At 64.1% G+C, this 92,059-nt stretch carries 77 protein-coding genes, 3 pseudogenes and 1 riboswitch; of the genes and pseudogenes, 38 read left to right on the top strand and 42 right to left on the bottom strand.

The genetic code is table 11. The annotated features are described in order from the left end of the window. Nucleotides 1-102: 102 nt before the first annotated feature. The 9 genes from M2S36_RS14115 to M2S36_RS14075 all read right to left on the bottom strand — a co-directional run bounded on the left by M2S36_RS14115 (nt 103) and on the right by M2S36_RS14075 (nt 8,468). On the bottom strand, nt 103-909 hold the full coding sequence (locus M2S36_RS14115; protein WP_207832710.1) for a CpsD/CapB family tyrosine-protein kinase: 807 nt from the start codon (nt 907-909) through the stop codon (nt 103-105). Nucleotides 910-919: 10 nt separating this feature from the next. Beyond that, on the bottom strand, nt 920-2,482 hold the full coding sequence (locus tag M2S36_RS14110) for a GumC family protein (RefSeq protein ID WP_207832708.1): 1,563 nt from the start codon (nt 2,480-2,482) through the stop codon (nt 920-922). Between the two features lie 19 nt (nt 2,483-2,501). Further along, the gene (locus M2S36_RS14105) at nt 2,502-3,617 is read right to left on the bottom strand and encodes a hypothetical protein (protein ID WP_207832706.1); all 1,116 of its coding nucleotides are present in this window, start codon (nt 3,615-3,617) and stop codon (nt 2,502-2,504) included. A gap of 24 nt (nt 3,618-3,641) precedes the next feature. After that, nucleotides 3,642-4,199 (bottom strand): polysaccharide biosynthesis/export family protein, encoded by a 558-nt coding sequence (locus M2S36_RS14100; RefSeq protein ID WP_207832705.1) that lies wholly within the window; start codon nt 4,197-4,199, stop codon nt 3,642-3,644. A 255-nt stretch (nt 4,200-4,454) separates the two neighbouring features. Further along, entirely contained in the window at nt 4,455-4,631 is a 177-nt protein-coding gene (gene eppA / locus M2S36_RS14095) for an EPS-associated small membrane protein EppA (protein WP_170931089.1), read from the bottom strand. A 249-nt stretch (nt 4,632-4,880) separates the two neighbouring features. After that, nucleotides 4,881-5,423, bottom strand: a complete 543-nt coding sequence (locus M2S36_RS14090) for a helix-turn-helix domain-containing protein (protein ID WP_207832703.1) — start codon at nt 5,421-5,423, stop codon at nt 4,881-4,883. Between the two features lie 98 nt (nt 5,424-5,521). Further along, nucleotides 5,522-6,940: a short-chain fatty acid transporter gene (locus M2S36_RS14085; RefSeq protein WP_207832701.1), complete on the bottom strand. Its 1,419-nt coding sequence runs from the start codon at nt 6,938-6,940 to the stop codon at nt 5,522-5,524. A gap of 137 nt (nt 6,941-7,077) precedes the next feature. Then, nucleotides 7,078-7,734, bottom strand: coding sequence for a CoA transferase subunit B (locus M2S36_RS14080; RefSeq protein WP_025339254.1), 657 nt, complete (start codon nt 7,732-7,734; stop codon nt 7,078-7,080). Between the two features lie 35 nt (nt 7,735-7,769). Further along, complete coding sequence (locus M2S36_RS14075) at nt 7,770-8,468, bottom strand: CoA transferase subunit A (protein ID WP_085624876.1); 699 nt, start codon at nt 8,466-8,468, stop codon at nt 7,770-7,772. A gap of 140 nt (nt 8,469-8,608) precedes the next feature. Here M2S36_RS14075 and M2S36_RS14070 point away from each other — a divergent pair, with 140 nt between their 5' ends. After that, nucleotides 8,609-9,514 (top strand): LysR family transcriptional regulator, encoded by a 906-nt coding sequence (locus M2S36_RS14070; protein ID WP_063914154.1) that lies wholly within the window; start codon nt 8,609-8,611, stop codon nt 9,512-9,514. Further along, entirely contained in the window at nt 9,502-10,323 is an 822-nt protein-coding gene (locus M2S36_RS14065; RefSeq protein ID WP_207832699.1) for an aldo/keto reductase, read from the top strand. Before M2S36_RS14070 ends, M2S36_RS14065 begins: the two co-directional genes overlap by 13 nt. Nucleotides 10,324-10,432: 109 nt before the next feature. On the opposite strand, the gene M2S36_RS14060 is transcribed toward M2S36_RS14065, so the two are convergent. The 4 genes from M2S36_RS14060 to lexA are packed head-to-tail and all read right to left on the bottom strand — an operon-like array spanning nt 10,433 to nt 16,172. Then, entirely contained in the window at nt 10,433-13,513 is a 3,081-nt protein-coding gene (locus M2S36_RS14060) for an error-prone DNA polymerase (RefSeq protein ID WP_233688373.1), read from the bottom strand. Then, nucleotides 13,510-14,928, bottom strand: a complete 1,419-nt coding sequence (locus tag M2S36_RS14055) for a Y-family DNA polymerase (RefSeq protein ID WP_207832693.1) — start codon at nt 14,926-14,928, stop codon at nt 13,510-13,512. Before M2S36_RS14055 ends, M2S36_RS14060 begins: the two co-directional genes overlap by 4 nt. A 6-nt stretch (nt 14,929-14,934) precedes the next feature. After that, nucleotides 14,935-15,555, bottom strand: a complete 621-nt coding sequence (imuA, locus tag M2S36_RS14050) for a translesion DNA synthesis-associated protein ImuA (RefSeq protein ID WP_063914158.1) — start codon at nt 15,553-15,555, stop codon at nt 14,935-14,937. Further along, the gene (gene lexA, locus M2S36_RS14045; RefSeq protein WP_025339260.1) at nt 15,555-16,172 is read right to left on the bottom strand and encodes a transcriptional repressor LexA; all 618 of its coding nucleotides are present in this window, start codon (nt 16,170-16,172) and stop codon (nt 15,555-15,557) included. Before lexA ends, imuA begins: the two co-directional genes overlap by 1 nt. A 187-nt stretch (nt 16,173-16,359) precedes the next feature. Between lexA and M2S36_RS14040 the strand changes: the two genes are divergently transcribed. From M2S36_RS14040 to M2S36_RS14025, 3 genes are all read left to right on the top strand, one after another. After that, nucleotides 16,360-16,605, top strand: a complete 246-nt coding sequence (locus M2S36_RS14040; RefSeq protein ID WP_207832691.1) for a DUF2790 domain-containing protein — start codon at nt 16,360-16,362, stop codon at nt 16,603-16,605. A gap of 225 nt (nt 16,606-16,830) precedes the next feature. Next, entirely contained in the window at nt 16,831-17,487 is a 657-nt protein-coding gene (locus M2S36_RS14030) for an HAD family hydrolase (RefSeq protein ID WP_207832689.1), read from the top strand. A 136-nt stretch (nt 17,488-17,623) separates the two neighbouring features. Beyond that, nucleotides 17,624-18,535 carry a LysR family transcriptional regulator gene (locus M2S36_RS14025; protein WP_207832687.1) on the top strand — a complete coding sequence of 304 codons (912 nt, stop codon included), beginning with the start codon at nt 17,624-17,626 and terminating at the stop codon, nt 18,533-18,535. A gap of 147 nt (nt 18,536-18,682) precedes the next feature. Here M2S36_RS14025 and M2S36_RS14020 read toward each other — a convergent pair whose 3' ends face one another. The 5 genes from M2S36_RS14020 to M2S36_RS14000 all read right to left on the bottom strand — a co-directional run bounded on the left by M2S36_RS14020 (nt 18,683) and on the right by M2S36_RS14000 (nt 24,812). Then, nucleotides 18,683-19,456: an IclR family transcriptional regulator gene (locus tag M2S36_RS14020; RefSeq protein ID WP_207832685.1), complete on the bottom strand. Its 774-nt coding sequence runs from the start codon at nt 19,454-19,456 to the stop codon at nt 18,683-18,685. 65 nt (nt 19,457-19,521) lie between these two features. Continuing rightward, nucleotides 19,522-20,976, bottom strand: coding sequence for an amidase (locus M2S36_RS14015; protein ID WP_333957309.1), 1,455 nt, complete (start codon nt 20,974-20,976; stop codon nt 19,522-19,524). Beyond that, on the bottom strand, nt 20,976-22,286 hold the full coding sequence (locus M2S36_RS14010; protein WP_333957308.1) for a citrate-proton symporter: 1,311 nt from the start codon (nt 22,284-22,286) through the stop codon (nt 20,976-20,978). The genes M2S36_RS14015 and M2S36_RS14010 overlap by 1 nt, the downstream gene beginning before the upstream one ends. A gap of 82 nt (nt 22,287-22,368) precedes the next feature. After that, a complete protein-coding gene (locus M2S36_RS14005; RefSeq protein ID WP_207832679.1) occupies nt 22,369-23,544 on the bottom strand; it encodes a M20 aminoacylase family protein in 1,176 nt (391 codons plus the stop codon). Nucleotides 23,545-23,993: 449 nt separating this feature from the next. Continuing rightward, nucleotides 23,994-24,812, bottom strand: a complete 819-nt coding sequence (locus M2S36_RS14000; RefSeq protein ID WP_333957307.1) for an RHS repeat-associated core domain-containing protein — start codon at nt 24,810-24,812, stop codon at nt 23,994-23,996. A 159-nt stretch (nt 24,813-24,971) separates the two neighbouring features. Here M2S36_RS14000 and uvrA point away from each other — a divergent pair, with 159 nt between their 5' ends. Continuing rightward, entirely contained in the window at nt 24,972-27,488 is a 2,517-nt protein-coding gene (gene uvrA / locus M2S36_RS13995; RefSeq protein WP_333957305.1) for an excinuclease ABC subunit UvrA, read from the top strand. Nucleotides 27,489-27,680: 192 nt separating this feature from the next. Further along, nucleotides 27,681-28,274, top strand: coding sequence for a hypothetical protein (locus tag M2S36_RS13990; RefSeq protein WP_063914166.1), 594 nt, complete (start codon nt 27,681-27,683; stop codon nt 28,272-28,274). Between the two features lie 117 nt (nt 28,275-28,391). On the opposite strand, the gene M2S36_RS13985 is transcribed toward M2S36_RS13990, so the two are convergent. Next, nucleotides 28,392-29,267: an AEC family transporter gene (locus tag M2S36_RS13985; RefSeq protein ID WP_207832641.1), complete on the bottom strand. Its 876-nt coding sequence runs from the start codon at nt 29,265-29,267 to the stop codon at nt 28,392-28,394. Nucleotides 29,268-29,527: 260 nt separating this feature from the next. On the opposite strand from M2S36_RS13985, the gene M2S36_RS13980 reads away from it, so the two are divergent. Continuing rightward, on the top strand, nt 29,528-30,832 hold the full coding sequence (locus M2S36_RS13980) for an MFS transporter (protein ID WP_233687683.1): 1,305 nt from the start codon (nt 29,528-29,530) through the stop codon (nt 30,830-30,832). 157 nt (nt 30,833-30,989) lie between these two features. Here M2S36_RS13980 and M2S36_RS13975 read toward each other — a convergent pair whose 3' ends face one another. The 8 genes from M2S36_RS13975 to M2S36_RS13940 form a co-directional block, all read right to left on the bottom strand. Then, complete coding sequence (locus M2S36_RS13975) at nt 30,990-31,952, bottom strand: 2-hydroxyacid dehydrogenase (protein WP_333957304.1); 963 nt, start codon at nt 31,950-31,952, stop codon at nt 30,990-30,992. Nucleotides 31,953-31,964: 12 nt separating this feature from the next. Then, nucleotides 31,965-33,257 (bottom strand): MFS transporter, encoded by a 1,293-nt coding sequence (locus tag M2S36_RS13970; protein WP_207832635.1) that lies wholly within the window; start codon nt 33,255-33,257, stop codon nt 31,965-31,967. Between the two features lie 58 nt (nt 33,258-33,315). Beyond that, a complete protein-coding gene (locus M2S36_RS13965) occupies nt 33,316-34,266 on the bottom strand; it encodes a sugar kinase (protein WP_207832633.1) in 951 nt (316 codons plus the stop codon). After that, complete coding sequence (locus M2S36_RS13960; RefSeq protein WP_207832631.1) at nt 34,259-35,047, bottom strand: TIM barrel protein; 789 nt, start codon at nt 35,045-35,047, stop codon at nt 34,259-34,261. The genes M2S36_RS13965 and M2S36_RS13960 overlap by 8 nt, the downstream gene beginning before the upstream one ends. Before the next feature lie 67 nt (nt 35,048-35,114). Next, nucleotides 35,115-36,134 carry a transcriptional regulator PtxS gene (gene ptxS / locus M2S36_RS13955; RefSeq protein ID WP_333957303.1) on the bottom strand — a complete coding sequence of 340 codons (1,020 nt, stop codon included), beginning with the start codon at nt 36,132-36,134 and terminating at the stop codon, nt 35,115-35,117. Between the two features lie 272 nt (nt 36,135-36,406). After that, nucleotides 36,407-37,651 (bottom strand): cytochrome c, encoded by a 1,245-nt coding sequence (locus tag M2S36_RS13950; protein WP_063914174.1) that lies wholly within the window; start codon nt 37,649-37,651, stop codon nt 36,407-36,409. A 12-nt stretch (nt 37,652-37,663) separates the two neighbouring features. Further along, nucleotides 37,664-39,448, bottom strand: coding sequence for a GMC family oxidoreductase (locus tag M2S36_RS13945; RefSeq protein WP_207832627.1), 1,785 nt, complete (start codon nt 39,446-39,448; stop codon nt 37,664-37,666). 3 nt (nt 39,449-39,451) lie between these two features. Further along, nucleotides 39,452-40,192, bottom strand: a complete 741-nt coding sequence (locus M2S36_RS13940) for a gluconate 2-dehydrogenase subunit 3 family protein (protein WP_063914176.1) — start codon at nt 40,190-40,192, stop codon at nt 39,452-39,454. Nucleotides 40,193-40,469: 277 nt separating this feature from the next. On the opposite strand from M2S36_RS13940, the gene M2S36_RS13935 reads away from it, so the two are divergent. From M2S36_RS13935 to M2S36_RS13900, 8 genes are all read left to right on the top strand, one after another. Beyond that, entirely contained in the window at nt 40,470-41,159 is a 690-nt protein-coding gene (locus tag M2S36_RS13935) for a histidine phosphatase family protein (RefSeq protein ID WP_333957302.1), read from the top strand. A 2-nt stretch (nt 41,160-41,161) separates the two neighbouring features. Beyond that, nucleotides 41,162-42,001, top strand: coding sequence for a phosphatase PAP2 family protein (locus M2S36_RS13930; RefSeq protein WP_333957301.1), 840 nt, complete (start codon nt 41,162-41,164; stop codon nt 41,999-42,001). A gap of 297 nt (nt 42,002-42,298) precedes the next feature. After that, a complete protein-coding gene (locus tag M2S36_RS13925; RefSeq protein WP_207832621.1) occupies nt 42,299-43,627 on the top strand; it encodes a hypothetical protein in 1,329 nt (442 codons plus the stop codon). 32 nt (nt 43,628-43,659) lie between these two features. Further along, nucleotides 43,660-45,897 (top strand): Ig-like domain-containing protein, encoded by a 2,238-nt coding sequence (locus tag M2S36_RS13920; protein ID WP_333957300.1) that lies wholly within the window; start codon nt 43,660-43,662, stop codon nt 45,895-45,897. Nucleotides 45,898-45,912: 15 nt separating this feature from the next. After that, on the top strand, nt 45,913-46,386 hold the full coding sequence (locus M2S36_RS13915) for a curlin (RefSeq protein WP_207832617.1): 474 nt from the start codon (nt 45,913-45,915) through the stop codon (nt 46,384-46,386). A 16-nt stretch (nt 46,387-46,402) separates the two neighbouring features. Beyond that, entirely contained in the window at nt 46,403-47,848 is a 1,446-nt protein-coding gene (locus M2S36_RS13910) for a curlin (protein ID WP_333957298.1), read from the top strand. A 230-nt stretch (nt 47,849-48,078) separates the two neighbouring features. Continuing rightward, nucleotides 48,079-48,726 (top strand): DNA oxidative demethylase AlkB, encoded by a 648-nt coding sequence (gene alkB / locus M2S36_RS13905; RefSeq protein WP_207832612.1) that lies wholly within the window; start codon nt 48,079-48,081, stop codon nt 48,724-48,726. A gap of 169 nt (nt 48,727-48,895) precedes the next feature. Continuing rightward, the gene (locus tag M2S36_RS13900; protein WP_207832611.1) at nt 48,896-49,183 is read left to right on the top strand and encodes a hypothetical protein; all 288 of its coding nucleotides are present in this window, start codon (nt 48,896-48,898) and stop codon (nt 49,181-49,183) included. 99 nt (nt 49,184-49,282) lie between these two features. Here M2S36_RS13900 and M2S36_RS13895 read toward each other — a convergent pair whose 3' ends face one another. The 5 genes from M2S36_RS13895 to M2S36_RS13875 all read right to left on the bottom strand — a co-directional run bounded on the left by M2S36_RS13895 (nt 49,283) and on the right by M2S36_RS13875 (nt 53,421). Next, a complete protein-coding gene (locus M2S36_RS13895; RefSeq protein ID WP_063914185.1) occupies nt 49,283-49,543 on the bottom strand; it encodes a DUF1652 domain-containing protein in 261 nt (86 codons plus the stop codon). A 184-nt stretch (nt 49,544-49,727) separates the two neighbouring features. Then, complete coding sequence (locus M2S36_RS13890; protein WP_333957296.1) at nt 49,728-50,657, bottom strand: DNA-3-methyladenine glycosylase family protein; 930 nt, start codon at nt 50,655-50,657, stop codon at nt 49,728-49,730. Nucleotides 50,658-50,914: 257 nt separating this feature from the next. Beyond that, on the bottom strand, nt 50,915-51,802 hold the full coding sequence (locus M2S36_RS13885) for a pirin family protein (protein ID WP_207832607.1): 888 nt from the start codon (nt 51,800-51,802) through the stop codon (nt 50,915-50,917). A 96-nt stretch (nt 51,803-51,898) separates the two neighbouring features. Continuing rightward, a complete protein-coding gene (locus M2S36_RS13880) occupies nt 51,899-52,771 on the bottom strand; it encodes an alpha/beta fold hydrolase (protein ID WP_333957295.1) in 873 nt (290 codons plus the stop codon). 20 nt (nt 52,772-52,791) lie between these two features. Beyond that, nucleotides 52,792-53,421 carry a LysE family translocator gene (locus M2S36_RS13875; protein WP_333957293.1) on the bottom strand — a complete coding sequence of 210 codons (630 nt, stop codon included), beginning with the start codon at nt 53,419-53,421 and terminating at the stop codon, nt 52,792-52,794. 125 nt (nt 53,422-53,546) lie between these two features. Here M2S36_RS13875 and M2S36_RS13870 point away from each other — a divergent pair, with 125 nt between their 5' ends. From M2S36_RS13870 to M2S36_RS13835, 8 genes and pseudogenes are all read left to right on the top strand, one after another. Then, the gene (locus M2S36_RS13870) at nt 53,547-54,026 is read left to right on the top strand and encodes a GNAT family N-acetyltransferase (protein ID WP_207832601.1); all 480 of its coding nucleotides are present in this window, start codon (nt 53,547-53,549) and stop codon (nt 54,024-54,026) included. 178 nt (nt 54,027-54,204) lie between these two features. Then, a riboswitch (cobalamin riboswitch) is annotated at nt 54,205-54,428 on the top strand. Between the two features lie 93 nt (nt 54,429-54,521). Then, nucleotides 54,522-54,710, top strand: coding sequence for a CbtB domain-containing protein (locus tag M2S36_RS13865; protein WP_333957292.1), 189 nt, complete (start codon nt 54,522-54,524; stop codon nt 54,708-54,710). A 9-nt stretch (nt 54,711-54,719) separates the two neighbouring features. Beyond that, nucleotides 54,720-55,406 carry a CbtA family protein gene (locus M2S36_RS13860; RefSeq protein ID WP_207832599.1) on the top strand — a complete coding sequence of 229 codons (687 nt, stop codon included), beginning with the start codon at nt 54,720-54,722 and terminating at the stop codon, nt 55,404-55,406. Then, the gene (locus tag M2S36_RS13855) at nt 55,406-55,792 is read left to right on the top strand and encodes a cobalamin biosynthesis protein (protein ID WP_207832597.1); all 387 of its coding nucleotides are present in this window, start codon (nt 55,406-55,408) and stop codon (nt 55,790-55,792) included. The genes M2S36_RS13860 and M2S36_RS13855 overlap by 1 nt, the downstream gene beginning before the upstream one ends. Before the next feature lie 32 nt (nt 55,793-55,824). Next, the gene (gene cobM / locus M2S36_RS13850; RefSeq protein WP_233687674.1) at nt 55,825-56,604 is read left to right on the top strand and encodes a precorrin-4 C(11)-methyltransferase; all 780 of its coding nucleotides are present in this window, start codon (nt 55,825-55,827) and stop codon (nt 56,602-56,604) included. A 39-nt stretch (nt 56,605-56,643) separates the two neighbouring features. Then, nucleotides 56,644-56,886: a DUF1272 domain-containing protein gene (locus M2S36_RS13845; RefSeq protein ID WP_013972792.1), complete on the top strand. Its 243-nt coding sequence runs from the start codon at nt 56,644-56,646 to the stop codon at nt 56,884-56,886. A gap of 221 nt (nt 56,887-57,107) precedes the next feature. Next, nucleotides 57,108-57,722, top strand: coding sequence for a response regulator transcription factor (locus M2S36_RS13840; protein ID WP_233687673.1), 615 nt, complete (start codon nt 57,108-57,110; stop codon nt 57,720-57,722). Between the two features lie 13 nt (nt 57,723-57,735). Further along, nucleotides 57,736-61,009 (top strand): annotated as a pseudogene (locus M2S36_RS13835) (transporter substrate-binding domain-containing protein). On the opposite strand, the pseudogene M2S36_RS25130 reads toward M2S36_RS13835, so the two are convergent. The 3 genes and pseudogenes from M2S36_RS25130 to M2S36_RS13825 form a co-directional block, all read right to left on the bottom strand. Beyond that, nucleotides 60,984-61,394: pseudogene (locus tag M2S36_RS25130) on the bottom strand (methyl-accepting chemotaxis protein); the annotation flags it as partial. The pseudogenes M2S36_RS13835 and M2S36_RS25130 overlap by 26 nt on opposite strands. A gap of 126 nt (nt 61,395-61,520) precedes the next feature. Next, nucleotides 61,521-62,204, bottom strand: a pseudogene (locus tag M2S36_RS25125) (PAS domain-containing protein); the annotation flags it as partial. A gap of 235 nt (nt 62,205-62,439) precedes the next feature. Then, the gene (locus tag M2S36_RS13825; protein WP_333957290.1) at nt 62,440-63,459 is read right to left on the bottom strand and encodes a LacI family DNA-binding transcriptional regulator; all 1,020 of its coding nucleotides are present in this window, start codon (nt 63,457-63,459) and stop codon (nt 62,440-62,442) included. 206 nt (nt 63,460-63,665) lie between these two features. On the opposite strand from M2S36_RS13825, the gene M2S36_RS13820 reads away from it, so the two are divergent. The 3 genes from M2S36_RS13820 to M2S36_RS13810 all read left to right on the top strand — a co-directional run bounded on the left by M2S36_RS13820 (nt 63,666) and on the right by M2S36_RS13810 (nt 66,047). Continuing rightward, complete coding sequence (locus tag M2S36_RS13820) at nt 63,666-64,205, top strand: gluconokinase (protein ID WP_207832586.1); 540 nt, start codon at nt 63,666-63,668, stop codon at nt 64,203-64,205. 111 nt (nt 64,206-64,316) lie between these two features. Then, nucleotides 64,317-65,669 carry a GntP family permease gene (locus M2S36_RS13815; RefSeq protein WP_063914215.1) on the top strand — a complete coding sequence of 451 codons (1,353 nt, stop codon included), beginning with the start codon at nt 64,317-64,319 and terminating at the stop codon, nt 65,667-65,669. A gap of 84 nt (nt 65,670-65,753) precedes the next feature. Further along, nucleotides 65,754-66,047, top strand: a complete 294-nt coding sequence (locus M2S36_RS13810) for a hypothetical protein (protein ID WP_207832585.1) — start codon at nt 65,754-65,756, stop codon at nt 66,045-66,047. A 150-nt stretch (nt 66,048-66,197) separates the two neighbouring features. On the opposite strand, the gene M2S36_RS13805 is transcribed toward M2S36_RS13810, so the two are convergent. The 4 genes from M2S36_RS13805 to M2S36_RS13790 all read right to left on the bottom strand — a co-directional run bounded on the left by M2S36_RS13805 (nt 66,198) and on the right by M2S36_RS13790 (nt 71,604). After that, complete coding sequence (locus tag M2S36_RS13805; RefSeq protein WP_333957289.1) at nt 66,198-67,625, bottom strand: sigma-54-dependent transcriptional regulator; 1,428 nt, start codon at nt 67,623-67,625, stop codon at nt 66,198-66,200. Beyond that, entirely contained in the window at nt 67,594-69,087 is a 1,494-nt protein-coding gene (locus tag M2S36_RS13800) for a sensor histidine kinase (protein ID WP_207832583.1), read from the bottom strand. The genes M2S36_RS13805 and M2S36_RS13800 overlap by 32 nt, the downstream gene beginning before the upstream one ends. Nucleotides 69,088-69,374: 287 nt before the next feature. After that, nucleotides 69,375-70,844, bottom strand: a complete 1,470-nt coding sequence (locus M2S36_RS13795) for a sensor histidine kinase (protein WP_233687670.1) — start codon at nt 70,842-70,844, stop codon at nt 69,375-69,377. A 175-nt stretch (nt 70,845-71,019) separates the two neighbouring features. After that, nucleotides 71,020-71,604 (bottom strand): lytic transglycosylase domain-containing protein, encoded by a 585-nt coding sequence (locus M2S36_RS13790; protein ID WP_207832581.1) that lies wholly within the window; start codon nt 71,602-71,604, stop codon nt 71,020-71,022. Between the two features lie 184 nt (nt 71,605-71,788). Here M2S36_RS13790 and gspG point away from each other — a divergent pair, with 184 nt between their 5' ends. From gspG to M2S36_RS13755, 7 genes are all read left to right on the top strand, one after another. After that, on the top strand, nt 71,789-72,214 hold the full coding sequence (gene gspG / locus M2S36_RS13785; protein WP_207832579.1) for a type II secretion system major pseudopilin GspG: 426 nt from the start codon (nt 71,789-71,791) through the stop codon (nt 72,212-72,214). An 11-nt stretch (nt 72,215-72,225) separates the two neighbouring features. Then, on the top strand, nt 72,226-73,416 hold the full coding sequence (locus M2S36_RS13780; RefSeq protein WP_233687669.1) for a type II secretion system F family protein: 1,191 nt from the start codon (nt 72,226-72,228) through the stop codon (nt 73,414-73,416). 190 nt (nt 73,417-73,606) lie between these two features. Beyond that, a complete protein-coding gene (gene mexE, locus M2S36_RS13775; RefSeq protein ID WP_046614310.1) occupies nt 73,607-74,848 on the top strand; it encodes a multidrug efflux RND transporter periplasmic adaptor subunit MexE in 1,242 nt (413 codons plus the stop codon). 12 nt (nt 74,849-74,860) lie between these two features. Further along, nucleotides 74,861-78,040, top strand: coding sequence for an efflux RND transporter permease subunit (locus tag M2S36_RS13770; protein ID WP_207832575.1), 3,180 nt, complete (start codon nt 74,861-74,863; stop codon nt 78,038-78,040). Then, nucleotides 78,037-79,452, top strand: coding sequence for a TolC family protein (locus M2S36_RS13765; protein WP_333957286.1), 1,416 nt, complete (start codon nt 78,037-78,039; stop codon nt 79,450-79,452). Before M2S36_RS13770 ends, M2S36_RS13765 begins: the two co-directional genes overlap by 4 nt. A gap of 276 nt (nt 79,453-79,728) precedes the next feature. Further along, complete coding sequence (locus M2S36_RS13760; protein ID WP_207832573.1) at nt 79,729-80,784, top strand: tetratricopeptide repeat protein; 1,056 nt, start codon at nt 79,729-79,731, stop codon at nt 80,782-80,784. 79 nt (nt 80,785-80,863) lie between these two features. Continuing rightward, a complete protein-coding gene (locus M2S36_RS13755) occupies nt 80,864-82,498 on the top strand; it encodes a response regulator (RefSeq protein ID WP_207832572.1) in 1,635 nt (544 codons plus the stop codon). A 6-nt stretch (nt 82,499-82,504) separates the two neighbouring features. On the opposite strand, the gene M2S36_RS13750 is transcribed toward M2S36_RS13755, so the two are convergent. Next, nucleotides 82,505-84,574 (bottom strand): hybrid sensor histidine kinase/response regulator, encoded by a 2,070-nt coding sequence (locus M2S36_RS13750; RefSeq protein ID WP_233694507.1) that lies wholly within the window; start codon nt 84,572-84,574, stop codon nt 82,505-82,507. Between the two features lie 171 nt (nt 84,575-84,745). Here M2S36_RS13750 and M2S36_RS13745 point away from each other — a divergent pair, with 171 nt between their 5' ends. Next, on the top strand, nt 84,746-85,432 hold the full coding sequence (locus M2S36_RS13745) for a type 1 glutamine amidotransferase domain-containing protein (protein ID WP_233687667.1): 687 nt from the start codon (nt 84,746-84,748) through the stop codon (nt 85,430-85,432). Between the two features lie 133 nt (nt 85,433-85,565). Then, on the top strand, nt 85,566-86,372 hold the full coding sequence (locus M2S36_RS13740; protein WP_207832569.1) for a CSS-motif domain-containing protein: 807 nt from the start codon (nt 85,566-85,568) through the stop codon (nt 86,370-86,372). A gap of 22 nt (nt 86,373-86,394) precedes the next feature. Here M2S36_RS13740 and hppD read toward each other — a convergent pair whose 3' ends face one another. Then, nucleotides 86,395-87,471: a 4-hydroxyphenylpyruvate dioxygenase gene (gene hppD / locus M2S36_RS13735; RefSeq protein ID WP_025339331.1), complete on the bottom strand. Its 1,077-nt coding sequence runs from the start codon at nt 87,469-87,471 to the stop codon at nt 86,395-86,397. 298 nt (nt 87,472-87,769) lie between these two features. Here hppD and M2S36_RS13730 point away from each other — a divergent pair, with 298 nt between their 5' ends. Both M2S36_RS13730 and rarD read left to right on the top strand, forming a co-directional pair. Beyond that, complete coding sequence (locus M2S36_RS13730) at nt 87,770-89,356, top strand: EAL domain-containing protein (protein ID WP_207832567.1); 1,587 nt, start codon at nt 87,770-87,772, stop codon at nt 89,354-89,356. A gap of 32 nt (nt 89,357-89,388) precedes the next feature. Next, on the top strand, nt 89,389-90,276 hold the full coding sequence (rarD, locus tag M2S36_RS13725) for an EamA family transporter RarD (RefSeq protein ID WP_207832565.1): 888 nt from the start codon (nt 89,389-89,391) through the stop codon (nt 90,274-90,276). Here rarD and M2S36_RS13720 read toward each other — a convergent pair. Continuing rightward, nucleotides 90,239-91,810 (bottom strand): TerC family protein, encoded by a 1,572-nt coding sequence (locus M2S36_RS13720; RefSeq protein WP_233687666.1) that lies wholly within the window; start codon nt 91,808-91,810, stop codon nt 90,239-90,241. The two genes, rarD and M2S36_RS13720, sit on opposite strands and share 38 nt — an antisense overlap. Between the last annotated feature and the right edge of the window lie 249 nt (nt 91,811-92,059).

Below are 92,059 nucleotides of genomic sequence, written 5' to 3'. Positions count from 1 at the left end.
TTCGCGGGCATGCCCGCTCCCACAGGATCCCCGCCAGCTGAAGGAATGCGCCATACCTGTGTGTCTCGAAAGGGCTGCAAAGCAGCCCCGGGATCTGAAGCTTCAGTAATAGGTCCGTGGCTGCTCGTCGGCCTTGTTCAATACCGTCCCGACCAGGTTCACCCTGGCCAGGTGATGCAGGCAATCCTCGATTTCCTTCCTGTTGTTCATACCGTTGGCCACCACCAGCAGCACACAGTCGAACTTGGGTATCACGGTGATCGCATCGTCAGAGCTGAGCAGCGGCGGCAAATCGAAAATGCAGATGCGCGACTCGTAGCGGTTGCGCAGTTCGCTGATCAGGTTGCTCACTTTGGGCGACGACAGCATTTCGGTAGACAACGGCACCGGTACGCGCGTCGGCAACACCACAAACCGAGGCAAGGTCGGGTTGACCAGGCAGTCCTGCAGCTCGGCCTTGTCCGTCAGGAACTCGTTCAGCGCCTGATCCATGGGCAGGCCCAGGGTGCTGCCGACCTTGGGCCGACGCAGGTCAAAGTCCACCAGCAACGCGGTCTTGGTGGTGTGGTGGGCGATGCTCATGGCCAGGTTGACCGCCAGCACCGTCTTGCCCGCTTCCGGGGTTGGCGAGGTGATGGCCAAAGTTCGCCAGCCATTCTCCTCCATGGTCCTGAGCACTTGCGTGCGCAGCAGGTCGATCGGCCCGTTCATGTGCGAGTTCTTGTTGTAGGCGACGATGCGGTGACGTTCCAGGTGCTCCGCGCGCAGCGGCACCACCTTGGTGTTCACATAATCGAACTGGCCAGGCACTTCCGTCAGCGCCGTACCAGGGGCAGGTGACAAGGCCTGAGGGGTACCCGGAGTAACCGGGTGAAGATTATTGCCAACAGCCGGCTTGGTCCTGTCCATCACTGCTTCCCTATGCAAACCGAGACATGACTTTGAACAACAGCACATCCAGTGGCATGTAGAACACGTGCACCAGCACTACCATGATAGCCGCCAGCGCCAGCGCTGCCAGGATCAGCCAGTTGCGCCAACGCCTGCGCCTGGCCACATCGGCCTTGGTATCGATGTATGGCAGCGCCACCAGCACCCGCCTGCCCAGCAGGTTTTCCAGGGCTCCGACGCCGCGAATACGCTGGTTGAACATTTCCAGCAACATCACCAGCGCACCGCCACCTGCCGGTGCCAGCACCAGACCCAGCGCGGCGATTTTCTTGCGGTTGGGTTTGATCGGTTTCTCGGGCATCAGCGGTGGTTCCAGCAGTACAAAGCGCTCGGCCTTGTTCTCCTGCTCCAGGCTTTCGGTAATCTTCGCGCCCATTTCCTTGGCGCGGATTTCCTCGTACTTCTTGCGCGCGTTGTCGTGGTCACGCATCAAGGTCACCAGGCCACGCTCGACCTGCGGCGCCTCGAGGATCTCGGCCTCATAGCCTTCCATCTTGCGGGTCAACTCGCGCTTCTGCTCGGCCAGTGAAGCAATGCGTTCCTGTGCCGCGCTCATCTTGGCACGCACGCGGGCGACATCGAGGCCGACCGTGGACGCCGCCGCCGTGCGATTGCCACTGGCTTCGAGCGCCTGGATCCTGCGCTTGACCGCCACCACATCGGGGTGGGCTTCCTTGTAGCGGCTCAGCAACTGGGCATACTCGGCCTTCAGGCTGGGCAGGTCCTGGGGCTGTTCGGCACTGGCCGCCCTGGGGCCTTCGCCGGTCTTGGTGGCCAGCCCGGCATTGGCCGCGGACAGTTCCAGTTCCAGGTAACGCAGTTCTTCCTGGGCGGCCTTGTAATCACGGTCGACCTCGCGGAACTCCAGCTCCGACCGCGACAGCATGTTCATGCGCAGGGTCTGGTGCTCGGGCAAGGCATTGGCGTGCGCCTGCTTGAAATCCGCCAGCTGGTTTTCCAGGCTGGCCAGCTCGGCCCCCAGCTTGTTCGCCTCCTGGGTGAGGAACTCGGTGGTTTCATTGGCCCGCTCGGTACGCTGCTTGAGGTTCTCGTTGAGGAACAGCGTCACCAGTTCGTCGGCGACTTCCTTGGCCACTTCCGGCTGCTTGTGCTCGAAGGACACATTGAACGCCACGGTCGCTTCACCGCGCCCGCGCACATAGGTGGTGAGGGTCTCGACCACGACGGCACTGCGCATGTGGTCGATCTTGTCGCTTTCGCTGAAGCGCTTGTCGGGGAACAGGTTGTACTTGCCGATGATGCGCAGCAGGTTCTCGCGGGTCATCACCCGCTGGCGAATGACCTCGATACGCTCATCGGCAAAGCTGGTGTTGTTGGTCGACACCAGCTCGGGCGAAATCTGCTGCGACTCCACCAGGATAGTGCCGGTCGACTGGTAGATCGGCGGCACCATCACTGCGACAGCAACGGTCGCGGCCAGGATGACTACGATGCTCACCCCCAATATCAGGCCTCGATCCTTGATTATGGCGATGTAATCTCTGAGGGAGAGCTCGTAGTCAGACTTCATGGGGCCACCTGCCTGAAGTTCAGATGTCGGGGTACCTGTACGTCAACGTCAAACCCACGATCGTAGCGTTCGCATCGGCTTCGTGATCCTGCTGCCGCTCCTTGTACATCAACGACAGGCGCAGGTCCCAATATGGCGAAAACTGGCGGCTGGCCCACACGCTGTAAGTCTGCAGGGTGTTGGGGGTCTGCCCTTTGCTGTCCTGCCAGGCAGCGTCCGCGCCCACCCGGGTCAGCTCGCTGACGGCGTAACTCCACACACCGCGCACCTGGTCCAGTTCGGCGAAGCCGCCTTCGGCGCTGGCCACCGTGCTGCGTTCGGCGGTGAAGCTGGCGTCGGCGCGCGCACCGGTGTACAGCAGCGCAACCCCACCCTCCCCGCGTTGTCCACCCTCGTCGCCGGAAACCTCGGTGACGCCCACATGCGCATCGGCGCTTAGGCGTTCGGAGAACTGATACTTGACCCCGATCGCCGGGCTGTAGCTGTTCGAGGCCGTCGCCGTCTGGTCCTGCTCGGGCTCATAGCGCCGGGCGCCAAAGCGGCTATACACATCAGCCCGCTCGCTCCAGGCGTAGGTCCAGGTGAACACGTTGCCCAGTTCGTCGTAACCCGTCAGCGTACTGATATCATAACGGGCACGGTTGTACGTGGTTTCGTTGCTCAAGGTGCTGCGTTCGGTAACCGCCTGGCTCCAGTTGCCGGTCAGCGTATACAGCTTTTGCGTGCCATCGGTGGTGACCACGCCAGTATCCAGCACCGTTCCCGACAGCGTCGAACTTTCGTTGTAGCGCGCCAGCAGGCCAAAACGCCCGCGCTCGGTCTGACGCTGCCAGCCCAGGCTTACATCGGGGTCCTCACGATTATCGACCACCGCCGTGTCGGACGAGCGCAATACATGCATGCCCAGCCCCAACCTCAATTCGTCACGGTCGAAGGTACCGATCAGGGTGTAATCCGGCGCGATGATCGTGCGCGTTATGCCCTTTTCACCCGACGACAGCAGCAAGGGGTTGCTGTCGTATTCGACGGATGTCGGTACCACCACCGTAGATTGCCAATTTGCTGCCAGGACCGTGTCCGTAAACGGCAACATCAAGATTGCCGCTGTAATGCTAGTTGTTCTAAGAAGAGGCATTAAGTGTTCTTATTAAAGGCAAGATCAAGGAACGACCAGCGTATCGCCAGCCTGAAGTTGGATGTTGGTGGACATATCCCGGCCAGACACCAGGTCTCTGTATCGCACGGGCAGGATTTTTTGGGAAGCGCCGGTACCGCGGACCACTTTGATTTCGCTTTCATCGGCAAACTTGTCCAGGCCACCCGACATGCTCAGGGCCTGCAGCACTGCGGTAGGGCCCGCCATTTGTACCGCCCCGGGCTTGATCACTTTGCCTTGTACATAGACCAGGTTGCCGGCGATGCTTTTGACAACAACGCTGACGTTCGGGTCAGGGAGGAATTTTTCGAGTTTGGCAGCCACTTGTTTCTCAACTGCCGTTACATCCAGCCCGGCAACATCGATGCGCCCGGCCAGGGGAAAAGTGATACTGCCGTCGGGAAGTACGGTGGCTTCCTGGCGCAGGCTCTCTTCCTGCCACACCGAAACCATCACCACATCGCCGGGGCTGAGCAGGTAGGCGGTACTGTTCGGGTCGGCGTTACCGGCACCGGACCACACCATCAGCATGCAGAATGCAGCAAACATTGAACGCACCATGAGGGTCCCTCCGGCCAAAAGGCCCGACAAAGAGCACTGAATGAGAACAGCACACCAACTCTCGCTCCGCTTCGCGGCATATGCCCGCCGCGATGGCCTCGATTTTCCTGGAGGCCTTACCTTGACGCTGTGCAGCCTGGCTGTGCTGCCTGCAACCGTGGACCTACACGGGCTACTGGCAATATAGCAACGGTTGGGAAATTGACAAGCCAAGCCCCGGGCCGCTGCATCAGGGTAACACTCAGGCTGGCGGACTCAGATCCTTCCACTGTTGGCGACTGCCACGAAGCCAACGACAGCAAATGCAAAGAACCACCCTGCAGTTGAAACAGGAATGATACTGTTCTGATTGATATACGCATCCGCCGCGCGCGCCGCACCACTTAACAGCACCAGCAAAGACATCGACTTGATAATCAGGGCCGTGCGCATACGCCCCTCCTTTAAAGAGGAAAATCAACCATTTGTTGGCGCGGTGTTCGGGAGTTGTTTCGCTGTTGAATTGAGCTTATGGGCACAATGACATTGCGTCAATGATTCGACACTATAATAAAATTCAATCAGCAATGGACGACATCGTCAAAATAACGACGGACAGATTGGCATGAAAGCTCTGCCGACAGTGGCGCCAGCGTTTCATCGGCGAGAAAAAACGTGGGGGCACACGGGCGCCCCCATCATTTACTCGTCTGCGTGGTGTACCACGACCAACAACTGCGCCGGCAGCGGTCCTACCGATCTTAGCCGGTGTGGAATCTGGGCATTGAAATGCAGAGCATCGCCTTGCTCCAGCAGCACCCGCTCGTTCATGAAGTCCACTTCCACCTGCCCGGCATGGACGAACAGGAACTCTTCGCCCAGGTGTTCCTTGAACGTGGGGTCGCTGAACTCCGACGGCGGCTGGATCAGGAACGGCAGCAGGCTGCGCTGGCCGACCTGGCTGGTGAGGGCGGCGTACCCTGGCCCTGCTCCGTCACCCACCAGGGCCTGGCGCTCGCCATGGCGCACCAGGCTGTAGCGGCTCTGGCCGGCCTGCTCTTCGGCGAACAGCTCTTCGACATTGACATTCAGTGCCCGCGCCAGCTTCAGCGCGGTGGCGATCGAGGGGGTGTTCAGGCCGCGTTCGACCTTGGACAGGTAGCTTTTGGTCATGCCGGTCTTGTCGGCCAGCAGTTCCAGGGTCATCCCCAGTTTCTTTCGCAGCAGTTTCAATCGGATAGACATGCGACGCGGGTTCCAGTCTTAAGCAGCCTGGCCATCATACGTGGACTGCCAAGGAAATGCTGGCTTGCCGGCGATGGGCCGCGCAGCGGCCCCCGACTTTACGGCATCACCGGTGGGATGTACTGCAACGTCGTACCCAATGCCCACAGCAACACCAGCACCAGTGGCACGTGCACCAGCAACTGCACGAACGAGAAGCCGATCAGGTCGCGAGCCTTGAGCCCCAGCACACCCAGCAGCGGCAGCATGTAGAACGGGTTGATCAGGTTCGGCAAGGCTTCGGCGGCGTTGTAGATCTGCACCGCCCAGCCCAGGTGATACTGCAGGTCGTTAGCCACCAGCATCACGTAGGGCGCCTCGATGATCCACTTGCCACCACCCGAAGGGATGAAGAAGCCCAGCACCGCCGAATACACGCCCATCAGCACGGCATAGGTGTCATGGGTGGCGATCTGGGTGAAGAACAGCGAAATGTGGTGGGCCAGGGTCTGCTCGTCGACGCCCTTCACCTGGGTGAGGATGGCAGCGATCGAACCATACAGCGGGAACTGGATAAGCACCCCCGTGGTAGTCGGAACCGCGCGCGCCACCGCATCGAGGAAGCTGCGCGGGCGCCAGTGCAGCAAGGCGCCGAGCATGATGAACAACAGGTTGTAGGTGTTCAGCCCGGAAATGGCGGTAATCGCCGGTTTGGTGGCGAACTCCTGGTACAGCCAGCCAGCGGCCAGGGCCACCAGCATCAGGATCAGGATCGGGCTGTGTTCCAGCCACTCGCCCGGGCGGGTGCGCTGGGGTGCCGGTGGCGCGGTGAAGCTGGGGTCGACCCCGCAGTCCTGGGCGCTACGCGCGCTGTTCGGGCCCGGGGCCGTGGCGTAGGCGATGACCAGCGAGACCACCACCAACGCCGCCAACATCACACCGGACTGCCAGAGGAAGATGGTTTCGGTGAACGGGATCACGCCGGTAATCGACAGGATCGACGGTGGCAGGCTGGCCGGGTTGGCCTGCAGTTGCGCCGCCGACGAAGACAGTCCCAGTGCCCACACGGCGCCCAGGCCCAGATAGGCGGCGGCACCGGCGGCGCGGTAGTCCATCTTCAGTTCGGTGCGCCGGGCCAGGGCGCGCACCAGCAGGCCACCGAACACCAGCGACAGGCCCCAGTTGAGCAGCGACGCCAGCATCGAGATCAGCGCCACCCAGCACACCGCCGAACGGCCATTGCCAGGGATGCGTGCCAGGCGGTCGATCAGCCGCGCGGCGGGCGGCGAGCTGGCCACCACATAGCCGCCGATGACTACGAAGGCCATCTGCATGGTGAACGGGATCAGGCTCCAGAAGCCATCGCCAAAGGCCTTGGCGGTGTCGGTCGGCTTGGCGCCCATGGCCAGGGCGCCGATGCCCACCAGCATCACCGCCAGGGCTGCGAATACCCAGGAGTCAGGGAACCAGCGTTCGGCCCAGTTGGAGCAGCGCAAGGCAAAGCGGGCGGAGCGGCTGTCTTGGATTTCAGCGGCCACGGTTCAATTCCTTTTATTGGTTTTATGAGGTGAAGCAGTACTGCCAGACAACGCAAAAACCCTGTGGGCGCGGGCGTGCCCGCGAATGCGTCNNTCGCGGGCACGCCCCCCCCCACAGGGTAGGATCGCATGATGCGTTAGAAGGTCATTTCCTTCACATCATCCGGCACGATCAGCTTGCCGGCGGTCTTCTCGATGATTTCTTCAACGCTCACCCCCGGCGCGGTCTCGCGCAGGATGAAGGCGCCGTCTTCGATTTCCAGGTAGGCCAGGTCGGTCAGCACCTTGCGGATGCAGCCGGCGCCGGTCAGCGGCAGGCTGCACTGCGGCAGCAGCTTGGACTCGCCGTCCTTGGAGGCATGGGTCATGGTGACGATGATGTTCTCGGCGCCGGCCACCAGGTCCATGGCGCCGCCCATCCCCTTCACCAGCTTGCCCGGGATCATCCACGAGGCGATGTTGCCCTGCACATCCACTTCGAAAGCGCCGAGCACGGTCAGGTCGACGTGGCCGCCACGGATCATGGCGAACGACTGTGCCGAATCGAAGATCGAGGCACCGCGGCGGGCGGTGACGGTCTGCTTGCCGGCGTTGATCATGTCGGCATCGATGGTGCCTTCGGTGGGGAATTCGCCCATGCCGAGCAGGCCGTTTTCCGATTGCAGCATCACATCCATGTCGGCGGGTACGTAGTTGGCCACCAGGGTCGGAATGCCGATGCCCAGGTTGACGTAGTAGCCGTCCTTCAGTTCACGGGCGACGCGTTGCGCCATCTGTTCGCGGGTCAGTGCCATGGTCAGGATCTCTTTGTTGTTCTGGTGGATGGCGCTCAGGCCTTGACGGTGCGCTTTTCGATACGCTTTTCGAAGGTGCCGACGATGACGCGGTCCACGTAGATGCCCGGGGTGTGGATCTCGCTGGGCAACAGCACGCCGGGTTCGACGATCTCTTCCACTTCGACCACGGTGATCTTGCCGGCGGTGGCCGCCAGCGGGTTGAAGTTTTGCGCAGTGTTGCGGTACACCACGTTGCCGTAGTGGTCGGCCTTCCAGCCCTTGACGATGGCGAAGTCGCCGGTGATGGATTCTTCGAGGATGTACTTGCGGCCGTTGAACTCGCGCACTTCCTTGCCATCGGCAACCGGGGTGCCGTAGCCGGTGGCGGTGTAGAAGGCCGGGATACCGGCGCCACCAGCGCGCATTTTTTCGGCCAGGGTGCCCTGCGGGGTCAGTTCCACTTCCAGCTCACCGCTCAGCAGCTGGCGTTCGAACTCGGCGTTCTCACCCACGTAGGAGGCGACCATCTTGCGGATCTGCCGGTCTTCCAGCAGCACGCCCAGGCCAAAACCGTCGACACCGCAGTTGTTGGAGACCACGGTCAGGCCCTTGACGCCACGGCGCCTGATTTCGCTGATAAGGTTTTCCGGGATGCCGCACAGGCCGAAACCACCAGCCAGTACCGTCATGTTGTCGGTCAGGCCTTCGAGGGCCTGTTCATAGGTTGCAACGCGCTTGTCCAGTCCGGCCATGCTGATCCGCCTTTTGTAGTTGTTGAACCGACGAGGCTGTCGGTGAGCGTGTGGGGACATCTTCACCGCAAGCGACTGATTTGTTAATTTTGTTTTCATCATCGATTGATAAACTTTGCAAAACAACCAACAGGCCTGTCATGAACGTCAAGCAACTGCGCGCCTTTGTCACCGTGGCCAAGTACCAGAGCTTTGCCCAGGCCGGTGAACACCTGCATGTTTCGCAACCCGCCCTGAGCCTGACCATCAAGGCCCTGGAAGAGAACCTTGGCGGCGCCCTGCTCAGCCGCACCACGCGCAGCGTCAGCCTGACTGCCGAGGGCGAGGTGCTGCTGCCGCTGGCGCGGCGCCTGCTGGCCGACTGGGACGACACCGAAGAGATGCTGCGCCAGCGTTTCACCCTGCAACTGGGCCGGGTTTCGGTGGCGGCCATGCCGGCCTTTGCCGGCAACCTGCTGCCCCACTCGCTCAAGGTATTTCGCCAGCGCTACCCGAAGGTCAACGTCACCGTGCACGATGTGATCAACGAACAGGTGCTGGAACTGGTGCGCCATCGCCGCGTCGAACTGGGCATCGGCTTCGAACCGGACAACATCGATGGCCTGGATTTCCACCCGTTGTACATGGACCGGTTTGTCGCCGTGGTGCCCGCCGATTCGCCCTTGGCGCAGCTGCCCCAGGTCAGCTGGGCACAATTGCTGGCCGAAGACTTCGTGGCCCTGCAACGCCCTTCGGCGGTGCGCCTGCTGATGGAGCAGAACGTGGCCGCCCACCACGGCAAGCTGGCGGTGGCTTTCGAGAGCCACCAGCTGTCGACCATCGGCCGCATGGTCGCCAGTGGCCTGGGGGTCAGTGCCGTACCGGCGCTGTGCATCAACCAGATGCAGGAGCTTGGTGCCCGCTGCGTAACCCTGGTCGAGCCCACGGTCGAGCGCCGCATCGGCGTGATTGCCCTCAGCGAACACAAGCTTTCCACGGCGGCGCAAGCGCTGCTCGAGGTACTGCTTTCCAATACCCGGATCCCGGAGGTGACATGCGTTACGTGAAACTGGCAGGTTCGAGCGTTCCGGCCATCGGCCAGGGCACCTGGTACATGGGTGAAGACCCGGCCCGCAAGGCTGCCGAGGTGGCGGCCCTGCAACAGGGCATCGAACTTGGCCTGAGCTTGATCGATACCGCCGAGATGTATGCCGAAGGTGGCGCAGAAGAAGTCGTTGGCCAGGCCATTGCCGGGCGCCGCGACCAGGTGTTCCTGGTCAGCAAGGTGTACCCGCACAATGCCAGCCTGCGCGGCATGGCGGCCGCCTGCGAGCGCAGCCTGACGCGCCTGGGCACCGACTGCATCGACCTGTACCTGCTGCACTGGCGTGGTCAGCACCCGCTGGAGGAAACCGTCGACGCCTTCGAGCGCTTGCGCGAGCAAGGCAAGATCAAGCGCTGGGGTGTTTCCAATTTCGACGTCGACGACCTGCGCGAGCTGCACAACCCCGATTGCGCCACCAACCAGGTGCTGTACAACCCGACCCAGCGTGGCATCGAGTTCGACCTGTTGCCGTGGTGCGAAAAGCGCGCCCTGCCAATCATGGCCTACTGCCCGCTGGCCCAGGCCGGGCGCCTGTTGCAGCACCCGGTGCTGGCGGAAATCGCCGAGCGCCATGGGGCCACAGCGGCCCAGGTCAGCCTGGCCTGGGTGACCCGGGATGACGGGGTGATAGCCATCCCCAAGGCCGTGGCGCCCGAGCATGTGCGGCTGAATGCGGCTGCGGGTACGTTGACCCTGACCAGCGAAGACCTGCGGGCGATCGACCGGGCGTTCCCGGCACCGACACGCAAGCAGCGGTTGGCGATGGTGTAACAGAACTGAACTCGCAAGCAATCCTGGCACCCTGTGGGAGCGGCTTTNNGCTAAAGCCGCTCCCACAGAGACCGCGCAAAAAACAGGATTGTGCGTGAGGCGCCGGGGATTAATGGAAATCCCGGCTGCGCACATCCAGCCCTTGCAACAGCGGGCTCACATCCTCCAGCCGCCGCGCGATCAGGTGGCGCACGCCATTCTCCTGCTCCAGCCGCCCGCTGACCTTGAGCAACTGCGACCCCACCAGCGCCCGCCGCTGCCGCTCGGCCAGATCCCGCCACACCACCACATTGACCATCCCGTGCTCGTCCTCCAGGGTGACGAAGGTCACGCCGCTGGCGGTCTGTGGCCGCTGGCGGCCCACCACCAGCCCGGCCACGGCAATGTTGTCACCATGCCCGACATCTTGCAGCTCGCGCGAACTGCGACAGCCCAGTGCCCGCAGGCGTGGGCGCAACAAGGTCAAGGGATGCGGCCCAAGCGTGGTACCCAGGGTCTGGTAATCGGCCATCAGGTCCTCTGCCACGCTGGGGACGGGCAGTGCAACGGTGCTTTCCGGCAAGGCTTGCATGTCGGCGAACAAAGGCAGTTGCGGCTGCACCGCCGCCACCTGCCAGCGCGCCTGATGCCGGTCGCTGGCCAAGGCGCGCAGCGCGCCGGCATCGGCCAGCTGGGCGCGGGTACGCGAATCGAGCCCGGCACGCAGGCACAGGTCTTCGACATCGCGCCATGGCCGCTGCGCCCTGGCCTGCGCCAGGCGCCTGGCATCGGCCTCGGCAAGACCGCGCACCAGGCGCAAGCCCATGCGGATGGCCAGGGCCCCTCCAGGCTCAGGCTCCAGGGTGCAGTCCCAGTCACTGTGGCACACATCCACCGGCCTTACCTCGATGCCCTGGCGCCGGGCCTCTTGCAACAACTGGTCGGGGCTGTAGAAGCCCATGGGCCAGCTGTTGACCAGCGCGCAGGTGAAAATCGCCGGTTCATGGCACTTGAGCCAGCTGCTGGCATAGCACAACAAGGCAAAGCTGGCCGCGTGCGACTCCGGGAAACCATAGCTGCCAAAGCCCTTGATCTGCTCGAAGATGCGCTCGGCAAACGCCAACTCGTAACCATTGCGCAACATACCCTGCACCAGCCGCTCGCGGTGCGGCTCCAGGCCACCGTGGCGCTTCCAGGCAGCCATGCTGCGGCGTAACTGGTCGGCCTCGCCCGGGGTGTAGTCGGCCGCGACCATCGCCAGCTCCATCACCTGTTCCTGGAACAGCGGCACGCCCAGGGTGCGCTCGAACACTGCCTTCAGTTGCGGTGAAGGATACGTCACCGGCTCCTGCTTCAGGCGCCGACGCAGGTAAGGGTGGACCATGTCGCCCTGGATCGGCCCGGGGCGGACGATGGCTACCTCGATGACCAGGTCGTAGAACTTTGCGGGCCGCAGCCGCGGCAGCATGGCCATTTGCGCGCGTGACTCGATCTGGAACACGCCCATGGTCTCGGCACGGCTGATCATGGCGTAGGTGGCCGGGTCTTCGCCGGGAATGGTCGCCAGGGTCAGGTGCCGGCCACGGTGGTGTTGCAGCAGGTCGAAGCAACGGCGCAGGGCACTGAGCATACCCAGCGCCAGCACGTCGACCTTGAGCAGGCCGACCATGTCCAGGTCGTCCTTGTCCCACTGGATCACCGTGCGCTCCGGCATCGCGGCATTCTCCACCGGCACCAGCTCGTCCAGGGGTTGCTGCGAGATAACGAAGCCGCCCGGGTGCTGTGACAGGTGCCGGGGGAAGCCGATCAGTTCGCCGGCCAGCACCAGCACCCGCCGCAGCGAAGGGCTGCCCGCCTCGAAACCGGCCTCGGCCAGGCGCTGGTCATCAGGTATGCGATCGCTCCAGCGGCCACAGCATTTGGCCAGGGCATCCACCTGGTCGGCGGGCAGCCCCAGCACCCGTGCCACATCCCGCACCGCACCGGCGGCATGGTAGGTGTTGACCACCGCAGTGAGCGCCGCCCGGTGCCGACCATAGCGACGGAACACATACTGGATCACCTCCTCGCGCCGGTCGTGCTCGAAGTCCACGTCGATGTCCGGCGGCTCGTTGCGCTCGCGCGACAGGAAGCGCTCGAACAACAGGTGATGTTTCATGGGGTCGAGCTCGGTGATGCCCAGCACGAAGCACACCACCGAGTTGGCAGCCGAACCCCGGCCCTGGCACAGAATGCGCTGGCTGCGGGCGAAGGCGACGATGTCGTGCACCGTCAGGAAGTAGCTTTCGTAGCCCAGCGCCTCGATCAGCGCCAGCTCCTTGGCCAGCACCTCCCGCACCTTGCTGCTCGGCCCTTCTGGCCAACGCAACGGCAAACCCTGCTGGCATAACTCACGCAACCAGCTCGCCGGGGTATGCCCCTGAGGCACCAGCTCGCGTGGGTACTGGTATTTCAACTCGCTCAGTTCGAACTGGCAGCGCGCAGCGATGGCCAGGGTCTCGGCCAGCAGGTCGGCGGGATAGAGTTCGCCCAGTTGCGCCTGGCTGCGCAGGTGCCGCTCGCCATTGGCAAACAGGAAGCGCCCGGCCTCGGCCACCAGGCAATGCTGGCGAATGGCGGTCATGCAATCCTGCAAGGCGCGGCGACCGCGCACGTGCATGTGCACGTCGCCACAGGCCACGGCGCGGATGCCGACCCTTGCCGCCAGGCCGCGCAAGCGTTCAAGGCGCAAGGTATCGTCACTGCCGCGGTGCAGGTGCACGGCCAGCCACAGGCGCTCACCGAACACGCCGTGCAGCCACTGCCCGGGGCTGGCATCGCCGCTGTCATCGGCCACCCACAATGCCAGCAGGCCCTGATGGTGCTGCTGCAGGTCATCGCGAAACAGTTGGTACTCGCCCTTCTGCGCCCGTCGCCGGCCCCGGGTGATCAGGGCGCACAGGTTCTGGTAGCCGGCCAGGTCCTGCACCAGCAGCACCAGCCTGGGGCCGTCCTGCAACTGCACTTCACTGCCCACGATCAGCCGCAGCTGATGTTCCTTCGCCGCCTGCCAGGCACGGACGATGCCGGCCAGGGTGCATTCGTCAGTGATCGCCAGCGCCTGGTAGCCCTGCTCACGCGCGCGCCGGAACAGCTCGTCGGCGCTCGACGCGCCGCGCTGGAAACTGAAGTTGGACAGGCAATGCAGCTCGGCATAACCCGGGGTGTTCATGCGAACCAGCCCTGCAGCCACAACGGGCCGGCCTTGCCCAGGTCACGGTAGGCCCAGCCGCGCAGGCCATCACGGGTTTCGATGCGGTAATAGTCGCGACGCACATCGCCGCCATCCCACCAGCCCGACTCGATACGCTCGGCATGGCCTTGCACGCGGTAGCCGGCTTCGTCCAGCGCCACGGGGGCCGACAGCAGCCAGCCAGGGCGGCTGCCAGGAGCCACCGGCATGTTGCCCTGGGCACCCTGCTCTACCGCTTGCCAGGCACATTCGGGGCGATGATCGGCTGCCGCGCTCAGGCCCTTGACCGCCTCATCGCCCAGGCGCGCACGTAGCCGTTCGCGCAATTGTTCCCAGGGTTGCGCCTGTTGCGCACGCGGGTCGAACAATGCCTGGTGTTGCGGCACAAAGGGTGGCAGGTCCTCGGCGACCAGCCGCAGGTTGCGCACCGGTGCGGGAATGCGCAGCGGTTCCAGGCGCCCGCGCGCCAGTTCGAACAGCATCGCGGCATCGCGTTCGGCGGCCAGCAGGCCCACCTTCAGCAAGGTATCCGGCCCTTCGGCGTGCTCCAGGTGCAGGCAGAAACGCTGCACGCCACAGTCACGCCCGGCGAGGAACGCGGCAAGGTCGTTGAGCATGCGCCGCAGCGGGAACAGCAGGGCCTGGTGTGATTCAACGTCGAAGTTCAGCTCCAGCCGGGTCTCGAAACGGTCCGGAGGCTGGTAGAAGTCCAACCCCAGGTTGCGCAGGCCGAGCAGTTGGTCAAGGTGCAATTGCACCTGGGCCGGAAAGCGCCTGGCCAGGCTGTCGCGGGGCAAGGCCAGCACCTGGCTCAACTGACGCAGCCCCATGCGGGCAAAGGCTTCGGCAGCCTGCCCAGGCAAGCCGATACGCTCGATGGGCATACCCTGCAGCGCCGCGCGGGTGGCGTCGGCATCGCTCACGGCCAGGCCATCGTGGCCGTTGGCGAGCATGCGCGCCGCCACCGGGTTGCTGGCCAGGACGATGCGTTGGCGCAAGCCCAGTTCCGCCAGCTCCTGGCGCAGGCGTGCCTCGAACAGCGGCCAGGGGCCGAACAGCTGCAGGCTGGAGCCCACCTCCAGCAACAGCGCCCGTGGGTAGTGCAGGCTGACCTGGGCGCTGAAGCGGTAGGCCCAGGCTGCCAGCAACTGCTGCACCTGGTCGATGCGCCTGGGGTCGGCTTCGACGCAGCTGAAGCCATCGGCCAGTGCACGTGCCGCCGTCAGGGTTTGCCCGGCCCGCAGGCCCAGCGCGGCCGCCGCCGGGTTGACCGCCTGCAGTACGCGTCGCTGGGCCGGCCCGCCAAGCAGCACCAGAGGTGTATCGGGGTCGTCACGCTCACGCAGGACCGTGTCCAGCGCCAGCTGAGGGAACAGGATGCAGGCCCAGAGCATGCTGCATCAGCCCCGCCCCGGGCAGGCGATGGGCAGCGCCGGTGGCATGCCGCCACGGCTTTTCAGCACGCGCCATTGTGCCGGACGGGTGTCGATGGCAATGCGCAGCGCTGCAGGTGAAGGGTTATGCGCCGCCTGTTGCGGCCTGCAGGCGAAGGCCAGCGCCTGGCCGGTTTCGGCAGCCACCTGCAAGCGCCGCAGGGCGCGGTCATCGGCACGCTCCGGCCAGCACAGCACCGCTGCGCAACTGCCGGAACGCAGGCACTGCTCGGCAGCCCACAGGGCATCTGCAGGTTCGGCGGCCACCTGTACCAGCCAGCGCAGGTCCACCCCCGCGGCCTGCCAGGCCGGGGCGTAAGGAATGAATGGCGGTGCCACCAGTACGATTCGGCTGGCCTCGGCACTCAAACGGGCCAGGGTTGGCCACAGCAGCTGCAATTCGCCACAGCCGGGGCTGGCCAGCAACAGTTCGCTGAGCGCAGACGCCGGCCAACCGCCTTCCGGCAGGCACTGGTCAAGGGCAACATGGCCCGTGGGCTGCAGGCCGAGTGGCCGCGCCTGGGCCTGCCGGCCGCGCCATACCCGGCGCTGGTCGAGCAGCCTGTCGAGGTCGACCACCGCGCCCATCAGTCACGCCTCAGCAAGCCGCAGAACACGCCTTCGATGAAGAACTCCTGTTCAGGTCGCACATCGATGGGCGCATAGGCCGGGTTGCGTGGCAACAGCCGGTAATTGCCGCCCTGGCGTTGCAGGCGCTTGATGGTCACCTCGCCGTCCAGGCGCGCGACCACGATCTGGCCATCGCGGGCGTCGGCCTGCTGGAGGATGCCGACCAGGTCGCCGTCGAAAATGCCGTCGTCGATCATCGAGTCGCCACGCACCTTCAGCAGGTAGTCGGGGGTACGGCGGAACAGGCTGGGGTCGAGCAGCAACTGCTCGTGAATGTCGAGGTCCGGGCCGATGGGGGCGCCTGCCGCCACCTGGCCGAGCACCGGCACTTCGAGGATTTCCGGGCGGCGCAGCCGTTCGGCCAGGCGTATGCCCCGCGCCTGGTTCGGCGTGACGTCGATGTAGCCGGCCTGGCACAGGGCGGTGATGTGCTTGCGCGCGACACTGCGCGAGGCAAAACCGAAGCGCGTGGCGATATCGGCCAGGCTCGGCGGCTGGCCGTGATCGGCAATGCGCTCACGGATGAACTCGAAGATGGCGCGGCGTTTTGGGGTTAGATTGTCCATGGAGCACATTTGTACTCTTTTCGGAGCACGCTGAACAGCCCCCTTCGTCGTCGGCTTGGCGACTGCGATCAATATGTAGCGCGCCAATAGGCCAGATAGTGGAAATATATTTTGCGCGCTAAATATTATCGCGCAGTATTAACCCCAGGCAGCAAGCAGTCGCTGATCCCACTACCCAAGCTAACGGAGCATGATCATGACCATCATCAAAGCAATCACCATCGCCACCCTGACCTTTGGCAGCAGCGTCGGCGCCTTCGCCCAGACCGCCTCCCCTTACCAGTACGGCATGGACCTGGACATCGCCCAAGTGATCGCGGTAGAGGGCTCGAGCCAGGCCACCGGCCACGCCGACACCGCCACCCTCACCTACCGTGACAGCGACGGCAAGCTGCAGAAGATCAGCTACCTGCGCCCAGCCACCTACGCCAACCAGAACTGATGACCAAACGTCGAAAGCCGGAGCGTGCCAACGGCCGGTTACTTGGTTGGCTTTCCAGCTTTGGCAGTTGCTGACTCGATGCGCAGGCGCCAACCTCGAGTTCGAGCACAGCTCTGCCAAGGCTGCCGTACTCCAGTACACTCAGGAATTCGCGAAGTTCACGTAACGCCAAAGGCAAAGAATCTCCCTTCTGGCCCGCCCACGATTTCTGGACCTGAATACCCAATGCTGACTGCCCTGCTGTTCGACCTCGACGGAACCCTCACCGACACTGACACCTTGCACCTGCAGGCTTTCCGCCAACTGCTGCGCGAGCATGACGGCCGCGAGCTGAGCCAGGCGCAGTTCGATGCCCAGGTCAGCGGCCGTGCCAACGGCGAGCTGTTCGCCGAGCTGTTTGCCGGTGCCAGTGCCGAACAGTGCCGGGAGCTGGCTGACCGCAAGGAAGCGCTGTTCCGCGACATGTCACCGTCTCTGGAGCCGATGCCGGGCCTTGTGCGCCTGCTGGAACATGCCCGGGCTCGAGACATCGGCATGTGCGTGGTGACCAACGCGCCGCGGCTGAACGCCGAGCACATGTTGAACGCCATGGGCCTGGGCCAGCGCTTCGCGCATGTGCTGGTGGCCGAGGAACTGGCACGGGCCAAGCCGGACCCGTTGCCCTACCTGACCGGGTTGCAACGGCTGGGTGCCGAGGCCGGGCAGGCACTGGCCTTCGAGGATTCGCTGCCGGGGGTGGCGGCAGCGAGTGGCGCGGGGATCTTTACCGTGGGCGTGGCCACTACGCAGACACCGGAGCGGTTGCTGGCGGCGGGGGCCAGGTTGGTGATCGATGATTTCAACGACCCGGCGTTGTGGGCCTTGATCGGATCCATGCAATGAGCATGCGGGGCCGCATCGGCCTCAAGCCATGCGCCATCCCTGTGGGAGCTGGCTTGCCGGCAATGGGCTGCGAAGCGGCCCCAGAATTTCCAGGCAACATGCACGCCCCTGCCATTGTGCACACCCAGGTCAACCCATGCTGATCGACGAAGAACTGACCCTCAAGAAGCTGGAAACCTTCCTCGCCTTCATGCGCACCGGCAACCTCGGCCGCGCAGCCGCCGAGCTGGCCACCAGCGCCGTCAGCGTGCACCGCGCCATCCACTCGCTGGAAAGCGCACTGCGCTGCCCGCTGTTCAAGCATGAAGGTCGTCAGCTGATCCCGCTGGAAAGCGCCTACGTGCTGGAAAAGAAAGCCCGCCAGCTGATCCAGGACGCCGAGCAGATGGTCCGCCAGACCCGCGAAGCCGCCGGCTTCTACGCCGAGCGCTTCCGCCTGGGCGCGCTCTATTCGCTGACGGTGAAAACCGTGCCCAAGCTGGTCATGGGCCTCAAGCTGCGCCGCAGCGAACTCAACATCGACCTGACCCTGGGCTCCAACGTCGACCTGCTGCAGCGCCTGAGGAACCACGAGCTGGAGGCCATCCTCGTGTCGCTCGACGAAAGTGTCAGCGACCCGGCCTGCGAGCAGTTGCCGCTGTTCTCCGATGACATCTTCCTTGCCGTGCCCATCGATTCGCCCTTCGCCGAGCAGGCCGAGGTGGACCTGGCCGACCTGGCCGACTCCACCTTCATCACCCTGACCCAGGGCTTCGCCACCCACCGCGATGGCGCCCGGGTGTTCCAGCAGGCCGGCTTCGAACCCAAGGTAGCCATGCAGGTGAACGATATCTTCACCCTGCTGAGCATGGTCAGCTCGGGCGTGGGCTTTGCCCTGCTGCCCGGGCGTATCGCGGCGGTGTACGAGAACCGGGTCCGGTTGATAGCCCTGAAGCCGCAATATCGCTTGCAGCAGCATATCGGCGTGGTGTTCCTGAAAGCGCGGGAGCGGGAGCCGAACCTGCTGGCGTTGCTGGCGGAGTGCCGGATGTATAGCCTGGAGCGCTGAGGGGCCTCGGACACAGCTTCTTTTTGTTGTTTGCTGGACTGGCCTCTTCGCGGGTAAAACCGCTCCCACAGATACCGAGCGAGCCTCGGGCAATGCACTTCCCCTGTGGGAGCGGGTTTACCCGCGAAGAGGCCGGTACAGGCTGACTCAAACCACCAAGGCCCGCTGCACCTCGCCCACCGTTGTAGCCAGGCTGTTCAGGTGCAGGTTCAACACCCGCTCCACCGGCGCCTGGTCCAACGGCCAGTGCAAGGCAATGCTCCCGGCCAGGCGCCCTTCGGCATGCACCGGCAGGGCAATCGCGCGGATCAGGAACGGCAAGCGCACCGGGTACTCCCAGTGCCCTTCGGTTCGCTGGCCGAACCCCTTGTTCGCTTCCTCCTCGATGTCGCGCAGCACTGCCTCGTCGCCCACCTGCTCATGGGTCGCCAGGCGCTGCACTTCATCGACCGCCAACTCTCCCAGGCATGCCCGCCCCATCGCCGAGTGGAACAGGCTGGCATGGTGCCCGACGATCTGGCAGGTGTGCGGGTAGCGCTTGCGCAGTACCTGGGGGATGGCGCTTTCCATCACCTCCAGCCGCTCGCCGTCGAAACACGACAGGTCGGCCACCAGCCCGGTACGCTCGCTCAACTCCAGCAACATGGGCGCGGCGCTTTCCACCAGGCGCCGCTTGAAACGCAACTGGCGGTCACCGAACAGGCGCTGCGCGCACAGCCGGTAGCGCCGGTCGCTGAGGCCGCGGTAAACCCAGCCCTGTTCCTGCAAGGTGGCGAGCATGCGCGACACCGTGGCCTTGGGCAGCGCCGTCAGGTAATGCAGTTCTTCCAGGCCCAGCGCCTGGTGTTCGCCCAGCAGGTCGACGATGGCCAGCGCCCGTTCTACCGAGCGCACGCCGCCACTGTCTGCCGTGATGCCCATGTGTGTGACCTCCCTGTAGCTGGATGGTCAGGATAGCCAGCAAGATCCGCGCCTGCCCAGCGGTTTCATGGCGCTTGCAGGCTCCGGGGTGGGCGCCGCGCTACCCAACGGGTGAGCTGTTCATGGGCATGGGCCAGCTGCAATACCGCATGGTCGGCCTGGGCCGGGCCGATGATCTGCAGGCCCATGGGCAACCCGGCAGCATTGAAACCGACCGGTACGCTGATGCTCGGCAAACCGGCCAGGGTCGGTCCTGTCACCACTTCCATCCAGCGGTGATAGGTGTCCATCGTCCGCCCCCCGACCACCGTTGGCCAAGGTTGCCGTGCATCGAAAGGGAACACCTGGGCCGATGGCAACAGCAGGAAATCGTAACGCTCGAACAGCTTGCCCAGCGCACGGTACCAGTCGCTGCGGGCCACTGAAGCCTGGTACACCGCAGCCGCGCTCAGTTGCAGGCCACCCTCCACCTCCCACTGCGCCTCGGGCTTGAGCAGCGCGCGCTTGCGCGGGTCGGCATAGGCCGCACCGAGGTTGCCGTGCACCAGGAAGTGGCGATGGGTCAGCCAGCATTGCCACAAGCGCGCCAGGTCGAACGCCGGCTGGCAGGCCTCAACCCGGCAGCCCAGCTCGGCGAAGTCCGCCAGGGCCGCTTCGCACAGGCTCAGCACCCCGTCATCCATCGCCAGGTAGCCGTCGTAGTCGCCCAGCCAGCCAACCCGCACGCCGCGGAAATCGCGCTGCAACCCAGCGGTAAAATCGCGCCGGTCCTCCCCCAGCGACAACGGCGCCCGCGCATCGAAGCCCGCCTGGGTCGACAACAGCCGCGCCACATCCACCACGCTGCGCCCCATCGGCCCCTCGGTGGCCAGCTGCTGCATGAACAGTTCCGGCGCCGGCCCATGGGGCACCCGGCCCTGCGACGGGCGCAGGCCATACACATTGTTGAACGCCGCCGGGTTGCGCAGCGAACCCATCATGTCGCTGCCGTCGGCGACCGGCAGCAGGCGCATGGCCAGCGCCGCCGCCGCCCCACCGCTGCTGCCCCCGACCACCTTGTCCGGGTCATAGGCATTGGTGGTGGTACCGAACAGGGTGTTGTAGGTCTGCGAACCAAGGCCGAATTCCGGCACATTGCTCTTACCCACGATCAGCGCCCCACTGGCCCGCACCCGCGCCACGCTGATCGCATCCTGCTCGGGCACCTGTTCGGCAAACAGCGGCGAGCCCAGGGTGGTGCGCAGCCCGGCAGTAGCGGCCAGGTCCTTGATCGCCTGGGGCATGCCATGCATCCAGCCCCGCGAATGGCCACGGGCCAGCTCGCGGTCACGCTCATCAGCCTCGGCCAGCAGCACTTCGGCCGGGCGCAACGACACCAGCGCATTGACCGGCGGGTTGAAACGCTCGATATGCGCCAGATAGGCCTGCATCACCTCACGGCACGATATCTGGCGGGCATGGATGGCCTGGGACAATGCCTCGGCATCGAGGGCAACGATGGGGTCGATGGCTAGCGACATCACGGTTCTACTCCCAGGTTGAACGCGGCAGCTTTGCCCGCGCGTGGGGCTTCTTTCAGGCAATAGGTGCCCAGCAGTGTCAGCAGGCAGGCGAACAGCACGTAGAACGACGGCGCCACCGGAGTGCCGAGTACCTTGCTCAGCCAGGTGACGATCAACGGGGCGAAGCCGCCGAACACCATCACCGCCACGTTATAGGCCACCGACACACCGGTAGAACGCACCTCGACCGGGAACTGCTCGGCCAAGGCCGTGGGCGCTGGCCCGAAGAAGCCGCCAATGGCAGTGCACAGCAGCAGTTGCATCACCAGCAGGCGCTCCAGCGACGGCGCGGCAGCCACCCACACATACAACGGGTAGACCATGACGAAGAACGCCAGGGTGAAGGCCATCAGTACCGGGCGCCGACCCAGCCGGTCAGACAATGCCCCGGACAGCGGGATCACCACGGTCATCAGCCCCACAGCCAGCATCTGCACCAGCAGCACCTGGTCCAGCGGCAGGCCAAGGTTCTTGTGGGCGAAGGTCGGCATGTTCACCAGTACCACGTAGAACGACACCGTCGCGCCACAGGCCAGGCCCATCGATACCATCAGGCTGCGCCGGTGCTCACGCAGCACCTGCCACAGGCTGGGCGACTGGCCCTTGGCCTGGCGGCGCGCCTCGATGAACTCCTCGGGTTCTTCCATGTGCTTGCGAATCCACAGCCCCACCGGGCCGATCAGCAGGCCGAGCACGAACGGGATACGCCAGCCCCAGCTGTCCAGTGCCGCAGGCGTGCACAGGTGGGTGACCAGCGCCACCATCGCCGCCCCGGAGAACACCGCCAGGCACTGACCCACCAGTTGCCACGAGCCATACAGGCCCTTGCGGTGGGCCGGCGCGCTCTCCACCAGAAATGCCGTGGCGCTGGCGTACTCGCCGCCGGTGGCAAAACCCTGCAGCATGCGCGCCACCACGATCAGCATCGGCGCGGCCATGCCGATGGCCAGGTAGTCGGGGGCAAAGGCGATCATGGCAATGGACACGGTCATCAGCCGGATGATCATCTGCATCGCCGCCTTGCGGCCCTTGCGGTCGGAATACATGCCCAGCAGCACGCCACCCACCGGGCGCATGAAAAAGCCGACGCCAAAGGTGGCCAGGGCCATCAGCAGCGAGGCATATTCGTCGTCGGAGGGGAAGAATTGCCGGGCGATGATGCTGGCCAGAAAGCCGTAAACGATGAAGTCATACCACTCCAGGGCGTTGCCGATGACGGCGGCGACCACTTGCCGGGTACGCGACACGCCGGTGCTCGAAGTCTGCATAGGAAACACTCCACACAATGATTGGGTGATCGCCCAGGCGCGGTCGCGCCCGGGTTCCAGCGGCAGTCGTCAAAAGGAAAGGTCAGGCGGGCGCGAGCCAGCGCTCTGCCAGCGCGCCCCAGTAGGCGGCGCCGGTCAGCAGGATGTCGTCGTTGAAGTCGTAGGCCGGGTTGTGCACCATCGGCCGCGATACGCCATTGCCGATGAACAGGTAGGCGCCCGGGCAGCGTTGCAGCATCCAGGCGAAGTCTTCGCTGCCCATCAGCTTGCGGGTGTTGCCATCCACTGCCTCGGTACCCAGCAACTCCACTCCCACCTGCCGGGCGAAGGCGTTTTCCGCGGCGTGGTTGACCAGCACCGGGTAGGCCGGGCGGTGTTCGATAGTGGCGCGGCAGCCAAAGCTCTCGGCCTGGCTGACGATAATGGCGCGCACTCGCTCCAGGGTCTGCGCCCTCACCTCGGCGTTCAGCGCGCGCAGGCTCAGGCGCAGCAGCGCCTGCTGCGGGATCACGTTGGCCGCTTCGCCGGCCTGCAAGGCGCCGACGGTAACCACGGCCGCCTCCTGCGCATCGATATTGCGCGCCACCACGGTTTGCAGGGCCATCACCACACTGGCCGCCGCCACCAGCGGGTCGACGGTCAGGTGCGGCATCGAACCATGGCCGCCAACCCCGTCGAGGGTCACCGTGAGCAGGTCTTGCGAGGCCATCATCGGCCCCTCGCGAAAGCCCAGGTGCCCGGCCGGCAGCCCGGGCATGTTGTGCATGCCGAACAGTGCATCGCAAGGGAAGCGTTCCAGCAGACCGTCGGCCAGCATCGCCTCGGCGCCACCCTGGCCCTCCTCGGCCGGCTGGAAGATCAGCGTCAGCGTGCCGTCGAACTGCCGGGTCGCTGCCAGGTAGCGTGCGGCGCCCAGCAGCATGGTGGTATGCCCGTCATGGCCGCAGGCGTGCATGCAGCCCTGGTGCTGGCTGCTGTACGCGGCGCCGGTAGCCTCGTGGATGGGCAGCGCGTCCATGTCGGCGCGCAGGCCCAGGCGGCGTGGGCTGCTGCCATTGCGCAGTACGCCGACCACGCCGGTCTTGCCGATACCGGCATGTACCTCGTAGCCCCATTCTTCGAGCAGACGGGCGACCAGCGCTGAAGTGCGGCTTTCTTCAAAACCCAGCTCCGGGTGAGCGTGAATATCGTGACGGATTGCGTGCAGGTCGCTGGCCACATCGTTCAGCCAGGCCAGGATATGCTGATGTCGGGACATGTAGAGTCTCCTCGCGCGGGTGGTTTCCCGTTCTTGTTGTTCGCCTAGAGGTCACGACGGGTGAGGCAGGTCGTGCTTGGCTGACAGATAAGCGCGAGGAGCGATGAAGCACAATCGAATCTGGTTTCATGCTGTGGAACATAAAAGCAGGGCCTGGGCTAATGCCTGCCAGTTACGCGGTCACCGTGGGAGCTTGCCCAGCCCTTTGGGATGCGCTGTCGCGTAGATAACTGAATTTGCGAGCAATCCGCGTAATTTGTGGGAGCGGCTTTAGCCNNGCTGCGCCGGTGTTCGCGGCTTAAAGCCGCTCCCACAGAGTCCCTGCCAATTCAATGAGTTATGTACAGTTCTATGAGAGCTGGCTTGCCTGCGATGGGCAGCGTAGCAGCCGCGTTAACGCGATCTGACAGGCATTGGGGCCTTGGCTTACCTGGCCTGCCTGCTTCGGATCACACAGAGGTTTCTCTGAACCTCGCGCGCCCCTGCACGACCCGGTCCCTGGGTGCGATCAGCGGCGACTCTTTGCCTCTGAGCAGATACCACCCACTGGCCTCCATTAGCGACGCTCTCAACAACGTACCCAGCGGTAGCCTCAGTTCCCTGGCGGTTTTAATGGCTCTGGTACTGTCAAAGATCAACTGATCGAACTTGGCCGTGCCACCGACGCCTGCAGTTACGATACCAGCGGAGGTCAACACCTCAGCGCTCAGGGATGCAGCGGGAAAGCCAAATGCCGTTGCAACACCTGGTACCTTCAAGGCTGTGCTGACCAAGCCAGCATTGAAGACGATTGCGTTATTTCTGCGGCTGCGCGAATCGAACTCCTTGGGTACCGGCTGTTTGTTGATGTTTGCCTTTGACCGGCGAACAATGTTTTTAGCAGCCTTGACCAAGGATGAGAACATTCCCACAGTACCGGTTATACCCCCGAGAAACTGGCCGATTACACGCGTTATCGAATGGCCGTCGCGATCTACATTGTTGACAGGGTCTCCTTGGCAATAAGCATAGGCATTAAGCCCTCCCCGACCAAACGGGCTGAATATGTCCGGGCGATGAAAGCGCATCAACACGGTGTCATACGCACGCTTACCATTGCCCAACAGGTAACAGCGCGGCAATGATGCTCCTGGTTCTCCGGCAAAGGCCAATAAAGGGCCGGCTTTGACTAACCGATAGCCATAGGGTGTATATAGATGGACTGGGAATTTGTTACCCGCCCGGATTGATGATTGCTGATCAGTTGCCAGTAATGTCGAAGTTTGCATGATTACAAGTTCCTGTTTTTCGTGTTCACCAAGCCACACTAACTGCAAGCACCTGTCTCAATAACTCACAGATTTGCTGAGTGGAAACATTGCCACGCACGAGCGCTGCAATTGCTGTTACCTTGGGCGCACTGTTCAGCTACAGCCAAGGACTGCTTCATGCCCCCACGCCCAACCACCCAAAGCGGCTTCGTCCGTGTGCGGGGTGCCCGCGAGCACAACCTGAAGAACATCGATGTCGATATCCCCCGTGACGCACTTGTGGTGTTCACCGGCGTGTCCGGCTCGGGCAAGTCCTCGCTGGCCTTCTCGACGCTGTATGCCGAAGCCCAGCGCCGTTACTTCGAATCGGTCGCGCCCTATGCCCGGCGCCTGATCGACCAGGTCGGCGTGCCGGATGTCGACGCCATCGAAGGCCTGCCACCGGCCGTGGCACTGCAGCAGCAACGCGGCACACCGAGTGCACGTTCCTCGGTGGGCAGCGTGACCACCCTGTCCAGTTCGATCCGCATGCTCTATTCCCGCGCCGGCCACTACCCGGCCGGCCAGGCGATGCTGTATGCCGAGGACTTCTCGCCCAACACGCCGCAGGGCGCCTGCCCGGAATGCCATGGCATGGGCCGGGTCTACGAAGTGAGCGAAGCGACCATGGTCCCCGACCCGTCGCTGACCATCCGCGAGCGCGCCGTGGCCGCGTGGCCCATGGCCTGGCAGGGGCAGAACCTGCGCGACATCCTGGTGACCCTAGGCTATGACGTCGATATCCCCTGGCGCGACCTGCCACAGGCGCAGCGCGACTGGATCCTGTTCACCGAAGAAACACCCACTGCACCGGTGTATGCCGGGCTGACCCCGGCGCAGACCCGCGCCGCCCTCAAGCGCAAGCAGGAGCCCAGCTACCAGGGCACGTTCATGGGTGCCCGGCGTTACGTCCTGCACACCTTCATGCACTCGCAGAGCGCGCAGATGCGCAAGCGCGTGGCCCGGTTCATGCGCCCCAGCCCCTGCCCGCTGTGCCAGGGCAAGCGCCTGAAGCGCGAAGCGCTGGGGGTGACCTTCGCCGGCCTGGATATCGCCGAGCTGTCGCACCTGTCGCTGCAGGCGCTGGCCGAGGTGTTCCGCAAAGTGGCGGCAGCAGACTACCTGGCACAACAGCAGGACGACCTGACCCTGGAAAAGCGCCTGGCGGCGCAACGCATCGCCAACGAACTGCTCGAACGCATCGACACCCTGCTCGACCTGGGCCTGGGCTACCTGGCCCTGGAGCGCAGCACCCCGACCCTGTCCTCTGGCGAACTACAGCGCCTGCGCCTGGCCACTCAGCTGAACTCGCAACTGTTCGGCGTGATCTACGTGCTCGACGAGCCGTCTGCCGGTTTGCACCCGGCCGACAGCGAAGCCCTGTTCGACGCGCTGCAGCGCCTGAAGCAGGCTGGCAACTCGGTGTATGTGGTGGAACACGACCTGGACACCATGCGGCGCGCCGACTGGCTGGTGGATGTAGGGCCTGCTGCTGGCGAACATGGCGGCACCATCCTCTACAGCGGGCCACCTAAGGGCCTGGCCCAGGTCGAGCAGTCATGCACCCGGGCCTACCTGTTCAATACGGCGGCACAGGCCACACGCACGCCACGCCAGGCCCACGACTGGCTGAAGCTCGAAGGCATCTGCCGCAACAACCTGGACAACCTCAGCGCCGAGTTCCCGCTGGGCTGCTTCACCGCCGTGACCGGTGTTTCCGGCTCGGGCAAGTCGAGCCTGGTCAGCCAGGCCCTGCTGGAGCTGGTGGGTGCGCACCTGGGCCATGCCGAGCAGCGCAACGAGCCCGAAGAGCAGAGCCTGGAAGATGAACCCGAACAGGCCAGCAGCGGGCATGTAAGCGCGGGCCTTGGCAGCATCAGGCGCCTGGTGCAGGTCGACCAGAAGCCGATCGGCCGCACGCCCCGCTCCAACCTGGCCACCTACACCGGCCTGTTCGACCACGTGCGCAAGCTGTTCGCCGCCACCGAACAGGCCAAGGCACAAGGCTTCGATGCCGGGCGTTTTTCCTTCAACGTTGCCAAGGGCCGCTGTGAGAACTGCGAAGGCGAAGGCTTCGTCAGCGTCGAGTTGCTGTTCATACCCAGCGTCTATGCGCCCTGCCCGACCTGCCATGGCGCCCGCTACAACCCGCAAACCCTGGCGGTGAGCTGGCAAGGCATGAACATTGCGCAGGTGCTGCAGCTTACGGTCGACCAGGCCCTGCAGGTGTTCGCCGAACAGCCAGCGGCGCGGCGTTGCCTGCAAGTGTTGCAGGACATCGGCCTGGGCTATCTGCGCCTGGGCCAGCCGGCCACCGAACTGTCCGGCGGCGAGGCGCAGCGCATCAAGCTGGCCACCGAGCTGCAACGCATGGCCCGTGGGGCGACGTTGTATGTACTGGACGAACCTACCAACGGCTTGCACCCGCAGGACATCGACCGGCTGCTGGTGCAGCTCAACCGCCTGGTCGATGGCGGGCACAGCGTGGTGGTGGTCGAGCATGACATGCGGGTGGTGGCGCAGAGCGACTGGGTGATCGACATCGGGCCGGGGGCCGGGGATGCCGGGGGGCAGGTGGTGGTCAGCGGCACGCCGCAAGTGGTGGCCGGATGTGCTGAAAGCCGCACTGCGGCGTTTCTGACCAAGGCCTTGTAGCGCCTGCACCGTCCTCTTCGCGGGTACTCACAGCTTGCAAGGTCTGTGGTGAACCTGTGGGAGCGGGTTTACCCGCGAAGTGGCCACCGCAGCACATGCCGAGATGCCGTCTTGCCACGATTGCGCCGCTCTAGTCCGTAGGTTCTAATCGCGCACGACCCGTTTGCCTTTGTCACTCAAGGAAGTGTCACCATGTACAGGAAGATCCTGCCGCTGGCGCTGTTGGCACCCCTGGCCGGTTGCTCGAACAGCGAGGACACCAGCGAGGCCAGTTTCCACAAGGCTGCCCAGGCCTACCTCGATACCCAATACCCGCACTGCTTCGTCATCAGCTCATTCCCCACCAAAACCCAGGACTTCGACCTCCATGGCACCAACAAGGCGTTGCATGCCCTGGCCCAGGTAGGCGTGGTCAGCGAAAAGGAGATCTCGCGCACCGAGGTGCCCGCCCGCCTGTGGCAAGCGGCACGCACGGACATCTACTACGCCTACGACCTCACCGACGAAGGCCGCAAGTATTACAAGGCGGATAACGGGCTGTGCTTCGGCAAGGCGCAAGTCACGGCCATCGAGCATTTCAGTGAGCCGAGCGAAGCGACCGGGCAGAAGATGTCGCGTGTGACCTATGCCTACAAGATCACCGGGCTGCCGGCTTGGGCTGCCAATGAAGAAGTGAAGGCCAGCGTTGAAGAACTGGGCAAGGCGGTGGCCAGCAATGAAATGCCGCTCAAGGACACCCGGGAAATGGTGCTGACCAGCCAGGGTTGGCGGTTGCACGACAAATAGCCGTTTGCTGTACCGGCCTTTTCGTGGGCTTGCCCGCTCCCACAGGTGCACCACTGGCCTTGAGACCTGCGCTGTACCTGTGGGAGCGGGTTTACCCGCGAAAGGGCCGGTACAGCCTTACATCCACCAGGCCAGCACCACCGGCAACCAGGCAAACGACAGCACCGTGGAACACATCACCAGGTTCGCCACCTGCTCCGGTTCGCGGTTGGCGCGCACTGCCATCAGGTAGTTGAACACCGCCACCGGCATCGCCGACTGCACCACCAGCACCGCGCGCTCCAGGCTGGCCATGCCCAACGCGGCGCCGACTGCCCAGCCCACGGCAGCCCCCAGGCCAATGCGCAAACCGCCCAGCAGCATGCCGCTGCCCACATGGCGCAGGCGAATGCTGGCCAGCGAAACGCCCAGTGTCAACAACATCAGCGGGATGGTCATGCCACCCAGCAAGCCTACCGTATTGGCCAGCCAGCGCGGTAATTCGAAATCGAGAAAGATGATCGGCATGGCGCCGGCCAGGCTGATCACGATGGGGTTGCGCAACAGTGCCTTGAATGAAGCCGCAGTACCGGAGATGGCCATGCCAAGGGTGAACTGCACGATCGACAGGGTCAGGAAGAACGCCACGGCCAGGGCCAGGCCGTGTTCTCCAAAGGCATACAGGCTGATCGGCAGGCCCATGTTGCCGGTATTGGGGAACATGAACGCCGGCAACAGCACCCGCCAGTGCCGGCCTGAAGCGCGACACACCAGCAAGCCGGCCAGGGCCATGCCCAGGGTGCACAGCAGGCAGGCCATGGCCATGCTGGTGAAGGCGTTCGGGTCCAGTTCGGTGCGGCTGAGCGTGGACAGCACCAACGACGGGGTGCCAACGGTCATCACCACCCGGGCGATGAATTCGGTGGGGTATTCCAGGCCCTTGCGGGCCCAGGCATAGCCGATGCCAGCGACGATGAAAACCGGGGCCAGGACGGCGAACAGTGACGCGAACATAGGGGCCTTCCTTGGGGGTGGGCCCAGCATTATGCCGCAGACTGCGGCGTCTCGTCGCACACCCAGGGCTCTTGGGCAAAACCGCTGAAGCCCGTAGAATCGCGCTTCCTTTTCGCCTGTCGCCTTGAACGGTGGCAACCGGCAGCAATGACAGTCGCATCCAGCCCAGGCACTCCGTGCAGCCCCTCGGCCCCGTTCGGGTCGAGCCGGTGTGCGCGTCCGAAAAGGCGCTCATTCCGCTCATCCAACTAGAGGTACATATGTCTCCGCGTTTGCTGGCCATGGCGCTGGCGCCCCTGCTCGGGCTGTTCATCATTGCCCTGGGCAACGGCTTCATGTCTTCCCTTACCACCTTGCGCCTGGGCGCTGCCGGTGAGTCAGCCACTACCATCGGTGTCGTTTCCTCGACCTACTTCATTGGCCTGACCCTGGGTGCCATCTTCAACGACCGGCTTATCCTGCGCATCGGCCATATCCGCGCCTACACCAGTTTCGCCTCGCTGATTGGCGTGACCATCCTGCTGCAAGGCCTGTTCTACGACGTCACCTGGTGGTCTGTGCTGCGCCTGATCAACGGCTGGGCGGCGGTGGGCGTGTTCCTGGTGATCGAAAGCTGGCTGCTGCTGGCCGGTGACGCCAAGATCCGCGGCCGCCTGCTGGCGCTGTACATGATCGCCTTCTACGGCGCCGGGGTAATCGCCCAGGCCGGCCTTGGCGAAATCACCCACATGGGTGACACCGCACCATTCATGCTGGCCGGCGTACTCGCCGCCCTGTCGGTGCTGCCCATCGTGATCCTGCCGCGGGTGTCACCGCTGCTGGACCAGGTCGAACCGCTCAAGCCGCGCCAATTGCTGGGCGTGGCACCGTCGGGGCTGGTCGGCTGCTTCGGTTCGGGTGTGGCCATTGCCGGGATCTATGCCCTGCTGCCGCTGTACCTGCAGCGCATTGGCCTGGATGTGGGTGAAGTCGGCAACATGATGGCCTGGGTCATTCTGGGTGCCATGCTGCTGCAGTACCCGGTCGGGCGCTGGTCCGACCGCAAGGACCGCCAGGATGTGCTGATCGCCCTGGCCGCGCTGTGCGTGCTGCTGTCGCTGGTCACGGTATTCCTGCCGTCGGACTCGATCCTGCTGCCGGCCATGCTGTTCCTGCTCGGCGGTGGTGTGTTCACCCTGTACCCGGTGGCGGTCAGCCATGCGGCCGACCGGGCGCCGTCCGATGCGCTGGTGCCGATGATCCAGGGCCTGCTGCTGATCAACTCGCTGGGTTCGGCCATGGCGCCGGTGGCGATTTCGCCGATGATGACCGAGTTTGGCGAGGCCGGGTTGTTCTGGGCCTTTGCCGTGGTCAACCTGGCCATGGTGTGCTTCTTCATGTGGCGCCGAGGCAAGCGCCCGGCGGCAGAGCACCCGGCCCCGTTCACCGCTTCGACCACCTTCTCGCCGACCGGTGCCGAGCTGCGGGTGACCGAAGACCTGATGCATGCGGCGCAGGAGCATCCGCCGCTGGAGCCGGTGGAGAGCGCAGCGCCAGCGCAGGCTCAGCGTTCAGAATCGCATTGACTTCGGGGGCTGCCTTGCAGCCCTTTCGCGACACAAGGCCGCTCCCACAGAACTGCACATGACTCAATGAGTTAGCAGGGACCCTGTGGGAGCGGGCGCGCCCGCGAACACCGGCNNCCCGCTCCCACAGGGGCCGCGCCGGCTTTTGGATCTGGCGCTAGCCATTCACCAGGTTCGCCGGGCGCTCGCCGGCCAACGCAGTGAGCAGGTTGTCCACTGCGCAGCGCGCCATGGCCTGGCGGGTTTCCTCGGTCGCCGAGCCGATATGCGGGGTCGCCACCACGTTGTCGAGTTGCAACAACGGCGACTGCGCCGGCAACGGTTCCTGCACGAACACATCCAGGCCGGCGCCGCGTATGCGCCGGGCACGCAACGCTTCGATCAGTGCCGGCTCATCCACCACGCGCCCGCGGGAAATGTTCACCAGGATGGCCTCTGGCTTCATCAGCGCCAGTTCCCGCGCGCCGATCAGGCCTTCGGTGCTGGCACTCAGCGGCACGGTCAGGCAAACGAAATCCGCCTGCTGCAACAGTTCATCCAGGCTGCATTGACGCGCGGCATAGCGCGCTTCCACGTCAGGCTTGGCACGCTGGCTGTGATACAGCACCCGCATGCCGAAGCCAGCCGCGGCGCGCCGGGCCAGGGCCTCGCCGATGCGGCCCATGCCGACGATGCCCAGTGTCTTGCCATGCACATCGCTGCCGAAATGCGCCGGACCAAGGTTGGCCTGCCAGTGACCTTCTCGCACCCAGCTCGCCAGTTCCACCACCCGCCGGGCAGTGGCCAGGATCAAGGCAAAGCCCGTGTCGGCGGTGGTTTCGGTCAGCACGTCGGGCGTGTTGGTCAACATCACGCCGCGCCGGCTGAGTTCGGCGATGTCGTAGTTGTCCACGCCGACCGAAACGCTGGACACCACTTCAAGTTGTGGCGCCAGGTCGAGCAGGCTGGCGTCCAGGCGCAGGCTAGCCCCCAGCAGCCCGTGTGCACCCGGCAAGGCGTCGCGCAGACGCGCCAGGCCATCGGGCTGGGTCGTATCCACCCAGGTCACCTCGACGTGCTCTTGCAGGCGTGCCATCAAGTCGTCGGACAGGCGTTTGTACAGGACGATTCGCTTCTTCATTGCAAAGATTTCCTAATGGTTCATGGCCAGACGCGAGCTGCCGCGCTTGGCCCGGCCAGGCGTCTGGGTAGTATTGAGTGCGGCGGTAAGCACCACTGCAGTCAGCAGCGCACCGCACATGAACAGGTAAGAGGCACCGGGCCCACCCGTGGCGCCATTGAGATAGCCCACCAGCCACGAACCGCCGAACGAGCCCAGCGCGCCCATGCTGTTGATCAGCGCCATGGCACCGCCCGCGACGTTGGCCGGCAGGATCTCGGGCACGATCGCGAAGAACGGGCCATAGGGTGCGTACATGCAGGCGCCGGCGACCACAAGCAACGCGTACGACAGCCAGAAGTGCTCGCTGCCCAGGGCGTACGAGCCATAGAACGCCACGGCGGCGATCAGCAGTGGCGGCCAGACGAAGCGCTTGCGCTTCTGCAGGCGGTCGGACGCCCACGACACGCCGACCATGGCCAGCACCGCCACCAGGTAAGGTACCGACGACAGCCAGCCGGCCTGCACGATATCGAGGTTCGCCGCCTGCTTGAGGATCGACGGCAACCACAGCACGAAGCCATACACACCGATGCTCCAGCAGAAGTACTGCAGCGCCAGGATGATCACCTGCGGCGAGCGGAACGCCTCACGGTAGTTCTTCACCGGCTTGATGCCTTGCTGCTCGGCGGCCAGCGCCTGCTCCAGGTCGGCCTTCTCCTGCTCGCTCAGCCAGTTCACCTGGGCCGGGCGGTCATCCACAAGGCGCCACCAGAAGAACGCCCAGATCACCGCTGGCAGGCCTTCGATGATGAACATCCAGCGCCAGTCGTAATGCTTGACGAGGTAGCCCGACACCACCGACATCCACAGGATGGTCACCGGGTTGCCGAGGATCAGGAAGGTATTGGCGCGCGAACGTTCGGCACGGGTGAACCAGTGGCACAGGTACACCAGCATCGCCGGCATCACTGCCGCCTCCACCACCCCAAGCAGGAAGCGGATGCCGATCAGCATGTAGACGTTGCTGACCACGCCGGTAAGCGTGGCAAGGCCCCCCCAGAGGATCAGGCAGACAAAGATCAGCTTCTTCACACTGCGCTTTTCGGCGTAGATGGCGCCAGGCACCTGGAAGAAGAAGTAACCGAGGAAGAACAGTGCTCCCAGCAGCGAAGACAATGCGGGGGTGATATGCAGGTCTTCAGCCATGCCGGACGCGGCGGCGAAACCGTAGTTGGCACGGTCCAGATACGCCAGGCTATAGGTGAAGAACACGATCGGGATGATGTACCACCAGCGGCGAGGTGCCAGGCTTTGGCTTTGCATGGTTCGTTTCTCCTGAGCTTGTTGTTTTTGTTGCAACAGGTGTTTCGGGGTCAAGTGTTCACGCGCTTCTGCGCAGGTCGTGGGCTTGCAGTTCATGACGCAGCGGCAACCCTTCCATATCGCCACGCGACTGCACGGCGCGGCTGCCGCACCAGTTGCCACGCGCCACTGCCTCGGCCACCGGGCGGCCCTCCAGCAGCGCGCTGAGCACGCCAACGGCAAAGGCATCCCCGGCGCCGACGGTGTCCACCACATGGCTGACCGGCACTGGCGCCACCTGGCCTTCACCCTTGGCGCTGCGGAAGTAGGCACCGGCGTCGCCCAGCTTGATCACCACCAGTTCCACCCCTTGGTCGAGGTAGAATGCGGCGATGTCTGCCGGGGTGTGCTGGCCAGTCAGCAGGCGGCCCTCTTCCAGGCCGGGCAGAACCCAGTCGGCCTTGGCCGCCAGGGCATTGACTTCACGCACCATGCTGCTTTGGTCAGGCCACAGCGAGGGGCGCAGGTTGGGGTCGAACGAAATGCTGCGCCCGGCGGCACGCATGGCGTCCATCAACGCGTGGGACAGCGCCCGGCAGCCCTCCGACAGCGCCGGTGGAATGCCGGTGGCGTGCAAGTGGCGGGCCTGCAGTGAGCCCGGACGCAGCAGCGCCGGCGACAGTCGGCTGGCCGCCGAACCACGTCGGAAGTACTCCACCGCCGGGTCGCTGCCGTCATCGCAGCGGGCCTTGAGCTGGAAGCCGGTGGGGTAGCTGGCATCCACCTCGACGCCGGAGCAGTCCAGGCCTTCGCGGCGCAAGCTGTCGAGCACGAAACGGCCCAGCGAATCGTCGCCCACCCGGCTCAGCCAGCGGACCTTGAAGCCCAGCCGCGCCAGGCCGATGGCCACGTTGCTGTCGGCACCGGCGATGCGCTTGGCGAACTGGCCGACACTGGCCAGGTCGCCAGCCTGCTCGGCGACGAACATGGCCATGGTCTCACCGAAACACAGCACGTCATGCTCATGCATGGCTCAGCTCCTCACTCGATACGCCCTGCCCCAGCGCCGCGAGGTCGCGCACCTGGGCACGGGTCAGCGCCAGCAGATCGTCGCTCACCAGCGGGTACTCGACAGCACGCACCACGCCGGGGGTGAACTCGGCCATCAGCTCAGCCCACTCCTGCAGGTCCGCAGTCTCTGGCGGGACGGCTACCAGGCGACCATCGGACCGGCGCCGCACGGCCTTGCAATGCACATAGCTCACCCAGCGGCCAAGTTGGCGTGCGGCGTGGCGGGCAGGCTCGCCCTGCCACTGCCAGTTACCGATATCGAAGGTCATGCCGAGGGCCAGCCCGAGTTCGTCGACGCGCTGGAAAAACTGCCGCAGCGGTTCGATTCGTCCACCTTGCGCGGTCTGGTCGTTTTCCACCAGCAGCAACGGCCCGTGCGCCGGCAACAGCGTCGCCAGGGCCGCGACGTCACAGCCCGCATGGTAGTGGCCCAGGGAAACCTTGAGCGCGACCGCGCCAAGGGCGCGGGCGGTGTCCAGCTTCTGCGCCAATTGCGGGTCTGGCACGCCTTGTGCGGTCCACAGCTCCAGGGGCGTGGAATACAGGCACTCCAGGCGCAGCGCGGCAATGGCTGAAGACAGCGCTGCAGTGTCTGGCGCACACGTGAACAGTTCTTCGCGCAGTTCCACGCGGGTAACGCCAGCGGCAGCCAGCAAGTCAAGGAACTGCTCCTGGCCACGTTGCCGGACACAGTCGGCGCCGTAGCTGGAAAGGCTGATGGAAACGGGGTTCGAGTGCATTGTTGTTGTCCTTATGAAACCGGTTTCATTTTTTGATGACAGCAGGCACGCAGGTGCCTGCTTGTGATTACTGTGGCTGGGTTGAACCTCGGATGATCAGTTCGGCCTTGAAGTCGATGCGCCGGGCTGCCCCGCTGTCGCCGCGCAGGCGGCCAAGCAGGCTCTCGAATGCTGCCACGCCGATTCGCTCGGTGGGCTGGGCCAGTGCAGTGATGCCACTGCCGACCAAGGGGTACCAGTCGAGGTCGTCGAGGGCGATCAGCCCGACGTCCGCGAACAGATTGCGCCCTGCCTCATGCAGGGCCCGGGTCACGGCCAGGGTGGCGACACCGTTGAAGGTGAAGATGGCCTGCGGGCCATGGCCACTGCCGGCGAGGAACGAAGCCAGTTGGCCATCCAGCCCGGTGCCGGTTTCCAGCACCTGCTGGCGCATGCCGGGGCGACGGCTGACCGATGCGCTGAAAGCCTGCACCCGTTCCAGGCGCGAACTGGTGCCATCGAGGGGCTCGGTTACCGCCAGGATGTCGCGGTAGCCTTGCGCTTGCAGGTGGTCGAGGGCCTGCTCGACCGCGTCGGCATTGTCCAGGCCCACCAGGTCGACATTCAGTTCGGGCAACTGGCGGTCGACCAGCACCATGGGGATGTCGCGCTGCAGGTTGAGCAATTCGCCGGGGTGATGGCCAAGCGTGTTCACGATCAGCCCTTCGACGTTGTAGGACTGCAGGGCCACCAGGTGGTGACGCTCCTGCTCGTCGTCGCGGTTGGTGTTGCACACCACCAGGCTGTAGCCGTGCTGGCGGCAGGCAGTTTCCACACCATGCATCACGGCCACTGAATAGGGGTTGAGGATATCGGCCACCAGCATGCCGATCAGGCGTGTCTGGCCGCGCTTCAGGCCACGGGCCATCTGGTTGGGGCGGTAACCGAGGCGCTCGATGACCTCTTCCAGGCGCTTGGCGGTGGCTTCGGCGAGCAACTGGCGGTCGCCACCGATGTAACGGGAAACGGTGGCCTTGGAAACGCCAGCGACACGCGCTACTTCGCTGATGGTGACCCGTTCGCGGGCATGGGCAGGCGCGTCGGTCATGGGCTGTCCTTATGATTGTTGTGATCGCGATGAAACCGGTTTCAATACAGCAAAATCACATGCGTTCGTCAACCTGCCGTTGGTCGGGAGTGCGATATTGATGCGTAGGAAATACAACAAGAATACGTTTTAACTAACTGATATGTATAGGAATGTACATGCGAAACCCTGTAGGAGCGGGTTCACCCGCGAATGCGATGTTGAATGTGCTGACGCATTCGCGGGTAAACCCGCTCCCACAGTGGATTGGGGGTGCAGACAAAGGGATGCAGTTAACGGAGGGCTTTCACATCACTGGCGGTGACGGCATCCCCTTGGTTACCCCAGCTGGTACGAATGAAATTCACCACCTCGGCAACCTCCTGGTCACTCAGGCGCCAGCCGAACGCCGGCATGGTGAAGTTGGACGGTGCCGTGTGCGTCGCCGGCACCGTGCCCCCCGCCAGCACCACGTGGATCAGCGATGTGGCATCCGCCGTCTGCACCACCGGGTTGCCGGCCAGGGCCGGGAACACGCGGGTATAGCCTTGGCCATCGGTACGGTGGCAGGCCGCGCAGTTGTCGATGTACACCGCCGCTCCGGGCTTGCTGTCGTCGCCCTTCCACAGCGCATCCGCCACCTGTTTGTCATAGACGTGCGGCTGGTCGTCAGGGTTGCTCGGCGGCAGCGTCTTCAGGTAGCGGGCGATAGCGGTCAGGTCGGCGTCGCTCATGTGTTGCATGCTGTGCTCGACCACGTCGCTCATGCCACCGAACACGGCGCTGCGGTCACTACGGCCGGTCTTGAGAAACTGCACCAGCTGCTCCTCGCTCCAGCTACCCAGGCCGTCCTTGTGGTCGCCACGCAGGTTCTTGGCAATCCAGCCTTCCAGCGGTGCACTGCCAGCCAGGAACTGCTCGCCATCCTGTGGGCTCAGTGCCTTTTCCTGCATGGTCAGCGCTCGCGGCGTATGGCACGCGCCGCAGTGCCCCAGGCCCTCGACCAGGTAGGCACCGCGGTTGACTACCGGGTCGGCCGCCGCCGACGCCTGCCAGGGCCTGGCCTCAGGCGCGAACAGCCCGCGCCAGATCGCCAGTGGCCAGCGCATGCTCAACGGCCAGGGAATGTCGGTGGCCTTGTTCGGCTGCTCGACCGGCTGCACGCCCTTCATGAAGTAGGCATACAACGCCTGCATGTCCTGTTCGCTGACGCGTGCATAGGACGGGTATGGCATGGCGGGATACAGGGTGCTGCCGTCCTTGCCGATGCCCTTGCGCACAGCCTGGTCGAAGTCTTCGAAGCTGTACTGGCCGATACCGCTGGCCGCCGGGGTGATATTGGTGGAGTACACCGTACCGATCGGCGTTTCCATCGGCAGCCCACCGGCGAACGGCTTGCCGCCCTTGGCGGTATGGCAGGCGACGCAGTCGCCTGCGCGGGCCAGGTACTCGCCCTGGCGCACCTGCGCATCGTCATTGGGCGCGGCCTGAGCAGCCACGCTGGCACCGAGCAGGGTTGCGATCAACATTGTCTTCATGTGCATCGCTCCTCAAGCCTGGACCAGCGGGCCAGGGTTTTTCAGGTACTGCTCGCGGATGGCGCGGGCCGACCAGTAGGTCAGCGCAGCCACCAGGCCGGTCGGGTTGTAACCCAGGCCTTGCGGAAACGCCGAAGCCCCCGGGACAAACACGTTGTGCACATCCCAGCTCTGCAGGTAGCGGTTCAATGCACTGGTTTTCGGGTCGGTGCCCATGATCGCGCCACCATTGAGGTGTGTGGTCTGGTAGCTGGCGGTGTTGAAATGGTCCTTGACCTTCTTGCCCAGCACGGCAATGGTCTTTGGGTTCATCGCCTGGGCGATCTGGCTGAGTTTGTCGACCATGAACTGGTTCATCCTGATGTCGTTTTCCTGCCAGTCGAAGGTCATGCGCAGCAGCGGCTGGCCATAGGCATCCCGGTAGGTCGGGTCAAGGTCCAGGTAGTTGCCACGGTAGGACTGGTGGGCGCCGTGTGCGTCCATCGACACCTGGTGGGTGTAGTAATCGGCAGTGGCCTTCTTCCAGGCGCTACCCCAGGCCGGTGTGCCAGGCGGAGTTGCGCCACCGGCAATCGGCCGTGTGCCGGCCTGGTTCACCCACATCGGTGAACCGCCGACGAAGCCGTGCGGGCCATGGTCGAAGTTGTCGGCGTTGAAGTCATCGATGGCAATGCCGTTGCCACCGGCGCCGATGAAGTTGTTGGTGTAGGTGTCCTTGTCGAAGAACGCCTTGACCGTACCCATGTTCTGGTAGGCGAAGTTACGCCCGACCACGCCTTCATTCTTGACGGGGTCGTACGGTTTGCCGATGCCGGACAACAGCATCAGGCGCACGTTGTTGAACTGGAACGCCGCCAGGATCACCAGGTCCGCCGGCTGCTCCACTTCCCGCCCCTGCGCGTCGATGTAGGTCACACCGGTGGCCTTGCGCTTGCTGTCGTCCAGGTTCACCCGCAACACATGGGCATTGGGCCGCAATTCGAAGTTTGGCACCTGGCGCAGCGCCGGCAGGATGTTCACGTTGGGCGAGGCCTTGGAGTACATGTAGCACACGTAGCCGCTGCAGAAACCGCAGAAGTTGCACGGCCCCATCTGCGCCCCGTACGGGTTGGTGTACGGCCCGGAAGTGTTGGCCGATGGCAGGTTGTAGGGCTTGTAGCCCAGGCTGGCCGCCGCCTTTTCGAACAGCCTGGCCGACACCACGTTTTTCTGCGAAGGCAGCGGGAACGGGCTGGAACGGTCCGGCGCATAGGGGTTGCCGCCCTTCCCTTCACCCACTACCTGGCCGTTGACGGTCCAGGCCTGGCCAGAAGTACCGAAAACCTTTTCAGCAAAGTCGAAGTGCGGCTCCAGTTCTTCGTAGGTAACACCGAAGTCCTGGATAGTCATGTCTTCAGGGATGAACTTGCGCCCGTAGCGTTCTTCGTAGTGGCTGCGCATGCGCAGTTCCATCGGGTCTACCCGGAAATGCACGCCCGACCAGTGCAGGCCTGCGCCACCGACACCTTTACCCGGCAGGAAGGCACCGAGCTGGCGATTGGGCAGTGCCACGTCATTCATGCCGTGGCGGATGGTGACGGTTTCCTTCGACACGTCGACAAACAGCTTCTTGCGCACGCTGTAGGTCAGCTCGTCGATCACCTGCGGGTAGCTGCCTTCCGGGTAGGTGTCCTGCATCGGCCCCCGCTCCAGGGCCACCACCTGCAGCCCGGCCTCGGTCAGTTCCTTGGCCATGATCGCGCCGGCCCAGCCGAACCCGACGATCACCGCATCCACTTTCTTCATCACGGTCGCCATGCCTCAGGCCCTCTCGCCACGGATCGAAACAGCCGGGAACGGGTAAGGCTCGTTGCGCTCGACCCAATCCATGAAATCGGCGCGAGCGCCGGGGAAGCCGATCTGGGTCCAGCCAACCATGCCTTTGTTGCCACCATGGATCGGGTCGCAGAAGAACCCTTCACGGGTGTTCTGCACCAGCAAGCTGAAAAACACCTTGGCCGGCACGGTGTCGAAAACCAGCTCTCCAGCTTCGACTTTGCTCAGAACATGGTCTCGGGTAGCGCTATCTTGCGCAGCAAAAACTTGCCCGGAGTTGGCCTTGCACCAGCCGTCCACGGCGGCGATGCCCAGGCGGTAGATCTGCTGTGGGCTGAGTTGCAGCTGGTAACCCAGTTCGGGCGCGGCGTCGGCCTTGAACGGGCCCTGCATGTACCACTGCGCGCCGGTTGCATAGGGGGTGTTCATCTGCCGGTCGATGAATTCGGCAGCGCCGGCTTCCAGTGCGCCGGGGCCAAGCTCGTCGGCCGGGATGATGCGCGAGACGGCCGCCTGCACGAAGGCCCACTCCTCGGCAGTGAAGAAAGTCGGCTGGTACTTGCCCGCTGGTGGCGTGGCAGGCACTTTGGGTTCGTGTTGCGGGGCCGCAAGCAGCTGACCGGCGCCCACGCCAAGCCCCGCGCTGGCCACGGTGACCACAGGGATCAAGGTCAAGGTCTTGCGCAGAAAATCCCTGCGCGGGTTGTCTGGGGCATGCTCAGGCATTGCGAGTCCTCATCGGCTGTGTGCGGCCTTGAAAAGCGCCATCTGATTTTCAATGTGGGGGGGTGGTCTTGATAGGTCATCAAGAAAACAGCCGGATAATCTAGCGCGTTCAGAAATGTTTTGAAACCGGTTTCATCCTTGACTTCCCACTGCCTAAGCCACTTCCGCACTGCTGTCGGGCCAAGGCTTTTTTCACATCTGCCTCACTCTCTACCGACATCCCGCTACCTACAGTGCCGACGCTCTTGTGTGGAGCGAGCTGACTGGAGTGGCAAACATGCTGCAAGGCGTTATCGAAAAATTCCCCGCCTCACGGCTTGCCCAGGTATACCGATTGCCTTGGGGCACGGCGCTATTCGCAGTCTTGTGCCTGCTGTTCATCCTTGGCGCAGCGGCAGCCTGGGCGCATACCCGCATGGCCATCCCCGACCTGGGCAACCCCCATCACCTGCAGCACAGTGGGCTCGAGGCCGCCTGGGCGAACGGCTCGGTGATTGTGGTGCTGCGCCATGCCGAACGCTGCGACCGCTCGCGCGGAGCCTGCCTGGGTGACCCAACCGGTATCACGGTCGCGGGCAGCCGGGTGGCCGCCGATGTAGGTCACGGCCTGCAACGCCTTGGCCTGGGCAAAGCCGATGTATGGGCCAGCCCGGAGGTGCGTACCCAGCAGACTGCACACGCCATGTTCGCTAAAACCATTGCCACGCAGGGCTGGCTCAAGCAGTGTGATGGCCAGTTTGCCGAGACCGCCTTTGCCCACAAGCGAATCGGCCACAACCTGGTGCTGGTCAGCCACAGCGGCTGTATGGAACAACTGGAGCGCACGCTTGACGTGCCTGGCAGCGCGCGCTCGAACGGCTATGCCAGCGCCCTGTTCATCAGCCAGGGCAGCGATGGCAAAGAGAAGCTGCTGGGCCAGATGGCTGCCAGTGAATGGCGCGAACTCGTCGACAGCAAGGAGCTCTGAACATGCCACCGCGCGCCGCTTTCTACCGCAACAACCTGCTGCTGCCTCTGTTGCTGGCCGCTACCGTGTTCATGGCATTCGACCTCACAGAGCTCGATCGCTGGATCAGCAACCTGCTACTCGACCCGGTCACTGGCCAGTTCCCGCTGTTGCACAACCAGTGGTTCGAGAAAGTCACCCACAAGTGGCCAAGGGTCCTGCCGGACTGGACCGGTGAACTGGCGGTCATCGGCAGCGTGCTTTCGTTCATCTGGCCACGCCTGGCCAACCGCCCGCAAGCGTGCCTGACACGGTTACTGGAAAAATCCCGAATCGCACCGGCCTTACGCTTTACCACCAACCACCGCCGCGACCTGCTGTTCGTGGTGGTGGCGTTCGCCCTGAGCACCACGGTGATTCACTACCTTAAAAGCCATACCAGTGTGTATTGCCCGGTGGAAACCACGCTGTATGGCGGCTCGCACGCCCGGGTCGAATGGTTCGAGAACTTCTCCTGGTGGGGCAAGGCCGGTGATGGCCGCTGCTGGCCGGGTGGCCATGCCTCCAGCGGGTTTACCTTGTTGGCGCTGTATTTCGTGGCGTTGCGTCACCGCTGGGCGCATGCCCGCAAGCTCCTGGTGGCGATTCTGCTGATCGGGTTCGTGTACGGTACTACCCGGGTGTTGCAGGGCTGGCACTACATGTCCCATACGTTCTGGGCCGGTATTTTTGTCTGGTTTACCACCTGGATAACTGCGTTGTTCTTCTATGGGCGCATCGCTTTGCAAGCACCGGAGCACAGCCCTGCGATAGGTAGTACGCGGGCTCCGGACTTTGCGCAATACCTGTGGGAGCGGCTTTAGCCGCGAACACCGGCGAAGCCGGTGCCAGGCACCGTGTCGCCTGCTTCGCGGGCACGCCCGCTGCTACAGCGACCGCGTTCACGCAAATGTCAGGATTGGGTCGACACGACCTGCCCCAGTCCCCCAACCTTGGGGGCACCGTGCCCACCGGCAAACGCCTGCAAATCCCCTTGCAAGAGAATTGGATCCCTTGCCCTGCAAGGGCTACAGCACATTTTTCCGGGTTTGGCACGCCTATTGCCGATCTCCTGCCAGACGCCCCAAGTCCATGGGCCCCTTTGCAGGAGGAAATGACTCATGCACCGACCGATACCCCACCCGCTGGCAGTGGCGATTATCGCCGGCATGCTCCAGCTCCCGGCGCAAGCTGCCTTGAATGCTGTCGATCCAGGCGCCTATGTACCCGCCAACGGTAAATTCCCCGCCTGGTACCAGGACAGTCACGGTCGCACCCTCGACCTGTGCCTGACCAAGGCGGTGAGTTCCAGGGTCGCCGGCGCGCCCGGCGCACCGTCGTACATGTGCACGTTGCTGCCCACACCCGGCGTGTTCGACGATACCCAACCCATCGCCTTCCCCGGCAACTTCCCCGATGAGGCGTTCTGGTTCACTGCCGACGCCACCATCGTCGACGCAGCGCGCGGCATCAACCTGGGCTATGGCACGGCGATAGAAGCTGCGTTCAGCTCCGGAGACCCTGTCGATGGCGACCAGGTCAGCTTCGCCCGGGTGCGTATCCGGGTCGATGTCCCTACCGCCGGCACCTATGTGATCACCCACCCCTACGGTGTCGAAGTATTCGACGTGCCAGCCGGCGGGCGGCGGGCGATCAACATGACCCGCGACATCGGCATTGGCGGCGCAGGCGACTTCACCGGCGCCCTCAAAGGCGATGTCGGGCCATTCCTGCGCAGTGTCAACGGCCCCTACACCGAGGGCAGCGAGCGCTTCATCGGCGACCCGAACCTGGAAGAACGGGTGACCGGCAGCCCGTTCAACACCAACTATGTACGCATCGAAGGCCCCGGCGGCATCGACCTGCGCACCGAGCTGTTCGCGATTTCGGGCAAGCTTTCCGAAGTGGCCCTGCCAACCCCGCTGATGCCGCAACGCAGTACCTACTCGCGGCATACCGAGAACGGCGACCTGCGCGCCCAGCAGGACATCTTCGTCATGGCCCCGCCGCCACCGGCCAGCGTCGCCCTGACCAGCCAGACTCCCAACCTGAACCTCACCGAGGCCAACGGCACTGGCACCTGGTACGCCCAGTCGGTCCTCGACCCGGCCGCCGGGACGATCCTGACGCTGACCGCCAACAACAGCGTGGCGATCCCCACCAGCAGCCCGACCACCGCCAACGTGCCACTGACCGACCTGGTCACCATTACCCAGGCCCAGTACCGCCTGTCCACCGGCGAGCTGACCCTGGTGGCCAGCACCAGCGACGAAACCACGCCGCCGGTACTCACCGCGCACACCGGCAACGGCACGCTGATCGGCAACCTGAGCGGCAACGGCGCCGTGAAGACATTGAGCACCAGCCTGTCACCCATCCCGCCGGCCAAGGTGCAGGTCACCAGTGCCAATGGCGGTAGCGACACCGAAGACGTGGTGCTGGTGCCATGAACAGACAAAGGCTCAGCCTTCAAGGAGGCAGCATGAACACTTGGTCGCGCCGTGCGCTGTTGGCCGCCGGATTCTCCCTTACCGTTACCAGCGCTGCCTTTGCCGCGCTGTCTGATGTCGACCCGGGGCCCTACACCTTCGCCACCGGTGGCTTCCCGATGTGGTACAAGGACAGCCTCGACCAGTCCCTGGAGCTGTGCCAGTCACGTGCCGTCAGTTCGCGGGCCGCAGGCGCCCCGGGTACACCGGCCTACATGTGCACCCTGCTGCCCGAACCCGGCATCTACGACGATACCCTGCCGCTGGTGTTCCCGGACAACTGGCCACCGGAAATGTTCTGGTTCCTGGCCGAGACCTCCATCCCGGCCGTGGGCAACAGCGGCTATGAACTGGAAGTTTACGTCGCTGGCGTGGAAGCAGCCTTTGCCGCCGAAAACCCGGTGGATGGAGACCAACAGAGCTTCGCCCGCATCCGTATCCGCGTGTCGGTGCCCACTGCCGGTACCTACACCATCACCCACCCCTATGGCGTAGAGACGGTCAACGTCACCACACCAGGCCGACGGGCAATCAACATCACCCGCGACATCGGCATCGGCGCGCCGGGCAACTTCCGCGGAGCACTGGCGGGGGCGATCGGCCCTTGGCTGAAGGGGGTTGGCGGGCCTTACACCGAGGTCAATCCCGACACTGGCGCCACCGAAACCTACATCGGCGACCCCAACATCACCGAAGCGGTGACGGGCAGCCCCTTCAATACCAACTTCGTCCGCATTCAAGGCCCCGCTGGCACCATCCAGACCAACGCCTTCACTGTCTCGGGCAAGGTGCTGGACCCGCGCGCACAAACACCGGTCACCCTGGAGCGCGCCACCTACTCGCGCAACGCCACCGGCACCCGTACTGAAGTGTTCGCCAAGGCTCCCAGTGCAGCCAGCCTGTGCATGCGCAATGGCATCGCCCTGGTCGGCACCCCGCCTTCGCCGTGCCAGTACACCCTCACCGCCGACAACAACGGGCTGTTCTTCCACCAGCAGTTCGGCCAGGTCGCACCGCCTGCGCTGGTGGTGGTCACCGCCAGCAACAGCGCCGGCGGCACCCAGCCGACCGCGCTGTCGAGCAAGCTCACCGATGTGGTCAAGGTCAGCACCGCACGCTACGACTGGGCCAACAAGCGCCTGCTGATCGAAGCCAGTTCCAGTGACGAGGTGGCAATCCCCGACCTGCTCGCCCAAGGCTACGGTCGCCTGTCCAAGGCAGGCACGCTGCAAAGCCTGACCGTCAACGACGTGCCGCAGCCACCGGCCACCATCACGGTCAAGTCGGCGCGTGGCGGCAGCGATGTCGAACCAGTGGTCGTGGTCGGCAACGCTCCGGTCGAGGCGGCCAACCAGCCACCGCTGGCCCAGGCCGATACTGGCAGCACCAGCGTCGGTATCCCGATCACCCTCAACCTGCTACAGAACGACAGCGATCCGGACGGCAACGTGCCGCTGACCATCAGCGACCTGACCCAGCCCGGTACAGGTCTTGGCGGCGCGGTGATGAACGGCACCACCTCGGTCACCTACACCCCGCCAACCGGAGCCACACAACCGGTGGTGGCCACCTTCAGCTATCGGGCGGTGGACGCCAAAGGGCTGAAGTCGGAACCGGCAACGGTCACCATCAACGTCGCGCCCAACCGGGCACCGACCGCCAACCCGGAAACCGTCGCCACCCTGGGCGTGCCATTGACCATCAATGTGCTGGCCAACGACACCGATCCGGAAGGCAACCTGCCGCTGACGGTGCCCGCTGCCTCCCTCACCCAGCCGGCTGCCGGCCGGGGCACAGTCAGCACCAACGGCACCACGGTGACCTACACCCCACCGGCCACGGTAACCACGGCCTTCACCACCACCTTCACCTACCAGGCACGTGACTCGCTGGGGGCGCTGTCCAACCCCGGCACCGTTACTGTCAACGTGTCGCCACGGCCTGCGGCCGAAACCTTCGCGGTCACGGCAGCCACGGTCACGGCGCGCTCCAACAACCGTTACAACTGGGACCTCAGCGGCACCTCGTCGGTCACCACCGGCAACACCGTGACCGTACGGGTGACCACCACGACCGGCGTGCAGACCCTTGGCACCGCCACGGTAGCGCTGACCGGTCGCTGGCGCCTGGCAGTCAGCAATAGCACCACGATCATCCCGACCGCGGCACCAACGGCGACGATCACCACCAGCCAAGGCACCACGCGCACCGTCAACGTTGTGGTGCAGTGAAGGCCGGAGGTTGCAATGAAACGCCTGTACTCCCTGCTGCTCAGCCTGGCCTTGGCAGGCCAGGCCAGTTGGGCCGAGGACCTGATGGACAATGCCGACCTCGCACCCGGCAACGACCTCGGCGAACCGGTGATCATCCGCCTGCTGCCGGCCGGTGCCGGCCAGGCTGCGGTGATCGGGCAGCAAGGCTCGGGCAACCGCGCCGCCATCGACCAGAACGGCCAGGCCCTGCTGGGCCGCATCGTCCAGGCCGGTGGTGCACAGGAAGCGTACATCCTGCAGGAAGGCAGTGACCTGATGGCCATCATCAGCCAACAGGGAAATGGCAACAGCGCGTCGATCCGCCAGAGCGGCAGCAGCAACAGCGCAGCCATCGAGCAGATCGGCAACGACAACAGCGCCAGCATCGTGCAGTCCGGCACAGGCCTCAACAGCTCCGTGACCCAGGCCGGCAGTGGCCAGCATGTTCAGATCACCCAATACCGATAGACCTGGAGGCACCACCATGTACAAGCTCGCTCCGTTAAGTGCCGCTATCGTCCTGGCCCTTGCAGGTCAGGCCATGGCTGCTGACAGTACCTCGTCCCAGACCCAGGACGGCAAGGAAAACATCGCCGAAGTCAGCCAGACCCTGGCACCCTACGCCTCGGCCACCCAGACCCAGACCGGCAAGGGCCACAACCACATGGCGGTGCAGGTCGAGAGCACCAGCGATATCCGGCAGAGCGCCACCGGCCAGTACAACGCCGGCTACGCCGAGCAACTGTTCGAGAACGGCAGCCATATCACCCAGCACGCCGGCGGCAGCTACAACGATGCCTTCGCCAGCCAGTCGCTGGGCCTGGGCAACGAATCGCTGCAAACCCAGCAAGGCGCCGAGAACACCTCGACCGTGTGGCAGGACAGCCAGGAAGGCAGCAAGGCCACCACCTGGCAATCCGGCCAGCGTAACGAAGCCTTCATCGAGCAGACCTTTGGTGGCAGCAACAACCGCAGCAGCATCAACCAGACCGGCCAGGACAACTATGCCGCCGCAGAGCACCTGAACCACGTCGATGGCGATATCCAGATCTACCAGGATGGCCAGGGCAACTGGGCGTATGGCGACCAGCGTGACGGCACCGGCGGCACCATCGGCATTGGCCAGTACGGTGGCGGCAACTCGGTGGAAGTGTGGCAGGACACCCAGACCGGCAGCCAGGCATTCGTGACCCAGTCCGGCCAGATGAACGAAGGCTATATCGACCAGAGCTTCGGCATGAACAACAAGGTCAGCCTGTCACAACAGGGCACGGCCAACGCCAGCTGGTCGGACCAGTTCGAGACCAACAACTCGACCACTACCATCACCCAGACCGGTAGCAACAACCTGCATTTCACCTACCAGAACGGTGAAAACCTCAATTTGACCATCAACACCAAGGGCAATGGCAACAGCATCACCGCCAGCAACTGGAAAGGCGCCAAGATGGGCGGCCAGTTCGGTACCAACCACAACGCCACCATCAACCAGGACGGCAATGGCAACGGCGTCAACCTGACCCAGAACGGTGACAACCAGCTGGCCACGCTGACCCAGAAAGGCACCGGCAACCAGATGGAGACCAAACAGTCCGAGATGAACAACGAGCTGTACTTCGAGCAGAACGGCACTGACAACCTCCTGATCGCCGACCAGCGTGGCACCGACAACTATGCCTACGGCAACAGCCAGGGCAAGGACAACGTCATCAACCTGGACCAGTCCGGCTACAGCAACCAGAGCTACACCAACCAGCTGTACGGTAGCGGCAACGAAGCCACCATCAAGCAGGCTGACAGCTACAACATGGCCTATGTGACCCAGGGAGGCCAGGGCAACAAAGCGTACGTCGACCAGAGCGGTGTCAACCAGACCGCAACCATCAGCCAGCTGGGCAGCACGAACCTGGCCACTGTGACCCAGCAGTAGATCGCTCCCCCCTTGAACCGCGGTGCTCCTCTCCCTGGTGCCGCGGTTCCTTTTTATTCTCGTCAGAACTTCCTTTTCTTTGCCGGCCTGTTCGCGGGCACGCCCGCTCCCACAGGTACTCCACTGCCGTCAAAGCCTGTGCAAACCTGGTGGGCGCGGGCGTGCCCGCGAATTAGGCCAAGCTTGCCAAGGGCATTACAATGGACCCCACCCAACCCGATACAAAGCCCATGATCCAGTCCGACCTCGACCTGTTCGGCCCCCAGCCGCAACGCCTGGCCAGCCACACCGTGCTGCTGCCCGGCTTCGCCCTGACCGATATCGAGGCGCTGCTCGACGCCCTGCGTCCGGTGCTGCGTGCCGCGCCGTTCCGGCACATGCACACCCCGGGCGGCCTGCGCATGGCGGTCGGCCTGACCAACTGCGGCACCCTGGGTTGGGTCAGTGATGAACACGGCTACCGCTACAGCCCCTGCGACCCGCTCAGCGGCAAACCGTGGCCTGCCCTGCCCCCAGTGTTGCTCGACCTGGCCGCCCGCGCCGCGGCCATGGCCGGGTTCGACGATTTCGTGCCGGACGCCTGCCTGGTCAACCATTACCTGCCGGGTACCCGCCTGAGCCTGCACCAGGACCGCGACGAGCAGGACTTCGGCCAGCCGATCGTGTCCGTGTCGCTGGGGCTTCCGGCGGTGTTCCTGTTCGGTGGCCTGCAGCGCGTCGACAAGACCCGGCGCATCCCGCTGAGCCATGGCGATGTGTTGGTCTGGGGTGGCGAAGACCGCTTGCGCTTTCACGGCGTGCTGCCGATCAAGCCTGGCGTGCATCCGCGCCTGGGCGAGCGGCGGATCAACCTGACCTTGCGCAAGGCCGGTGGCTGAATCGGCCCCGCGCTCCGTCACCCGGCGCAAACAGGATGAACGCACATGAAACACGTTGAACATCTTGGCCAGGCAAGCTTCAAACGATAAGCCACGCCCTCTTCAGCCTGGAGCCCAGCATGCCCTGCAAGCCCTGTTCCCCGACCCTACAGAGCGGAGCCGCGCGCCTATGAAAATGCCCTGCCGCGCACCCAATGCCTCGCTGCAACTCGATTACGTACGCGACACCCTGTTCGGCCCGGTGGCGCAGAGCGTGGTGTGCCAATGCCAGCTCGCCGCCCTCAACCTGCAAGGCCGGCCGGGGCTGCGCCTGCACATCTGCCCGCCGTTGCCTGACAAGGTTGACCGTGCCCACAGCGTGGCCTTTGTCTGGGACGGGCGCAGCTACCACGGTGTGGTCCGCGACCAGGGAAAATGCGGTGATGGCGGCCTGAACCTGCTGCTGGAGCTGCAGTGAGGCGATCAGCGAGTGTGCCTGAGCATGGGCAGTGCCGCACAACTGGCGGATAGATGCGCCCGGCCAGCCTGTGGGCTGAGCAGGGCGCGGTGGGCGTGCTCAGGCAATCGCCTTGAGCGGCGCCGGGTGGCTGTCACGCAGCGCGTGCAGCTGCCCGACCAGGTTGACCAGGTCACGGCAACTGTTGAGGCTTTGCAGCGGAACCCCGCTCAGGGTCACGCCCTCATCGAGACTCTGGCCCTGACCCAGGCGGATGGTCAGGTTGGCGCCGTCCGGGCAGCTGACTTCACAACGGTCGGGCAGGCAGGCCTGCTCGATCATCTGCCGCATTTCTAGCATCGAAACTCCTATCAACGACATGGTACGACCCTCTCTGTGGGATGGCCTGTTGTGTGAGTACGCCTTTGTCAGGCGAGGCGCCAATTGATATTGCGCATGCCCGGGCAGGCGTCCATGCGCCGGGGCAATGATCGTGCGGGGAATCCTCTAGCACCTTAGTGGAAGATCGCTTGCGCAGGCGGAGGGTTCGAACGCAATGGCAGACTTAACGACGAGCGGTCCCGGCAGGCCCCAGCGATGCCCACAGGTGCTGGGCCGCATAGGCCCGCCACGGTCGCCAGGCCAGGGCTCTTTGCGCCAGTTGGGCGTCATCGCCTTCGAGCAAGCGCAACGCCTTGACCAGCGCCACGTCGCCCAGCGGCAAGGCATCGGCCGCGCCGGCCTGGCGCAGCGCCAGGTAGTGCGCGCTCCAGGGGCCGATACCCTTGAGTTGGCACAGGTTGCGTAGCAATTCGTCCAGCACCTGCCCGCTGCGTAGCAGCCCCGGTTCGGCCAGCAAGGCACTGGCCAGCGTGCCCAGGGTGGCAGCGCGCGCCCGCGGCATGCCCATGCCGTCGAACTGCGCAGTTGCCAATACCGACAGCGCCGGGAACACATGGCTCAGGCCCGGTGCGGACCGGCGCAGGGCCACGCCGTGGCGTTGCACAAGGCGGCCGGCCAGGGTCATTGCCCCGGCCACACTGACCTGCTGGCCCAGCACAGTGCGCATGGCCTGCTCGCAGGCGTCCCAGCCTTGTGGCACGCGCAGGCCTGGGCGCTGCTGTATCAGGCAGGCCATCAGTGGATCGCGGGACAGTTCGGCATTGATGCGAGCGGGGTCGGCATCGAGGTCGAAGACCCGCCTCAGCCTGGCGACAAGGCCGGGTAGCGCAAGCGCCGGGACGCCTTCAAGGCGGACCCGCAGGTGCTGGCTGCCCGAAGGTGTCGCGTGCAGCACGGCGTGGCGGCCGGCAACCACCAGGGTACGCCGGTAGGTGCCATCGAAGCAGGTCTCGATGCCGGGGATGCAGCGTGCAGCAAGGAAGGCCAGGGTCGAGGGCCAGTGGTAAGGAGCACGGTAGCGCAGCCACAGGGTGTGGTGGCCGGGGGTGGGCAATGATCGGCGCACGGCGTGCAAAGGAGTTAGCTTGGGCATGGCTGCATCATGCCAGCAAATCTAATGCCCTGTACCGGCCCTGTCGCCGGCAAGCCAGCTCTCATGGAACTGCACATGACTCATTGAATTGGCAGGGCCCCTGTGGGAGCGGCTTTAGCCGCGAACACCGGCGCAGCCGGTGCCATGCACCGCGTTGGATTCTTCGCGGCTGAAGCCGCTCCCACAGGGTACGAGGATCGCTTGCGAATTCAGTTATCTGTGCGACAGGGCCGGACAAGCCATTCAATCAACCAGGGTCAATGCGCCGCACCGTCCCGCGCATCCTGCATCTGCCCGAACCGCCCGGCATGGAAGTCGTCGAACGACTCGGCAATCTCTGCCTGGCTGTTCATCACGAACGGGCCATAACCCACGATCGGCTCGTCGATCGGCTCACCGCTGAGCAGCAGCAGGCTGGCACCTTCCAGCGCTTCGACGGCAACGTCCTCACCGCTCCGGTCAAGCAGCACCAGGCTGGATGGACCGGCTTCGCGCTCGCCGTTGATCCGCACATTGCCGCGCAACACCACCAGCGCCGCATTGCGCCCGGCGGCCACCGGCAACTGCAAGGCTGCACCGGCATTCAGGCGCAGGTCCCAGACATCCATGGCGGTAAAGGTCCGCGCCGGCCCAGAGTGGCCACGATAGTCACCTGCAATCACCCGCAGGCTACCGCCCTCGCCGTCCAGCGCCACCACCGGGATGTCCTCGGCCAGCAGCGTCTGGTAGCCAGCCGCTGCGCGCTTGTCCCGCGCCGGCAGGTTGACCCACAGCTGTACCATCTCCAGCGTACCGCCACTGCGGGCAAAACCCGGGGAATGGAACTCTTCATGGATGATGCCGTTGGCAGCCGTCATCCACTGCACGTCACCGGGGCCGATCAAGCCACCGGCGCCGGTGGAGTCACGGTGCTCCAGCTCGCCCTGGTAAACGATGGTCACGGTCTCGAAGCCGCGGTGCGGATGCTGGCCAACGCCGCGCCGCGCACTGGTGGGGGTGAAGTCATGAGGGCCGGCATAGTCCAGCAGCAGGAACGGACTGATCTTGCTGGCCAGGTTGTCGTAGGTGAACAGGCTGCGCACCGGGAAGCCATCACCTACCCAGTGGGCATGAGGACTGCGGTGAACACCCAGAATCGTTTTCATGAGAAGGCTCCTCTCTTGGTTGAGACAACCTTATCAATGACGCCAATCAGGCGGTAGCTGGCTGGATTGGCATTCATCGTTCCACCAATGGAACAATTAGCCTTGCAAGAAACCGAGCACCTGTTCGGCAGCCGTGGCCGGGTCTTCCTGCATGAAGCAGTGCCCGCCGGCAACCTGCTGTGCGGTCACGTTGTGGTTGAGCGCCGCCAGGCGGTTCACCGAATGGGGCACGAAGGGGTAGGTTTGCTCGCCATACAGCACCCGCGTGGGCGTGCGGATCGCCGTAAGGCTTGCCCACATGCGCTTGGGGAACGAACTGAAGATTTCCACTTCGCGGCTGGGCCGGCACTTGAGCACCACCGCTTCGCCACAGTCGCCAATGGCATGCTCGATGTAGGCCCGCAGCGCCGCATCGGTCCAACCCTTGAAGATCCCCCGCCCTTGCAGCGAAGCCAGGGCTGCCTCGCGGTCAGGCCAGTGGCTGCGACGGCTGGCGGCCTTGCGCGCCAAGGCATGACGCTGGTGCAAGCCGACCAGGGCTGCAACCCCCATTACACCCAGCATGCGCCGGCTGAACAGTACCGGGTCAAGCAGCACCGCACGCCTGAACAGTTGCGGTTCACTGGCCAGGATCAGGCCGGTCAGTACGCCACCGAAGCTGTGGCCCACGGCAAAGCGCGGCACGTCGCCATACTCGCCTCGTCCGGCTTCGAAAGCGTCCACTGCCAACGCAGCGGTACGGTTCCAGCCACGAAACACCCCGCCATGGTCACTGTCACCATGGCCCTGGACATCGCTGAGCCACAGGTCGAAATGCTCGCCCAGGCGCATCAGCAACGGTTGGTAGGCCAGGCAGCAGAAGCCGTTGCCGTGCAGAAAGTGCAGCAGCGGCCTGCCACTGGCCGGGGTTCGCCAACCACGCAGGGTGAAGCCTTCGGCGCATTCGTGGGACCAGGGAATCAACTGCATCGGCTTACTGTACTCGCAGGTCAGGAAAACGCCGATTCTACAAACAGCAGCGGGTACAGTGAAATCACCAGCAACAAGGCCATCAGGACATTGAACAGCATCAGCCAGCGCGGGTTCTGCAACAGGTTGCGCAGGGCACTGCCGAACATCACCCACACCCCCACGCTGGGCAGGTTGACCAAGGCGAACAAGGCGGCAATGATAATAACGTTGGTTACATAGCCTTGCGCCGGCGTGTAGGTGGTGATTGCCCCCACTGCCATCACCCAGGCCTTGGGGTTGACCCACTGGAATGCCGCCGCCCCCCAGAAGCCCAGCGGTTTGCGGGCACTGGACGAGGCTGTGCCGACCGGCCCGGAGGTGGCGATCTTCCAGGCCAGGTACAACAGGTAGGTGGCGCCGGTGTAGCGCAGTACCGTGTACAGTGGCGGCCAGGCCTTGAACACCTCGCCCAGGCCCAGGCCAACAGCCAGCACCATCACCATGAACCCGACGCTGATACCCATGGCATGGGGGATCGAGCGGCGCACGCCGAAGTTCACCCCCGAAGCCAGCAGCATGGTGTTGTTGGGGCCAGGCGTGATGGAAGATACAAAGGCAAACAGCACGAAGGCGGTCAGCAGGTCGGCAGAGGCAAGCATGGCAGGCATTCCACATTCTTTATGGGTCCTGTCACACTAATGGAGTCGCCCTCCTCTGCGACCGGTACAGTTCTACTAAATTGTGTAGATACACATCGCTGTACCGCTACCACCAGACCAAGGAAGCCGTCACCATGAGTCTCACCATTCGCCCTGCCGTACGCGCCGATGCCGAGCAGATCCTGGCCTTCATTACCGAGCTGGCCGAGTACGAACGCGCCCGCCACGAGGTGATCGCGAGCGTTGCCGATATCGAATACAGCCTGTTTGGCGAGGGCAGCACCGTGCACAGCCTGATTTGCGAACGCGATGGCCGGGCAATCGGCTTTGCTGTGTATTTCTATAGCTACTCGACCTGGCTAGGTCGCAACGGCATCTACCTGGAAGACCTGTACATCACCCCTGAGCAACGCGGCGACGGCGCCGGGCGACAGTTGCTGCAACACATTGCCCGCGAGGCAGTGGCGAATAATTGCGGGCGGCTGGAATGGAGCGTGCTGGACTGGAACGAACCGGCGATCGGCTTCTACCAGAAGCTGGGGGCCGAGGCGCAGGATGAGTGGGTGCGCTACCGGCTGGATGGGGACAAGCTGGCGGCGTTTGCCCGGGGATAACCGGGGGCGCTTGCGTCCGGTTTCCGGTCAAGCCCGCTCTCCTGGAACTGCGCATCACTCGGCAGGGGCACTGTGGGAGCGGCTTCAGCCGNNTCGCGGCTGAAGCCGCTCCCACAGGATGCCCTGAGCCCCCGCAAACTCAATTCTGGCAATTGACGCCAGCCCCGCCCCATGCTCTCCTTATGCCTCGCGTTCAGGTGCCCCCCATGGGGGTGAAACGGGAAACCGGTGCGTCGCAGGCCCTCCAGCAGGGCCGGACAAGGCCGGTGCTGCCCCCGCAACGGTAAGCGAGCGAAGCGTCTTTGCCACTGTGCCCGGTCACCCGGCATGGGAAGGTGACGCCTTCCAGGAGCCTGGCTCCTCCTCGCAAGCCCGGAGACCGGCCTGGCGTTCATGAACACCCCGCGGTGGGCGGGCGCTGTTGCATTCCCCTGGGCCGCCACGCTCGGGGCTGCCGCGCTTGCCCATTGCCCACAAAAAGCAGAGGAACGCGTCATGCCCGTCACCAGCGCCAAGCAACATAGCATCACCACCCCCGTCACCCTCAGCCAGCGTGTCGTTATCGCCGTGAGCGCCAGCCTGCTGGGCCTGTGCCTGGTGTACTTCGCCGGCTTCTCGCACATCGAGGCCGTGCACAACGCCGCCCACGACACCCGCCACAGCGCCGCCTTCCCCTGCCACTGAGTACGCCCGATGATCACACGCATTGCCCGTACCGCGGGCTTCAGCGGGCTACTGGCGGCCTTGCTGCTGACCCTGCTGCAAAGCTTCTGGGTCGCCCCGCTGATTCTCGAGGCAGAAACCTACGAGTCCGCGGCCCCGGCCGCCCAGCACGAACATGCTGGCGAAGTGGCCGCCCATGAACACAGCGCCGAAGCCTGGTCGCCGGAAGACGGCTGGCAGCGGGTACTGTCCACCACCGGCGGCAACCTGGTGGTCGCGGTCGGTTTCGCCCTGATCCTCACCGCCCTTTACAACCTGCGCGAACCAAAGCGTGCCGCCACCGGTGCGTTGTGGGGCCTGGCCGGCTTTGCCGTGTTCTGCCTGGCCCCGACCCTGGGCCTGCCGCCGGAACTGCCAGGTACCGCAGCCGCCGACCTGGGACAACGCCAGGCCTGGTGGGTCGGCACCGCCAGTGCCACTGCGCTGGGCCTGGCCCTGCTGGTGTTCGCCCGCCACTGGTTGCTGAAGGCGCTGGGTGCCGTGCTGCTGGTCATTCCCCATGTAATCGGTGCACCGCAACCCGAGGTGCACGAGAGCCTGGCCCCTGCCGCATTGGAAACCCAGTTCAAAGTGGCCTCCTGGCTGACCAACGCTGCCTTCTGGCTGGCCCTGGGCCTGCTTAGCGCCTGGCTGTTCGGACGCTCCAGCAAGGCCTGATGCCAGCCTTTTACGCCGGCATCGGCTGCCGCCGGGGTTGCCCGGCGGATACGCTGGAAACCCTGCTACGCCAGGCCCTGGACAACCAGGGCCTGGCGTTGGCCGACCTGCATGGCATCGCCAGCATCGGCCTGAAGGCCGACGAAGCCGGCTTGCAGCAGTTGGCCGAACGCCTCGACGTGCCCTTGGTGTTGTACGATACCGCGCAGTTGCAACCCTACGAACACCAACTCAGCCACCGTTCCGCCACAGCCCATACCCACAGCGGCTGCTGGGGCGTGGCCGAGAGTGCGGCGCTGGCCCTGGCAAGTCAGCGGCTTGGCACGGCCAGTTTGCTGCTGACGCGCCAGGTACTGGGCCCGGCCACTCTCGCCCTGGCCTGTTGAACGTTCTCCCCTCTTTCTTGCAAGGACTTTCCATGACGGTCTACTTCATCGGCGCCGGCCCCGGCGACCCGGAACTGATCACGGTCAAGGGCCAAAGGCTGATCCGCCAGTGCCCGGTGATCATCTATGCCGGTTCGCTGGTGCCGGCCGCCGTGCTCGAGGGCCACCAGGCCGAGACCGTGATCAACAGTGCCGAACTGCACCTGGAACAGATCATTGCCGCCATGCGCAGCGCGCACGAGCAAGGTCAGGATGTAGCCCGGGTACACAGTGGCGACCCCAGCCTGTACGGCGCCATCGGTGAGCAGATCCGCCACCTGCAGGCGCTGGGCATCGATTACCAGATCATCCCCGGGGTCACCGCCACGGCGGCCAGCGCCGCCCTGCTCGGCTGCGAACTGACCCTGCCGCAGGTCGCGCAGACCGTTATCCTCACCCGCTATGGCGACAGTTCGCCAATGCCGCCCGGCGAACAACTGGGCGACCTGGCGCGCCACGGCAGCACCCTGGCGATTCACCTGGGGGTCAAGCACCTGTCGCGTATCGTCGATGAACTGTTGCCGCACTACGGCGCGCACTGCCCGGTGGCGGTGGTGCATCGCGCCACCTGGCCGGACCAGGACTGGGCACGCGGCACCCTCGGCGATATCGTCGAACGTGTCGCGGCCAAGAACTTCCGGCGCACCGCGCTGATCCTGGTGGGCCACGTACTGGGCGACACACCGTTTGCCGAATCGGCCTTGTACCGCGCGGGGCACGCCCACCTGTATCGCCCTGGCGACCAGGCATTGCCAGCTTCGCCGCGGACGTAGCAGACTCCAGGTTCCCGCCTGCAAACAGGAGTCATGCCCATGCTCGACCTACGCCCCAACTGCGAGTGCTGCGATACCGACCTGCCGGGTGACAGCCCCGACGCGCTGATCTGCTCCTTCGAATGCACCTTCTGCCGTACCTGCGCCGAAACCCGTTTCCAGGGCCGTTGCCCGAACTGCACTGGCCAGTTGGTGGCACGCCCGACACGGGTCGGCCAGGCGCTGGCCAACAACCCCGCCTCGACCCAGCGCGTGAGCAAATCGCACTCCGCCTGCGCTTGACCGACCTCAAAAAACAGACATTGCCGCTTTGGTAGGGTGATGTCTTTCCCCTTTTTTGTAGGACTTTTCAACAACAAGCGCGGGGACTTTCAACACTTCTATACTCGGCATTACCAAATTTCGGGAATGGTCGTATCGTGCAGCGCTTCCGATAACCCCACTTGCAGACGTATTCCTGAGTGATCCAGGAAGCGGACCACACCCCGACAGGAGTTTTCCTCATGACTACCGTGCTGATCGTCGACGACCACCCCATCGTCCGGCTGTCCTTGCGCATGTTGCTCGAACGCGAGCGCTTCCATGTCATCGGCGAGGTCGGCAATGGTAGCGAGGTGGCGCAGGTGGCCCGCGAACTGCGCCCGGACGTGGTCATTCTCGACATCGGCCTGCCCGGCCTGGACGGCATGGAAGTGATCAAGCGCCTGCAATGCCTGGAGCCGGTCCCCAAGATCATGGTACTGACCGGCCAGGCCACCGACCTGTATGTACGGCGCTGTCTGGATGCCGGTATCGGCGCTTTCGTGACCAAGGAAGAAGACCACGAGGCGTTGCTGTTCGCCCTCAAGGCCCTGGTCAAGGGCTACTCGACCTTCCCGCAGATGTCGGTCAACAGCAACTCGCTGGAAAGCGAGCCGGTGCGCCTGGCCAGTCTGTCCAACCGGGAAATGGAAGTGCTGCGGCGCCTGGCGCGCGGCGAGAGCAACAAGTATATCGGCACCTGCATGAACCTCAGTGCCAAGACCATCAGCACCTACCGGGGCCGCATCATGGAAAAGCTCAAGACCGAATCGCTGGTTGAAATGGTCGACCTGGCCAAGCGCAACGGCATCTGCTGAGCACTTGACGGCGATGAAGCGCCTGCTGGCAAGCGCCCTCCTGGCCATCGGCCTGGCCGGTTCCGGCGCGCTGCTGGCCAACAGCGAACCTCGCCAGTTGCTGGCCCGCTCGGTCAGTGCCGCCGCCCCACTTGCGCTGTCCCACGACGAGCGGCAATGGCTACAGCAACGCCAGCACCTGGTGCTGGGCAGTTCGCGGCCCGACTACCCACCGCTCGAAATCAATATCAGCCAGCGCGACTACGAAGGCCTGAGCGCCGATTACGCAGGCATCATTGCTGAACAGTTGGGCATCCCTATCGAAGTGCGACGCTACGACAGCCGCCACGAAGCCATCGCTGCGCTACGCGAGGGCCGAATCGACCTGCTGGGCAGCTCCAACGCCTTCGAGGCGGCGGATGCCCAGCTCAGCCTAAGTGCGGCCTATGCTGACGACCTGCCGGTCATCGTCACCCGCGAGGGGCACAGCCTGAAAAACACGCCCGACCTTGCCGGCCTGCGCCTGGCCATGGTCGATCATTACCTGCCAGCCAGTAGCGTCCGCACCCTGTACCCCAAGGCGCAATTGAGCCTGTATCGCTCGACTCTGGCCGGGCTGGCCGCGGTCGAACTGGGCGAGGCCGACGCTTACCTGGGCGATGCCATCAGTACCGACTTCGCGATTGGCAAGAGTTACCAGGGCACGCTGAAGATCGACCATTTCTGCCAGGTCGCCCCTGGGGCGTTTGCCTTTGCCCTGGCCAGTGACAACCCGCGCCTGCGCCAACTGGTCGACAAGGCGCTGGCGCGCATCAGCGAAAGCGAACGCCTGAACATCCTGCGCCGCTGGGGCAGCGGCAACACCAGCCTGCTGCTGCAGCGCCACGTCACCGACCTGACCGCAGAAGAAGAAGCCTGGATCGCTGCCAACCCCAGCATCAGCGTACTGGTCAACACATCGCTGGCGCCGCTGACTTTCAACGACGCCCAGCACCACCCCAGTGGCATTACCCTCGACCTGCTCAAGCAGATCTCGCTGCGCACGGGGCTGCATTTCAAGCCGGTCGAAAGCACTTCGGCACAGGCAATGGTCGAGCGTCTGGCACGCGGCGATGCGCAGATGATCGGCGCATTGGGCTACGGTACGGACCGTTCGAAACAACTGCGCTATACCCGCCCCTACCTGGTCAGCCCGCGGGTGCTGGTCACCCGCGGCGACAACGCATCACCGGCGCAGGCCAAGGCGCTGGATGGCCAGCGCATCGCCCTGGTGCGCGGCTCGCCGCAACGGGCCCTGCTGCAACAACGCTACCCGCAGGCCAGGATAGTCGAAGTGGACAACCCGCTCGGCCTGATGGAAGCCGTGGCCAACGGTGCCGCCGACGTCGCCCTGAGCAGCCATATCAATGCTGCCTACTACATCAGCCATGTATTCAAGGACCGCCTGCGCATCGCCAGTGTGCTCGACGACGACCCGGCTGTCGCCGCCTTCGCCGTGGCCGCGGACCAACCCCAGCTGCAGGCAATCCTCGACAAGGCACTACTGAGCATTCCACCCGAAGAGCTGGACCAGCTGGTCAACCGCTGGCGCACCAGTACCCTGGTCAGTGACAGCCCCTGGCGTGACTACCGCACCCTGGCCCTGCAGGTGCTGGTGCTGTCGGCCTTGCTGCTGGCCGGGGTGGTGTTCTGGAACAGCTACCTGCGCAAGCTGATCAACCAGCGCACCGAGGCCCAGCACGCGCTGCAAGCCCAGTTGGCGCTGAGCCGCGGCCTGCTCGAACAACTGCGCCAGGCCAAGGACGACGCCGAACAGGCCAGCCAGACCAAGAGCACCTTCCTGGCCACCATGAGCCATGAAATCCGTACCCCGATGAATGCCGTGATCGGCCTGCTGGAGTTGGCCCTGGAAGACAGCCGCGGCGGCCGTTGCGACACCCAGACCCTGCAGACCGCCCATGACTCGGCCATCGGCCTGCTTGAACTGATTGGCGATATTCTCGACATTTCCCGCATCGAATCCGGGCATATCACCCTGCAGCCGGTGCCCACCAACCTGGTCGAACTGGTACGTGCCACCGTGCGGGTGTTCGAAGGCAATGCAAGGGCCAAAGGCCTGCATTTGCACAGCGAACTGCCGGCTGCGCCGGTCTGGGTGCTGGCTGATCCGCTACGACTCAAGCAGGTTTTGTCCAACCTGATCAGCAACGCCATCAAGTTCACCGATCGCGGCGAAGTCCACGCCAGCCTGCTGCTGCCCACGCCCCCCGACAACGACCACCTGGCAGTGGAACTGAGTGTGCGAGACACCGGCATCGGCATCAGCCCGGCCGACCAGGCCCGGCTGTTCAATACCTTCGTCCAGGCCGACGGCCCTCGGGCACGCCAGGGCGCCGGCCTGGGGCTGGTCATCAGCCGCACCTTGGCCGAGCTGATGGGCGGCAACCTGGGCTTGCAGAGCGTCGAAGGCGTTGGCACCAAGGTGCAGGTCAACCTGCAACTGCCCGCCTGCGCAGCACCGGAGCAGGTGCAACTGCACGCCCCGGCGCTGGAAAGCAGCAGCGGCCCGTTGAACATACTGGTGGTCGACGACTACCCCGGCCAACCTGCTGCTGCTGGAGCGGCAACTGCAGACCTTGGGGCACCGCGTGACGTTGGCGGAAAACGGCGAAATCGCTCTGGCGCGCTGGCAGGCAGCGCGCTTTGACCTGGTGATCACCGATTGCAGCATGCCGGTCATGGATGGCCATGAACTGACCCGCCGCATCCGCAACCTCGAGGGCGAGCGCGGCCTGGCGGCATGCCGGATTCTCGGCGTCACCGCCAACGCCCAGGCCGAAGAGCGTACCCGCTGCCTGGCCAGCGGCATGGACGAATGCCTGTTCAAACCGATTGGCTTGCGCACGCTCAAGACCCACCTGCCCCAGGCCCTTGCCCGGCAACAGCCGCCGGCGCGGCCCGGCAGCGGCTTCAACCTGAGCGAACTGCGCCACCTGACCCAGGACGACGAACAACTGATTCGGCATTTGCTGGAACAGCTGTCGCAAAGCATCAGCGAAGACCTGGGCACCTTGCGTGCACTGGCAGCAGACGCCCCCGGCGAGGCGGTGCGCGCACTGGCTCACCGGATCAAGGGTGGGGCAAAGATGCTCAAGGTGCGCACGCTGGTCAAGGATTGCGAAGCCATCGAACAGGCCCACGGCCAAGGCCTGTCGACGGCTGACTTGCGCCTGCAATTACAAGCCAGCCTGGAGGCCTTGCTGGACGAGCTGGGTGATGCGCTCAGTTCAATTGAAGCGTCGAACTGATCTGGCTGATGGCATCCACCACGTGCCGTGAACCCTGCTGGATTTCCATGATCACCGTGCCAGCCTCGTTGGCCAGCGCCACGCCATCACCGGTGCGCTTCAGGCTCGACTGCATGCTGGCTACAGCCAACAGTGACAGGTCGTGGTTCTGCCTCACCACATCGACGATTTCCAGGGTTGCCTTGCTGGTTCGCGCCGCCAGGTTGCGCACCTCGTCGGCCACCACGGCAAAACCGCGGCCGTGCTCGCCGGCGCGGGCCGCCTCGATGGCTGCGTTCAAGGCCAGCAGGTTGGTCTGGTCGGCAATGCCCCGGATGGTCAACACGATCTGCCCGATCACATCCGACTGCTTGCTCACCGCATCGATACTGCGTGCAGCGTCGTCGAGCTCATGGGAAATCTGCTCGATCACCTGCACCGCCTGCTGTACCACCTCGGTGCCCTTGCGCGCACAGGCGTCGGTCTGCACCGAACTGGCATGGGCAGCATCGGCGGCACTTTGCTGGGTGCTGACCTGGCGGGTGATGTCGCTGGCGAACTTCACCACCTTGTACAAGCGGCCCTTGCTGTCGAAGATCGGGTTGTAGGACGCCTCCAGGTAGACCGTCTGGCCATGTTTGTCGATGCGCTGGAAACGGTGCGAATGGTATTCGCCTCGGTTGAGCGACGCCCAGAACTCGCGGTATTCGGCCGATTCGCGCTCATGCGCCAGGCAGAACAGCCCGTGATGGCGGCCGACCACCTCGTCCAGGCGATAGCCCATGGTGTCGAGAAAGTTCTGGTTGGCCTTGATCACCCGGCCCTGCGGCGTGAATTCGATCACCGCCATGGAGCGGCTGATGGCCTTTAGCAGGCTTTCGCTCTCGTGCTCCTCCACCACCCGCTGACTGATGTCGGATGCCACCTTGATCACACTACTGACCTGGCGCTGCTCATCCAGTACCGGCATGTAACTGGCTTCCAGCCAGACTTCGCGGCCAGCCTTGTCGATGCGCTCGAAGGTACCGCTGATAGCCTTGCCCTGCCCCAGTTCGCGCCACAGTTGCTGGTATTCGGCGCTTTTCGCGTAGTCGGGGTCGCAGAACAGCCGGTGGTGCTTGCCGCGCAACTCATCGGCGCTGTAGCCCATGGCCTGGCAGAAGCGCTCGTTGGCATCGAGTATTGTGCCGTCGGGGGCGAACTCGATCATCGCCATCGAACGGCTGATCGCCGCCAGTTTGGCCTGCAAGCTGGCCAAGGCCTGATGACTGCGCTGGATCTCTACCAGGTCGGACTTGCGGTGGAAATCGAACATGACGCCGGGCTCCTGTATGCGCGGTGTCCTGAGCATAGTTCGCCTGGTGTAAGTCGTGTTTTTTGTGGCGCCTGTGAAATCGAGCGCCGCGCGGGCGGCGCTCGGTCTCGAAACCACCCCACCCCTCAAGACGAGCTCAGGAACTCTCCCGCACCATCAACTCAAAGCCCAGGTCCTGCTGCGCATTCGGTACCCGCTTGCCATCGAGCAACGCCAGCAGCGCCTGCGCCGCACCGCGCCCAACGGCGGCCCGAGGCGTGCGAATCGAGGTCAGCCGCGGCACCATGTGCGCCGAAGCCGGCAGGTCGTTGAAACCGACCATCGCCACCTGTCGCGGTACCTCCACGCCCTGGCGCAATGCCTGCAGCACCGCGCCCTGGGCCAGGTCGTCGTTGCAGAAGAAGATACCGTCGACATCCGGCGCCTGCTGCAGCAGCTGGCTGAACAGCGCGCCGCCCAAGGCGATGGAAGAAGGCTCCGGCGCCAGCACCTCCAGCTCGGCCGCCTGCAAGCCGGCCTCGGCCAACGCCTGGCGGAACCCCTCGGCACGCTGCATCACCCGCGGGTCGAGCTGCGCGGCAATGAATGCCAGGCGCTTGCGCCCGCGCTCGATCAGGTGGCGGGCCGCAGCGCGCCCGGCCTGCTGCTGCGAAAAGCCGACCGACAAGGCCCCGGCCTCGCCATTCAGTTCCATCATGTGCACGCAGGGCACGCCACTGGCCGCCAGCATCTGCCGCGATCCCTCACTGCGCTCGAAGCCGGTTAGCAGCATGCCGCAAGGCTGGTAGGCCAGGTAATTGCGGATCAGGTTCTCTTCCTCGGCAAGGTCGTAGTGATAGTTGCCGATCAGCACCTCGAGCCCGCGCGGGCGCATGACCTCATGAATGGCTTCCAGGGTGTCGATGAACAGCTGGTTGGACAGCGACGGAATCAACACCACCACCGACTGGCTGCGTGCCGAAGCCAGGGCCCGGGCCGCCGGATTGGCCACATAACCCAGGCTCGCTGCAGCCGCAACGACCTTTTCGACCAGCTCTGGCGCGACCGTGCTGACCCCACGCAGGGCGCGCGAGGCGGTAATCGGGGAAACCCCGGAAAGCTTGGCAACTTCTGCCAGGGTGGGACGACCTGTGGTACGGGAGCCGGTGCGGGACATGAGTGTTGTAATTTTACTACTTGCAAGGAAAGGGAACGGCCACTAAGGTAGCGCTGTCTCAGGACGCAGGCAATGTAATCTTTGGTAGCCGCCATCACGCGCTCGCCGCCAAGCGTCCATACTGCGTAAGGACAAGATCAATAACACCGGGGAGGTGGCTGTTCGTCGACGACGAGACAGCGCTGTCTCACCCGCAGGAGGTACTGATGAATTCTCCCCTGTCCGCCATCGTGGTGATGGGCGTGGCCGGTTGCGGCAAAAGCTGCATCGGCGCTGCCATTGCCGCCCGAAGTGGCGGCCGCCTGATCGAAGGCGACGCTTTCCACCCTGCCGAAAACATCCGCAAGATGAGCGCTGGCATCCCTCTGGACGACAGCGACCGTGCCGGCTGGCTGGTGCGTCTTGGTCAGGAACTACAAGCCACGACCCAGGCTGGGGAGCGTCCGATCCTGACCTGTTCAGCCCTCAAGCGCCGCTATCGCGACACCCTGCGCGATGCCATGCCGGGGCTGGTGTTCGTGTTCCTCGAACTGTCGCCCGCCGAGGCCGAAAAACGCGTGCTGGCCCGCCCCGGGCATTTCATGCCGGCGAGCCTCATCGACAGCCAGTTCGCTGCGCTGGAACCGCCACACGGCGAACCCCTGACCCTGGCGCTTGACGCCACCCAGCCCATCGAAGCGCTTGCCGAAGCGGTGGACAGCTGGCTAAAGGGCCGCGGTGAGCGGGGCCTGGCACAAACGGCCTGACCTTGCCGACTTTCCTGGTTCACTAAAGACAGCGCTACCCTGCCCCGTAAACGCGCGCAAAGTTCCAAAAAAGCTACGCCAAAACAACGATAAGACCGAGGCCTTCAAACCATGTTCGGACTGGCTACTGATACCTTCCTGCTGCTCGACGCGCTGGTTACCATCGTCGGGCTGATCCTGCTGATCACCCACTTCAAAGTTCACCCCTTCGTCGCCCTCACGATCGCGGCCGGCTTCCTTGGCCTGACCTCCGGCATGCCGGTGGCCAAGGTCATGAAATCGTTCCAGGATGGGTTTGGCGGCGTGCTGGGCTTCGTCGGCATCGTGCTCGCCCTGGGTACCATGCTCGGCAAGCTGATGGCCGACTCCGGGGGCGCCGACCAGATCGCGCAAACCCTCATCCGCGCCTTCGGCAAGAAGAACGTGCACTGGGCCATGATGTTCGCCGCCTTCCTGGTGGGCATCCCGCTGTTCTTCGAGATCGGCTTCGTGCTGCTGATTCCACTGGTGTTCATCGTCGCCCGGCGCTCGGGCGTGTCGCTGATCAAGATCGGCATTCCGCTGCTGGCCGGCCTGTCGGTGGTGCACGGCCTGGTGCCCCCGCACCCGGGCCCACTGCTGGCGATCGGCATCTTCCATGCCGACATCGGCAAGACCATCTTCTATGGCCTGATCGTGGCATTGCCTACCGCCATCATCGCCGGCCCGCTGTTCGGTAACTTCATTTCCCGCTACATCCCGGGTACCCCGTCCCAGGAACTGATGGACCAGATCGCCAAGGAGTCCGACCAGGGCAACCTGCCGAGCTTCACCATCACCCTGGTCACCGTGCTGCTGCCGGTGGTGCTGATGCTGCTGAAGACCTTCGCCGACGTGGTGCTGCCCGCCGAGCACATCGTGCGCCAGTGGATGGACCTGATCGGCCACCCCATCACCGCCCTGCTCGCCGCCCTGCTGCTGGCCTTCTACACCTTCGGCGCGGCCCGTGGCTTCAACCGCCAGCAGATCATGAAGATGCTTGACCAGAGCCTGGCTCCGACCGCGGCGATCGTGCTGATCGTGGGTGCCGGTGGCGGCTTCAAGCAGATGCTGGTGGACACTGGCGTGGGCAATGTGATCGGGCAGATGGCCGTGCAAGCGGAGATTTCGCCGATCATGCTGGCCTGGCTGGTAGCGGCGGTAATCCGCATCGCCACCGGTTCCGCCACGGTCGCCACCATCACCGGCGCGGGCATCGTCGCACCGGTTATCGACCTGGTGCCGGGGGTCAACCGTGAACTGCTGGTGCTGGCCACCGGCGCAGGTTCCTTGATCCTGTCCCATGTCAACGACGCCGGCTTCTGGCTGGTGAAGCAGTACTTCAACATGACCGTGGCGGAAACCTTCAAGACCTGGAGCATGATGGAGACCATCCTGTCGATCGTCGGCATCATCTTCATCATGTTGCTGTCGCTGGTGGTGTAACCGTTGATCGGGGTAATGGCACCTTGAAGCTTCGGGTAGGGCCGAAGGTAAGTATCAGCCCTACCAGAAGCAAAGGAGCCTGCCATGCCCCGCTCAAGCATCCTGCTGATTGCCCTGCTCGCCACGCCGCTGGCCCTGGCTGCCGGCACCGGCCCCACCTACCCCGACGACCCGCACAACCCGGCGCCCAAGCCGGGCGCGGACAGCACCCTCAACCCGATCGAAAAGCCCATGCCGCGGGATACCGACCCACGCATAAAGGGCAACGACCCGGACAGCCCGCCAGCTGAACAGAATGACAACCGGGATTTGCCGGGGATGGATGGCAGTGGCTCGGAAGGTACCGGGCGGCAGGGAGCAGCCGATACCCAGCGTTGATCAATGATCCTGAATGTTTCGCGGCCCCTGTGGGAGCGGCTTTAGCCGCGAAGAATCCAACGCGGTGCATGGCACCGNNAAGCCGCTCCCACAGGGGCCCTGCTGGTTCAATGGGTTATGCGCAGCCCTGTACGCCCCTTTAGCCGATGCTCACCACTGGCGCTTGTCCGGCCTGGTCAGCCCCAGCTTCTCGATCCGGTAACGCAGCATGTCCCGCGACAGCCCGAGCATGCGCGCCGACTTGGTCACGTTCCAGTCCGTGCGGTCCAGGGTCTTGCAGACCAGATCGCGCTCCATGTCCGGCAGGCTGGTGCCGAGCTCCGGTTCGTGCCGGGGCATTTCGAACACCGCAGGCGCCGCCTGCTGCACCAGCGGCTCGTCGATCAGGGTCATGCACAGGTTCAGCTGATGCGCCTGTACCACCTCGTTCGGTGCCAGCAGCACGGTCTGCTCCAGCATGTTGCGCAGTTCGCGCACATTGCCTGGCCAGCTGTAACCGAGCATCAGCTTTTCCGCCTCGGCGCAAAAGCGCAGGTTCGGTTTGCCATAACGCCGCCCATGATGGGCCAGGAAATGCCGCGCCAGAAGCAGCACGTCCTGCCCGCGGGAATACAGGCGCGGCACCTTCAGGGCAATGATGCGCAGGCGGAAGAACAGGTCGCGGCGGAACTTGCCCTGCTGCACCATCTGCTCCAGGTTGCAGTTGGTAGCACTGATCACCCGCAGGTCGACCTTGCGCTCCTTCACCGCGCCGATCCGGCGGATGCTGCGGTCTTCCAGCAACTTGAGCAGCTTGGCCTGCAGCACCAGGTCCATCTCGCCAATCTCGTCGAGGAACAACGTGCCGCCATCGGCAGCTTCCACCAGGCCCACCCGGCGCTCCTTGGCATCGGTAAAGGCGCCCTTCTCGTGGCCGAACAGTTCGGCCTCCAGCAGGTTGGCCGGGATCGAGGCGCAGTTGAACTCGATGAACGGCCCCTTGCTGCGCGACCCATCGAAGTGCAAGGCACGGGCCACCAGCTCTTTACCGGTACCGGTCTCGCCTTCGATCAGCACCGGTGGCAAGTCGTCGCTGGCCATGCGCCGCTCGGCATCCAGCACCTGGCGCAGGGTGTGCTTGAGGGTGAGCATCGCCGGTGATTCGCCGATCAACGCCTGCAAACCGGACTTCTGCGCCTCGCGCTCCTGGTAGAACGACAACGTGCGCTCCATGCGTTCAGCGGCCAGCGCCTTGTCCAGGATCAGCTTTAGTTCGGCCAGCACCACCGGCTTGCTCAGGTAATGGAAGGCACCCTCCTTCATTGCCTGCACGGCATCTTCGACATTGCCATAGCCGGTCATCATGATCACTTTCAGGTTCGGTACCTGCGCCACCAAGGTGCGCAGCAGGTCGTGCCCGCTCATGCCCGGCAGCGAGTTGTCGGTCAGCACCGCATCGGGCTGGGCCCGCTTGATCTGCTCCAGCGCCAGCTCCGCGCTGTTGCATACGGTGACCTCGAAGCCCTTGAGGCTGAGGTAGGTGCGAATGTTGTCGGCGAGAATTTCATCATCCTCGACTACCAGGATGCTGTGCTCCATGGTCCCCTCCCGCTGCGATATTGAATGTGAGGCTTACGCGGGTTCCTTCCTCTTCGCGGCTGCTCAGGCTGACCGAGCCGCCAAAACGTTCCATGATGCGTTTGACCAGGGCCAGGCCTACGCCGAGGCCGCCCTGCTTGGTGGTGTAGAACGGCTTGAACACCATCCGTTCCTGCTGTTGGCTCATGCCCTTGCCGGTATCGCTAAGGACGAATTCGGCACGCTGCCCATCCTGCGCATTGACCTGGGCGCGCAACATGCCGCCTTCGGGCATGGCTTCCAGGGCATTGGAGAACAGGGTGTTGAGAATTTGCGTGAGCTGTAGCGGCTGGCTGGCCACCCATTGTGACCCGGGCCCTTCGTAGCAGAAACGCACGCCGTTGCGTTCGATCTGCTGGGCGAAGGCCAGGTGGGTATCCTCTATGGCCGTCACCAGGTCTACGGCCTCGGCCTCGTCACTGGTCGGGCGCAACGACACCAGCAGGTCCCGCACCCAACGCGACATGCGGTCGACCTGGCTGATGATGTCGGTGATGTTCTTCTGCGCCGCGGGGTTGGCGATTTCCTGGGCCAGCTCGGCGCTGGAGCGAATGTTGGCCAGCGGGTTGCGCAAGCTATGCGCCACCGCCGAGGACATCTCGCCCAGGGCCACATAGGTTTCACTGGCCACCAGCCGGTCCTGCTGCAAGTGCAGCAACTGCGCCGCGCGGCGCACGATCCAGAACAGGCCGAAGTAGATCAGCGCCCCGCCCACCAGGGTCGAGGCCCAGATCAGCACGTAGCCGCGCTGGATGCGCCGGACCAGGTCCTGCGGCTCCTTGTAGATTTCCACCATGGCCAGCACCTGCTCACCCTGGCTGTCGAACAGCGGGATGTAGTTCTCGATGAACAGATAGCGTGGCTCACGCTGGAACTTCTGCTCTTCGCGATCATCCTCGGCCTGGTGGTAGCTGGCCGACACCGCCTTGCGCGAGCGGAAGGCGCGGTCGAGGTCGCCATCGGCCTCGATGCGCTCGCCGATCAGCTCCGGGTTGGTCGACCAGACGATGGTGCGGTCGCGGGCATAGACGTTGGCCAGCAAGATGTCCGGCAGGTGCTCGACATGGTCGAGGAACTCGACCCGGGTCGATTCGGCCAGCGCCGGGGTGAACTGCAAGTGCTGCTGGTCCAGGCGCGCGTCAAGCAACTCGCCCATGGTGGTGCCCGGCGGCAGCTGCGAATGGCGCACCTCGGCCTGGGCCATAGCCTGAATGAACTGGGCGGTGAGCATGGCATCGCGCTCGACGCTGTCGCGTACCACGAAACGTGTCGACACATAACCCAGCCCGCCCGCCACCGAAGCGATGATCAGCAGGCTGATGACCGAAAACCAGCGCAGCAGATTGAATTCGCGCAAGGGCACGGCCACACCGGTGGCGGTAGTACTGGCGTTGTCGGGAACTTTGTTTTCCAGCATCTGCATCGCATGCTTCCCGCGCAGGGCGTCCGTTCAGAAATGCATCAAGGCTACGAACAATAGCCAATTGATAGCACTCCACCCGTGCAGCCGCAGCTGCCATTTTGTCGTGTGTTGCGCTCTGCCTGGTCCATTGCAAGAACTCCGCCAGCCATCTGACAAATCATTTTTATTGTTATTTTTCAATCATTTACAAACAACTCATAAATTGACATGGAGGAACAACCCCCACATTTGGGGGTTTTTACCCAAAAAACATAATTTCTTTATAATCAATAAGATATATGCATTAATTAATGTAAATCATGAGTTTTGAACAACCGGAAACTCAACAAAACCCGGGTGCCATGGCCTTCACTGCTGCTGAGCCGGACGGTGCCGCCGAAACGTTCCATGATGCGCTTCACCAACACCAGGCCTACACCCAACCCTCCCTGCTTGGTGGTGAAGAAAGGCCGGAAGGCCATGCGCTGCTGCTCTTCGGTCATGCCTTTGCCGTTGTCGGACAGGCGCAGGGTCAGGCTACGCCGGTCATGGCGCACCACCTCGACCCGCAACCGCCCACCCTGCTCCATCGACTCCAGGGCGTTGGCGATCAGACTGCTGAAAATCTGCCGCAGTAACGCCGGGTGCCCCAGTACCTGCACCGCGGGTAACGGTTGCAGGTCCAGGCTCACGCCGCTGCGCGCAAGCGGCACCGCATAGGTCTGCAGGCTTTCCTGCAATGCCAGCGGCAAATCCACCGCCACTGCCTCATCGTTGAGCGGGCGCAATGACTGCAACATCTGGCGAATCCACTGCGACATGCGGTCGACCTGGCTGATGATGTCGTTGACATTGCGCTGCGCCGGGCCATCGTCGAACGCCTGGGCCAGTTCGGCACTGGAGCGGATGCTGGCCAGCGGGTTGCGCAGGCTATGGGCCACCGCCGAGGACACCTCACCCAGTGCCTCGTAGGTTTCGTTGTTGATCAATCGCTTCTGCTGCACCGCCAGCAGACGCGCGGCGCGGTGCATGATGCCGTACAGGCCGACGAAGACCAGGCCGGCGCCGACGGTGATCGCCAGCCAGATCAGGATCAGGCCATGCTCGATGCGCTCGATCAGGTCATGGGGCTCCTTGTAGATCTCGACCATCGCCGTGACCTGCTCACCATCAGCATCGAACAGCGGAATGTAGTTCTCGATGAACAACTGCTCAGGTGGGCTGACGAACTTCTGCTCGGCGCGGGCCTGTTCGAAGTTGTGGTAGCTGGCCGAGACTCGCATCTTGTACTCGAAGGCCTGCTCCAGGTCTTCGTCGCCTTCGATCAGCTTGCCAACCAGCGCCGGGTTGCTGGACCAGATCACCGTCCGGTCCGGGGCATAGATGTTGGCCAGCAGCATGTCGGGCAGGTGGGCGATGTGGTCGAGGAACTCGCCACGCGCCCTGCGCCGGGCGTCCGGGTCGACATCAAGCAGGTTGGCGCGGTCGGTGCGCGGATCGAGCAGTTCACCCATGGTGCGCACATTTGGGATCGACACATGGCGCACTTCGGCATCGGCGATGGAGGTGATGAACTGTGCGGTGAGCAAAGCATCGCGCTCGATGCTCTCGTCGATGATGAAACGGCTGGAAATCAGCCCAAGCCCGGCCGCCACCGAGAGGATGATGGCCAGGCTGACCCAGGCGTACCAGCGCAGCAGGTTGAACGGCTTGCGTGGGGTGGCCAACTCGCTACCGGCAAGTACTTCCATAGTGTCGGAACGAGGGGCGATGTCCATGGCGGACTCCACAACTGGGCACCTTCAGAAGGTTATAGCCCACAGTTGGGGAAACCATCGGGTTAGCTTGGCGGCATCCGCCGAAGGGTATTGTTTCCTTCTCTTTTTTTGCGAGTGCGCCTGCCAGGTAGAAAACCCAGATGCTGGCGCGCTCCCACAGGGAAAGTTGCAAAGACTAATCACCCACCACCCCCTGCAACCTGCGGTACTCCCGCAGCACATTGGGCACATAGCGCCGGGTCTCGGCGAACGGCGGTACCCCGCCACGGCGCAGTACCGCGTCAGGACCGGCATTGTAGGCCGCCACGGCCAAGGTGATGTCATTGTCGAACAAGTTGAGCATGCGCTTGAGGTAGCGGGCCCCGCCTTGCACGTTGTCTTCCGGGTCCAGGCGGTTTTCCACGCCCATCTCGCGGGCGGTATCCGGCATCAGTTGCATCAACCCCACCGCGCCCGCCGGTGAACGGGCTTTGGGGTTGTAGCCGGACTCGGCCTTGATCACTGCATGCAGCAACGCCGGGGGCACATCGTAGGTGCGCGCCGCGGCGGCGACCAGCTTGGCGTACGGACGGCCGGTTATAAGCTGCGCATTGGCGGGGCCGGCCAGGGTCTTCGGCTCGCTGATCACCGTTTCATAGAGGCGCCCGGGTCGATGGACGTTGGTCAGTATGTAGCTGCCTTTGGCATCGATGGAAATGTACACATCGGCCTGGGCAGCACCTGCCACCAGCCAGATCAAACCGAGAATGAGTCCACGCATGTCGGTCGCCTCTTCGTGGTCCCCCAATGTTGGGGAATATGCCCCGGAAAATCCGCGGTCAATGACCACGACGCAAGCACTGTGCCGCTTTCCGTACCGCATGCTGCAAGGCCCCGAGGCAGGCGTGCACGGCTGTTGCATGGGGCCTGCAAAAGCTTGTCCCCATGCAGCGGAGGGCTTCACCATGCAGCGCAGAACCAACCCCCAACATGGTTTCACCCTGCTTGAACTCCTGGTGGTGCTGGTAGTGCTCGGCCTGCTGGCCGGTATCGTCGCGCCCAAGTACTTCAGCCAGCTCGGTCGCTCCGAGGCCAAGGTGGCGCGGGCGCAAATAGAGGGGCTGAGCAAGGCCCTGGACCTGTACCGCCTGGAAGTCGGCCACTACCCCAGCAGTGAGCAAGGCCTGCAGGCCCTGGTGGTTGCCCCCAGTGGCGAAGCCCGCTGGACCGGCCCGTATTTGCAGAAGGCCGTGCCGCAGGACCCGTGGGGCCGCCCGTACATCTACCGGCAACCCGGCGAAAATGGCGGCGAGTACGACCTGCTGTCGATGGGCAAGGATGGCCAGCCCGGTGGCGATGGGGAAAACGCCGAAATCACCAGCTGGCAATAGGGGGAGCGGCCATGCGCTACAGCCTCAAGGCCCTGGGCAGGCAGGGTGTGGTGCAGTTGCAGATCGACGCCGAGGACGCCGACCAGGCCCGCCGCCAGGTCGAGGACCAGGGCCTGCGCGTGCTCAGCCTGCGTGGCCACGGCGGCGCCTTGCGCGGCATGGCCTGGCGCCGCGAGGCAAGTTTTGACCTGGTACTGTTCAGCCAGGAACTTTCGACCCTGCTCAACGCCGGCCTGCCGCTGATCGATGCGCTGGAGAGCCTGGCGGAAAAGGCACCCGCAGCCGCAACGCGCAAAGTGCTCGCCGAGCTGGTCCGCCAACTGTACGAAGGCCGCTCGCTGTCCCAGGCCCTGGGCCAGCAGCCACGGGTGTTCCCACCGCTGTACGTGGCGCTGGTGCAGTCCAGTGAGCGTACCGGCGCGCTCGGCGACGCCCTCGCCCGCTACATCAGCTACCGCCAGCGCCTGGACCTGGTACGGCAGAAACTGGTGGGTGCCTCGGTCTACCCGTTGCTGCTATTGCTGGTGGGCGGTGGCGTGGTGCTGTTCCTGCTTGGCTACGTGGTGCCGCGTTTCAGCCAGGTATTCGAGGGCATGGGCTCCGAACTGCCCTGGCTGTCACGGTTACTGATGCAGATCGGCCTGTTCCTGCATGCCCAGCAGCTGCCGCTGGCGCTGGGCAGCCTTGGCGCGGTCACGGCGCTGTGGCTGCTGCGCCGCCAGCCACGGGTGCGGCGCTGGGCTTCCTGCCAGGTCCGGCGCCTGCCGGCACTGCACCAACGCCTGATGATGTACGAACTGGCGCGCTTCTACCGCTCGCTGGGCATCCTGCTGCAAGGTGGCATCCCCATCCTCACCGCCATGGGCATGGCCCGTGGTTTGCTCGGCAGTGCTGCAGCCCAGGGCCTGGAGCAGGCCAGCCAGCGGGTCGGCGAAGGGTTGCCGCTGTCCGACGCGCTGGAGGCCGGGCAACTGGTCACGCCGGTATCGCTGCGCCTGCTGCGGGCCGGCGAGCAGTCCGGCAACCTGGGCGAGATGCTGGAGCGCTGCGCCGACTTCCATGACCAGGAAATCGGCCGCTGGGTGGAATGGTTCGTCAAGCTGTTCGAACCGCTGCTGATGACCTTCATCGGCCTGCTGATCGGCCTGATCGTGATCCTGATGTACATGCCGATCTTCGAACTGGCCTCGAGCATTCACTGAAGCGCCAGGCCCCAGGCTGCCGCGCGCACAGGTTACACGGCGCAAGGCCTGGGCCCGACACATGCCCAAGATCGATGATTGATCCACACATATCATTCATCGTGATAATAACCTTCGGCCCGTTCGATTCGTGCATCACGCGCAACACACTCACACTCCGCCCACTACTAATACATTGGCGGAGTTCTCCATGGAACAATCACTCAAACCCTTGCGCTTCCCCCTCGCTGCCCTGGCAGTGGTGGTGATCAGCGCTTGCGGTCGAACCCCCGACGCGGTGCAGGCTCCCGCCGCGCCGAAGGTCAGTGTGGCCAAGGTGATCGAGCAACCGATCAACGAATGGGATGAGTTCACCGGCCGCCTCGAAGCCCCGGAAACCGTCGAGGTACGGCCACGGGTCTCCGGCCAGATCGACCTGGTAGCCTTCACTGAAGGCGCCCAGGTCAAGAAAGGCGACCTGCTGTTCCAGATCGACCCACGCCCGTTCCAGGCAGAGGTCCGCCGCCTCGAAGCCCAACTGCAGCAGGCCAAGGCCACCGCCATCCGCAGCGCCAACGAAGCCCGCCGTGGCGAACGCCTGCGTGACAGCAACGCCATTTCCGCAGAACTGGCCGAATCGCGTAGCAGCGCCGCCGCCGAAGCCCGCGCCGGGGTCGACGCGATCCAGGCCCAGCTCGACCTGGCACGCCTGAACCTCAGCTTCACCCGCGTTACCGCCCCCATCAGCGGCCGTGTCAGCCGCGCACAGTTCACCGCCGGCAACATCGTTACCGCCGATGTCACCCCGCTGACCAGCGTGGTTTCCACCGACAAGGTCTACGCCTACTTCGACGCCGACGAGCGCGTGTACCTCAAGTACACCCAGCTGGCCCGCGAGGGCCAGCGTGGCCAGAGCACCCCGGTGTACCTGGGCCTGACCAACGAAACCGGCAACCCGCACCTGGGCCAGATGAACTTCGTCGACAACCAGGTCAACCCGCGCACCGGCACCATCCGTGGCCGTGCGGTGTTCGACAACAGCGACGGCCAGTTCACCCCGGGCCTGTACGCACGCCTGAAACTGGTGGGCAGCGCCCAGTACCAGGCCGTACTGATCAACGACGAAGCCGTAGGCACCGACCTTGGCAAGAAGTTCGTGCTGGTCATGGACAAGGACAACAAGGCCGCCTACCGCGCCGTGGAGCTGGGGCCGAAGCTGGAAGGCCTGCGCATCGTGCGCAGCGGCCTGGGCAAGGACGACCGCATCGTGGTCAAGGGCCTGCAGCGCGTGCGCCCTGGCTCACCGGTCACCCCGGAAGAGACACCGATGGCCAGCGAACAGACCCTCGCCGCCCTCGCCCAGCAGCGCCAGGCCCTGGAGGCCAGCAACCCGGCGCCGAAGGTGGCGGGCAACAACGTGAAAGTCGCCAGCGCCCAGGCGCCACGCGGTTAAGGGACCACACCGATGAACTTCTCGAAATTCTTCATTACCCGGCCGATCTTCGCCGCGGTGCTGTCGCTGGTGCTGCTGATCGCGGGTTCGATCTCGCTGTTCCAGCTGCCGATCAGCGAATACCCCGAAGTGGTGCCGCCCACCGTGGTGGTGCGCGCCAACTTCCCCGGCGCCAACCCCAAGGTCATCGGCGAAACCGTCGCCGCGCCGCTGGAACAGGCCATCACCGGTGTGGAGAACATGTTGTACATGTCCTCCCAGTCCACCGCTGACGGCAAGCTGACCCTGACCATCACCTTCGCCCTGGGTACCGACCTGGACAACGCCCAGGTGCAGGTGCAGAACCGCGTCACCCGGACCCAGCCCAAGCTGCCCGAGGAAGTGACCCGCATCGGTATCACCGTCGACAAGGCCTCGCCCGACCTGACCATGGTCGTGCACCTGACCTCGCCGGACAACCGCTACGACATGCTCTATCTGTCCAACTACGCCATCCTCAACATCAAGGACGAGCTGGCGCGCCTGGGCGGCGTGGGTGATGTGCAGTTGTTCGGCATGGGCGACTACTCGCTGCGTGTATGGCTGGACCCGAACAAGACCGCTTCGCGCAACCTCACCGCCAGTGATGTGGTAGCTGCCATCCGCGAGCAGAACCGCCAGGTGGCGGCTGGCCAGCTGGGCGCCCCGCCCGCCCCGGGCTCGACCAGCTTCCAGCTGTCGATCAACACCCAGGGCCGCCTGGTCAATGAGGAAGAGTTCGAGAACATCATCATCCGCGCCGGTGCCGATGGCGAAATCACCCGCCTGAAGGACATCGCCCGGGTCGAGCTAGGCTCCAGCCAGTACGCCCTGCGTTCGCTGCTGAACAACCAGCCGGCAGTGGCCATTCCGATCTTCCAGCGCCCAGGCTCCAACGCCATCGAGATCTCCGACGAAGTACGGGCGAAAATGGCCGAGCTGAAGAAGGACTTCCCCGAGGGCATGGACTACAGCATCGTCTATGACCCGACCGTGTTCGTCCGTGGCTCCATCGAGGCCGTGGTGCACACCCTGTTCGAAGCGCTGGTGCTGGTGGTGCTGGTGGTCATCCTGTTCCTGCAGACCTGGCGCGCCTCGATCATCCCGCTGATGGCCGTACCGGTATCGCTGATCGGTACCTTTGCCGTGATGCACCTGTTCGGCTTCTCGCTCAACGCGCTGTCATTGTTCGGCCTGGTCCTGGCCATCGGTATCGTGGTGGACGACGCGATCGTCGTGGTGGAAAACGTCGAGCGCAACATCGGCCTGGGCCTGAAACCGCTGGAAGCCACGCAAAAGGCCATGGGCGAAGTGACCGGGCCGATCATCGCCACCGCCCTGGTGCTGTGCGCCGTGTTCGTGCCTGCTGCGTTCATTTCCGGCCTGACCGGGCAGTTCTACAAGCAGTTCGCCCTGACCATCGCCATTTCCACGGTCATCTCGGCGTTCAACTCCCTGACCCTGTCGCCAGCCCTGGCTGCCGTACTGTTGAAGGACCACCACGCGCCGAAAGACCGTTTCTCGCGGTTCCTGGAAAAACTGCTGGGCAGCTGGCTGTTCGCCCCGTTCAACCGCTTCTTCGACCGCGCCTCCAACCGTTACGTCGGTGGCGTGCGCCGGGTCATCCGCTCCAGCGGCATCGCCCTGTTCGTGTATGCCGGCCTGATGGGCCTGACCTACCTGGGCTTCTCGTCCACCCCGACCGGTTTCGTACCGGCCCAGGACAAGCAGTACCTGGTGGCGTTCGCCCAGCTGCCTGACGCAGCCAGCCTCGACCGCACCGAAGCGGTGATCAAGCGCATGAGCGAAATCGCCCTGAAGCAGCCTGGTGTGGCCGACTCGGTAGCCTTCCCTGGCCTGTCGATCAACGGTTTCACCAACAGCCCCAACAGCGGCATCGTGTTCACCCCGCTCAAGCCGTTCGACGAGCGCAAGGACCCGAGCCAGTCGGCGGCGGCCATCGCAGCTGCACTGAATGCCCAGTTCGCCGACATCCAGGACGCCTACATCGCGATCTTCCCGCCCCCGCCGGTACAAGGCCTGGGCACCATCGGCGGCTTCCGCCTGCAGATCGAAGACCGCGGCAACCTGGGCTACGAAGCGCTGTACAAGGAAACCCAGAACATCATCGCCAAGAGCCACAACGTGCCGGAGCTGGCGGGCCTGTTCACCAGCTACCAGGTCAACGTGCCGCAGGTCGATGCCGCCATCGACCGGGAAAAGGCCAAGACCCATGGCGTGGCGATCACCGACATCTTCGACACCCTGCAGGTCTACCTGGGCTCGCTGTACACCAACGACTTCAACCGCTTTGGCCGCACCTACCAGGTCAACGTCCAGGCCGAGCAGCAGTTCCGCCTCGATGCCGAGCAGATCGGCCAGCTGAAGGTGCGCAACAACCTTGGCGAAATGATCCCGCTGGCGACCTTCCTCAAGGTCAGCGACACCTCCGGGCCGGACCGGGTGATGCACTACAACGGCTTCATCACCGCCGAGATCAACGGCGCCGCGGCACCGGGCTACAGCTCCGGCCAGGCGGAAGCTGCAATCGAGAAGCTGCTGAAAGAGGAACTGCCCAACGGCATGACCTTCGAGTGGACCGACCTGACCTACCAGCAGATCCTCTCGGGCAACACCGCGCTGTTCGTGTTCCCGCTGTGCGTGCTGCTGGCCTTCCTGGTGCTTGCTGCCCAGTACGAAAGCTGGAGCCTGCCGCTGGCGGTGATCCTGATCGTGCCGATGACCCTGCTGTCGGCCATCACCGGGGTGATCGTGTCGGGTGGTGACAACAACATCTTCACCCAGATCGGCCTGATCGTACTGGTAGGCCTGGCGTGCAAGAACGCCATCCTGATCGTCGAGTTCGCCAAGGACGAACAGGCCAAGGGGCTCGACCCGCTGGCTGCGGTACTGGAAGCCTGCCGCCTGCGCCTGCGGCCGATCCTGATGACCTCGATCGCCTTCATCATGGGTGTGGTTCCGTTGGTGTTCAGCTCCGGCGCAGGCTCGGAAATGCGCCATGCCATGGGTGTGGCGGTGTTCTCGGGGATGATCGGCGTGACCGTGTTCGGCCTGTTCCTGACCCCGGTGTTCTTCTTCCTGATTCGCCGTTTCGTCGAGCGTCGCCAGGCCCGCAAGGCCGAACACGTTCAAGTGCTGGAGAACCATGCATGAACCTGCTCAAACCCTTGACCCCGAGCCTGCTGGCGTTGGCCCTGGCGGCCTGCGCGGTAGGCCCGGACTACCAGGCGCCGGCCACCGAGCCCGCGCAGCTGGCCAGCGATGTACAGGCCAAGGCCTACGACCGTAGCCGCTTCGAAAGCCTGTGGTGGAGGCAGTTCGACGACCCGGTGCTGAACCAGCTGGTGCAGGCTTCGCTGGACGGCAACCGGGACCTGCGCGTGGCCTTCGCCCGCCTGAAATCGGCCCGTTCGATCCGTGAAGACGCCGAGAACGATCAGTTCCCGGTGGTCACCAGCCGCGCCAGCAGCGACATCGGCAAGGGCCAGATCCCCGGCCAGACCACACAACGGGTGAACAGCGAGCGCTACGACCTGGGCCTGGACATGGCCTGGGAGCTTGACCTGTTTGGCCGCATCCAGCGCCAGATCGAAGCCAGCGAAGCCCAGGAAGCGGTGGCAGCGGCCGACCTGCAGCAGTTGCAGGTCAGCCTGATTGCCGAGCTGGTCGATGCCTATGGCCAGCTGCGCGGCGCGCAGTTACGCGAGAAGATCGCCCTGGCCAACCTCAAGACCCAGCAAGAATCGCGGGCCATCACCGAAACCCTGCGCGATGCCGGCGTGGGCAACGATCTCGATGTGGTGCGTGCCGATGCGCGCCTGGCCGGTGTTGAAGCCACCGTACCGCAATTGCAGGCGGAACAGGCACGCGCGCGGCACCGCATCGCCACCCTGCTCGGTCAGCGCCCGGATGCACTTGGCGTCGACCTGTCGCCCAAAGCCCTGCCGGCGATTGCCAAGGCGCTGCCGGTGGGTGACCCGGGTGAACTGCTGCGGCGCCGCCCGGACATCCGCAGCGCCGAACGCCAGCTGGCAGCCGCCACCGCCAATGTTGGCGTGGCCACCGCCGACCTGTTCCCCCGTGTCAACCTCAGCGGCTTCCTTGGCTTTACTGCCGCCCGCGGCTCGCAGATAGGCTCCTCGGCAGCCAATGCCTGGGCGCTGGGCCCAAGCATCACCTGGGCCGCCTTCGACCTGGGCAGCGTGCGCGCCCGCCTGCGCGGTGCCAAGGCTGATGCCGAAGGGGCGCTGGCCAACTATGAACAGCAGGTATTGCTGGCCCTGGAAGAATCGGCCAACGCCTTCAGCGATTACGACAAGACCCAGCAGCGGCTGTTGTCGTTGATGCGCCAGAGCGACGCCAGCCGCAAGGCGGCGGAACTGGCCTCGATTCGCTATCGCGAGGGCACGGTGGACTACCTGGTGCTGCTCGATGCCGAGCGTGAGCGGCTGAGCGCTGAAGATGCGCAAGCCCAGGGTGAGGTCGAGCTGTACCGCGGCATCGTCTCGATCTACAAGGCCCTGGGTGGCGGCTGGCAACCGGAGACTGTCGCCAGCGCGCACTGATACCCCCGTTTCAACGACTCCTTTGGTTGGCTCCTCCCCCAACCGTTTGCCCCGCAGGCCTTGGTCCGCGGGGCTTTTTTATGTTTTTGGAAGTGTGTTTCGGGGTGGGTGTTCGCCACAATATTTTCATTGCCTGTGAGACCGTGCGCCGCGCGGGCGGCGCTCGATTTATGCCCCACCGCAAAACCCGAGGCAGGCGCCACGCAACCCTCACTCGGTTGCATTTACCCCCCAGCTAGCCCAAGCTCTGCCCTTCCCGCCGCCACGGATCGTCCGATGCCCAGACGCAACCGCTACCTGATCGCCCTGCTGCTGTTGATCCTGGTATCGGCCCTGTTCGGCTACCTGTGGCGCGACGCCCCGTCAGCACCGCCAACCCTGCCTGCACACAGCTACGCCAAGGCCCTGCGTCAGGCCCATGACGGCCAGCCCGGTGCCGCCCGGGTGCTGTACCAACAGTTGCAACGCACCGACTTGCCCGCCATCCGCCGCGCGGCGCTGTACGCCGAGTTGCCCAACTACCCCTCGCCGCAGGCATTGAAACTCGCCCGTCAGGACCTGGAGCATGCCGACCCGCTGGTGCGCCGTGCTGCCATTGCCGGTATCCGACGCCTGCTGCCGGCAGCGCAGCGCAGCCTGGTACTCGGCCCGCTGCTGGACGACGACGAGCAAAGCGTACGCTTTGCCGCGGTAGATGCCCTGCTCGGCCTTGCCCCCGATGACATAGGCCTGTATTTCGGCCCGCTACAGGTTGCCTTGGAGCAATACCAGCAGGCCCTGGAGCAACAACCCGAGGATGCCGACGCCCAGGTGCACCTGGCGCGCCTGTACCTGCACGAAAACGACTTCACCCAGGCCGCCAACGCCCTGCAACGAGCGCTGGCCGTCGCCCCCGGCAACCTCGACGCATTGGCTACCCAGGTACGCCTGCTTGAGCGCCAGGGTCATCACGACGCTTCGCGCCAGGTGCTGGGCAAAGCCTTGGCGCTGAGCCCCGATTCAGCCTTTCTGCAGTACGAACTGGGGCTCTGGCTGATCCGCCACGAACAGCGCGAATACGCCTTGCTGGCCCTGTCCCGTGCCGTCGAGCTGGACCCGGACAACACCGACTACCGCTATACACTGGCAGTCACCCTGCATGAACTGGAACAACTCGACGCCGCGCAAAAGCAACTGGAAACCGTGCTAAGCCGCCAGCCGGCCAATCGCCGGGCACGGGTGTTGCTGATCCAGTACTGGAAGGAAACCGGCCAGTTGCAGAACGTGCAGGTGCTACTGGCCGAGCTGGAGCGGCAGAACCCGGACGATCCCGTGCTGCAACAGGGCCTGTAGGCAACGCCCGAAATTTGTTGAACCCTGGGACTGCGCCCAAGGTCCAGTGGATATCAGACCACCTTGCAGGAGAATCGTTTTGGCCAGTTCGTTGGCGCTGGACGAACGCGTGTTGATCCTGGCGCCCCCGCCTTTAGCCGCGGATACTGCTCGCCTGCTCGCTTGCGCCGGCATCGACAGCCTGTGCGCGATCGACCTGGCCAACCTGCAAGCCTGCCTGGCCGAAGGCGCAGGCCTGGCGATCATTGACGAGCAAGTGTTCAACCAGGGCCCAAGCGCATTGCTGCAGGCATTCATCGACCAGCAACCGAGCTGGTCGGACCTGCCCATCGTGCTGCTCAGCCAGGGCAAGCAAGCGGCCATGGGCTCGACCAACCATCCGGTGGGCAACCTGGTACTGCTGGTTGCCCCGTTCGAAAACGCCCAACTGCTGCACATGGCCCAGTCAGCCCTGCGCAACCGGCGCCGGCAGTACCTGGCGCGCGACCAGTTGCTTGACCTGCAGCAACGCCTGGACGCCCAGACCGCGCCTGCGGGCGAAGACCACGAGCGCAGCGAGTTCGCCCGCCACCAGACACGCAAGATGGAAGCCATCGGCCAACTGGCCGGGGGGGTCGCCCATGACTTCAACAACCTGCTCACCAGCATTGGCGGCAGCTTCGAGCTGATCGACCGGCGCCTGCGCCAGGGCCGCAGCGATGGCCTGGACACCGTGCTGCGCATGGGCCGAGAGGCGGTGTCACGCGCCACCCACCTGACCCACCGCCTGCTGGCCTTCTCTTCCCGGCAATCGCTGCACAGCCAGCAGGTCGATCTGCACGGCCTGCTTCAGGCAAAGCGCCTGAAGGCCTGCCTGAGCCCGGCCGTGACCCTGCAGGTGCACATCGCCAAGGGCCTGTGGTCTGTCGAAGCCGATGCCCAGCAGTTGCAGGAAGCCCTCGACAACGTGCTGCTCAATGCCTGCGAAGCCATGCCCAATGGCGGCCAGCTGCGCATCGAGGCCACTAACCAGCACATCGGCACCGGGCAATTTGCCGGTGGCGCCCTGTGCGCCGGTGACTATGTGCACCTGCGCATCATCGATGACGGCCAAGGCATGGCGCAAAGCACGCTGGAGCATGCCTTCGAGCCGTTCTTCAGCACCAAGGCGATTGGCCAGGGCATCGGCCTGGGCCTGTCGATGGTGTACGGCTTCAGCAAGCAGTCCCACGGCCATGTCACCTTGCACAGCCAGATCGGCCAAGGTACCCGGGTGGACCTGTACCTTCCACGCCACGCCGGCAAGGCCCAGCCACCGGGCAAACCCGTGCAACCCACGCAACCCGCACAGCCCGTGGAAGGTAGCCGGGGCCATCACGTGCTGGTGGTCGAGGACGACCCGCATGTCCGCCAATTGCTGTGCCAGGCCCTGCGCGAGGATGGCCTCGCCTGCCACAGTGCCGCCGACGCCAACGAGGGCCTGAAGGTGCTGCGCTCGACACAACCGGTGGATTTGCTGGTTAGCGATGTCGGCTTGCCCGGCATGAATGGCCGCCAGTTGGCCAAGATTGCGCGCAGCCTGCGCCCCCGCTTGCCGGTGCTGTTCATTACCGGTTACGCGGAAACGGCAATGGCCCGCGAGGGCTTCCTGGAGGCGGGCATGCACCTGATTTGCAAGCCCTTCGAACTCAAGCAACTGCAGGCGCAGGTGACCCACATTCTGGGCAAGCCCTGAAACGCATTACGCCTCAAGCATGCGTAACGCCTGGTCGGCAAGGTCTGCCAGCGGGAACGGCTTGTTCATCAATGCCGTGCCCGGCTGTTCGAGCAACTGCGCTTCGATCGGCTGATCCGCGTAACCGGTGATGAACAGGATCTTCTGCTGCGGCAGCTGCATGCGCATGGCCTTGGCCACCTGGCGACCACTGAAACCACCCGGCAAGCCGATGTCGGTGATCACCAGATCGAACGGGCCGCCATGGCGGAAGCGCTCCAGCGCACTATTGGCGTCGCCCGCCTCAGTGACTTCGAAACCACGCTCGGTCAGGTACTCGCGCATCACCGCACGCAAACCGAGCTCGTCATCGACCAGCAACAGGCGTTCCCCCCCGGCCATGCGGTGCGAGCGCGGCGCCAGCGCGGGCGCCTCGGGTACCGGGTCATGCCACCTTGGAAAAAGCATGGAAACCTTGGTGCCCTGGTTTGGCGCCGACTCGATCCAGGCGTACCCCCCCGACTGGCCGACGAAGCCATACACCATCGACAAGCCAAGCCCTGAGCCACGCCCGATGGGCTTGGTGGTAAAGAACGGCTCAAAGGCCCTGGCAATGTCTACCGCCGACATGCCATGGCCATCATCCTCCACCTGCAAGGCAACGTAGTCGCCTGGCGGCAGGCCGTCCTCATCCGGAAAACACGTTTTCAACCGCTTGTTGACGGTACGCAGCGTGACATTGCCACGTTCCAGGCACGCTTCACGGGCATTGGCGCAAAGATTGATCAAGGCATTTTCAAGCTGGGAAACATCGAGGTTCACCGCCCACGGCGTAACATCCAGCTGCCAGTGCAAACGCATTTCGGCGCCCAGCGTACGCAGCAACAGGGGTTCGCTCAGCCGCAATTGCCGGTTGAAGTCCAGCGGTTTGGGAGCCAAAGGCTGATGACGAGAAAACGCCAGCAAGCGATGGGTCAGCTCCATGGCGCGCTGCACCGAGTCACGTGCCACCGCGACATAGGCCTCTACCCGCTCCAGTCGCCCTTCCTGCAGGCGCCGTTGCAGCAATTCGAGGCTGCCACCGATACCGGACAGCAAGTTGTTCATTTCATGGCCCACGCCGCCGGCCAACTGGCCAACCACCTCCAGGCGTTCGTTGTTGCGCATCAGGGCTTCGGATTGACGAGCAGCCTCTTCACGGTCCTCGGTGATGTCCCGGCCAACCGCAGTCAGCAGGGTGCCATCGAAGCGCGCGCTCCAGCGAAACCAGTGGTAATGGCCATCGCGATGACGCAGGCGGGTCTCCAACTGCTCGGTGTTGCTGTACTGCAGGAACCCGGACACGGCCACCTGTACTTCGGCGCGATCCGCCGGATGCACCAGTTCCAGTACCGGAACGTCCCGTACCTGCTCCTCGGCCCAACCCAGAATGCGGTACCAGGCGGGGTTAGCGGCATGCACCTTCAGCTCGGGAGTAACCGTCATCATCGCATCACGCGACAACTGCCAGAACTGCTCGCGCTCGGCCACATGCTGTTCGATCTGTCGCTCGAAGCCTTGCGCCTGCTCGCGCCAATGGTGGTAAGCCTCAATGCTCGCGGTGGTCTCGATCACCGTGTGCAGAAAGCCCGCCACGCTGCCCAGCTCATCACGAAGCGGCGCATAACCGAACGCACACCAAAACGGGTCCATGCCTTCGCCGCAGGCAATACGCAGTGGTGGGTCCTCGACAAAACTCGAGTGCCCTTCAAGCGCCTTGAATACCCAAGGCCCCATCGCCGGCCATACATCGCTCCACAGCGCATCGAAGGCCAGGCCCAATGCATCCAGGGCAACCGGCCGCAACGCCCGGTAGGCATCGTTGTGGACCACGCTAAGGTCCGGCCCCCAGACCACAGCACACGGGAACGGTGACAAGTGCATCATGTCGACGGCAATGCGCAACGAGGCCGGCCAGCGCGGCAATGGCCCGAGCGATGTGCGCCCCCAGTCGAAGCGTGCAATCCGCTCGGCCATCATGTCCGGCGCCAACACAGGCGCTTGCAGGATAACCTGCGGCGCAGGCTCGCGCGGCGTACCGTTTGCGACCACTATCATGACTCCAGCAGGGTTCAGGAAAGCGCACGGGCGCGCCCGTGGATGCCGTTCACGTTAGCACAACACACGCCACGCAATAATGGCGTACTCGCACCTGACAGCTATGCTCATTAGGTTTTCCCTCGGGCCAGGGAGCAACGGCCCATTCAGGTTGCCGACGGGAGCGTGGTCATGAGCAAGAAAATGCTGGTGGTGCTGACCAATACAGCCAAGTATCCGACCCTCAAGCGGGCTACCGGGTTGTGGCTGGGGGAAGCCGTGCACTTTGTCGAAAAAGTCGAAAATGCCGGCTACACGGTCGATTATGTCAGCCCGCAGGGCGGCTACGTACCCGTCGACCCGCACAGCCTGCAAATGGCCCCCGACCTGGACTGGCAGTGGTATGACGACAAGCGCTTCATGAGCCGCCTGGGCAACACCTTGAGCCCTGGCCAGGTGAAAGCCGAAGAATACAGCGTCATCTACTACACCGGCGGGCACGGGGTAATGTATGACTTTGCCGACAATCAGCCGCTGCAAGAGCTGGCACGCCGGGTCTACGAGAACAAGGGCATTGTCGCTGCGGTCTGCCATGGTGTTGTCGGCCTGCTGAACATCAAGCTCAGCGATAACAGCCTGTTGCTGAAGGACCGTCAGGTGACCGGTTTCTCCAATACCGAGGAAAAGCTGGTGGAACTGGACAAGGTGGTCCCTTTCCTGACGGAAAACGAGCTGGGCGCCCGCGGCGGTAACTACAGCAAGCATGATGACCCGTGGCAGCCGTATGTGGTTGCCGATGGTCGGCTGATCACCGGGCAGAACCCTGCCTCCACAGAATTGCTGGCCGAGAAAGTGCTCGCGAAACTCAAGGGCCGCTAGCGGCCTACGCCGGGCTTTCGGATTTCCCATAACGCGCACTGCACCCGGCCTACAGCCGGCCGGTCATTGAATACATAGGCTCAGGGTTCAACTGTTCACCACGAACAGTTTCGGACCGGAGAGCAATTGGCCTATGTCGAAAATCATGCACGCCGGGCGCAGCTTGCTGGAACTGCTGCTGCTCATCGCCTTGGGCCTGGTGCCCGTGGTTTCAGGGTTGCTGGTGATGGTGTTCCAACTGGAAACGAAACTCGCGGAAAACGCGAACATTTCGGTCCAGGAGGCAGTTTTCAGCGTTGATCAAGCGCTGGACCGCATGCACGAAACCGCTCTTCAGGCCCTGCCCCTTGCGGGCAAACCTTGCAATGACGTCATCGGCACGTTGCGGGACCAGGTGGCCAGCCGCTCCATGGTGCGTTCGCTGTCCCTGCTCAAGGACGACCAGGCCTACTGCAGCACCACCTCGGATTCACTGGCTGAGTTGTCGGCCTTTGCCCTGTCCGGCCGCCAGGTCGAACTGGCCTACGGCCCAGGGTCAGTGGCCAATAAATTGCTGGTCAACTTTTACCTGGGTGGCAAGGACAACGGTGTCATAGTGACCGCCTATGCCATGCAACTGCGCAACGAGCTGGACGCTTTTCAGGATGGCTTGACGCTGCTGCTGGCGTTTGGCGACCGGTACATCTGGAGCCACGGAGACAGCCGCGACAGGCAACGTCCCTCTCAGTCCGAGTTCACTGCAAGCGCGCATTCGGCCAAATATGGATATCAGGTCAAGGGTGGCTACGCCCAAGGCTATACCGCTCGGGAAGCCCGCCAGTCGATGCTGCAAATCATGCCTTCGCTGATGCTGGTGGGGATCGTGACAGGCTCGATTGTCTATCTGACCCTGTTCAGGGCGCGGGTCAACCGGCGTGGTACCGCCGCCAACCATGCATGACGGCGGCGGTACTCCAAGGGGATCAGTCGGTGCTCAGCACACCACGGCGCACCTGGTCGCGCTCGATGGACTCGAACAGGGCCTTGAAGTTGCCCTCGCCAAAGCCGTCATCACCCTTGCGCTGGATGAACTCGAAGAACACCGGGCCGAGCAGTGTTTCTGAGAAGATCTGCAGCAGCAGGCGCTTGTCGTCAGGCTGCGAGGCGCCATCAAGGAGAATGCCGCGCGCTTTCAGCTGGTCTACCGGCTCGCCGTGACCTGGCAGGCGCTCTTCGAGCATCTCGTAGTAGGTTTGCGGCGGTGCAGTCATGAAGCGCATGCCGAAGCCCTTGAGGGCGTCCCAGGTCTTGAGCAGGTCATCGGTCAGGAAGGCGACGTGCTGGATACCTTCGCCGTTGAACTGCATCAGGAACTCTTCGATCTGCCCGGAGCCCTTGGACGACTCTTCGTTCAGCGGGATGCGGATCATGCCATCCGGTGCGGTCATGGCGCGCGAAGTCAGGCCGGTGTACTCACCCTTGATGTCGAAGTAGCGGATTTCACGGAAGTTGAACAGCTTCTCGTAGAAGCCCGCCCAGTACGACATGCGCCCGCGATAAACGTTGTGGGTGAGGTGGTCGATGATCTTCAGGCCGGCACCCACCGGGTTGCGGTCCACACCCTCGATGAACTTGAAGTCGATGTCATAGATCGAGCTGCCTTCCTCGAAACGGTCGATCAGGTACAGCGGCGCACCGCCGATGCCCTTGATCGCCGGCAGGCGCAGCTCCATCGGGCCGGTTTCGATTTCCACCGGCTGGGCGCCCAGTTCCAGGGCGCGGGCATAGGCCTCATGGGCGTTGCGCACGCGGAACGCCATGCCGCATACCGACGGGCCGTGTTCGGCGGCGAAGTACGAGGCGATGCTCTTGGGTTCGTTGTTCAGGATCAGGTTGATGTCGCCCTGGCGATACAGGTGCACATCCTTGGAACGGTGGGTAGCCACCTTGGTGAAGCCCAGCATCTGGAATACCGGCTCGAGTACGCCAGGGGTCGGCGAAGCCAGTTCGATGAATTCGAAGCCCATCAGGCCCATTGGATTGTCGAAGATATCAGCCATGTTCGTGTCCTCATCTGCAGCGAAAATTATTGATTGCGTGGGATGTGGGACGTAAATGGTGGTGAGCACGGGATACCCCGCACGCTGCGGGCGAGGAAGTCACCTATTATCAGCTTGAACCCATGGTATGTCATGTGGACCCATTCTCGGCGGGCTTGATCCTTCGGTATCGAAGGACCTTATTGTTGTATTCGTAAATCGATTCTACATTGCGTAAAATGGTTTGTCGCGTTTTAGTTGCTCATGGGTTCCGACAAGCGGCTATCCTCTCGTAATCCTTTCTACAGATCAGGTCAGCATGCCCCTTACCGTCAAACGCCGCGCCGGCCTCGGCTGGCGCACCCTGTTGCCCTGGGTCGTCGGCGTGCTGCCGGTGGCGTGCGGCCTGGCCGTGATGAACTGGCAGATCGAGCGCGAAATGCAGGCCAGCAGCCAGGCCACCGCCCGCCAGGTGGTGGAGCACGTCGAGCGCATTCTCGACAACCTGTCCAGCGCTGCCAATGCCCTGCTGCCGCTTGTCGACAGCCCGTGCGACGAGGCTCAGCTCATGCTGCGCGCCCAGGTCACGCGCAACGCCTTCGTGCGCTCGACCAACCTGTTCCGGCACAACGCCCTTTATTGCACCTCGCTGTTCGGCGCATTCGACGAGCCGGTCAACCCCGGCGACTACGTCGACGGCAAGCTGTGGCTGATGGACGGCAACTCGGTCACCCCTGGCCACCCGCTGCTGGTTTATCGGGCCAGCGACGGCGACCGCGGCGCGATCAGTACGGTGGATGGCGAACACCTGCTGACGGCACTGCGCCTGATCGGCCCCGATGAAGTCCTGCAGATCCGCGTGGGTGATGCCTGGATGGGCAAGGATGGCATCGTGCACAAAGGTGTGCCACCTGCGGCAGCCAGCGCAAATGTGCTGCTGGGCTCGACACGCTACCCGTTCAGCGTGCATGGCGGTTATGGCGCCGACCAGCAGGGGCTGCTGTGGCGCAGCCATTACCCTGCCCTGTTCGGCTTGCTGCTGGTACTGGGTGCGGTGGCCGCCCTGGTGTGCCGCTGGCAGGTTCGTCGCGCCACCTCCCCGCGCGCCGAACTGCAACGGGCCCTGGAAGCCGACGAGTTCCTGCCGTATTTCCAGCCGGTGGTGCGCAAGGGTGATTACCGCTGGGCCGGCGCCGAAGTACTGATGCGCTGGAACCACCCGCGCGAAGGACTGGTACGCCCCGACCTGTTCATCCCCTATGCCGAACACAGTGGCCAGATCGTCGCCATGACCCGTGCGCTGATGATGCACACCGCGCAGAACCTTGCACCCTATGCCGGGCTGCTGGAAGACGGTTTCCATATCGGCATCAACATCACTGCCGACCACTGCCGCGACTTCAGCCTGCTGGACGACTGCCGCACGTTCCTCCAGCACTTCCCGCCAGGCCGGGTGGTGCTCACCCTGGAGCTGACCGAGCGCAAGCTGATCGAGGCCACACCGGTGGCCCTGGAACTGTTCGAGAAGCTCAACGCCATGGGTGTGAAGATCGCCCTGGACGATTTCGGCACCGGTCAGTCAAGCCTCAACTACCTGCGCCAGTTCAAGGTCGACTACCTGAAGATCGACCAGAGCTTCGTTGCCATGATCGGTGCCGACGCACTGTCGGTACACATCCTCGAGACCATCATCGAGCTGTCGGCCAAGCTGGGCCTGGGCATCGTTGCCGAAGGCGTGGAAACCGAAGCACAGCGCGATTACCTGGCCCGTCACGAGGTGGACTTCCAGCAGGGCTACCTGTTCGCCAGGCCCATGCCGGCTGCCCAGTTCCTCGAGGCGCTGGCGGCACGCCCGGCTGCATCGCGGTTGCCGCAAGCCGCGCCCCCTGAGATCATGCGCGGCTGATCCACCCGCTCAATTCCCTATTCGAGGCATTCGTGTCAAAAGGCATTCTCTCGTCGGTCATGGCGTCCTGTCTGTTCGCCGTGATGTACTTCTATACCTCTCTGCTCACGCCGCTCGATGGCGAGGAGATCTTTGGCTGGCGCACCCTGTTGACGCTGCCCTGCCTGACCCTGTTCATGCTTGTCTCGAAAGACTGGAAACGGGTGGGCGAACTGCTCGCTCGGGCAAGACGCACGCCGCTGCTGTTGCTGGGCATGGTCGGCACATCGTGGCTGATGGGCGTGCAGCTATGGCTGTTCCTCTGGGCCCCCCTGCACGGGCGCAGCCTGGAAGTGTCGATGGGCTACTTCCTGCTGCCGCTGGCCATGGTCCTGACCGGGCGGCTGGTGTATGGCGAGCGCCTGTCACGCCTGCAGAAGGTGGCCGTGGCCTGCGCTGCGCTGGGCGTGGGCCACGAGCTGTACCAGCATGGCAGTTTCGCCTGGGAAACCCTGGTGGTGACGATCGGTTACCCGATCTACTTCGTGTTGCGCAAGCGCTGCCGCACCGAGCACCTGGGTGGCCTGTGGTGCGACATGTGCCTGCTGTTGCCCTGGGCGTTGTACTTCGTGATCCAAGGCCCGCTTTCTCCTGCCGATCTGCAGGCACACCCCGGGTTGTATGCGTTGATCCCGATCCTCGGGGCGATCAGTGCATCGGCCCTGATCGCCTACGTGCTGGCCAGCCGCTTGCTGCCGTTCAGCCTGTTCGGCCTGCTCAGCTACGTCGAACCGGTGCTACTGGTCGGCGTGGCGCTGCTGCTGGGCGAAACCATCGGCCCGGACCAGTGGCTGACCTACCTGCCGATCTGGGCCGCGGTGCTGGTGCTGGTGATCGAAGGTTTCAAACACCTGCTGCGTCAACGCCGCCGTTCGGTGTAAGCCGAACCTGGCGCACTCGCCGCTCCTCGACCGCTTCCACGGTCAGCGTCCAGCCATTCCAGGCCAGGCGGTCACCGACCATTGGCAGGCGGTCGAGCAGGCTCATCACCAGCCCCGCGAGGGTCTGGTAGTCCTCGGTGGCGCGGGCGCTGAAGCCGGTACGCGCTTGTACCTGGCTCAGGTTCAACGCACCGCTGACCACAAAACCTTCACCTTCCGGGACGATACCCGGGCCTTCGACCTCGCTGGCATCCGGCAGCTCACCGGCAATCGATTCGAGAATGTCGGTCATCGTCAGCAGGCCGGTGAAGTCACCGAACTCGTTGACGACGAAGGCGATGTGCGTCGACTGGGCTCGCATCTGCTCAAGGGCGTTGAGGATACTGAAGCTCTCCAGCAGGTTCAGCGGTACCCGCGCCATGCCCTCCAGGTCGGGCTGGCTGCCTGACAGCAGTTCCTTGAGCAGTTCCTTCTTGTGCACGAAGCCCAGTGGCTCGTCCACGCGGCCATCGCGGATCAACGGCAGGCGCGAGTACGGCGAATGGGCCAGGGCCTGGGCAACGGCGTCGGCCGGCTGCGCCAGATCGATCACATCGACCTCGGCGCGGGCGGTCATCACTGTGCGGATCGGCCGCTCGGCCAGGTTCAGCACGCCACTGATCATTACCCGTTCGCGGCGGTCGAACAACACCTGCTCCTCACCACCTTCGACCAGGTCGGCGATTTCCTCGCCCACCTCGTCAGCCTCGACCCGGCGGCCACCCAGCAGGCGCAGCACCGCATGCGCGGTGCGCTCACGCAGTGGTCGGTGCTGCTGCAGGCTGCGCTTGCGGCGGGCACGGGCCAGCTGGTTGAACAGCTCGATCAGGATCGAGAAGCCGATGGCCGCATACAGGTAACCTTTGGGGATATGGAAGCCCAGGCCTTCGGCGGTCAGGCTGAAGCCGATCATCATCAGGAAGCCCAGGCACAGCATGATCACCGTGGGGTGGGCGTTGACGAAGCGGGTCAGCGGCTTGCTGGCAACGATCATGATGCCGATCGAGAAGATTACCGCGATCATCATCACCGACAACTGCTCGACCATGCCCACCGCGGTGATCACCGCGTCCAGCGAGAACACCGCATCGAGCACCACGATCTGCGCGACAATCGGCCAGAACGCAGCGTGGCGCACCACACCGCTGGCCTGGGCGACGTGGCCTTCCAGGCGTTCATGCAGCTCCATGGTGGCCTTGAACAGCAGGAAAACACCACCGAACAGCATGATCAGGTCACGGCCCGAGAAGCTCTTGTCGAACACCTCGAACAACGGCGCGGTCAGGGTGACCATCCACGAGATACTGGCCAACAGGCCCAGGCGCATGATCAACGCCAGGCTCAGGCCAATGACCCGCGCGCGGTCGCGCTGGTGCGGCGGCAGCTTGTCGGCAAGAATGGCGATGAACACCAGATTGTCGATACCCAGCACCAGCTCGAGGACGATCAGCGTCAACAGGCCCAGCCAGGCCGTGGGGTCGGCTAGCCATTCCATTAGCGGGTACTCACGAGGGCAGCGTCACGTGGACGGGAGAAGGAAGGCCGTAAAGGCCGGGGACTGGGGGGCTCCGCGAAGGTGCTCATATAGACCTTGATAGCAAATAGGAAGAATGATCCTACAAGCGCTGCAGCATTCCCTGATAGCGCAAAACTATTACAAAACCTGTAACAACATCTCGGAGCCACGCTCTCATAGAACTGCACATAACTCATTGAATTAGCGGGGACCCTGTGGGAGCGGCTT

Origin of the sequence: Pseudomonas sp. SF2 (genome assembly GCF_036858055.1) — a bacterium.
In the GTDB taxonomy this organism is placed as follows: Bacteria; Pseudomonadota; Gammaproteobacteria; order Pseudomonadales; family Pseudomonadaceae; genus Aquipseudomonas.
This window is presented reverse-complemented; position numbering and strand designations above follow the sequence as displayed.

Coding starts and splice junctions, on each gene's coding strand:
- M2S36_RS14115 (WP_207832710.1), bottom strand. CDS start 909: ATGGACAGGACCAAGCCGGCTGTTGGCAATAATCTTCACCCGGTTACT.
- M2S36_RS13770 (WP_207832575.1), top strand. CDS start 74,861: ATGAACTTCTCGAAATTCTTCATTACCCGGCCGATCTTCGCCGCGGTG.
- M2S36_RS13915 (WP_207832617.1), top strand. CDS start 45,913: ATGAAACGCCTGTACTCCCTGCTGCTCAGCCTGGCCTTGGCAGGCCAG.
- hppD (WP_025339331.1), bottom strand. CDS start 87,471: ATGGCTGATATCTTCGACAATCCAATGGGCCTGATGGGCTTCGAATTC.
- M2S36_RS13945 (WP_207832627.1), bottom strand. CDS start 39,448: ATGGCGACCGTGATGAAGAAAGTGGATGCGGTGATCGTCGGGTTCGGC.
- M2S36_RS13825 (WP_333957290.1), bottom strand. CDS start 63,459: ATGTCCCGCACCGGCTCCCGTACCACAGGTCGTCCCACCCTGGCAGAA.
- M2S36_RS13745 (WP_233687667.1), top strand. CDS start 84,746: ATGAGCAAGAAAATGCTGGTGGTGCTGACCAATACAGCCAAGTATCCG.
- M2S36_RS13875 (WP_333957293.1), bottom strand. CDS start 53,421: ATGCCTGCCATGCTTGCCTCTGCCGACCTGCTGACCGCCTTCGTGCTG.
- M2S36_RS14080 (WP_025339254.1), bottom strand. CDS start 7,734: ATGGCACTGACCCGCGAACAGATGGCGCAACGCGTCGCCCGTGAACTG.
- M2S36_RS13960 (WP_207832631.1), bottom strand. CDS start 35,047: ATGCACTCGAACCCCGTTTCCATCAGCCTTTCCAGCTACGGCGCCGAC.
- M2S36_RS13740 (WP_207832569.1), top strand. CDS start 85,566: ATGTCGAAAATCATGCACGCCGGGCGCAGCTTGCTGGAACTGCTGCTG.
- M2S36_RS13860 (WP_207832599.1), top strand. CDS start 54,720: ATGATCACACGCATTGCCCGTACCGCGGGCTTCAGCGGGCTACTGGCG.
- alkB (WP_207832612.1), top strand. CDS start 48,079: ATGATCCAGTCCGACCTCGACCTGTTCGGCCCCCAGCCGCAACGCCTG.
- M2S36_RS13790 (WP_207832581.1), bottom strand. CDS start 71,604: ATGCGTGGACTCATTCTCGGTTTGATCTGGCTGGTGGCAGGTGCTGCC.
- M2S36_RS14005 (WP_207832679.1), bottom strand. CDS start 23,544: ATGTCCCGACATCAGCATATCCTGGCCTGGCTGAACGATGTGGCCAGC.
- M2S36_RS14070 (WP_063914154.1), top strand. CDS start 8,609: ATGAACGTCAAGCAACTGCGCGCCTTTGTCACCGTGGCCAAGTACCAG.
- M2S36_RS14020 (WP_207832685.1), bottom strand. CDS start 19,456: ATGGGCATCACGGCAGACAGTGGCGGCGTGCGCTCGGTAGAACGGGCG.
- M2S36_RS13890 (WP_333957296.1), bottom strand. CDS start 50,657: ATGCCCAAGCTAACTCCTTTGCACGCCGTGCGCCGATCATTGCCCACC.
- M2S36_RS13970 (WP_207832635.1), bottom strand. CDS start 33,257: ATGCAAAGCCAAAGCCTGGCACCTCGCCGCTGGTGGTACATCATCCCG.
- M2S36_RS13870 (WP_207832601.1), top strand. CDS start 53,547: ATGAGTCTCACCATTCGCCCTGCCGTACGCGCCGATGCCGAGCAGATC.
- M2S36_RS14090 (WP_207832703.1), bottom strand. CDS start 5,423: ATGTCTATCCGATTGAAACTGCTGCGAAAGAAACTGGGGATGACCCTG.
- M2S36_RS14060 (WP_233688373.1), bottom strand. CDS start 13,513: ATGAACACCCCGGGTTATGCCGAGCTGCATTGCCTGTCCAACTTCAGT.
- M2S36_RS14025 (WP_207832687.1), top strand. CDS start 17,624: ATGCTGATCGACGAAGAACTGACCCTCAAGAAGCTGGAAACCTTCCTC.
- ptxS (WP_333957303.1), bottom strand. CDS start 36,134: ATGACCGACGCGCCTGCCCATGCCCGCGAACGGGTCACCATCAGCGAA.
- M2S36_RS14100 (WP_207832705.1), bottom strand. CDS start 4,199: ATGGTGCGTTCAATGTTTGCTGCATTCTGCATGCTGATGGTGTGGTCC.
- M2S36_RS13925 (WP_207832621.1), top strand. CDS start 42,299: ATGCACCGACCGATACCCCACCCGCTGGCAGTGGCGATTATCGCCGGC.
- M2S36_RS13815 (WP_063914215.1), top strand. CDS start 64,317: ATGTTCGGACTGGCTACTGATACCTTCCTGCTGCTCGACGCGCTGGTT.
- M2S36_RS13950 (WP_063914174.1), bottom strand. CDS start 37,651: ATGAAGACAATGTTGATCGCAACCCTGCTCGGTGCCAGCGTGGCTGCT.
- cobM (WP_233687674.1), top strand. CDS start 55,825: ATGACGGTCTACTTCATCGGCGCCGGCCCCGGCGACCCGGAACTGATC.
- M2S36_RS14055 (WP_207832693.1), bottom strand. CDS start 14,928: ATGCTCTGGGCCTGCATCCTGTTCCCTCAGCTGGCGCTGGACACGGTC.
- M2S36_RS14040 (WP_207832691.1), top strand. CDS start 16,360: ATGACCATCATCAAAGCAATCACCATCGCCACCCTGACCTTTGGCAGC.
- M2S36_RS13980 (WP_233687683.1), top strand. CDS start 29,528: ATGTCTCCGCGTTTGCTGGCCATGGCGCTGGCGCCCCTGCTCGGGCTG.
- mexE (WP_046614310.1), top strand. CDS start 73,607: ATGGAACAATCACTCAAACCCTTGCGCTTCCCCCTCGCTGCCCTGGCA.
- M2S36_RS13930 (WP_333957301.1), top strand. CDS start 41,162: ATGCCACCGCGCGCCGCTTTCTACCGCAACAACCTGCTGCTGCCTCTG.
- M2S36_RS13750 (WP_233694507.1), bottom strand. CDS start 84,574: ATGATAGTGGTCGCAAACGGTACGCCGCGCGAGCCTGCGCCGCAGGTT.
- M2S36_RS13730 (WP_207832567.1), top strand. CDS start 87,770: ATGCCCCTTACCGTCAAACGCCGCGCCGGCCTCGGCTGGCGCACCCTG.
- M2S36_RS13840 (WP_233687673.1), top strand. CDS start 57,108: ATGACTACCGTGCTGATCGTCGACGACCACCCCATCGTCCGGCTGTCC.
- M2S36_RS13720 (WP_233687666.1), bottom strand. CDS start 91,810: ATGGAATGGCTAGCCGACCCCACGGCCTGGCTGGGCCTGTTGACGCTG.
- M2S36_RS14110 (WP_207832708.1), bottom strand. CDS start 2,482: ATGAAGTCTGACTACGAGCTCTCCCTCAGAGATTACATCGCCATAATC.
- M2S36_RS14000 (WP_333957307.1), bottom strand. CDS start 24,812: ATGCAAACTTCGACATTACTGGCAACTGATCAGCAATCATCAATCCGG.
- M2S36_RS13895 (WP_063914185.1), bottom strand. CDS start 49,543: ATGTCGTTGATAGGAGTTTCGATGCTAGAAATGCGGCAGATGATCGAG.
- M2S36_RS14015 (WP_333957309.1), bottom strand. CDS start 20,976: ATGTCGCTAGCCATCGACCCCATCGTTGCCCTCGATGCCGAGGCATTG.
- M2S36_RS13880 (WP_333957295.1), bottom strand. CDS start 52,771: ATGCAGTTGATTCCCTGGTCCCACGAATGCGCCGAAGGCTTCACCCTG.
- gspG (WP_207832579.1), top strand. CDS start 71,789: ATGCAGCGCAGAACCAACCCCCAACATGGTTTCACCCTGCTTGAACTC.
- M2S36_RS13990 (WP_063914166.1), top strand. CDS start 27,681: ATGTACAGGAAGATCCTGCCGCTGGCGCTGTTGGCACCCCTGGCCGGT.
- M2S36_RS13920 (WP_333957300.1), top strand. CDS start 43,660: ATGAACACTTGGTCGCGCCGTGCGCTGTTGGCCGCCGGATTCTCCCTT.
- M2S36_RS13765 (WP_333957286.1), top strand. CDS start 78,037: ATGAACCTGCTCAAACCCTTGACCCCGAGCCTGCTGGCGTTGGCCCTG.
- M2S36_RS13780 (WP_233687669.1), top strand. CDS start 72,226: ATGCGCTACAGCCTCAAGGCCCTGGGCAGGCAGGGTGTGGTGCAGTTG.
- M2S36_RS14065 (WP_207832699.1), top strand. CDS start 9,502: ATGCGTTACGTGAAACTGGCAGGTTCGAGCGTTCCGGCCATCGGCCAG.
- eppA (WP_170931089.1), bottom strand. CDS start 4,631: ATGCGCACGGCCCTGATTATCAAGTCGATGTCTTTGCTGGTGCTGTTA.
- M2S36_RS14030 (WP_207832689.1), top strand. CDS start 16,831: ATGCTGACTGCCCTGCTGTTCGACCTCGACGGAACCCTCACCGACACT.
- M2S36_RS14075 (WP_085624876.1), bottom strand. CDS start 8,468: ATGGCCGGACTGGACAAGCGCGTTGCAACCTATGAACAGGCCCTCGAA.
- M2S36_RS13805 (WP_333957289.1), bottom strand. CDS start 67,625: ATGGAGCACAGCATCCTGGTAGTCGAGGATGATGAAATTCTCGCCGAC.
- lexA (WP_025339260.1), bottom strand. CDS start 16,172: ATGTGCTCCATGGACAATCTAACCCCAAAACGCCGCGCCATCTTCGAG.
- imuA (WP_063914158.1), bottom strand. CDS start 15,555: ATGGGCGCGGTGGTCGACCTCGACAGGCTGCTCGACCAGCGCCGGGTA.
- M2S36_RS13800 (WP_207832583.1), bottom strand. CDS start 69,087: ATGCAGATGCTGGAAAACAAAGTTCCCGACAACGCCAGTACTACCGCC.
- M2S36_RS13975 (WP_333957304.1), bottom strand. CDS start 31,952: ATGAAGAAGCGAATCGTCCTGTACAAACGCCTGTCCGACGACTTGATG.
- M2S36_RS13940 (WP_063914176.1), bottom strand. CDS start 40,192: ATGCCTGAGCATGCCCCAGACAACCCGCGCAGGGATTTTCTGCGCAAG.
- M2S36_RS13965 (WP_207832633.1), bottom strand. CDS start 34,266: ATGCATGAGCATGACGTGCTGTGTTTCGGTGAGACCATGGCCATGTTC.
- M2S36_RS13985 (WP_207832641.1), bottom strand. CDS start 29,267: ATGTTCGCGTCACTGTTCGCCGTCCTGGCCCCGGTTTTCATCGTCGCT.
- M2S36_RS13855 (WP_207832597.1), top strand. CDS start 55,406: ATGCCAGCCTTTTACGCCGGCATCGGCTGCCGCCGGGGTTGCCCGGCG.
- M2S36_RS13935 (WP_333957302.1), top strand. CDS start 40,470: ATGCTGCAAGGCGTTATCGAAAAATTCCCCGCCTCACGGCTTGCCCAG.
- M2S36_RS13820 (WP_207832586.1), top strand. CDS start 63,666: ATGAATTCTCCCCTGTCCGCCATCGTGGTGATGGGCGTGGCCGGTTGC.
- M2S36_RS14105 (WP_207832706.1), bottom strand. CDS start 3,617: ATGCCTCTTCTTAGAACAACTAGCATTACAGCGGCAATCTTGATGTTG.
- M2S36_RS13910 (WP_333957298.1), top strand. CDS start 46,403: ATGTACAAGCTCGCTCCGTTAAGTGCCGCTATCGTCCTGGCCCTTGCA.
- M2S36_RS13845 (WP_013972792.1), top strand. CDS start 56,644: ATGCTCGACCTACGCCCCAACTGCGAGTGCTGCGATACCGACCTGCCG.
- M2S36_RS14010 (WP_333957308.1), bottom strand. CDS start 22,286: ATGCAGACTTCGAGCACCGGCGTGTCGCGTACCCGGCAAGTGGTCGCC.
- M2S36_RS13795 (WP_233687670.1), bottom strand. CDS start 70,844: ATGGACATCGCCCCTCGTTCCGACACTATGGAAGTACTTGCCGGTAGC.
- M2S36_RS13900 (WP_207832611.1), top strand. CDS start 48,896: ATGAAAATGCCCTGCCGCGCACCCAATGCCTCGCTGCAACTCGATTAC.
- M2S36_RS13885 (WP_207832607.1), bottom strand. CDS start 51,802: ATGAAAACGATTCTGGGTGTTCACCGCAGTCCTCATGCCCACTGGGTA.
- uvrA (WP_333957305.1), top strand. CDS start 24,972: ATGCCCCCACGCCCAACCACCCAAAGCGGCTTCGTCCGTGTGCGGGGT.
- M2S36_RS13810 (WP_207832585.1), top strand. CDS start 65,754: ATGCCCCGCTCAAGCATCCTGCTGATTGCCCTGCTCGCCACGCCGCTG.
- M2S36_RS13865 (WP_333957292.1), top strand. CDS start 54,522: ATGCCCGTCACCAGCGCCAAGCAACATAGCATCACCACCCCCGTCACC.
- M2S36_RS13760 (WP_207832573.1), top strand. CDS start 79,729: ATGCCCAGACGCAACCGCTACCTGATCGCCCTGCTGCTGTTGATCCTG.